This window comes from Roseinatronobacter domitianus (assembly GCF_023336755.1).
GTDB lineage: Bacteria > Pseudomonadota > Alphaproteobacteria > Rhodobacterales > Rhodobacteraceae > Roseinatronobacter > Roseinatronobacter domitianus.
Genome location: NZ_JALZWP010000008.1, coordinates 57,048 through 172,390 on the forward strand (window position 1 = coordinate 57,048; position 115,343 = coordinate 172,390).

The window sequence follows — 115,343 nt, forward strand, 5'->3', positions numbered from 1 at the left end:
GAAAATCCTGCACAAGCGCGTTGAACATGTCTGGCTTTTCCATATGCGCGGCATGGCTTGCGCCGGGGATGACTGCCAATTCGGCCCTCGGTATGCCCGCCCATAACGCATTCACCTGCGGCCAGCGATAGGATCTGTCCTGATCGCCCCAGATGATGCGGCAGGGCATATCAATACGCCAAAGCGCATCGTGTCCATCCCAGTCACGCATGGCAATCAGTGCATTTTCGGCCGCTTGTGGCTTTGCTAGCCGAGCAATGTCGCGGGTCGTAGGATAGCCCTGCGCGGCGGTTCCATCGCGGAACCACGTCGCGCTTATCCGGTCTGCCGTGGCTTGCACGCCCTCAGACTTTAGCCGCGCCATAGAGGTTTCAATAGGCTCAAACCGGTCCGGCATCAGCCCCAATGGCCCGGTGCCATAAAGCGCCAGCCCATCAATGCGCCCCGGATGCCGCGCGGCAATCTCTTGCACGATCATGCCGCCCATGCTGTGGCCCAGAAGCGTAAACGTCTCGATGCCCAGCCGGTCAACGCAGTCCATCACAGCGGCGGCAAAATCGGCAATGCGGCTTGCGCCGGGCAGAAATGCGGATTGCCCAAAGCCGGGCAGGTCTGGCGCGATCACGTCATGCGTGGCTGAAAACGCAGCCATCTGGGCGGACCATTGCGCGCTTCCGCCAAGATAGCCATGCACCAGCACCACGGGCGCGCCTGTCCCCGCACGACGGTAAGGCAGGTCCATCAACGCACCTGTTCCGGCAGCCACAAGGCGGCCTGCGGGAAGGCGATCATGACACCCACCAGAACCACCAGCGCCGCGATGAAGGGCAGGCTTCCGACGATCACATCCGGCACCGAGACCTTGCCCCTGCTGATGCCGGAAATGACATACAGGTTCAGCCCGACCGGTGGTGTCAGAACGGCGATCTCCATGGTGATGGTGTAGATGATTCCGAACCAGATCAGGTCGAACCCGGCGGCCAAGATAAGCGGGATGATAACCGGCAGCGTGATGAAGGTCATCGACACCGGTTCAAGGAACATGCCCAGAGCGATGTAGAACAGGATCACCAGCGCCAGCACCATGTAGGGCGACAGCTCGAATGCCAGAAACAGCGATGTGACCTGTTGCGGCACGCGGTAATAATTCAGCACAAAGCCGAACAACACCCCCGCCGACAGCAGCAGCCCCAGATAGCCCATGGTGCGCATGGTGGCCATCAGCGCTTCGACAAAGCCTTTCCAGCGCAGCCCGCCCACGCCTACGGCCAGCGCAACAGTGACAAGTGCCGCAATGGCGGCGGCTTCGGTGGGCGTGGCGATGCCTCCATAGATGGACACCGTAATCACCCCACCGATCACGATGATCGGCCCCAGCGACACCGCGATCTGGATCAGCGCCAAGCGCGGGCCGGTGTCGCGGTCTGGCACATGGCTTGGGTGCAACTTCGCCCAGATCAACACCACGATCACGAACAGCGTGGCCAGCAGCAGGCCCGGAATGACCCCGGCCATGAACAACTGCCCAATGGACTGGTCGGTGACGATCCCGTAAAACAGCAGGATCAGGCTGGGGGGCAGTAGAACGGACAACGTGCCGCCCGCAGCCAGAACGCCGCTGGCAAGCCGCCGGTCATAGCCCAGCCGCAGCATTTCCGGCAGGGCCACACCGCCAATGGTCAGCGACCCCACCATGGACGACCCTGACACCGCGCCAAACCCCGCGCAGGCGCCGATGGACCCATAGGCCGCGGACCCGCGCACTGGCACACCGCGATGCAGGAACATATACAGGTTTGCCCCGATATTTGACCGGCTTATCAATTCGCCAAGAAACACAAAGAGCGGCACGGCCAGCAGGATGTAATTGATCCATACCCCCCACAGCTTTAACTGCGCCGATACCAGCGAGGTGTTGAAGGTCTGGATTTGCCACAGGAAGGGCAGGGACGCGGCGGCCAAAGCGAAGGGTATGGGTAGCCCCAGCCCGATCAGAAGAATCAGCAGGCCAAGCAGGCCAAGCGCGACTTCATACCATTCCATCGGACACGTCCTTTGAAGGGGGTGGGCGCAGTGCGATCTGCAACAGTCGCAACGTTGCGTATAGGGTAAACACGCACAGCGCGACTGCGGCGACACCCCAGAACAGGTAGCGCGGCCAGCTCAGGATTTCCGAGGACGAGCCGGAATTGAACGCCCGAATCGTGGCGTTAATCGTGGTGATGGAAAAGAATACTCCGATCAGCGCCATGATCGTGCCGTTCATCAGCGCGATCAGCTTTTGAAGGGACGGGCTGAACGCGTCCGTCACCAGCGTCACGCGCGGATAGGAATCCTCGCGCATGGCATAGGCCAGCCCGACCAGTGCCACCGGGAACAGCAGCAGCGCTGTTGCTTCTGTCACCATGCGGTCAGGCTGGCCGATCACATAGCGCATAAAAACACCGTAGCTGATCCAGACCATCTGGATCACGATAATCGCAGACCCAAGCGCGGCCAGCGCGACCACGACCCATTCCACGGCTTTCGTGGCCTTGTCGATCATGTTGAGCATGTGACCCTCTTGGTCTGGGCGTAATTGGCACTTTGGGCCTGACGCCATGCTCTGGCGTCAGGCCCGGTTTCGGTTATTTCTGATGCGCGGCGAACAGGTCGCGGATCTGCCCAGCCATCTCTGGCCCGCAGGCGGCATCCACTTCCGGGGTCCATTTCGCGGCGATATCCGCAATCATCGCGTTGCGCTCTTCGGCGGAAATGGACACGGCTGCGCCGCCACCCTTCATCACGGCATTGCCGACCTGCCCGTCGATCCAATCCTCATAGCGGGGCTGAAGCCAGATTTCGGATTCCGCGCCTGCTTCCAGCAACGCGGTCTGGTCGGCTTCGGACAGGCTGTTGAAGCGGTCAAGGTTCATCATATACTGGATGTTGCCGTAAAACAGGTTGGCGTTGACCATATAGGGCATGACGTTCCACAACTGCCAAGAAGAATAGGTCGCAACGCCCATATTGATGCCGTTGACCACACCACGCTCGGCGGATTGGAACACCTCACCCGGCGCGATGAACACGGGCTGGCCACCCCAGCTTTCGATCATCATGCTGACCAGCGGCCCGATGGAACGAACAAGCTTGCCGTCCAGATTGCTCAGGCTGTCGATCGGTCCTTGGAACCACCATTCCTGGTCGTAGGAATAGTTCGAGTTAATGACCGGGATCAGCCCGACATTCGCCGCTTCGGGCGCGATCATTTCGGCATAGGCGGCATCCAGCCCGATCTGGTCGGTCAGGTCAATCGCCGCTGGGTAAAGCGAGGTCACGCGGTAGCAGGGCAGGCGGGTATCGGCGGAAATCCAGGCAATATCTGCCACGCCGCCCTGAATGGCATCGACCCCATCGGACCAGCCATGCAGGGTAGAGGAGGGGAAGATATCGACCGTCAGCCGACCGTCGGTTTTCTCGGCCACCAGTTCAGCGAATTTGGCAAAGCCCTGATAGCGGATGTCGGTTTCATTGACATAGGTGGACAGGCGGATGGTTTCGGCCTGCGCGGTGCTGGCCAGAACGGCACCGCCCAGTGACAGGGCAAGCAATTTGGGGAACATTGTCATGGATCGTCTCCGTTGTTGAACTTGGGGTGGTGGGCCGCTCAGGCGGCCTTCTGGGTGTTGAAAAGATGGCCATAGGCGAACAGCGCGACAGAACCGCCAGTATGCAGGAACACCACGCGGTCGGTTTTCTTGAACGCCCCGGCGCGGACCATGGCGACCAGCCCGGCAAAGCCTTTTCCGGAATAGACCGGGTCCAGAAGAATACCCTCTAGCCGCGCCAGCAGCAGCATTGCATCGACCATGTCTTGCGTGGGTTGGCCGTAACCGGGACCAACCTGTTCATCGAACGCGACCACCATCTCGCGCGGCAGATCACCCCGCGCGCCGATCAGGTCGGCGGTGCGCTGCGCCAGCTGATGCACGTTGTCGATTTGCTTTTCGCGCGGCGCGCGCACCGAATAGCCTGTCACGGGAATGGGCGCATTCATCGCAAACAGTCCGGCCAGAAGCCCCGCCTGCGTGCCCGCGCTGCCCGTGGCGTGGACGATATGATCTATCCGCAAGTCCGCGGCATCGGCTTGGGCCACCAGTTCCTCGGCGCAGGCGGCGTAGCCCAGCGCACCGACGGGGTTCGACCCCCCACCGGGGATGACATAAGGCTTGCGCCCCTGCGCGCGCAGCGTATCGGCCAGCGCCTCGGCTTCGGCATTCATGTCCAGACCTTCAGGACGAAACTCGAAGCTGCACTCCATCATCACGTCCAGCAGCACATTGCCGGCATCCTCGTAATCCGCGCCCTGATTGGTCACGCGCCGTTCAAGAAGCGCATGGCAGGCCAGCCCGGTGCGGCAGGCGGCTGCGGCGGTCTGGCGGACGTGGTTGGATTGCGTGGCCCCTTGCGTCACCAGCGTGTCGGCCCCCTGCGCCAGTGCATCAGCGACCAGAAATTCCAGCTTGCGGGTTTTGTTCCCGCCAGAAGCGAGGCCCGTGCAATCATCGCGTTTGATCCAGATTTCCGGCCCGTCAAGTTCGGCAGTCAACCGGTCGAGCCGCTCCAGAGGGGTTGGGAAATGACCAAGCCGATACCTTGGAAACCGTGCAAGATGCATTGTGTTTGTCCTGTCCTATTCACATCAATATGTGGATCACGGAATTTACCCTTGTTCAAATGCCAATAAGTGACATAAATATGCATTATTTGCATGTTAGGCGGGTCAATGCGGCTTGAATGGATCGAAGATATTCTGGCGGTGGCTGAGAATGGGTCTTTCCAGACCGCGTGCGAAAAGCGCAACGTCTCACAGCCGGCGTTTTCGCGTCGGATACGTCAGATCGAACATGCTTTGGGCACAACGCTGTTCGACCGAAGCACTCGCCCCGCCCGGCTGTCACCGCATATTCATGACCAGCTTGACCGAATGCGCGACCTGTCTGCCGGGCTGCGCGATCTGGCCGCAGCATTGCAAGACAGCGAGGGGACAAGGCGACGCCGCATCGTCATCGCGTCGCAACATGCGATTGCAGCGACATCCACCCCTGAAATCATCGGCAGCTTTGCCGATCTTGACATCGATACACGGCTGAGATCCGCCAATCGCGATGATTGCCTTGCACAGATCATGACTCGGCGCGCCGATATCGCCTTCATTCACGACGTGATGGGCGCCGAAGAAATACCCGGTTCGGACTTTCTTGAAATCGCGACGATTGGCGAAGAAACATTGATCCCCGTCTATGCGGGCGACAAGCTGGACGTTCTGAACGAGGCATATAGCCACGGGGAATTGCCCGTCATCGCCTACCCGTCTGACGTGTTTCTGGGGCAGGTGCAAAGGCGCATGATCTTTCCGCGCCTGATGCGCGTGGGCCGGGTCCGTCCCCGGCTTGAAACTGCGCTGACACTTGCCGCACTGGAATTTGCGCGCACCGGCTTTGCCATTGCATGGATACCTGAACCCCTTGCCAGAGACGAGATCAGGGACGGACGGTTGGTCGATCTGCGCGCAACGCTGCCGGCCGTTCCGATGACATTGATCGCCGCCCGACTCAGCGACACGGTAACACCGATTGTCAGCGATGTATGGGAGCGGATCATCGCAAGCGTCCATTCCCGAACAGCATTGGCGATATCTTGAGGGTTGCGCTGCTTGGCCGGATACCACCCCCAGCAGGCAAAAAAATCAGCGCAACGGACCACGCATGATCTGGTTCGGCGCGATTTCTGCACAGGAAATGAGCAGTTTCACGCAAGCGCCAGGATCATGCGCGCGTTGCTCTGACGGCAGGATAACAGGACGAAATCCGTAGAAAATCGCTATTTCTCAAATTCTTGCGCTTGGAATCCAATGGCAATGCCCAACGCCGCGCTGAAATTTTACGGCCTTCCAAAAATTTTACCATCTGGTCAGATATCGTGAACTGTGTTGGATTGTAGGAAGTAGCCAACGGGAATCAGCCATGACGACACCGCAGCGAAGCGACGGAGTGCAGCCGGGACGGCTGGCGCGATCCGCCTTAGATGAGAACTTCCGCGATGCTTATCCGCCACTTGATGCTCATGAAGCGATCGTGGCTGCGGACAGATGCTATTTTTGCCATGATGCCCCTTGCATCACGGCCTGCCCGACCGAAATCGACATTCCGCTTTTTATTCGGCAGATTGCGACGGGCACATCCGAAGCCGCCGCGCGCACGATCCTGACCCAGAACATTCTGGGCGGCATGTGCGCCCGCGTCTGCCCTACCGAAACGCTTTGCGAGCAGGCTTGCGTGCGCGAAGCCGCCGAGGGCAAGCCTGTCGAGATCGGGCAGTTGCAACGCTATGCGACCGATACGCTGATGGGTGCGGGTGTGCATCCGTTTACACGCGCCACCCCCACCGGCAAGACCGTAGCGATCGTGGGTGCCGGTCCCGCCGGGCTGGCCTGCGCGCACCGCTTGGCAATGTATGGCCACGACGTTGTTATCTTCGAAGCCCGGTCAAAGGGTGGTGGTCTGAACGAGTTCGGGATCGCCGCCTATAAATCGACCTTGGATTTCGCCCAGCGCGAATTGGAGTGGTTGTTGCAGATTGGCGGGATCGAGATTCGCCACAACCAGCGGCTTGGGCATGAGATCAGCTTGCAGGGTCTGCGGGAAGCCCATGACGCGGTTTTCCTTGGTATGGGGCTGGCCGGTGTAAACGCTCTTGGCGTTCCCGGCGAAGATAAGATTCATGCCGGGGATGCCGTGGATTTCATTGCAGAGCTGCGTCAGGCAGAGGACCTTGCGTCGCTGCCCATTGGCCGGCGGGTGGTGGTTATCGGCGGCGGCATGACCGCGATAGATGCAGGCGTTCAGGCCAAACTTCTGGGCGCGGAAGACGTCAGCATTGTCTATCGTCGTGGTCAGGATGCGATGTCCGCGTCCCGGCACGAACAGGAACACGCGCAGCGCAAGGGTGTGCGCCTGATCTGCAATGCAGCACCTGTGGGGATTGAGGGCAATGGCAGTCTGACGGGTGTGAGGTTTGCTTATACCGAGACCCATGACGGCAAGCTTGTTGTCACCGACGACACCTTTACCCTACCCGCTGACCAAGTATTCAAAGCTATCGGCCAGACGCTTGCCGGAGTGCCGGACGCGCTTGAGCTTGCCGGGCGCAAGATCGCTGTCTCTGAAACCGGCGCGACCTCGGTCAAGGACGTCTGGGCCGGGGGCGATTGCGCCAGCGGCGGCGATGACCTGACCGTGACCGCCGTTGCAGAAGGGCGCGATGCGGCAGAGGATATTCACCGCCGCTTGATGATGTGACACCCGTCCCGGACTTGATCCGGGACCCCGATGACCAAGAGGCCCCGGATCAGGTCCGGGGCGCGACACGCAAGGCCGAACCGACGCATCCACAGACAGGGAGTTGCCGCAATGGCTGACCTAACCACGGACTTTCTGGGCATCAAAAGCCCCAACCCCTTCTGGCTGGCCTCGGCCCCGCCGACAGACAAGGAATACAATGTCCGACGCGCGTTCGAGGCTGGCTGGGGCGGCGTGGTTTGGAAAACGCTGGGCTCGGAAGGGCCACCGGTGGTCAATGTCAACGGCCCCCGCTACGGTGCGATCTGGGGTGCGGACCGGCGGCTTCTGGGCCTGAACAACATAGAGTTGATTACCGACCGCCCACTTGAAACCAACCTCGAAGAAATCGCGCGTGTGAAGGCCGACTATCCGGACCGCGCGATGATCGTGTCGCTTATGGTGCCCTGCGACGAGGAGTCGTGGAAAGCCATTCTGCCGCGCGTGAGTGAGACCGGCGCGGACGGGATAGAGCTGAATTTCGGCTGCCCGCACGGCATGAGCGAGCGCGGCATGGGCGCCGCAGTCGGCCAGGTGCCCGAATATGTCGAGATGGTCACGCGCTGGTGCAAGATGTATTACGACAAGCCGGTGATCGTAAAGCTCACACCCAACATTGCTGATATTCGCGGCCCTGCGCGCGCAGCCAAGAACGGCGGTGCCGATGCGGTGTCGCTTATCAACACGATCAATTCCATCACATCGGTTAATCTGGACAGCATGAGCCCGGAACCCATGATCGATGGCCGCGGCACACATGGTGGCTATTGCGGCCCGGCGGTGAAACCCATTGCGCTGAATATGGTTGCGGAAATTGCGCGTGACGCCGAAACGCGCGGTCTGCCGATTTCCGGCATTGGCGGCGTGACGACATGGCGCGACGCGGCGGAATTCATGGCGCTTGGCGCGGGCAATGTGCAGGTTTGCACCGCCGCCATGACCTACGGGTTCAAGATCGTGCAAGAAATGATATCCGGCCTCAGCCAGTGGATGGATGAGAAGGGCTACACCGACACCTCGCAGATTGTCGGACGTGCCGTGCCGAATGTGACCGATTGGCAATATCTGAACCTGAACCACGTTACCAAGGCGCGGATCGACCAAGACCTTTGCATCAAATGCGGGCGCTGCTATGCCGCTTGCGAGGATACGTCGCATCAGGCGATTTCCATGTCGCCTGACCGCGTATTCGAGGTGATGGACAATGAATGCGTGGCCTGTAACCTGTGTATCAACGTCTGTCCGGTAGAAGATTGCATCACTATGGAAGTGCTGGAACCCGGTCAGATCGATGAACGCACCGGCACTGTGGTAGAAGACACCTATGCCAACTGGACAACCCACCCGAACAACCCCATGGCAAAAGCTGCTGAATAGCTTGGCCGCTGAAACGCAAGGCCATGCAGCGATGTTGCTTTTCGCGCTGCTGGTCTCGCTCAGTTTCTTCTTCGGGCATTTCATCGCCGCTGATATTGAGCCCGGCGTCCTGATGGCGCTCCGTTTTGCCTTGGCGTCGGTCATGCTTTGGGGGCTGCTGTGGTGGTTGGGAGTGCGGCCAGTCTGGGCGCGGTTCTGGCGCTTCGCTCTCATCGGGGCGCTGATGGCGATCTATTTCATCACAATGTTCGAGGCGCTGGGTCGCACCACCGCTGTCTCGACCGCGGCTGTCTTTACCCTGACCCCGTTGATGGCTGCGGGATATGGCTGGTTGATCCTACGCCAGACGACTGGGCCATGGGTATTCTCGGCCCTGCTGATCGGGGCCATTGGCGCGGTCTGGGTTATCTTTCGCGCCGATCTGGCCGCTCTGATGCGCTTCGAGATCGGCGCGGGCGAAGCGATTTTCTTCTTCGGCGCTCTGGCCCATGCCGCCGTGCCCGCCTTGTTGCGCCGCTATTGCCAAGATGTTTCACCGTTGCAATCCTCGTTCGGCACCACCCTTGGCGCGCTTCTGGTCACATTGGTTTACGCCGCACCAGAGGCTGTGGTCACAGCCTTTGCCGAGCTGCCGGCCCGTGTCTGGTGGGTGCTGGCTTATCTGACAATTGTCACCACGGCGCTCACCTTTTTTCTGCTGCAATACGCATCCAAGCGCCTGCCGCCTGCCAAGGTCATGGCTTACACATATCTTGTGCCCTCCTGGGTCGTTTTATGGGAAATCAGCGCCGGGCGTTGGCCGGCAGCGCTGATCCTGCTGGGAGTCGCCGCCACGCTCGTGGCGCTTTTTATGCTGCTCAGGGCCGAAGCGCCCGCACGAAAAACTCTGTAAGGAAGGCATCGGCTTCGTCATAAAGGCCCGCCTTACGGTCATCGCCCAGCACCGCTTCCACCTGAATATCGAAATCCGCGTAATGCTGTGTCATCGCCCAGATCGAAAAGATCAGGTGATGCGGGTCGATCTTAGCAATTTTGCCCTCGGCGCTCCATCGCGCGATGAGCGCCGCTTTTTCATCGACCAGCGATTTCAGATCACCCGATAATTGCTGGCGCATACGCGGCGCACCATGCAGGATTTCAGTGGCGAACATCTTGCTTTCGCGTGGCATGTCCTGGCTCATGCGCAGTTTGCGGCGCATATAGGTCAGGATCGCGGCCAGCGGATCGGCATCTTCCGACAGGTCGCGCAGGGGCTGCACCCAAACTTCCAGCAGGCTTTGCAACAGGTCGGTATAGATCGCATCCTTGCTGCCAAAATAATACACCACATGCGGCTTTGACATGCCGGCCTTATCGGCAATCTTTTCCAGCGTTGCGCCGCGCAAGCCATCTTCGGCAAAAGCCTCCAGCGCGGCCGCCAAAATGACTTCGCGTTTCTCGCGTTGAATGCGGGTCACTTTGCGGGGGCTTGTCATGCGGTCAGTCGCCTTTCATGTTTACGCTGCCCAAGTTGAAAGCAGCTTTCAACCATTTCGCTGCTCCATCTACTGTTTTTCTGTCCAAATGGTCAAAAATTGTTGACCAGAGGCCAAGTGCTGGCCCACGCTCGGCAAAGCCAGCGAACCCGGACTCGGATTCTCACCTGCCAAGAGGGACATGACATGCGCAACGGCCAGAATTTCCGCATTGATCCGGACAGGCTATGGGAGAGCCTGATGGAAATGGCCAAAATCGGTCCCGGCGTGGCCGGGGGCAATAACCGCCAGACCCTGACAGATGCAGATGCCGAAGGACGCGCCTTGTTTCAGACCTGGTGCGAGGCGGCAGGCATGACCATGGGTTTGGACACGATGGGCAACATGTTTGCCACCCGTCCCGGCACCGACCCCGATGCGCTGCCGGTCTACATGGGCAGCCATCTGGATACCCAGCCAACCGGCGGAAAGTATGACGGCGTGCTGGGCGTTCTGGGCGGTCTGGAAGTTGTGCGCACGCTGAACGATCTGGACGTGCAGACCAAACACCCCATCGTCGTCGTGAACTGGACCAATGAAGAAGGAACGCGGTTTGCGCCTGCTATGCTGTCCTCTGGTGTGTTCATCGGCAAACATACGCAGGATTGGGCATATGACCGGACCGATGCCGAGGGCAAACGGTTTGGCGACGAACTGAAGCGCATCGGCTGGGTTGGAGATGAGAACGTCGGCGCACGCAAGATGCACGCCATGTTCGAATTGCATATCGAACAGGGGCCTATTCTGGAGGCCGAGGGCAAGGATGTCGGCGTCGTGACACACGGCCAAGGGCTGCGCTGGATTGAATGCACGGTGACGGGCAAGGAAAGCCATACCGGCTCTACCCCGATGAATATGCGCAAGAACGCCGGACGCGGCTTGGCGCTGGTGACAGAGCTTGTCCATGAGATCGCGATGGCAAACCAGCCGAACGCGGTCGGCGCGATCGGGCATATCGACGTTTTCCCGAATTCACGCAACATCATCCCCGGAAAGGTCGTGTTCACGGTCGATATGCGCACGCATCTGCTGGAGAAACTGAACGCGATGGTCGCGGAGTTCATGGAACGCGCGCCAAAGTTGTGTGTGGATATCGGGGTGCAATTCGACTGCCACATCGTCGGCCAGTTCGACCCGCCTGCGTTTGACGAGGCTTGCGTGAAAGCGGTGCGCGATGCCGCCGAGGAATTGGGCTATAGCCATATGGATATCGTGTCGGGCGCGGGACATGATGCGTGCTGGATCAACGATGTGGCCCCCACGGCGATGATCATGTGCCCATGCGTCGACGGGTTGTCGCATAACGAGGCCGAGGATATCACCAAAGACTGGGCGAAAGCCGGGGCGGATGTGCTGCTGCACGCGGTGTTGAACACGGCGGAGATTGTGGCGTGACGCTGCACCTGGTACAGCGCGCCCCGGACTTGATCCGGGGCCTCTTGGCCAGTCGGGCGCAAGGCCCCGGATCAAGTCCGGGGCGGGATTTACATTTGGTTAACCGCGATACGCCAAAGTCCGGGCATGGCACATTACATCTACATCATGGCTTCGCGCCCTGTCGGCGCTCTTTACACCGGGCGCACGTCAGATTTGCGTCGCCAGATCGAAGCCCATCGCGCAGGGTTGAACACCCATACCGCCAAATACAACATCAAGACACTGGTCTGGTTCGAAGCGCAGGACGATTTCGAGCATTCCTTGCGCCGGGAGCGGGCGCTCAAACGCTGGCGGCGCGGCTGGAAGATCGCACTCATCACGGAATTCAACCCAAACTGGAAAGACATGGCACATGCGATTCCGGGCTAAGGGGCCATAAGGCCCCGGATCAAGTCCGGGGCGGGTGCCACGCAGGAGGCACCCCATGACCACCACAGTCATCAAGAACGGTACCATCGTCACGCATGACCTGACCTACAAGGCCGATGTGCTGATCGAGGGCGGAAAGATCGTTGAGATCGGCCCGAACCTGAAGGGCGACACCGAACTCGACGCCACCGACGCCTATGTCATGCCCGGCGGCATTGACCCGCATGTGCACTTGGAAATGCCCTTCATGGGCACTTATTCGACCGACGATTTCGAATCTGGCACCCGCGCCGCGCTGGCAGGCGGCACCACGATGGTGGTCGATTTCTGCCTGCCGAACCAAGGCGAGAGCCTGCTCGATGCGATCAAGCGCTGGGACAATAAATCCACCCGCGCGAATTGCGACTACTCGTTCCACATGGCCGTCACATGGTGGGGCGAACAGGTATTCAACGACATGAAGACCGTGATTGAAGACCGCGGCATCAACACCTTCAAGCATTTCCTTGCCTATAAAGGCGCGCTGATGGTCAATGACGACGAGTTGTATTCCTCGTTCAACCGTCTGGCCGAACTGGGCGGCATTGCCATGGTTCACGCCGAAAACGGCGATGTGGTCGCCGAACTGTCCGCCAAGCTGCTGGCGGCAGGCAATACCGGGCCAGAGGCGCATGCCTATTCCCGCCCCCCGCAGGTCGAGGGTGAGGCTACCAATCGTGCCATCATGATTGCCGATATGGCCGGCGTGCCGCTTTATGTTGTCCACACCTCTTGCGAGGAAGCGCATGAAGCTATTCGCCGCGCCCGGCAACACGGCAAGCGCGTGTGGGGAGAGCCCCTGATCCAGCACCTTACGTTGGATGATAGTGAATATTCCCATCCCGATTGGGACCATGCCGCGCGGCGCGTAATGTCGCCTCCCTTCCGCAACAAGCAGCACCAAGACAGCCTATGGGCCGGGCTGCAATCGGGGTCGTTGTCTGTGGTGGCTACGGATCACTGTGCCTTCACCACCGAACAGAAACGCTATGGCGTGGGTGACTTTACCAAAATCCCGAATGGCACCGGCGGGCTTGAAGACCGGATGCCCATGTTGTGGACACACGGGGTCGAAACCGGCCGGCTGACGATGAACGAGTTTGTTGCCGTCACCTCAACCAATATTGCGAAAATCCTGAACTGCTACCCGCGCAAGGGCGCAATCGCTGTAGGCGCAGATGCCGATATCGTGGTCTGGGACCCTGCAAAAACCAAGACCATAACCGCCAGCGCGCAGCAATCGGCCATTGATTACAACGTGTTTGAAGGAAAAGCGGTCAAGGGACTGCCGCGCTTCACGCTGACACGCGGGCAAGTTGCCATCCATGACGGAGAGGTGCGCACGCAGGAAGGCCACGGCCAGTTCATCAAGCGCGCCGGAAACGGCGTGACGAACCGGGCGCTAAGCACATGGAAAGACCTGACCGCGCCACGCCCCGTGCAGCGCTCGGGCATACCGGCAACGGGGGTGTGATGCTGGCAGGTCTTGCGGCCTTCACCCTTACGCCAATGGATGCGGATGGGGTGGTCGACACCGACCATCTGGGTCGGCTTGTGGCGCGGCTTGCCGCGTCTGGAATGGACTCGATCGGTGTTTTGGGGTCCACCGGCAGCTATATGTATCTGAGCGCCACGCAGCGCGCTCGGGCCGTTGCGGCGGCAGTCGAGGCTGCGGGGAGCGTGCCTGTTCTAGCCGGGATCGGGGCATTACGCAGCTCTGATGTGATGATCCACCTGCGCGCGGCAGAGCGCGCGGGCGCAAGCGCCGCACTTCTGGCGCCGGTGTCTTACCTGCCTCTGTCAGAGGCCGATGTGACTGCACTGGTGGACAGCGTTGCAGCGGCCAGCAGCATTCCGATTTGCCTGTATAACAACCCCGCCACGACTCATTTTACAATGACCGAGGCGCTTGTAACCGCGCTGGCTGCCCATCCGCAGGTGGGCGCGGTGAAGAACCCGGCTCCGGCAACACTCGCAGCAGCAAAAGCTCAGATCGCGCATTTGCGCGCGCAGACGCGCGACGACTTCGTGCTAGGGTATTCCGGTGACGCACTGATAAACACGCCGCCCAAGGCTGGTGCAGATGCTTGGTATTCCGTGATCGCGGGTGCTTTACCGCAATTGGCGCAGGACATCTGGGCCGCGCGCGGTGACGCGCAACGCCTCGACACACTGCACGCAGAACATGCTGCCCTCTGGGCTCTGTTCAAAGCTCATGGCGGCATTCGCGTGGTCCCGCATATTCTGGATCTGTTGAAGCTTGGCCCCGCCCCGCTGCCGCTTCCAGTTCAGCCACTTTCCACAGACATCGTCGCCCAGCTTGATGCAGCCCTCGACAGAATGAAAGACCCCGCATGAGCGCAGTCATCTCGGCCCAGAACCTGTCGCTGACCTTCCAGACCAACGATGGCCCGGTCCATGCCCTGAAAGATGTGGACTTGACCATAGAGCCGGGCGAATTCGTGTCCTTCATCGGGCCGTCCGGCTGCGGCAAGACGACTTTCTTGCGCTGCATCGCGGGACTGGAGACGCCGACGGCGGGCATGCTCCGCGTTAATGGCATGACCCCGGACGAAGCGCGCCGCAACCGCGCCTATGGCTATGTGTTCCAGAGTGCTGGGCTTTATCCCTGGCGCACGATCGGCGGCAATATCCGCCTGCCGCTGGAGATTATGGGTTATGCCAAATCGGACATGGCCGACCGAGTGCAGCATGTGCTGAAACTGGTTGAACTTGACGGCTTCGAGAGAAAATTCCCCTGGCAGCTTTCGGGCGGAATGCAGCAGCGGGCTTCTATCGCGCGGGCGCTGGCCTTCGATGCCGATATTCTGCTGATGGACGAGCCGTTCGGGGCGCTGGACGAAATCGTGCGGGACCACCTGAATGAACAGCTTCTGAAGCTCTGGGCCAAGACCGGCAAGACTGTGGGATTTGTGACGCACTCCATCCCGGAAGCGGTCTATCTGTCGACCAAGATTGTGGTCATGAGCCCAAGACCGGGGCGGATCACGGATGTCATCGAAAGTACGCTTCCGCGCGAACGACCATTGGATCTGCGCGAAACACCGGAATTTCTGGCGCTCTCGCACCGGGTGCGCGAAGGGCTGCGCGCGGGGCATAGCTATGATTGACACATATGCGATACCCGCCCCGGACTTGATCCGGGGCCTTTTGGCTCACGGCCGATCCATGAGGCCCCGGATCAAGTCCGGGGCAGGGCGTGACCATGCGTAACTTCTTGCCCATTCTCGCCGTGTTGGGCGGAATCGTCTTGCTCTGGTATCTTGCCGTCGCGCCGATGAATATCCGCGTGGCACTGGACCAGGCTGAACGTGCGGGGGCTGTGATCGTTCCCGAAGGCTCGGTGGCGCGGCGCGCTGTGCCTGCCTTGAAACTGATGATCGACAATAGCGACCATGTCACCGCGGGCTACCAGCTTGACCGCCCACGCTTGCCGACGCCGGCACAGGTCGGGCAGGAATTCTGGAAAACCACGGGCGAGATGGCGCTCAATGGTCGCGCCTGGTCCAAGCGATCGCTGATCTATCACGCGTGGATCACATTGCAATCCACGCTTTGGGGCTTTGCGCTGGGCACCACGATCGGCATTCTGGGCGCGGTCGCCATCGTCTACAGCCGCGTGGCCGATATGAGTCTGATGCCTTGGGCGATCATCAGCCAGACTATCCCCATTGTTGCCCTAGCGCCCATGATCATCGTCGTGTCTTCGCAATTGGGCGTCGACGGACGCGGGTTTCCCAAAGCGATCATCTCAGCCTATCTGTGCTTCTTCCCGGTCCTCGTGGGCATGGTCAAAGGGCTGCGCGCCCCGGAAACCAGCCAGCTTGACCTGTTGAAAACCTATGACGCGAATGGATGGCAGAGCTTCTTCAAACTGCGCCTGCCAGCGTCCCTGCCGTTTCTGTTTACGTCGCTCAAGGTCGGGGTCGCGGCGGCGCTGGTCGGCACCATCGTTGGTGAGCTGCCGACCGGAGCGATTTCCGGTCTTGGGGCGCGTATCCTCATTGGCGATCAGTTCGGCACGCCGCTTGCGATATGGTCGGCCCTGTTTGCCGCGGCAATCCTTGCGGGCCTTCTGGTCACGCTGCTGGACCTCTTGCAACGCATCGCATTGGGCCGGATGGGGGCTCCTTCATGATGGCCCTCATCCTTGCCTTGCTGTTTTGGATCGCGGCATGGGGCTGCAATATCTGGCTGGCCAATTCGCGCTGGCGCGGCACACGCGCAGTGCGGATTATCGTGCCAGTGCTGTTCGGTATAACCTTGCTGGTTCTGTGGGAAGGTATCGTGCGTGGGCTGGGGGTCAGCCAAGTGATCTTGCCCGCGCCAAGCCTTGTCGCACAAACTTTCGCCACATCGCTCGACATTCTGTGGACCGACTTTGTGCAAACCGTGGTGAAAGGTGCCTTCCGGGGGTTCGCCATCGGGGCAATCGCGGCCGTCCTATGCGCGATCGCAATCGACCGCTCGGCCTTTCTGACCCGTGGCTTGCTGCCCATCGGAAATTTCCTCGCCGCGCTGCCCATCGTCGGGGTTGCACCTATCATGGTCAATTGGTTCGGCTTTGACTGGCAGTCGAAAGCTGCCGTGGTGGTGGTAATGGTGTTCTTCCCGATCCTGGTGAACACCGTGCAGGGGCTGAAGGCCAGCGACACGATGCAGCGCGATCTGATGCGCACCTACGCGGCAAGCTATTTCCAGACCCTGCTCAAGCTGCGCCTGCCTGCGGCCATGCCGTTCATCTTCAACGGATTGAAAATTGCGACCACACTGGCGTTGATTGGCGCTATAGTTGCTGAATATTTCGGCTCTCCGACGCGCGGCATGGGTTTTCGCATCTCTACCGCCGTGGGCAGCTTGTCGATTGATCTGGTTTGGGCTGAAATTGCTGTCGCCGCGCTTGTGGGAACCAGCGCCTACGGCATTACAGCTTGGATCGAACGCAAGGTGACGTTCTGGCACCCATCTCATCGTAACTAAAACCATAACCAGCAAGGGGGAAGACCATGAAACTGAAAACAACACTGACCGGGGCGGCGCTGTCGCTTGTCGCGGGCACGGCATTTGCCGATGACGTCACGCTGCAATTGAAATGGGTGACGCAAGCCCAGTTCGCGGGCTATTACGTCGCGCTTGAAAACGGCTTCTACGAAGAAGAAGGTCTGAATGTTACCATCCTTCCCGGTGGTCCCGACATTGCGCCGACACAGGTGCTGGCCGGTGGCGGCGCCGATGTAACGGTGGAATGGATGCCTGCCGCCTTGGCGGCGCGCGAAAAGGGCCTGCCAATGGTCAATATCGCGCAGCCCTTCAAGTCTTCGGGGATGATGCTGACCTGCCGCAAGGATGCCGGCATCGAAACCACAGAGGATTTCGCGGGCAACACGCTTGGCGTCTGGTTCTTCGGCAACGAATTTCCATTCCTGAGCTGGATGAGCCAGCTTGGCATCTCGACCGAGGGCGGCGATGCCGGGGTCGAGGTTCTGCGCCAGGGGTTCAACGTAGACCCGCTGCTGAATGGTCAGGCGGCCTGTATCTCGACCATGACGTATAACGAATACTGGCAGGTGATCGACGGCGGCCTGACCCCGGACGATCTTGTTACTTTCAAATATGAAGATCAGGGCGTCGCAACACTGGAAGACGGCCTGTATGTGCTGGAAGAGAACCTTGCCGATCCGGCTTTCGTGGACCGGATGGAACGGTTTGTGCGTGCCTCGATGCGCGGATGGAAATGGGCCGAAGTGAACCCCGAGGATGCGGCGATGATCGTGCTCGAATACGACCAGACCGGCGCGCAGACCGAACAGCATCAGGTGCGGATGATGGGTGAGGTCGCGAAGCTGACGGCCGGGTCCAACGGGGCGCTTGATCCTGCGGACTATGCGCGCACCGTTGCCTCGCTTCTGGCCGGTGGGTCTGATCCTGTCATCAGCCAAGAGCCGGAAGGTGCGTGGACCCACGCCATCACCGACGCGGCGCTGAACTAAGATATGAGGGGGCGAGGGTCTGGACCCTCGCCCGTTCTTGGCAAAGCAGTCACGCGCCAGCCTGCAACGGCAGCTTCTATGCAAGGATGGCGCGCCTGCCGACCAATGCGACGGTTGGGCGGTGGGCGTATCGCACCGCGCAGTATGCCGCCGGGCAGACTGTCAGTCGCAGACCAGCCCACCATCGACGACAAGGTTTTGTCCCGTCACTGCACGCGCCCAGGGGCTTGCAAAAAACAGCACCGCATCTGCCATGTCTTCGGGTGTTGTCACTTTGCCCAACGGTGTCTGCGCCGCGATCATGTCGAACACGGCATCGGGTGTCGCGGCACTGGCGTCGGTGGTGCGCAGCAACCCGCCCGAGACCATGTTGACGGTCACCCCCATCGGTCCAAGCTCCTTTGCCGCCGTGCGGGTGAACGCCAGCAGCGCGGCCTTGGCGGCGGTATAATCGTGATAGGGCACAACTGGGTTTTGCAGTAGGTTGGTGCCAATCGTGACCACGCGCCCGTGGCGCTGTTTCGTGAAATGCGGGAGCAGCGCCTGAATGCAGTTCAGCGCCCCACCTACTGCGGTTCTGGCCTGATCGTTCATTTGCGACCATGCCAGCCGGTCCAGAGTGCTGCGCGCATCGCCATTGAAGCTGTAATCAGACAGCGCGTTATGCACCAGAATATCGGGCGCCCCGAACCGTTCCGTGATGTGTTCGACCATCTCGGCCACTTGCGCGGGATCGGTAACATCGCCCTGAAATGCAGCCGCGCGCGGCCCAAGTTCTTGGGCCAGGGCTGCGGCAGATTCGGCGCTGCGGCGGTAGTTAATGGCAACGCGCGCGCCTTCTTTGGCAAATGCGCGCGCGATAGCGGCCCCAAGGCCACGGCCTGCGCCGGTGACAAGAACAGTCTGGTCTGACAAGGCGTGTGTCATGCAATCTCTCCGGTTAGGGTGGGGTTTGGCCATTCACGCATGGCCCATGCGCTGTCCCAAAAGCCCCACTCCAGCAATGTGCTGCGCGCATAGAGCGCATACATACTGTCGCGGGTCGGGTCAGTTGCCGCGTCATGCAGCCGCTCGGCCAGGGCGCAGGTCTGCTCCACCGCAGCGTCAAAACTGTCGCTGACATAGGTCTCTATCCAAGCGCGATAGGGATTATCGGGCGTGGCGCGCGCATGAATGTCGCGCCCCACGTCACGGTAAACCCAGAAACACGGCAGCACTGCCGCGACGCTTTCGGCGGTGCTGCGTGTCGCGGCGGTGGCGATCAGAAAACTAGTGTAATGGTCGCAAGCCGGGCTGGGCCGGGTTGCCGCGAACTGGTCCTGATCCACGCCGAAAAGGCCCATGTAATGGGCGTGCAGCTCGCGCTCTGCCTGCAAGGTGCCAGCAGCCGAGGCGGCAAGCTGGCATACGGCCTGCCCATCGGGCGCGCGCCCGGCAGCCAATGCCAAAGCCCGCGCGAAACCTTCCAGGTAATGCGCATCCTGAATAATGTAGTGCTGAAACGCAGCCCGCGGCAATGACCCATCGGCAAGGCCGCGGTTAAAGGGCATGCCTCGGATCGTCTTGCAAAGCGGGGCGGTTTGGGCCAGCGCCCGTGTCATGAAGCTCATGTCTGTGTAACTTTCAAAGCATGGAAATGGTGTGTCGGGCCGTGCCCTTGCCCGACCGAGAGTGCACCCGAATGGCGGATGGCCCCGGACACATAGGCTTTTGCCCCGATGCAGGCCTGAGGCAGCGCCTGTTTATGGCCCAACAAGGTGGCAAGTGCAGAGGACAGGGTGCAGCCGGTGCCATGCGTGCGCCGCGTGTCATGGCGCGGCCCCGGCAGCCACGTTTGCCCGTCTGCCGTTGCCAGAAGGTCCGGACAATCCCGGCCCGGCAGATGCCCGCCCTTCAGCAACACCGCCTTCGGCCCAAGCGCCAATAGGGCTTGCGCCTGCGATTCCATCTGGTCGCGCGTGTCCGCTTCGGCCTGCCCTAGCAAGTCGGCGGCTTCTGGCAGGTTGGGGGTGATAACGCTGGCCATGGATAGCGCCGCGCGCAAGGCTGCAACCGCATCGGCTTGCAGCAACCGGTCGCCGCCTTTGGCAACCATGACAGGGTCCAGAACCACGGGCACGTCAAGCCCGTCCAGCGCCAAGCGCGCCGTATTGACCATCTCGGCGCTGCCCAACATGCCGATCTTGACGGCATCTATGCGGATGTCGGCACGCAGGGCCGCGATCTGTTGGGTGACGAAATCTGGCGCGACCATCTGGACTGCTTGCACGCCTTGGGTGTTCTGTGCCGTCAGGGCGGTGATTGCGGCCATGGCATACCCACCATTTGCCGAAATCGCCTTGATATCGGCCTGTATACCGGCACCGCCGGACGGGTCCGACCCGGCAATGGACAAGATATTCGGGATCATGCGGTATTCCACTCCCTCAACAGGTTGCTGGTTGCCATGGCAGGATCGGGCGCGCGGGTAACGGCAGACACCACGGCCATGCCCGCAGCACCGGCACGCCTTAGCGCCGCCCCATCGCCCGGTTTAATGCCGCCAATCGCGTAGCAAGGCACAGGAACGGCAGCCGCGATTTGCGCCAGTCCGTCGAACCCGATTGGCGCGGCATGGTCCGGCTTGGTCGCGGTCGCACGCACCGGCCCCGCGCCAATATAGTCGATGCAATCGGGCAGGCGCTGCGCCTGCTCCAGCGTCTCTATGGACAGGCCAAAGATCATGCCTTGTGGCAGGCGCGCGCGGATGTCTGTCGGGTCGCCATCGCCCTGACCGATATGCAGCCCATGTGCACCACTGCGCAGCGCCACCTCGACCCGGTCATTGACAATCAAGGTAACGCCGCGCGCGGTCATTTCTGGCAGCAGCATGGCCACGAGAGCGATAAAATCGTCGTCATGCAGGGTCTTGTCACGGATCTGCACCGCACCCGCACCGCCGCGCGCCGCAAGACGGGCCTGTTCGGCCACCGGATACGGCGCCATCGGGTCCGTGATAACATATACCGGTCCCATCAGGCCGCCTGAACCTGCGCGCCCGTATCCAGCGCCTGCGGGGTCATGTTGTAAAGCGCGTCCAGAAACGCAGGTTGAAAACTGCCGGGACCATCGGCGCGTGCGCCTGCCTGTTCCCCGGCCAACCCGTAATAGGCCAAGGCAGAGACCGTCGCAGGCAGCGCCAGACCAACCGCCGCGAAAGCCGCAATAATCCCGTTGAGCGAGCAGCCCAGCGCAGTGATACGCGGCATCAGGGCATGTCCATTCGCCACGCGAAAAGCCTGCTGCCCGTCGGTCACGAAATCCTCCGGGCCAGAGACGGCGACCACCGCACCGCTGCGTTGGGCAAGCGCCTGCGCGGCGTCTTCGGCGGCGGCCACACTGTCGGCGGCATCGGCACCGCGCCCGGTGGCAGCAGTCCCCGCCAGCGCCAATATCTCGGACGCATTGCCCCGAATGATGGTCGGGCGCAGCGCAACCAGTCCGGCACAAGCCTCTTGCCGGAACCGGGTCGCGCCCACACCGACAGGGTCCAACACCCACGGCCGACCGGCCTCTGCCATAACTTGCGCGGCCATTTCCATGGCCTTCACCCAGTCCGGGTCTGCGGTGCCAATATTGACGGTAAGTGCCTGTGCCAACCCGGCGAATTCAGATACCTCTGCGTGGGCATGCACCATAGCAGGCGAGGCGCCCGCCGCCAGAAGCACGTTGGCCATGATATTCATGGCAACGTAATTGGTGATATTATGCACCAGCGGCGCTTGGGCGCGCATCTGGTCCAGCCGTGTTCCGTGTTCGGTCATGTCATCCTCCCGCCAAGCGCAAACGAGAGGAACGAGAAACCGCCAGATCCGCACGCGGCGACAGGTCGGTTTTCGCGACTCCCTACGCCAGCATGATCTGGTTCAGGTTCGAAGGGTGCTTCTCAGCCCGCATGCGCGGACGCCCCTGTCACTGCAACGAAACATCGTCTTGCAGCCCATGACTGTCAAGGGGGGCTGCGGAAAACCGATTCACCAAAGCTGTGCAGCCGGTCCCTAAATCTCGTGAAGGATTGGTGGTGTGTCGCAGACCCGTTGCGCGATCTCGACGACATGACGATGATGGGTCAGGTAAATCGCCTGACCACTGCGCCCGATCTGCTCCATCACGCGGCAAGCGGCGCTTGTGCGATGCTCATCGAAGGTTTCAAAGATATCATCGCAAAAGAACGGCAAGCAGGTGCCCTGCGCGACCAGTTGCTCATGCGCGGCCGCCCGCAACGCCAAGTATAGCTGGAACCGCGTGCCTTTGGACATGTCGGCCACGCGCTTTGTCGCGCCCGCCGCGTCCACCGCAAGAAGCGTTTCGCCGTTGCCATCTGCTTGGCTGGTCAGCCGCGTATAGGCGCCTTGTGTCAACCCGGCAAAGCAACGTTCCGTCGCGGCCATCATGCCGCTGCGATGCGTATCGCGATAGCGCCGGATTGCCGTGTCGGCCAGACGATGGCCGAAAGACAGTTCAAGGTAATCGCGTGCGGCCTCTTGAAGCTGCAATTCCAACGTGGCCCGCTGTTCGGTCAGGCTGGCAATATCGGCATCGCCCGTGATCTGCGCGAGGGCTTGCAACGCCGTCACACGCGCTTCGGTCGCGGCAGTCCGGTGCTGTTCGGCCTGCGTCAGGTCATCCTTGCAGCGCCCGGCCTTGGCGTTGAGCGTGGCAAGGCTTTCTCCGTCCAATGCCGCTCGAGCGGAAACAAGATTATCGACGCCAAGTTCCGACAGAATGCTCAAGGCAAGCCCGGCCCGTCTCTGGCGCTTTTCTATCACGCTTGCCGCCTGTTTTGCGGTCGCGCGCAACGCATCAAGCGTGCCGATATCGGACCCGGTCGGAAACTCCGCCCCGTATACTTCGACGGTCCGAGCAATTTCATCCAGACGTTGACTTGCCTCTTCCTGAAGATGCCGCGCAGTTTTGATCCGCGATTCCAGCTCATGTGCGCGTGTGTCGGCATGGCGCGCTGCATCAGATGCCGCGCGCAGCCTTGCGAAACTGTCCGCCGGCGTATCCCCCAGCGCAAGCCCGTGCGCCGCAGCAAGCGCTGCGACCTTTTCAGCGAACAGAGCCTGATCGCGTTCCATTGTGCCGACACGCTGCGCCGCTTCGGCACGCGTGGCATTCTGGGCGGCAAGGGCGCGCAATGGGTCTAATGTGGCCAACAACAGCTCCGGGGCGACCGCTGTGCCAAGCGCGTCAGTCACTGCGTTGCGCCATGCCGTTTCGGCCTGTGCCATGTCATGCTGGCAGGCCGCAAACCTGTCGGCCCGTTTTGCCAGATCAGCGTCCGCCCGTTGCAATGCATCTTTTGCGGCGGCAAGCCTTTCGCGCGCGTTGTGCTCTGCCTCTGCAAGGCGGCGCGCGGCGGCGACAGCACCTGCGACATCGGGCGCCGCTTGGTCCAGATGCGGCATAATCGCATCCAGCAAAGCCTGTGCGCGCTGAACTGTGGCCGCGTGGGTATCCCTCATTTGCGCGGCAGCCAATTCGGCCTCTTGCGCAGCCTTGTGCCGCAAGACCCAATCCAGCCATTCGCCGGGTTGAATCGGTGTGCGCAGCCCCGACGCGCTGGCCGCATCGTTCACCTGTGACAGAAGCGCCTCACGGTCGCGGTCAAGCTCTGCCAAACGGGTCTGGGCCTGATCGGCGCGCGCCTCGGCCTCTGCTATCGCTTGCGCGATCTGGCGCAATTGCCCAAGCTCCGCGGCATGGGCAATCCGGCTCTCTTGCGCGGCATCAAGGGCCTGCATCGCAGCTTCAAATTCCGCAGCCGTCGTTGCGGTCAGGGCGCTCAGATGAATTGTCCACAGGCGGTCACGCTCGGCGCGCAGCGCAACGATTCGGTCGTCAGGACAAACGTCGCTGTCGCTAAGCAAGGCATCGGCCTGCGCCCGCCGCGCGGCGGCATCGGCGCGGTGTGTGTCGCGCGCTGACCGTTGTTCGGAAATTTTCTGCCCGTTCGTCTCATACAGACCGGTCAATTCGCGGGCGCGGATCTCGGTCATGGAGCAGTCAGGAAGCGTTAAAAACCGTGTGCCGGGATGGGCAAGGCGTTCCAGCGCCACCCGCGCGGCTTGCTCTGCGCTTGTCATGGCTTGCAGCGCCGTTGCATGTGCGGGCATCAGCCTGTCTGAGTCATGCCGCGAAAGGATCGCGCCCAGCCCTGCACGCGCCGGGTTCTGCGCTGTCAGGCGATCAACCTCTGCTTTGGCGCGATCCCGGCGATCGGTCAGATCGGCCAGTTCTTGTGCTTCGGATTGCACAGCGGCCATGGTGGCACGCACGCGGTCGCGGGCCGCATCCAGACCCGATAGTTGCGCCTGTGTCGGCGCAAGGCGGCTTGGATCGCACGCCTCTGGCGCGCCAAGGTCACGGGCGGCATGAGCCATCGCCGCTTCGGCACGGGCCAGTTGATCGCGGCGGCGCGGCAGGTCCAGCGCGTTCGACACATCGCGCGCCCGCAACTCTTCCAGCAGATCAAGGTCTTCGGACAGCGCCACAAGGTCGGGTGACAGGCGCAAAGTGTTTCGTTGCGTATCCAGTTCAGCCAACTCGGCATCAAGACGCTCGATTTCAGCTTCGATATGGCTTTGATCGGTCTTGAGGGTAACAAGCGTTTCCAAATCAAAGCCCAGATGGTCCGGGTATGCCGCAAAAGGCGCGACCTGTTGGTCGAGCGCGTCCATCTCGGCCAGAAGCGGCAAGGCGCGGCGCTGTCCCTCCAGTTCCGCGGCATCGGCCTGCAAGCGGTCTCGTGCGGCATTGGCATCGGCCTCGGCAGCGGTCGCGTCGACGGCGGCCTTTTTCAAGGACCGCCATGCACTTGCTGTCACGTCTTGCGCGCGGATATCCTTCTCGACCTCTGCCAGATCGCGTTTCAACGCAGCGATCCGGGTCTTGGAGGACTTCTTGCGCCATACAGCATCGGCTTCTGCGCGAACACTGTCCAGCACGCTGCTCAGATGCGCGACACCCGCCGCCGCGCCAAATAGCAGCCGCCCCGTATCGCTGCGCGCCTGCACAATTTCGTCACCGCCGCTTTCTATCGTGACATCGTCAAGGCATAGAAGGTTGCGATATTCGTCCTCGCCCATGCCGCCCAGATGCGCCGCGAGGGCCGCTTCGGGCAAAGGGTTGCCGTTGACGTCCACAAGATTGCCGCTGCGTTTGGAAAGGCGGGTGAAGCTGCGGAGCGTGCCGTCTATCTCGACCTCTCCGCTAACTTGCAGATTGGCCCGCTGATGCTTGAAGGCATAGGGTTCAACATGCTTAAACCCGTAGAACAGCCGCAAAACGGCTTCCATTGTGGTCGTCTTTCCTGCCTCGTTCGGGCCATAGACAATGTGGAAATCCGGGCGCGCGCCGGTCTCTCCGAAATCCAGCACCCGGTCGGTGAAATGGCCGAAGCGATCAAGCGAGAAACGTCTTAGCCGCATCACCCTTCGGCCCCTCTTAGCCGCGCAAGCACTTGACGCGCGCCGCTGCTCGACAAGGTTTCTGTCAGAACCTCGACCGCGTCTTGATCGGTCAACAGCACGGAACGCACCGATGCGGGAAGATCCCCAAGCAGCTCTTCGATCTCGGCGCAGGCGGCGGCATGGAACGCGGGTTCTGTCGCGATCTCGTGCATCAGCTTCGTCAACTCGGTGGTTGCGGTGCCGCTTTGCGCGGCGCTGTCCGGAGCGTCAATCTGTAGCAACAGCTTGTCCAGCCACAGCCTGCCACTGTCTTGCGCCATCGCGGCGACTGTCTCTGTCCAGATGTCCCGATCGCGCAGGATGTGCCAATGGCGCGGCGGCCTGCCGGTCAAGGTCAGTCGCACCACGCCGGCGTTCGAAGCAAGGGTATCTGCCAGATGCTGCACATGGCGGCGCAGAGTCGCGCGCAAAGCGTCATCGTTCTGAATATCCGATATGTCGAGTGATGCGCTCGTGAACTCCACCACAGAGGTCGGCACCTGGGCCACGTCTATCCGCCCATCCGCGATGGTCAAAAGGCTTGCAGATTTCGGCCCAGCCTCGCCAATATCGCGGCCTTGCGGAATGCCGGGCATCACCACCCAAGGGTCGCGGGAATGCACCTTGCGTTTGTGGATATGGCCCAAGGCCCAGTAATCGAACCCCATGCCGCTCAGGTCGGCCAGACTGCACGGCGCGTAGGTGTCATGGCCTGCCGCCCCTGCCAAGGATGTGTGCAACATTGCGATGTTGACGGCACCCGCAACGGGTTCGGAAAAGCGGGGCAGCAGGCTGTCGGGTGCTTCGGGCCGCGCAAAACTGACTCCGTGAACCCAGAGATCCCCGGCCAGTTGCACGCGCCCGCCACGCGCATCAAAGACATGCACATTGTCAGGCAACTCCAGCGCGCCGGTAATCGGATTTTCGGCGTCATGATTGCCCTTAATGTAGAAGACCCGAATATCCGCACGGCGTAACCGGTCAAGCTGCGCGGTCAGGAACGCTGCGGTTCGCGCACTTCGGGCACGCCCATCAAACAGGTCGCCCGCGATCAGAACCGCCAGAACCTGCTCGGACAGGGCTGTGTCGACCAGTTGGGCAAAGGCCGTGCGCGTGGCGGCCTGAACCTTGTCGCGCAGGGTTTCGTCCCGCAGCGCCAGCGACCGCAACGGAGAGTCGAGATGAATATCGGCTGTGTGCAGGATTTTTTGCAATGCGGCCACGATCTGCTGACAATCCCCAAACCATGCCCATGCAGCGCGCCCGGAACAACCTTAAAATTATCAGCATAAGACAAGCAAGGGTATTGCCCGACCGCGTGACCTTTCTTGCGATAAGCACGCCCTTGGGCGTGTTTGCATCCACAGCGGCCTGCAAGCGTTTGTCCATGTGGGGTTTTATCTTGGGTGAATCAAAAAAGAATCCCATTTTATCCATTAAAATCAATGGGATTTGGCGGACAGTGAGGGATTCGAACCCTCGAGACGGTTCCCCGCCTACACACTTTCCAGGCGTGCGCCTTCGACCACTCGGCCAACTGTCCGGCGTGCGCGTCTTAGCGCGGTGCCATTGGGGGCGCAAGTCCAGTTTTGGTTTATGGCAGAGCGGCGTGGCGGTTCACGTCTTTATAGAGCAGGTAACGAAACGGTTCCGGGCCGCCCGCATAGCAGGCTTGTGGGCAGAAGGCGCGTAGCCACATGAAATCGCCTGCTTCTACCTCGACCCATCGCTGGTTCAGATGGTAGACGCCTTTTCCCTGCAACACATACAGCCCGTGCTCCATAACATGCGTTTCATCGAACGGAATGACCGCGCCCGGTTGCAGCGTCACGATGGTGATGTGCATGTCGTGGCGCAGGTCGGTCGGGTCCATGAAGCGGGTGGTCGCCCAACCGCCGTTGGTGTCGGGCATCTCGGACGGGGCGATGTCGTGTTCCTGCGTGAAGAAGGCATCGGGTGCGGGCAACCCTTCGACCGCGATGTAGCGTTTGCGAATCCAGTGAAAGACTGCGCCCTTGGTTGCGCGGATGGTCCATTTGGCACCGGCGGGGATATAGGCAAAGCCGCCCTCGGTCAGGCTATGGGTGGCGCCCTCTAGCGTGATCTCGACTGCACCTTCGACCGCAAAGATCGCGCCTTCGGCATTGGGATCGGTTTCGGGCCGGTCGCTGCCGCCGCCCGCGCCCAACTCGACAATATATTGCGAGAACGTCTCGGCAAAGCCGCTGAGCGGGCGGGCCAGAACCCAGAAACGCGCCTTGTCCCAAAACGGCAGCGCGCTGGTCACGATGTCCGACAACACGCCACGCGGAATAACGGCAAAGGCTTCGGTAAACATCGCGCGGTCTGTCACAAGCTGCGATTGCGGGGGCAGGCCGCCTTTGGGCACGAAATAGTTGCGGGCGGGTTTGGGTTTGTCTGTCATTCTCGGCCATTGTCCATCTGCTGCAGAATCACCCTAGCCCCGTCCTGCCCTCGCGACTAGCGTGGAAAGCCGACAGGTGCTTTCGGCATTTCCGGGCAATCAGGATGCGGGGCGCAGCCGGATCAGTTTGCCGTCCTCGCCATCGGTCAGGACATAGATAAACCCGTCATCCGGCCCGACGACCACATCGCGGATGCGCCATCCTTCGCCCTCCAGAAGGCGTGCAACTGGGGTGATCTGGCCGTTCTCCTCACTGTAAAGCCCAAGGTAGCGGTGCAGCAGGTTGCCGATCAGCAGGTGTCCATCCCAGTCTGGAAAGGCCGCACCGTCATAGAACGCCATGCCCGAGGGTGGGTTGTGGTCGCTGCGCCCGGCGGGCCAATGGAAAACGGGCGCGACGAACCCGTCACCGGGGCTATGCGGGGGCGCGAATTCGTCGCCGCCGCGATAGGTTACGCCATGTGATACCAAGGGCCAGCCGTAATTGCCGCCGCGCTCAATGATATTTACCTCGTCGCCGCCGGCTTCGCCATGTTCGGCCAGCCATAGCGCGCCGGTGCCGGGATGAACCGTCATGCCCTGAATGTTACGGTGGCCGTAGGACCAGATCGCGCCCGCTGCGCCAGCCTGGCCGACAAAGGGGTTATCGGCGGGGATGTCACCGTCCAGCGTCAGACGAATGACCGAGCCATTCTCGCTGCTCAGGTCTTGGGCGATGTGGTCGGGCCCGAAATTCTTGAAGCCCCGGTCGCCAAAGCCTGCGAAAACATGGTCATCGGCAAAGGCAATGCGCGAGCCAAAATGTGCGCCGCTGTCAATGCCGGGGTGGACCGCGTGCAGCACTTCCAGATCGCGCAGGGCCATGCCGTCCAGCCGCGCGCGGCCCAGATGCGTGGTGGTGCCATCTTCTGCCGCGCCGGTCCATGTCATGTATAGCCAGCCGCTCTCTGCAAAGTCGGGGGCGGGGGCAATGTCCAGAAGCCCGCCTTGGCCACCGAATACGACATCAGGCCCGCCCGACAACGCGACCAGCCCATCGGGATGCCACAGCAACACGTCCCCGCCGCGCTGCGTTAGCGCAATGCGGTTTGTTCCGGGCAGAAAGGCCAGCGCCCAAGGGCGGTCAAGGTTGTCTTGCAAGACTTCGACTGTGTAGTCCTGCCCGAATGCTGGGCTGACAAACGCAAGGCTGGCGGCGAAGAGCGGGGCGAGATGGCGGGTCATGGCGTCTCCTTCTTTGTGGCAAGACAAAAGCCGGAACGGATGAATTTCAACTCACGATCGCGCGGGATGGCCCGTTTTGCTTGACTCTGGTCGCACAGAAGCCTATCCGCCAACGCAATACCCGGAAGCGTTAGCCTTCCGGTCCTATGCCTGTGGCAAGGATCGCCACCCACCAGCGCGTTGCGCCCGTGGGTGCAGAACCGGTTTGAATGGCCCTTTGGGGCGGGAGAGATGCGCATGTTCGAGAACCTGTCAGACCGGCTGTCCGGTGTCTTTGACCGGCTGACCAAACAGGGTGCCTTGTCCGAAGATGACGTTCGTGCCGCCCTGCGCGAGGTGCGCGTGGCGCTTCTGGAGGCGGATGTTTCGCTGCCCGTGACGCGTGATTTCGTCAAGCGGGTGCAGAAAAAGGCCACCGGCGCATCTGTCACCAAGTCGATCACGCCGGGCCAGCAGGTTGTCAAGATCGTGCATGACGAACTGATCGCCATGCTGGAAGGCGAGGGCGATCCGGGTGCACTGAAAATCGACAACCCACCCGCGCCGGTTCTGATGGTGGGCTTGCAGGGTTCTGGCAAAACCACCACCACCGCGAAACTGGCCCGCCGCCTGTCCGAGCGTGAGGGCAAGCGTGTTCTGATGGCATCGCTTGACACCAACCGCCCGGCGGCCATGGAGCAGTTGGCGATCCTCGGCACTCAAATCGGGGTCGATACGCTGCCTATCGTCAAAGGCCAATCGGCGGTTGATATTGCCAAACGCGCCAAGCAACAGGCCACTTTGGGCGGCTATGACGTGTACCTGCTGGATACCGCAGGCCGGTTGCATATTGACGAAACCCTGATGGATGAAGTGCTGGCCGTCCGCAACGCTGTCAGCCCGCGCGAAACACTGCTGGTTGTCGATGGCCTGACCGGGCAAGACGCCGTCAACGTGGCTGCTGAATTCGATGGCAAGATTGGCGTAACTGGCGTGGTCCTGACCCGCATGGATGGCGACGGGCGCGGCGGTGCTGCGCTGTCCATGCGCGCTGTGACCGGCAAGCCCATTCGCTTCGTGGGCTTGGGCGAAAAGACCGATGCGCTGGAAACTTTTGACCCCAAGCGTGTCGCAGGCCGCATCTTGGGCATGGGCGACATCGTTGCGCTGGTGGAAAAAGCGCAGGAAGTGCTGGAGGTCGAACAGGCCGAACGCATGATGAAGCGCTTCCAGAAAGGTCTGTTCAACATGAACGACCTGAAGATGCAGCTTGACCAGATGTTGAAGATGGGTGGCATGCAAGGCGTGATGGGCATGATGCCGGGCATGGGCAAAATGTCCAAGCAGGTCGAGGCCGCAGGCTTTGACGACGGCATGTTGCGCCAGCAGATCGCCCTTATCAATTCCATGACCAAGAAAGAACGCGCCAACCCCGCGTTGTTGCAGGCCAGCCGCAAGAAGCGCATTGCCAAGGGTGCCGGGCTGGACGTGTCGGACCTGAACAAACTGCTGAAGCAACATCGCCAGATGGCCGACATGATGAAGACGATGGGCAAGAAGGGGATGCTGAAACAGGCTATGGGGGGCATGTTCGGCAAGGGCAAAGGGGCCGATGCCATGCCCGACCCCGGCCAGTTGGACCCCAAATTGGTGCAAATGGCCGAACGGCAGATGATGGGCGGTGGCGGTGGCCTGCCCGGTGGCCTGTCTGGGATGTTCAAGAAAAAATGACCCACCTCGAAACGGGCTTTGCCCGATGTCTTTCAGGGATGACCGACCATGAGTGATGACAGCGCCCGCGCCGCCGAAGTTTTGGCCAACCACCGCGACAGCATCGACCGGCTGGACGCGATCCTTGTCTATACGCTGGGCGAGCGGTTCAAGCACACCCAAGCCGTGGGCCGCCTGAAAGCGCAACATGATCTTCCCCCGTCCGACCCTGCGCGCGAAGAGCGCCAGATCGAACGGCTGGAATGGTTGGCGCAAGAAGCCGACCTCGACCCGGAATTCGCCAAGAAATTCCTGAACTTCGTGATTTCGGAAGTCATCCGGCACCACGAGAATTTACAACGCTAAACCGGCGGGCCACATGCCCGCCCGCCAGTCTTGAAGGAGAAACTGACATGGCAACGAAGATCCGTCTGGCCCGTGGTGGGTCCAAGAAGCGCCCGCATTACGCGATTGTGGCCTCTGATTCGCGCATGCCGCGCGATGGCCGCTTTCTGGAAAAGCTGGGCACCTACAACCCGCTGCTGCCCAAAGACAGCGAAGACCGCGTAAAAATGGACATGGAGCGCGTGCAGCACTGGCTGGACCATGGCGCCCAGCCGACCGACCGTATCGCGCGCTTCTTGGAAGCTGCGGGCGTTCGTGAAAAGGCTACCCGCGCCAACATGAAGAAAGCCCAGCCCGGCAAGAAGGCGCTGGAACGCGCCAAGGAAAAGGCCGCCAAGGCCGAAACCGCTGGCGAAGCTGCCGAATAACGGCATATGCCGCGACCGGGCAGCCCGTCTGCCCGGTCATCATTGTGAACTTTCTACTATTGGACGCTGCCGATTGGGTTTAGACTCTCTTTCGTGTAGTTTGCCGGGTACTGGTTCATGAAAATCTTGATCGTCGGAGAGAACGCGTCTGCCCGCAAAGGTGGCGAAGCTATCCTTCCGCTGAAATACGCCGTTATGATGCAAGAACGGGGACATGATGTCGCTCTTGTCACGCATGCCCGCAACCGCGACGAGATAACCACCGATTATCCGACCCTTGCTCCCGTCACTTCTTATATTGAGGATGCGCCAAGCCATCGTTGGCTATGGGCCGTTGGGGAACGGTTTCCAGCCGGGGTGCAGGACCAGTTATTCGGCGGGCTGATCCATATCCTGACCGCCCTCGACATGCGCAAACTGGTGCGCGCGGCGCTTTCGCAGGACAGGTTCGACGTGGTGCATCAGCCGATCCCGGTATCGCCCATGGCCCCGTCGCCGCTGCATGGGCTAAACGTGCCGCTGGTCATTGGCCCGATGAATGGTGGCATGTCCTATCCTCCCGGCTATGGTGAGCGTGAAGGCATCATCCTGCGAATGTTTCTGAAGCTGGGACGACTGACGATGCGGTTTGCCAACCGTTTGTGGGCGGGAAAGCTGCAAGCCGCTGTGCTGCTGGTGGCCAATGAGCGGACGCGGCGCGCGTTGCCGTTGGACCATGACCGGATCATCACGATGACCGAGAACGCGGTGGACCTGCGTGTCTGGAAGCTGCCCGCAGAGCAACCCGACGCTGGCCAGCGCCACGGGTTCCGGCTGACATTCATCGGGAGGATGATCCCTCTTAAGGGGTTGGACCTGACCTTGCAGGCCATGCTGATCGTTCGGGCCAGCCGTCCCGATCTGAACATCACGCTGGATATTCTGGGCGACGGCCCGGAACGCGCATGGATCGAACAGCGTGCAATTCCGGGGGTTTATGTCCACGGCTTGTTGACGCAGGCAGAATGCGCGGCGCGGCTGGCCGGTGCGGATGCGCTGATCCTGAATTCCCTGCGCGAATGCGGTGGTGCGGTGATCTTGGAGGCAATGGCGCTGGGCGTGCCGGTCATTGCATCGGATTGGGGCGGGCCGGCAGAATATGTCACGCCCGAAACCGGCTTGCTGGTCCACCCATCGCCGCCTCAGACCTTTCCGAAGCGGCTGGCCGCCGCGATCCTGCAACTTGCCGACAATCCCGATTTGGCACAGCGTATGGGCGCGGCAGGCGTCGCGCGCGTGGCTGCGCATTTCGATTGGGAAGATCAGGCAGACCGCATGGAAGAGATTTACAACTCGGTCCGGGCTTGACTTGCAATCCCTTGCGGAATTTGAACAAGGCTGGGGCGCAATCAGTGCACGGGGCAGCATCATGACACGGCCATCAGGGTCACAACGCAACAAGTCGGAACGGGTCTGCGTGGGCGCGGTCGCCGGGGCCTACGGGGTGCGCGGCGAGGTTCGGCTGAAAAGCTTTTGCGCCGAAGCCGAGGCGATCGGCAGTTACGGCCCGCTTTGGTCCGAGGACGGAACGCGCAGCTTTGAGATCACCTTGGGCGCGGCGGTGGCGCAGGGGTTCGCCGCGCGTCTGAGCGGTGTGCAGTCCCGCGAGCAGGCCGATGCGCTGCGTGGTCTGCGGCTGTTCGTGGATCGTGCCCGCCTGCCCAGCTTGCCGGATGATGAATTCTACCACGCCGACCTGATTGGCCTAGAGGTGTTCGACACTGGCGGCACGTCGCTTGGCCGGGTCAAGGCTGTGCTGAACCATGGCGCCAGCGACCTTCTGGAGCTTGTCAGCCCCGGTCGCAAGGGCGCGGTTCTGCTGCCATTTACACAGGCAATTGTGCCGACGGTGGACCTTGCAGCAGGGCGAATCATTGCGGACCCGCCCGAAGGGTTGCTGGAATGAGCGCATCGCCGCCACGCCGCGCAGCGGGCCGCCTTGCGGTGACGCCGTCTTTGGCACCGCGCGATCTTGCGCGCCCGCGCCCGCCCGCAATGGCGTGGCAGGCGCGTATTATTACCCTGTTTCCCGAAGCCTTTCCCGGCATTCTTGGCCTGTCTTTGACCGGACGCGCCCTGAAAGAAGGCCGCTGGGGGCTAGAGACGTTCGACCTGCGCCCCTTCGGCATCGGCAAACACCGCAACGTCGACGACACGCCTGCCGGGGGCGGCGCGGGCATGGTGCTGCGCGCCGATGTGCTGGATCGCGCCATAGACACCGCGCAGCGCGGTGCACCCGCTGACCGGGCCGATTGGCCGCTGGTCTATCTGTCGCCGCGCGGTCGGCCCTTTACCCAAACCATGGCGCGGGATTGGTCGCGCGCGAAGGGTGTCACGATGCTGTGTGGCCGGTTCGAGGGCGTCGATCAGCGCGTGCTGGACCATCACCGCGTTGAGGAAGTGTCTTTGGGCGATTTCGTCCTGACCGGCGGCGAATTGGCCGCGCAAGCGATGATCGATGCCACGGTGCGGCTGTTGCCCGATGTGTTGGGCAACGCGGCCTCGACCGAGGAAGAGAGCTTCAGCGCGGGGTTGCTGGAGCATCCGCAATACACCAAGCCTGCCGAGTGGAATGGGCTTGGTATTCCGCCGGTGCTGCTATCGGGCAACCATGCAGAGATTGACCGCTGGCGGCAGGAGCAGGCGGAAACAATTACCCGCGCCCGGCGCCCGGATTTATGGGCGGCGTGGACGGATGGCAAGCCGGATTAGGGGGCTTTGCCCCCGCCGCGCGTGCCGCGCGTCTCCCCCAGGATATTTAGGCAAGGATGAACGGGATTAGTGAAAATCCCGGCTGGGGAAGAGTTTGCGCGCCTGTTCGCGGGGATGGCGCGCGCCGGATGTGCCGGGGGCCATGCTTGGAACGGCGCGGCGCACCTCGTCGCCGCGCCCGTCATTGGCGGGCAGCGGCGCGGGGCCACCGAGTTGTGACAGCATGGGCGAGATGTCGTCGATTTGCTCGGCGATGACATGGATCACTGCCCCGTCGCGCTGCACCCGGCCCGTGACTTGTAGCAACCGCCCGCCAATGACCGCGCGGCGAAAGCGGTCATACATGGTTTTCCAGACCACGACATTGGCGCAGCCGGTTTCATCTTCGAGTGTGAGGAACACCACGCCCGACGCTGTGCCGGGGCGCTGGCGCGTGATGACCAGCCCCGCGATACTGACGCGGCGCGTGGCCTGTGGCAGCTTGTCATGCGGCAGGGTGCTGGCCAAGCGTGGGCGCAGAAGTTCCAGCGGATGCGCGCGCAAGGACAGGCGTAGCGCGAGGTAATCTTCGACCACCGCTTCGCCCAGTGACATGTCGGGCAGGGTGACGGTGGGTTCCACGCCGCCTTCGCCATCCATGCCGAACAAGGGCAGCGGCGCGGGGGCACGCAAGGCCCGCACTTGCCAGAGAGCCGTGCGGCGGGGCAGCCCGATGCCCGTGAACGCATCGCCTTCGGCCAGCCGTTCCAGCGTGTCGGGGGCGACACCTGCGCGCCGCCACAGGCTGTCTATGTCGGGGTAGCCATTGCCGCGCGCGGCCACGATCCAGTCGGCATCATCCTGCCCCACGCCTTTGATTTGGCGAAAGCCCAAGCGCAGGGCAAGGGTGCCATCCGCGCGGGATTCCAGCGTGCAATTCCAGTCGGAATGGTTGACAGAGACGGGGCGAATTTCGACGCCATGCTCGCGCGCGTCGCGCACCAGTTGGGCCGGGGCGTAGAACCCCATGGGCTGACTGTTGAGCAGCGCGCAGGTGAAGACCGCCGGATGGTGGCATTTCAGCCAGGCCGAGATATAGACCAGCCGCGCAAAGCTGGCGGCATGGCTTTCGGGAAAGCCGTAGCTGCCGAAGCCTTCGATCTGGGCAAAGCAGCGCGCCGCGAAATCGGGGTCATAGCCGCGCGAGAGCATGCCGCTGATGAAGCGGTCGCGGAAGCCGCCGATCGTGCCCATGCGTTTGAAGGTCGCGAGTGCGCGACGCAGTTGGTCGGCCTCTGACGGGGTGAAGCCCGCCGCGACCACGGCAATCTGCATGGCCTGTTCCTGAAACAGCGGCACGCCGTAGGTGTGGCCCAGAACCTCCATCATCGCGGGGCCAAGGTCTTCGACCGGTTCCTTGCCTTGGCGGCGGTTGATGAACGGATGCACCATGCCGCCCTGAATGGGGCCGGGGCGCACGATGGCCACCTCGCAGACCAGATCGTAGAATGCGCGCGGGCGCATGCGGGGCAGAAAGTTCAACTGCGCGCGGCTTTCGACCTGAAACACGCCAATCGCATCGGCACGGCAGAGCATGTCGTAGACGGCAGGGTCTTCGGGCGGGACATTGGCCAAGTCCAGCTTTTGCCCCCGATGTTGCGCCAGCAGGCCAAAGGATTTGCGGATCGCGGTGAGCATGCCCAGCGCCAGCACATCGACCTTCAGCAGCCCCAGCGTGTCGATATCGTCCTTGTCCCATTCGATGATGGTGCGGTCCTCCATCGCCGCGTTTTCAATCGGGCACAGGTCATCCAGCCGCCCCTTGGTGATGACAAACCCGCCCACATGCTGCGACAGGTGGCGGGGGAAGCCGATAATTTCTGCAATCAGTGCCAACGCCTGCCCCATGCGGCGGTCATCCGGGTCCAGCCCGGCTTCGCGCAGGCGCTCCGCATCGGGGGGCGCGGCGGACCAGCCCCAAAGCTGGCCCGACAGCCGCCCGATCACATCGGCGCTCAAGCCCATGACCTTGCCGACCTCGCGGATGGCGGCGCGGGTGCGGAAATGGATGACGGTCGCGGTCAGCCCGGCGCGGTCCCGCCCGTAGCGGTTGTAAATCCACTGGATGACCTCTTCGCGGCGCTCATGTTCGAAATCCACGTCAATGTCGGGCGGTTCGCCGCGTTCCTTGGAAATGAACCGCTCGAAAATAAGCGTAATCGATTCGGGCGGCACTTCGGTCACGCCCAGCAGGTAGCACACGACCGAATTGGCGGCAGACCCGCGCCCTTGGCATAGGATACCGCGCGAGCGGGCGAAGGCGACAATGTCATGCACGGTCAGGAAATAGGGGGCGTAATCCAGATCGGCGATCAGGCGCAATTCGCGGGTCGTGCGTTCGACAATCTTGGGCGGCGCGCCTGCGGGGTAGCGTTTGCGCAGCCCTTCGCCCGCCAGCCTTTCCAGCCGGGCTTGGGCGGGCTCATCGTTCTGCGCTTCGTCGGGGTATTGGTAGCGTAACTCGTCCAAGCCAAAGGCGCAGGCATCGGCAATCTGGAGGGTGCGGCGGATGGCGGCAGGGTGCGCGCGGAACATATGCGCCATTTCCGCGCTGCCTTTCAGCCGGTGTTCGGCATGGGGCAGGCGATGCTGGCCGATGGTGTCTATGGTCAGGCCAAGGCGCAGACAGGTCAGCACATCGGCCAAGGGGCGGCGCTGGGCCGTGTGCATGACGGCGTCGCCCAAGGCGACCAAGGGCAGGCCGGTTGCCTGCGCCCATGCGCCAAGCTGGGCCAGCCGCGCCGGGTCGCGCCCGTCATAGCGGGGGGCGGCACCAAGGTAGCATTGGCCGGGGAAGTGGTTAAGCATGTCGCGCAGGTCAGGGGGTGCCGCGTTTTGCAGCGGGTCTGGCGGCAGGGCGATCAGGATCATGCCGTGGCAACCGGCATAGAGGTCAGCGCGCGCAAGGTGGCATTCCCCCTTCGGCGCGCGGCGTTTACCAAGGGTCAGCAGCCGCGTCAGCCGCGACCATGCAGGCAGGTCCGTGGGCAGAGCCAGCCACTCGGTCGCGCTGTCGGTCAGCACCAAACGCGCGCCGGGGATAAGCCGGGGCAGGGGGCGGTCGGGGAGGGCCGCAGGCATTGCATCGGGCGTGGTGGTCTGGCGGCTGGACGGGTCGGTCTGGCGCTGGGCGCGCACACCTGCCGCATGGGCCAGCCCTTCGGCCCGCAGCCGTGCCAGTTCTTTCAGCGCCGCATAGGCCCGCACCACGCCTGCGACGGAATTGCGGTCTGTGATGGCGATGGCGTGCAATCCCAGTTCGGCGGCGCGCGTGACCAGTTCTTCGGGGTGGGATGCCCCGCGCAGAAAGCTGAAATTCGTGGTCACGCAAAGCTCTGCATAAGCGTGGTCTGACATGGCGGGCCTTGAGTTTGTTCTTGTTTTGTTCATATATCTGTAATTAGCTTCAAGTCGAGTCCCGACGCCAATGTGCAAACCCCTTGCGTTCGGGCGCGCATGCGCCTATATCACTTGCAACAGCGGCGTATCGAAAGATGCACCACCGGAATTTTCAACGGGCCGCACGGCCCGTTTTTTGTTTTCTGAACCCCAAGGAGGGGTCATGAGCGACCTGATCGCGAAAACTACGCTCGACCAGCGGCTGGCAGCCATTGTGGCCCCGGTCATCGAAGGTCTGGGCTTCGAGTTGGTGCGCCTGCGCGTCATGTCGGGCAAAAGCCGGACATTGCAGATCATGGCGGATCGGGCCGATGGCGGCATAGAGGTGCAGGATTGCGCCGATATTTCGACTGCCGTGTCGGCGGTGCTGGATGTCGAAGACCCGCTGGAAGATGCCTATACGCTGGAAGTGTCCAGCCCCGGCATTGACCGCCCCTTGACCCGGCTGAAAGACTTCGATGCCTGGAACGGCTACGAAGCGCGGATTGAAACCACCGAACTGATCGACGGGCGCCGCCGCTTTCGCGGCATTTTGGCGGGCGTCGAGGGTGACGAAGTGCTGATCGAGCTGGAAGAGGGTGGCGAACCTGTCACCATCGGCCTGCAATTCGACTGGTTGTCAGACGCAAAGCTGGTCCTGACCGACGAGCTGATCGCGGAAATGCTGCGCGCCCGCAAAGCCAGCGGCGCGATAGACGAATCGCAATTCGACGAGATTGAAACCGACGCGCCGGAGACCGCGCGCCCCGAGGAGAGCTGAGCATGGCCATCACATCTGCAAACCAGTTGGAACTGCTGCAAACCGCCGAAGCTGTGGCGCGCGAAAAGATGATCGACGCCGAGTTGGTGATCGAAGCGATGGAAGACAGCCTCGCCCGTGCCGCAAAGTCGCGCTACGGGGCCGATATGGACATCCGCGTGGCCATTGACCGCAAGACCGGGGTTGCCACCTTTACCCGCGTGCGCACCGTGGTCGAGGATGACCTGCTGGAAAACCACCATGCTGAACTAACCGTCAAGCAGGCCGCGCCCTATCTGGATGATCCCAAGATCGGGGATGAGATCATCGACGAGGTGCCCCCCGTGGAACTGGGCCGGATTGCTGCGCAATCGGCCAAGCAGGTCATCTTGCAGCGTGTCCGCGAAGCTGAGCGTGATCGCCAGTATGAGGAATTCAAGGACCGCGCCCACACCATCATCAACGGTGTGGTCAAGCGCGAGGAATATGGCAACATCATCGTTGATGTGGGTGCTGGTGAAGCGATCCTGCGCCGCAATGAGAAGATTGGCCGGGAAAGCTATCGCAACGGCGACCGCATTCGCTGCTACGTGAAAGACGTGCGCCGCGAAGCGCGCGGGCCGCAGATATTCCTGTCGCGCACCGCGCCCGAATTCATGGCCGAACTGTTCAAGATGGAAGTGCCGGAAATTTATGATGGCATCATCGAGATCAAGGCCGTCGCCCGTGACCCCGGTTCGCGCGCCAAGATCGGCGTCATCTCCTATGATTCGGGGATTGACCCGGTCGGCGCTTGCGTTGGTATGCGCGGCAGCCGCGTGCAGGCCGTTGTGAATGAATTGCAGGGCGAAAAGATCGACATCATCCCCTGGACCGAAGATCAGGCCACATTCCTTGTGAATGCGCTGCAACCGGCAGAAGTCAGCAAGGTTGTGATCGACGAGGAAGCCGGCAAGATCGAGGTCGTGGTGCCCGATGAACAGCTGTCGCTGGCAATTGGTCGTCGCGGTCAGAACGTGCGTTTGGCAAGCCAGTTGACCGCGTTGGATATCGACATTCTGACCGAATCGGACGAATCAGCACGCCGTCAGGCCGAATTTGCGGCCCGCACCAAGCTGTTCATGGATGAATTGGACATTGACGAGATGATGGCCCAGCTTCTGGTCGCAGAAGAATTTACCGCGCTGGAAGAGGTCGCCTATGTCGAGCTTGACGAGTTGCTGGCCATTGACGGCTTCGACGAAGAGACCGCCGAAGAACTGCAAACCCGCGCCCGCGAACGTCTGGAAGCGGTTGCCGCCGCAGCCTTGGCCGCCGCGCGCGAATTGGGGGTGGAAGACAGCCTGATCGAATTCGATGGCCTGACCCCGCAGATGGTGGAAGCATTGGCGAAAGACGGCATCAAGACGCTGGAAGACTTTGCGACCTGCGCCGACTGGGAATTGGCGGGTGGCTGGACCACCGTCAATGGCGAGCGTGTGAAGGACGAAGGGCTTCTGGAACCTTTCGACATGAGCCTTGAAGAAGCACAAACCTTGGTCATGACCGCACGGGTTCTGCTGGGTTGGGTTGACCCGACCGAGATGGAGACTGCGGCTGACGAAGACGAGGCCGAAGAGGCCTCGGACGACGAGGTTCAGGAAGAAACGCGCTAGGATCAACCAGATGGCACGCGGCGGGCGCAAGGAAGAACGCGACGGGCCCGAGCGGCGCTGCATCGCCACCGGGGACAGCCAGCCTGCGCGCGGGCTGATCCGCTTCGTGGTTGGGCCAGACGGGCAGATCGTGCCGGATGTGGCTGGCAAACTGCCGGGGCGTGGCATCTGGGTCAGCGCCGACCGTGCGGCGCTGGACCTTGCGGTGAAGAAAAAGCTCTTCGCGCGTGCGGCGCGGCAAGCTGTCATGGTGCCAGAGGGCTTGGCTGATCTGGTTACAGCGCTTGTTCGGCAGCGGGTGATCGACCTGCTGTCCTTGGCGCGCAAAAGCGGGCAAGCGATCGCCGGTTATGAAAAATGCCGCGAGTTGGCCATGGCCGATGAGATGGCGGTGCTGATCCAGGCTGCCGACGGATCGCCTCGCGGCAAGACGAAACTGCGCCCCCCAGAGGGCGAGAAGACCTATATCGACTGGTTGTCGGCTCAGGAATTGGGTTTGGCATTCGGCCGTGAACATGTGATACATGCCGCGCTTCGTGCTGGCGGATTGCGGCGACCTGTTGTAGAGGAAGCCGCAAGACTGGCAGGACTGCGCACAGATATCGGTGGATATGCCACCGGAGAGGACAAGACGGACGCATGAGCGATACAGACGGTAAAAAGACACTCGGACTGGGCGGACAAGGCGGTCAGGTGAAGCAAAGCTTCAGCCATGGGCGCACGAAATCGGTCGTGGTCGAGAAGAAGCGCAAGCGCGTTGTCGTGCCGAAGGCGGCAGGGCAGCCCGGCGCTGGTGCAGGCAAACCGTCCGGCACGCCGAAATCGGACCCGTCGCGTCGTCCCGCCGGCATTTCCGAAGCCGAGATGGAGCGCCGCCTGAAGGCGCTTGCCGCCGCCAAGGCGCGTGAGACCGAAGAAGCTGCTGCCCGGCTGGCAGAGGAAAAGGCCCGCGAGGAAGAACGCCAGCGCCGCCGTGACGAGGCCGAGGCTCGCGAGCGCGAAGAGCGTGAACGCGAAGAAGCCCTGCGCGCCAAGGAAGAAGAAGACGCCCGCGCCAAGGCTGAAGCCGAAGAGCGCAAAGCGCGCAAGGCCGCCCCTGCGCCTGCTCCGGAGCCTTCGGCCCCTGCTGCGCCCGAGGCGCCATTGTCCGAACGTGCCCGCCCCGCGGGTGGAGATGCTCGTAAACCGGCAAAGCGCGATGATGAGCGTGGCGGGCGCCCGGCGAAACCGCGTGAAGATGGCGGCCGTCGCTCTGGCAAGCTGACCTTGAATGATGCTTTGACTGGTGGCGGTGGACGGCAACGCTCCATGGCTGCGATGAAGCGCAAGCAGGAAAAGGCCCGCCAAAAAGCGATGGGGCAAGCCCAGTCGCGCGAAAAAGTCGTGCGTGAAGTGCAACTGCCCGAAACCATTGTGGTGCAGGAATTGGCCAACCGTATGGCCGAGCGCGCCGCCGATGTGGTCAAGTCCTTGATGAAAATGGGCGTCATGGCCACCATGAACCAATCCATTGACGCTGACACCGCCGAACTGGTGATCGAGGAATTCGGTCACAAGATGGTTCGTGTGTCCGATGCCGATGTGGAACAGGTGATTGAACAAGTCGCGGATAACCCCGACGACCTGCAATCGCGTCCGCCGATCATCACGATCATGGGGCATGTCGACCACGGTAAAACTTCGTTGCTGGATGCGATTCGCAAGACCAACGTGGTCTCGGGCGAGGCCGGTGGCATCACCCAGCATATCGGTGCCTATCAGGTTACGACCGAAAGCGGCGCGGTTTTGTCCTTCCTCGATACGCCGGGCCACGCTGCTTTTACCAGCATGCGCGCACGCGGTGCGAATGTGACCGACGTCGTCGTGTTGGTCGTGGCTGCCGATGATTCGGTCATGCCGCAGACCATTGAGGCGATCAATCACGCCCGCGCCGCCAAGGTGCCGATGATCGTGGCGATCAACAAATGTGACCGCCCCGCCGCCGACCCCAACAAGGTCCGCACCCAGCTTTTGCAGCATGAAGTTGTTGTCGAAGCCATGTCTGGCGATGTGCAGGATGTGGAAGTTTCGGCAGTGACGGGTGCAGGTCTGGACGAATTGCTGGAAGCTATCGCGCTTCAGGCCGAAATTCTGGAACTGAAGGCCAATCCAGACCGTTCTGCTATGGGTGCCGTGATCGAAGCGCAGCTTGATGTGGGCCGTGGTCCCGTCGCGACTGTCCTTGTGCAGAACGGCACGCTTCGCCAAGGCGATATCTTCGTTGTGGGCGAGCAATGGGGCAAGGTCCGGGCGTTGCAAAACGATCAGGGCGCACGCGTCAAGGAAGCTGGCCCCTCTGTTCCGGTAGAGGTGTTGGGCCTGAACGGCACGCCCGAAGCCGGTGACGTGCTGAACGTGGTCGAAACCGAAGCCCAAGCGCGCGAAATTGCCGAATACCGCCAGCAAGCGGCCAAGGACAAGCGCGCTGCCGCCGGTGCTGCCACCACGCTGGAACAGCTTATGGCCAAGGCCAAGGAAGACAAGGACGTGGCCGAGCTGCCCGTGCTGGTCAAGGCTGACGTGCAGGGGTCTGCCGAGGCGATCGTTCAGGCACTGGAAAAGATCGGCAACGAGGAAGTGCGCGTGCGCGTGCTGCATTACGGTGTCGGCGCGATCACTGATTCGGATGTGGGTCTGGCCGAGGCCTCGGGCGCGCCCATCATCGGCTTCAACGTTCGTGCCAACGCGACTGCGCGGGGCTCAGCCCAGCAGAAGGGTGTCGAGATTCGGTATTACTCGATCATCTATGATCTGATCGACGACATCAAAGCCGCAGCCTCTGGTCTGCTATCGGCGGAAGTGCGCGAAAACTTCATCGGCTATGCCGAGATTCGCGAAGTGTTCAAGGTTACGGGTGTGGGCAAGGTTGCCGGCTGTCTTGTGACCGAAGGCATTGCGCGTCGCTCTGCCGGGGTCCGTTTGCTGCGCGACAACGTGGTCATCCACGAAGGCACGCTGAAAACCCTCAAGCGCTTCAAGGACGAGGTCAAGGAAGTGCAATCGGGTCAGGAATGCGGCATGGCGTTCGAGAATTACGACGATATCCGACCGAAGGATGTCATCGAAATCTTCGAGCGCGAAGAGATCGAACGCAACCTGACCTAAGGGTAATGAATACGAAAAAAGGGGCGCCGGTAGGTGCCCCTTTTTTAATGGCCGCTTCGGGATGGTTTATGTGCCGGGCGCGTTGACCAATCGTAGCGCCACCCGGCGCAATGTTGCGTTCAAGCGGTCAATTTCTGGTCCTGAATGACCGCAATCAGCAATGGCGCGGACCATGCATAACAGCCAGTTTTCGGCATCTTCCGCACGCACCGGCACATGGGCGTGAATCTCTTTCAGGTCCATATGCCCATGATGTTCTGCATAGTATCGCCGCCCGCCAAAGAACCCGCATAAAAAGGCGAATTGTTCGGTGCGGGCATTCGCCATGCCTTGCCCGCGCTCATGCAACAGGCGCAGATGCGCGCCCTCTGGCAAGGTCTCCATCAGGTCGTAAAACGCTTCGACCAAAGCGCGCACGGCCTCCTCGCCGCCCAACTGGTCTATCAGCGGTTTTTGCATAGGCTTAGGACCGGGGCCGTTCCTTTTTCGGGTCGTAATGCGCAAATGGGACAATCCGCGCGGGCAGGCGTTTCTGATGCCCGTCCAGCTTGCCAATTTCCACCTCTGTCCCGATTTCGGCACAGGCCACATCCACCCGTGCCAGCGCGATGGTTTTACCCAGTAGCGGCGAGCGCATGGCGGACGTCACCTCGCCGACCTGCGCGCGCCCGATATGGACGCAGTCGCCATGGCCCACCTCTGCATTGCTATCAATGTCCAGCCCCACCAGCTTGCGGGCCGGGTGTTCCTTGCGGCGGATCAGCGCGTCTCTGCCAATAAAGTCGTCAGTTTTGGATTTCAACGGCACGGTAAAGCCGATGCCCGCCTCAAAAGGGTCGGTCTGGTCGCTGAAATCATAGCCTGCAAAGATCAGCCCGGCCTCTATCCGAACCATGTCCAACGCCTCTAGCCCGAAAGGGGTAAGGCCATGATCTTGGCCCGCCTCCCAGATCGCGTCGAACACGGCGGCACAGTCGCGGGGGTGGCACATCACTTCGTAGCCCAGCTCGCCCGTGTAGCCGGTGCGTGACACGACAATCGGCACGCCATCTGGTCCGTGTAGCCGCGCGGGCGTAAAGCGAAACCAGTCCAATTGGTCAAATGTCGGGCGGTGCGGAGCGGTCCAGACGACTTTGCGCAGCAGGTCGCGGCTTTCCGGCCCCTGCACCGCGACATTGTGCAACTGGTCCGTCGAAGACCGCACCAGCACGTTCAGCCCCGCCTTCTCGGCCTGCTCGCGGATCCATTCGCCGCCGTAATCGCTTCCGCCGATCCAGCGGAAATTGTCGCGCCCCAACCGGAACAGCGTTCCGTCGTCGATCATGCCACCATGCGGGTAGCACATTGCAGTATAGACAACCGCGCCTTCGGCCATGGTTTTCACGTTGCGGGTGAAAATGTAGTGGCACAGCGACTCTGCATCCGGGCCGGTAATCTCAAACTTGCGCAGCGGCGACAGGTCCATGATGACGGCTTTTTGCCGGCAGGCCCAATATTCCTGAATGGTGCCCGCCGTGGCAAAGGAACTGGCCAACCAATAGCCGTTATATTCCACGAAATTACCAGTGAATTTCGCAAAACTGGCGTGGAAGCCGGTTTCTTTGGTCATCTTTGGCTCCGAATCTGGGGTGGCGCGGATCGCGATCGCGCGTTTGAAAGGTTCCGTGCCGCTATAGGTGCGCACATGAATGTCGGTCGGGTTCCAGCCATTGGCGGCGGTGGTGTCGTCGGGGCAGGCGGAACTGACGCAGACCAGATCGGTCAGTGCGCGCAGCAGCACATAGTCACCGGGGCGCGACCACGGCTCGTCGGTATAGAGCACGCCGTGGTCATCCAGCCCGGTGTTGAAGAAGAAGTTGATCGCCATCCAGCCGGGGCGCGGATCGGCGCCGAACCCGGCCAGCGCGCCGTTGAAATTGTCGGTGCAGTTCACATGGCCGGGATAGCCGATATCGTCATAGTATTTTGCGGCGCAGGCCATGGCAAAAGCATCGTGCCGCCCGCAGGTGTCTTGGATCACCTCGACCAGCGGGGTCATGTCCTGATCGTAGTATTTCGCGTGCAGGCCCGGCATGGGGTAGGCGTGCCCCATCAGCGTGCGGGTGGTTGTCACGTCCAGCGGGCGTTGCAGGCCGCGATCCAGCTTGCGCGCATCGAAACACTGGAAGTCGGTGCATTGGCGGCCATCGACATCAAGGATTTGGATGAAGTCACCCGCCTTGACGAAATAAGCTTCTGCCGTCGTGGAGTGCACGCGGATATCGGCCAGCGGATCTGCCAGCGGGTCGGGCAGATCGAACCCGGCGCGCGGGCGCAGCTTGGCGCGGGTAATCAGAATTGCCAGCGGGGTAAGCGTGTCTTGCGCATGCGGCGACATCGCATTTCCCGGTGCGGCAATCAGCAGATGCGCGTCGCGGGTGGCGGTAAACTCTTCCGAGACACCGGCCTTGGTGGTGCTATCGAACAAGCGCAGGCTGGGGGCATGGGCAAGATCTGCGCCCAACTGCGTCAGCTTTTGCCGCACACGGTGCAGCGATGCCGCGTCCGAGGACAGAACCGCACGTATCCCCTCTGTCTGCGCATTTGCGGGGGCACCAAGCGCGCCTATGTCGCACTTCCCCTCTGCACCAACGGCCAGCAACTCCGCGGCTTGTCCGCCTTCCATGTTGCGGATATTCACCCGATCGCCCTGATGAAGCTGCACTAGGATCGCGCCGCCACCTTCTACCTGGTAGCGTTCCACCCCGGCGGGCAAGGTCAGCCCTTGCGGCAGACGCACTGCGCTGGGCCGTGGCGCGCCGGGCGTGACCTTGGGGTAGCTGTCAAGCGGCATGGCCGCGTCCTCCATGAAAAGAAAGGAATATTTATTTCCCATGAAGAATATTTGGAAACACCCTGTCAGGCAAGACAATTCTGGAAACTGCGCGCACGCCATTGCCTAGGCAACTCCTTATCGACTATCGCAAGAGGCGCGACCATGCGGATAATCGCCAATGACCTTTGCCTTGATGATGCTACTGGCTTGCTTGATCGACCTTGCTATCGGCTGGCCTGATGGGCTGTATCGTCGGGTCGGGCACCCTGTTACATGGCTGGGGCGCGCAGTTGCGTTCATGGAGCGGCGCTGGAACCGGGGCGGACGTGCGGCGCGGCTTGGGCTGGGTGCGCTGACGGTTATTTTGGTTGTCGGCGGCGCCTTGCTGCTTGGCTTCGCGATGCAGTCGCTTTTGCCGCAGGGCTGGCCAGGCGTTGCGATCGGGGCGGTGCTGGCATGGCCCTTGGTTGCATTACGGTCGATGCAGGACCATGTTCGCGCGGTCGAACTTCCGCTGGTGCAGGGTGATCTGTCGACCGCGCGCCATGCCGTGTCTATGATTGTCGGGCGCGATGTCTCTCAGGCAGATGACGCCGCGATCAGCCGCGCCGCTTTGGAGAGCTTGGCGGAAAATAGCGCCGACGGAATTGTGGCGCCAGTCTTCTGGGGCGTGGTCGCCGGTCTGCCGGGGATACTGGCCTATAAGGCGATCAATACGCTCGATTCCATGATCGGCCATCGCAATGAGCGGTATGAGGCGTTTGGGAAGGTTGCTGCAAGGCTGGATGATGTGGCAAACCTGATCCCGGCTCGGTTGACAGGTTTGTTCTTCGCGCTTGTGGGGGGGCGGCCTTTGCGTGCTTTGCGCATCATGTGGCACGACGCCCGCGCGCATCGCTCACCCAATGCAGGGTGGCCGGAAGCGGCTATGGCAGCCAGTCTGGATGTGCGCCTGTCTGGGCCACGGCAATATGGTGCTACGGTTACGCAAGAGCCGTGGTTGCATGGCGACGGGGCAGAGGCCAAGCCCGCCAGTCTGACACAAGGTCTGATACTGTATCGCCGAATGCTGGCACTGATGCTTGCAGTTCTGGCCCTGATCGGGGGGATTATCTATGCGTGACCATGGCGGTGATCTGGCGCGCGCGCAGGCGCTGTATGGGGCGGGCGATTGGCTGGACCTGTCCACGGGCATTAACCCGCTTGCCTATCCCATGCCCCACCTGTCGCCCTATGTGATGACACGTTTGCCGGAGTCGACCGACTTGGCCATGCTGGAGGCTATTGCGCAAGACTGCTACGGCACAGCCGCGTCCGTGGTGCCGTTGGCAGGCGCGCAAGCCGCGATCCAGCTTGTGCCGCGACTGCGTGTCCCCGGTGTCGCGCGGGTGCTGGGGCCGACCTATAACGAACATGCCGGAGCCTTGGCCGCGCAGGGCTGGCAGGTCAAGCAAGTGCAATCGCCCGATGAACTGGCGGGTGCCGATCTGGCCGTGGTCGTAAACCCCAATAACCCCGATGGGCGAGTTCTGTCGCCTGACGCGCTTCTCGCGCTGCGTGACCGTGTCGGTCTGTTGGTGGTCGATGAAAGTTTTGTCGATGTGATGCCCCAAGCCTCGATTGCCCCGCTCATGACACTGGCAGAAGACCGGATGATCCTGCTGCGCTCTTTCGGGAAGTTCTATGGGCTGGCGGGGCTGCGCTTGGGCTTTGCCATTGCAGGCGAGGGCCATGCACGGGTGTTGCGCGATCTGGCTGGCCCTTGGGCGGTCAGCGGCCCGGCGCTTGTGGCGGGACAAGCCGCGCTGGCAGATCGTGACTGGCAGGACGCCACCCGCGCCCGCCTGTCGCAAGACGCCGCGCGCATGGATGCCTTGGCGCTCCGGGCGGGCTGGGGCTTGGTTGGGGGAACATCCCTGTTTCGCACCTATCACACGCCCGATGCCACAGCGGCGCAAGCGCAACTGGCGCACGGTCATATCTGGTCGCGGATCTTTCCGTATTCGGGCCATTGGGTGCGGCTGGGGTTGCCTGCGCCGGATGCTTGGGGCCAGTTGGAGCAGGCAATTCTGACCGGGACGGGATCATGAATTTCTTCGGCGACACAAGCAATCTGGACATGGTCGACGCCGCTTCGGTCGCTGTGTTCCTAGCCGTGTGGCTGTGGCTAGGATGGCGGATCGGGCACCCGTCTGCGGCCAAGCCTTCGGTCACGGTTCTGATGCAAGAATACCGGCTGCAATGGATGCAGATGATGGCGGCGCGCGATCCCCGCATTTTCGACGCGCAAATCATGATGAGCCTGCGGCAGAGCACGTCGTTCTTCGCCTCTACCTGTTTGCTTGCAATGGGGGGGCTTCTGGCGCTGATCGGCAATGTCGACCCGCTGCAAGGTGTGGCGACGCGCTTGACCAATATGGAAAGCGCCAGTGCGGTGCTTCAGGTCAAGCTGTTTTTGCCCCTGTTCATGCTGGGCAATGCGTTTCTGAAATTCGTGTGGTCGAATCGTGTTTTCGGTTATTGCTCTGTTATCATGGGGGCTGTCCCGAATGACCCCGCCGACCCGCAAACCCTGCCTATGGCCCTGAAAGCCGGGCATTTGAATGCCCGCGCTGCGCTGAATTTCAACGCAGGTCTACGGTCAATGTATTTCGCGCTTTGCGCGCTGGCATGGGTCGCGGGGGCGTGGTTGTTGCTGCTGGGCGTTGCGGTCACGGCCTGGGTTGTCTGGAGCCGGGAATTCGCCTCCGCCTCGCGCGAAATTATCATGGCGCGCAAGGAAAACAGCGAAGAGCCGTGAGCGATACGCTAAAACCATATGGAATGGTGGGTGATGAGAGACTCGAACTCCCGACATCTTCGGTGTAAACGAAGCGCTCTACCAACTGAGCTAATCACCCGATGCGGCGCGATGTAACCTCTTTCGCGCAGGGGCGCAAGATCGCTTGACGCGGTCAGCCTGTCAAAAGTTCGGATACCAGCGGGTTCGGGAAGCGGCGCGTGCGGGTGATGGCCAGAAAGGTTTCGTCAATTCCGTCAAGCTGTTTTAGCTCGACCAGCAGCCCTTGGCGCAATTCGTCCTTGACGGCAATTGGTGGCAGCACCGCGAACCCGGCATCGGCCCGCGCCAAAAGACGCAACATTGCCATGTCATCCGCTTCCGCGGCAATATTGGGGGTAATCCCAAGTTGGTCGATCAACCCGTCAAAGGCGGCGCGTAAAGCGGTTTCCGGCGTGGGCAACACCAGCGGCGCATAGGTTAGCAGTTCGGGCAAGCTAAGCGGCGCCCGCGCGGCGCGCAGGGGTGTCCCGATCAGGCTGACAGGCTGCGAGGCCAGCCGCTGAACCCGCCACGGGCTGGCCGCATCCCGCGCCGGTGCAAGGTTGGTCAGCACCACGTCATAGGCCATCGCATCAAGGCCGCGCAAAAGATCGGCCTGATTGCCGGACCGCAGGATCACTTCGACATCGGGACGACCGACCAGAGGTTCCAGAAACTGCATCTGGAAGTTGCGCGACAGCGTTGCCAGCGCGCCGACACGCAAGGCCCGGCGCACCTGCCCGCGTTCGCGCAGGGTGGCGGACAAGTCCTCGGCGGTGCGGAAGATGGTTTCGGCATGTTCCAGCGCAATGCGCCCGGCTTCGGTCATGACCAGCCCGCGCCCGCGCCGTTCAAACAGGTCATGGCCCAAGGCAGCCTCTAGCGCCTTGATCTGTGTGGACAGGGCCGATTGTGACAGATTCAGACGGCTGGCCGCGCCGGTCAAGGTTCCGTCGGTTGCGACCGCACGAAACAGGCGCAGATGGTGCAGGTTCAGCATAGTTTCACCAAATAGAACGATTACACAGAAAATATGTAATTTTTTGAAAGTTTGGCAAGTGCTATCTGCGGCGCAGCATTTTCATCTCGGAGGCCGACATGACCACCTTGTTTCCATTGGGCCAACTTGCCCCGCTGCTTGTTCTGGCAGCAGCAATCTTGGGCTTCGTCCGCCCTGGCCGTCGCCCTGCCTATGTGCCGCAACTGGCCGAGGCCGCGGCGCTCGGCGCGCTGGCGCTTGCGGCATTGGGTGCCGTGCAGCTTGTGATGGGCAGCGCCCAGACCACCGGCGCGGGCGCATTTTTGCTGCGGCTGGATGCAGCGAGCGCGACAATGACCCTGCTTGTCGCTTTCGTCGGCTGGGTCGTCGTGCGGTATTCGCGCAGCTATCTTGACGGCGAAGCGCAGGAGGGCCGGTTTCATGGGCTGATGCTGACTGCTCTGGCTGCTGTTCTTGTGCTGGTTCAATCGGGTAGCCTGCCGGTCTTGATCGCATCCTTCATCGCCATCGGCGTGGTGTTGCGGCAACTGCTACTGTTCTATGATGATCGGGCCGAGGCGCGGCGCGCGGCCACGAAATTCACCCTTGTCTGGGGTGCTGGCGATCTGGCCTTGGTGTTGGCGGCGGTGTTCCTGTGGCAGGCCTTCGGCACGGTCGATGTCGTGGCGCTGGGCGCGGCCGCGCAAGACGGTCTGCCACTTGCAGGGCATCTGGCGGCGGCGTTCCTTGTGCTTGCCGCCGCGCTGAAAACCGCGTCGTTCCCGTTACATGGCTGGTTGACCGAAGTGATGGAAGCGCCGACGCCGGTTTCTGCGCTGCTGCACGCAGGTATCATCAATGCGGGCGGGTTTCTTCTGATCCGCAATGCCGAACTGGTGCAGGCCAGCCCCGGTGCCTTGGCGGCACTTGTCATGCTGGGCGGGTTCACCGCGTTGTTCGGCGCCATGGTTATGCTGACGCAAAGTGCAGTCAAAACCGCGTTGGCATGGTCCACCGTCAGCCAGATGGGGTTCATGTTGCTGCAATGTGGCCTGGGCCTCTGGGCGCTGGCGCTGCTGCATATCGTGGCACATTCGCTGTATAAGGCGCATGCGTTCCTTGCCTCTGGTAATGCTGTGCGCGCGGTTGTCAGTATCAACCGTCCCGGTGCGATCGCGGTGCCTGGCCTTGGCGCTGTGGCGCGGGCTTTCTTGCTGGCGCTGGCGATCTATGCGGTGGTGGCGCTGGGCTTCGGCGCGGTAGCCGGTGCGAAATCGGCACAGGCGCTGGCCCTTGGTGCAATCCTGATCTTTGGGGTGGCCTATCTGGTCGCCCAAGGCTTGGCAGATGCCGCGCCGCGCGCGCTGACGCAGCGCACGGCCTTGGCCTCGCTTGCTGCCGCTGTCGCCTATTTCGCGCTGCATGTCATCGCGGGTGCGCTCTGGGGGCCGCACTTGCCCGCGCCCCCTGTGCCCGGCGCGCTGGAATGGGCATTGATCGTGCTGGCACTGGCGTCATTCGGCCTGATCGCGGTGGCGCAAGCGCTGTTCCCGCTTTGGGCGCACCACCCAGCCACCGCAGGGTTGCGGGTGCATATTGCCAATGGCCTGTATCTGAATGCCGTGTTGGACCGTCTGATCGGCGGCCTGCGGACCACCATCAAAGCGTAAGGGAAAGAACCGATGTTTCACAAGCAAGACCAGTTCACGCCCGCGCATATCTCGGGCATTCTGAAAGCCGCCGAAGCTGCGGCGCGCGACATTCCACCCGCCTTTCCGCTGGACGCCACGGTTGCCGTGAACCCGTTCATGGGGCAGGTGGCCGAGGATCTGGCCACCGCCAGCGCCCGGCTGGCGCGTGTGGCCGGTGTGCGGATTACCCGTGAGCGGGCGGACTATGCCCGTGCGGTGGCTGAGGGGATCATTACGGATGATGATCTGACCGACGCGCTTGCCGCCTGCCCCCACGGCACCAAACCCGCCGATCTGGCCGCGCTGAAAAGCCAGCTTGCCACCGACAGCCCTGCGCCGCGTGCATTGCCCACGGTCGCAGATCTGGCCGCGACCGCGACGGGCACCGATTGGCCCGCGCTGATCGACCGGTGTTTCGGGCTGTGGGCAGCAGGGTATTTCGACCGGGGCCAAGCGCTCTGGACGCCCGCGCCGGGCCATTCGGCCTTTGCCGGCTGGCGCGAATGGGCCACACATGACCTGACGCCCGAAATTGCCGGTCTGACCGGGTTTTGCGCGCATGTCGCCAGTGCCCCCGACACGCCGGAACGCGCCATTCTGCGCGCCGCCGACCGGCTTGGCCTGGGCGAGGATGTCGCAGAATCGGTATTCCACCGGCTGTTGATGGATATTGGCGGTTGGTCGCAGCACGCGCGCTGGTTGCTGTGGCAGGCAGAGCTTGCGGGCAGCACCGACGCCACCATCACCGACCTTCTGGCCATCCGGCTGGTCTGGGAAGAAGCGCTGCTGGACCTAGCGCCGCAAGCTGCCCAACCTTGGGCGCAGACCCGTGCCGCCCATGCCGCACCGTTGGCTCCCAGTCCAGCGCAGGTGGTCGATGCTGTGCTGCAAGAGGCCGCCGAGCGCGCGCATCAGCGCGGCCTGACCGCTGCGATGACCGGGCTGGAAGCCACTGAACGGCGGCCAGAGGTGCAAGCCGCGTTCTGTATCGACGTGCGGTCTGAAGTGTTCCGCCGCGCGTTCGAAGCGCAGGATGCCGCCATCGACACGATCGGGTTTGCCGGTTTCTTCGGTCTGCCGTTGGCGCATCGGCCCCACGGCACCGACCAGACGCAAATCCATTTGCCGGTATTGCTGAACCCCGCGCTGACCGCGTGCAGCCATGCCGCGCCCAAGGCAGAGGAAGACGCGCGCATCGCTGCGCGGGCGTCGCGGGCTTGGGGCCGGTTCCGGCAGGCGGCGGTGTCATCCTTTGCCTTTGTCGAATCCGCAGGCCCGCTTTATGGCTGGAAGCTGATCAAGAGTGCCATGGGGCTGGACGGGGTGAAGCCCGTGAAATCCCCCGCTCCGCAAATTGAAGGCGGGCTGACGCCAGAGCAAAAGGCTGATATCGGTGCCAAGGTGCTGACCGCGATGAGCATGACCAAGGGCCATGCGCCGCTGGTGCTGCTGCTGGGCCATGGCGCGAGCGTGACCAACAACCCGCATGAAAGTGCCTATCATTGCGGAGCTTGCGCGGGGCAAACTGGCGAGATGTCGGCGCGGATGCTGGCCATTCTGCTCAATGATCCAGACACGCGTGCCGGTCTGCCGGAGCATGGGATAACCGTGGCAGAGGATGTGCTGTTTGTCGCTGGTCTGCATGACACAACAACGGATGAGATCACGCTTTACGACGATTGCCCGGCTGCCGCCCATAAGGATCGGCTGGCGCAAACCCGTCGTTGGCTGAACGCGGCGGGCGCGCAGGCGCGGGCGGAACGTGCTGTGCGCTTACCGGGGGCGACCGCGCAAAGCGTGACCGCGCGCGCCGCCAACTGGGCCGAACTGCGCCCCGAATGGGGGCTTGCGGGCTGTGCGGCCTTTATCGCCGCCCCGCGTGGTGTGACGCGCCGCGCTGACCTGCAAGGCCGGGCGTTCCTGCACAGCTACGATTGGCAGGATGATGCGGGTTTCGGCACGCTGGAATTGATTCTGACAGCGCCCGTTGTGGTCGCAAGCTGGATCAGCCTGCAATATTACGGGTCAAGCGTGGCACCGCAGGCTTTCGGCGGCGGCAACAAGCTGATCCACAATGTTGTGGGGGGTATTGGCGTGATGCAAGGTAACGGCGGCGTATTGCGCCCCGGTTTGCCGTGGCAAAGCATCCATGACGGCGAGGCGCTGGCGCATGACCCGTTGCGCTTGTCGGTGATGGTGGAGGCGCCGCAGCAGGCGATTTCCGACATTCTGGAAAAGCACCCAGACGTACAGGCGCTGTTCGATAATGGCTGGCTGCATCTATTCGCACTGGAAGGTGGCAAAGTCGCCGCGCGTTACCGTCCCGGACGGGTCTGGGACGAGGCTGCGCCGCAGGCCCAAGCCGCCTGAGCTTGCCGCCCGCGCCTTGCCGCGCTACCGCTTTCGGCAAGATGCAAAGGGGACGGTGATGAGTGACGATACGACACCGGGGCGGGCCGATCTGGCTTGCCCCGTGTGCTTTGGCCCCGCAAAGGATTTCATGACCGTCGCCGCGCGGCGCTACTATCGCTGTCCAACCTGTCAGGCGCGGTTTCTGGACCCGGCGCATTTTCTGAGCGTGGCTCAGGAACGGGCGCACTACCTGACCCATCAAAACCTTGTTGATGATCCCGGTTATCGGGGGTTCCTGTCGAAATTGGTGGAGCCTTTATTGCAACGATTGCCGCCGGGGGCGCAGGGTCTTGATTACGGCTGTGGTCCCGGCCCGGCCTTGGTGGCCATGTTGCAAGAGGCGGGGCACAGTGTAGCAGTTTACGACCCATGTTTCGCGCCGGACCCAACTCCCTTGGCGCAAACCTATCATTTCGTCACCTGCACAGAGGTAGCCGAGCATTTTCATCACCCTGTTGCCGAATTCGCCCGGCTGCGTGGTTTGGTTCGGCCCGGTGGCTGGTTGGCGGTGATGACCTGTTTCCAGACCGATGACGCACGCTTTGCAGGCTGGCAATATCGGGCAGACCCGACGCATGTGGTATTCTACCGCGACTCCACATTCCGCTATCTGGCGCAGCTATGGGGTTGGCGCTGCGAGATCCCGATCAAAGATGTGGCGCTGCTACAACGACCGTTAGTTTAGCTCTTGGTCCAGCCGTCGCGCGACCCAGACACAGCCCACCGCCAGCGTCAGGCACCAGAGGCCCATGGCCAGTGTTTGCGTGGGAAAGTCGACCCCTGCATCTATCAGAACGCCGGTTATGCCCGGCCCGATCGCGGTGGAAAACACCATGATCGTGGTGCCCAGCGACCGGATCGCGCCCAGATGCCGTGTGCCATAAACTGCCGGAAACAAGACACCCCATAGCGCGCTGGCCGTGCCTTGGGTCATGCCGATAACGCCAAGCGCCACATACCACATGAGGACATTCTCGGCGGGTCCGATCAGCGCCACGCCCAAGCCCATCGGCACCAGCAACACTGGCAACAGGCGATGCGCACCGAACCGGTCCGCCGCCCAGCCTGCGATGAAAGAGGATGCGACTGTCGCCGTGGCAAAGGCCGAATAGCCCGGTGCCATTTGTGCCAGCGTCCAGCCCTTCACGCCCGCGATATGGACTTGGTGGAAGAAGACCACGGTGCCGATGAAACCCGGCGTCAGAAGCACTGGCAAAAGGGCGGGAAACAGCCAATGGCGCAACGCATCGGCGCGGGTCCAGTGACGCGCTTGCAGGCCGGTCATGCTGTCGGATGTGGCCATGCCGTGCGGAGTGCGGTCATGGCGCAGGCTGGCCCACAGCACGGGGACCACGACCAGTGCCAACACCAGCGCGACCAATCCCCAAGAGGGCCGCCAGCCGATCCCGGCGATCAGCGCGACCACCAGTAGCGGGATGGTGATTTCGCTGGCCGGGTGGCCCAGATTGGCGATGGCCACGGCACGCCCGCGCGTGGCATCAAACCAGCGGCCCATCGCGGTCATGGCCATATGGGTGAACATGCCTTGGCCGCAAAAGCGCAACAGGAACACTGTCACACCCAGCAGCCAGAGCGACTGCCCGGTTGCCATCATCAGCGCCGCACCCGCGAAAAGCAACGCCATGAGCGGGGCAAGGCGCGACAGTGCCACTGTATCCGCCAAAGACCCACGCCAGAACAAAAGCGCGGCGGAACAGAGCGTGGCGAGGGTATACAGGCTACCCCAAGCCCCATCGCTCAGCCCGTAGACGGCTTTGATTTCGCCCGCGAATAGCGAGATAAACCACGTCTGACCAAAGGCGGAGGCGAAGGTCAGCAAGAACCCCACGCCGAGCCAACGCAAGTTGGTTTTAAGAAACTGCAAAGCGCTGTGCATGAGACGGCCTGACTTCCAGACGCGGCAATCCGTCCGGGCATAAACGAAGATGCTTAACATGTGTCATACCGCCCTGAGCGGCGCAAGCGGTTTAGCGCATCAGGATGACGGGCACTTTGCAGGTGCGCACCATTTCAGTGGTGCTGGACCCGATGACAAGGCTACGAATGCGCGAATGGCCATATGCCCCCATTACGACCATGCCGAAGCCCTCGGCCTCGACCAGTTTGCCAAGCTCGGTTTCGGGCTGGCCGGGAATAACGCGGGTTTCGGCGCTGATCCCGGCCGCGCTCAGAAGGGCTTTCGCATCCGCCAGCCCTTTCGTGTTCTCCGCACTCTCGGCCCCGACAGTCACGACCGTGACCGCCAGTTCCGCAAAAAGCGGGCTGCGCGCGATATGGTCCACGGCTTTCATGGCAGAGCGCCCGCCATCATAGGCCACCAGCACCGACGTGATAGGTTGGAACGCGCGCGATGCCACGAAAACAGGCTTTGTCGCGGCGCGCACGATACGTTCAAGGTTTGACCCCAGATGCCCCTTGGCGAAATCCGCCGCTTCGCCGCGCTTGCCGACAAGGATGACGCGGGCGTCGGCCTCGATCTCGGAAATCGCCTCGACCACATCGCCATGGCGCAGGCGGGTGGTGATGTCGGTTACGCCATCCTGATCGACAATGGCGCGCGCATCTTCCAGCACGGCGCGGCCCCGATGGTTCATCAGCTTGGCGCGCTGGGCGTCCAGATTGGCTAGTTCTTCCATCAGCGCGCTGCGCGCCCCCAGCCGGATTGCGCCGGACAGATCGCGCTGTTCTGGCGCGTCGCGGCGGCCCAGAACATGGATCAGTTCAACCGGCGCGCCCGTTGCCTTGGCGATCCAGGCGGCATGGTGGCAGACGCTTTCAGAATAGATAGAGCCGTCGACCAATGCGATAATCTTCTGTGTCATGGGTGCGATCCTCTCAGTGGTCCATCAACTTGTCCATGGCGCCCGGCTTGTCATGGATGGCAAGCTTGTCGACCAGCGTTTCGGTGGCGTCGTTCATGCCGATCACCTCGACCTCTGCACCGTCGCGGCGGAATTTCAGGATCGCCATGTCCAGCGCCTGAACCGACGAAATATCCCAGATATGCGCGCGGGTCACGTCGATGACAACACGTTCGGGCGCTTCCTTGAAGTCGAACGCATTCATGAAATCCTCGACCGAGCCATAAAACAACTGCCCTTCGATGTGATAAGTCCGCTCGCGCCCGTCGCGGCTCATCTCCGAGCGGACGGTGAAAAGCTGCGCGATCTTGCCCGCAAAGAAGATGCCCGACAACAGCACGCCGACCAGCACACCAATCGCAAGGTTATGGGTGTAAACCACCGTGACAACCGTCGCGATCATCACGATGGATGACGAGCGCGGATGCGTTTTCAGGTTGCCGATGGAGGACCACGAAAATGTCCCGATAGAGACCATTATCATGATCGCGACCAGCGCGGGCATGGGGATAATGCTGACCAGATCGCCCAATCCAACCACGAGGATCAGCAGGAAAACCCCGGCCACAAAACACGACAGACGCCCCCGCCCGCCGGATTTGACGTTGATGATGGATTGCCCGATCATCGCGCACCCGGCCATCCCGCCGATAAACCCGGTCGCAGTATTGGCAATGCCTTGGCCGATGCATTCCTGATTGCGGTCCGATTTGGTATCGGTCAGGTCATCGACAATGTTCTGTGTCATCAGGCTCTCCAGCAGGCCGACCACGGCGACTGCTATGGAATAGGGCAGGATGATGAGCAGGGTGTCCAGCGTCAGTGGAATATCCGGGATCAGGAAGACCGGCAGCGTATCTGGCAAGTCGCCCATATCGCCAACAGTGCGCACATCCAGCCCCAACGCGATGGTCAGCACCGTCAGCACGATGATTGTCACAAGCGGCGACGGGATCGCTTTGGTCAGCAGCGGAAACAGGTAAATTATGCCCAGCCCCAGCGCCACAAGCGCATAGGTCAGCCATGTCACGTTGCGCGGGTCCAGTTCGGGCAGTTGCGCCATGAAAATCAGGATTGCCAGTGCGTTCACGAACCCGGTCATCACCGATTTCGACACATAGCGCATGACGAAACCCAGCTTCAGGATACCCGCCGCAATCTGCAACAGCCCCGCCAGCACGGTCGCGGCCAGCAGGTATTGCAACCCGTGTTCCTTGACCAATGTCACCATCAGCACGGCGGTAGCGGCGGTTGCCGCCGAAATCATGCCGGGCCGTCCGCCGGTGATCGCCACCAGCACGGCAATTGAGAAACTGGCATACAGCCCCACCTTGGGGTCGACACCGGCGATAATGGAAAAGGCAATCGCTTCGGGAATGAGTGCCAGCGCCACCACCAGCCCAGCCAGCAGGTCGGCGCGAATATTGCCCAGCCATTGGCTGCGATAGGCATCGAAGGTCATCATGAGTTTTAGTTCCGTTATCGGCAGTCGCGCGGGGCGCGGGCCTGTCGTGATCCGGCGGATAGGCGGCCGGAAGAGCCACCCGAAGCTGCCTTCGGGTCCATGTGAGCTGCGAAGGCGGGTAATGGGTTCAACCCGAAAGGGCAATATGGTTTTGCAAATCGCAATCGCGCGCGGCCTTTCTGCCGCGCGCCTGCGTGTTGTTCGCCTGTTAAAACGTCACATTGCCTACACTTGCGCCAGACGCACTTGGTAGCTGCCTGATTGCCAAGCGGAACGCGCCAACCAATCGGCTTCGGGCTGGCGGGCGGCGCGGGCGTCGTCAATCTCGACCTCGTCAAAGCCTACGCGGCGGGCCATGGCGTATTGGTCTGGCATGATCTGCCCGCAAGCGCGCAAACGCCCTGCATAGCCCACCCGCCGCAAACAGCGCGCGATGGTAAAGCCGCGCCCATCGGCCACGCCGGGAAATGCGATCCGCACCAGGGTGATGCCATCAAGGGACTGCGGCAATGCATCGGGGTCTGTCTCTGGCCCAAGGCTCAGCACTTGGGCCGGGTTGTTCGGCTGGTCGACAGGCGCAAAGCCCTGATCTGTCACAAGAACGCTCATGCCGCGTTGTCCTTTCGCCTGGATTGCGGCATCCCGCCGATGAAATGAATCCCGCATTCTGTCTTGTCCGATCCGCGCCAGCGGCCTGCGCGCGTATCTTCGCCAGTGCGCACCGGGCTGGTGCAGGGCTGGCAACCGATGGAGGGATAGCCGCGCGCGACAAGCGGATGGCGTGGCAAGCCATGGTGGTCCAGATAGGCGGCGATCTCTGCTGCGCGCCACCCGGCCAAAGGGTTCAGCCGAATGCGCCCGGTGCCCGGTTCGTGTTCGACCGGGGCAAGGCTGGCGCGGGTGTCGGCCTGAAACCTTTTGCGCCCGGTGATCCAGCCATCAAACCCTTGCAAGGCGCGTTCCAGCGGTTCCGCCTTGCGCAATTGGCAGCAGCTTTCGCGGTCCGACAGGTGCAGCAGCGCATCCGGGTCGCGAGTGAACAAGGCGTTTCGGTCCGGGGTAATGCGCCGAATATCGGTCAGGCCCAGATGCGCGGCCAGATCGCGCTGATAGGCCAAGGTTTCGGGAAACAGCGCCAGCGTGTCGATAAAGATTACCGGAAGCGCCCGGTCGATCTGCGCGACCATATGCAAAAGCACCGCCGAATCCGCCCCGAAGGACGACACCATCGCCACGCGCCCCACGCGCGGGATGGCGCGCGCAAGGAAATCTGGCGCGGGCAGATGGGCCAACGCCTGTAAGGCTTCGTCAGGCAGCGCGGACATCGGCTTCTCTTTCATAAAGCGCGGCCTTGAATGGATCGTGCCCAAGGCGGCGCAGCGTGTCGATAAACGACTCCGATGGCCCGGAACGCAGCGCCAGATAGGCATTTACCAGCCGGTCCAGCGCCGGGATGATTTGGTCATGCGCAAAGCCCGGCCCGGTGCGTTGGCCGAGTGCGGCGCTTTCCGTGGCGTCGCCGCCAAGTGTGATCTGGTAATTTTCCACGCCAGCGCGATCCAACCCCAGAATGCCGATATGGCCAAGGTGATGGTGGCCGCAGGCGTTGATGCAGCCGGAAATCTTGATCTTCATCGCGCCGATATCCAACTCGCGCGCCTTGAAATGCTGCGCGATTTCTTGCGCGACCGGGATGGACCGGGCGGTCGCCAACGCGCAGTAATCCATGCCGGGGCAGGCGATGATGTCCGAGATCAGCCCGATATTCGCCGTGGCCAACCCCTCGGCGCGCAGCCGCGCGTGCAACGCGGGCAGGTCGGATTTATGCACATGCGGCAAGATCACGTTCTGCTCATGGCTGATGCGCAATTCGCCATGGCCATAGGTTTCGGCCAGATCGGCCAGCGCCCGCATCTGCGCGCTTGTCGCGTCGCCCGGTGTGGCGCCATGCGCTTTCAGGCTGACGGTGACAATGGCGTATCCGGGTGCGCGGTGGGCGTGCAGGTTGGTATCGGCCCAAGCGCGAAACAACGGGTCAGCGCCATAGGCGGCGTCGTGACCCTTGGTCGAAGCTGTGCGAAACTCGGGTGGCGCGAAATCCGCCTGCAATGCCCGCAGGATCGCGCGGTCGGCCCCCTGCCATTCGGCCCGCAGCGTGTTGAATCGCCGCTCGACGCGGGTGCGAACCTCATCCACGCCCAATTCCTGCACCATGATCTTGATGCGCGCCTTATACTTGTTATCGCGCCGACCATAGCTGTTATAGGCGCTCAGGATTGCCTCTATATAGGGCAGCAAATCGGCTTCCGGCAGAAACGGCGTCAAAACCTGCCCGATGATGGGTGTGCGCCCCAGACCGCCACCCACGGACACTTCGAACCCCGGTTTCCCGTCCCGCAGGACCATCCGCAAGCCAATGTCATGCGCGCGCGTTGCAGCACGGTCGCGCGGGCTGCCGCTGATGGCAATCTTGAACTTGCGCGGCAGGAATTGAAACTCCGGGTGGTCGGTGGACCATTGGCGCAGCAATTCCGCAACCGGGCGCGGGTCTGCGATCTCATCCGCCGCAGCCCCCGCGAAATGATCCGCCGTCACGTTGCGCACGCAGTTGCCCGACGTCTGGATCGCGTGCAGCCCAACCGTGGCCAGCGCATCCAGCATATCGGGCACGTCGCGCAGGCGCGGCCAGTTGAACTGGATGTTCTGGCGCGTGGTGAAATGGCCGTAGCCCTTGTCCCAGCGGTCGGCCACATCGGCAAACTTGCGAATTTGCGCGGCCGACAGCGTGCCATAGGGAATGGCCACGCGCAGCATGTAGGCATGCAGTTGCAGATAGAGGCCATTCATCAGGCGCAGGGGCTTGAATTCATCTTCGGTCAAAGCTCCGGACAGGCGGCGATCCACCTGCGCGCGGAACTGAGCGTTGCGGGTTTTCAAGAAATCATGGTCGAATTCGGTGTAGCGATACATGGCGTTGCTCCTGCTATGCTTCGGCCTGTTTGCCATGGGCGTAGTTGGATGGGCCTTGCGCGCGGAACGCCTCGCGGAAATGGCCGGGCGCGGGACCATCGGGACCGGGCTGCGCCGGGGCAAGATAGGCTCCCACAAGCCGGTCTTGTTGGCCTTCGGCCATGTCCAGCGCTTCTGCGGCATTGCTGGCATCGGTGAACAGATATGCTTGGGCCAGATCGCGCACCCAAAGCCCGGATGGGGCCAGATAGATCACATCGCCATCCAGCAGGTCATTTGCGGTCAGAACAGAAGGCGTAAATTCGCGGCTCATAGTGCTAGCTCCGTTTCGGTTTGGGTCTGTTGCGCGCGGCGTGGGGACAGGCCCAGAAGAATTATGGCCGGGCCGCGCAACTTCGCGGCGGCGTGTGGCAGGTCGTTCAACGTGGTCTGAAGGCGTGTCTCATCGGGACAGGACGCGCTTTCCACGATCGCCACATCCATATTCGGGCTGGCACCGTGCATCAGTAGCCGTCCTTGCACGAACCGTGCGGCGCGTTTGCCCATGTATAGGGCTGTGATCGCTCCGGGTGCGGCCAAAGCGCGCCAATCGGCTTCGGCAAAGCCCTGCATGTCATGCGCCGTAACCAGCCGCAGGTCGCGATTGCGTCCGCGCCGTGTCAGGCTTTGGCCAAGGCCGGCAGCAGCGGCGCTGGCGCTGGTAACTCCGGGGATGACCTGCCAGCCGATACCTGCGGCGTCGAGCGCGTGTGTCTCCTCGTCCAGCCGACCGAATATGCTGGCATCTCCCCCTTTCAGACGCACCACATGTGCGCCCTGTGCAGCATGGTTGACCAGCAGCGTGTTGATATCGGATTGCGACGCAGATGGGCCGTAGCCCTCTTTTCCAACGCCAATGATCTGCGCTTCACGCCGCACCAGTTCAAGAATGCCGATGCTGACAAGACGGTCATGGATGACCACATCGGCGCGGTCCAAGAGCTTGCGCGCTTTCAGCGTCAGAAGCTCGGGATCACCCGGCCCGGCACTGACGAAATCGACATGTCCGGGCGCGGGGTCTTTTGCCAAATGGCGGGACAGCAGGGTGTCGAGCGTTTCGCGCACGGCATCTTCACCGGCGGCCAGCGCGCTAGGCCCGGCCCGGTCGTAGAACTCTGCCCAGAAATCGCGTCGCGCGGCCCCTTTGGGCAAATGCTCTGCCATTGCGCGGAACCCTTTGCCAATGCGCGCCAGCGTGCCAAGCTCGGCGGGCAATTCGCTTTCCAGCCGCGCCTTGATCTTGCGCGCCAGAACCGGAGCGGCGCCTTCGGTCCCGATGGCGACCACAACCGGGTCGCGGTCCACGATGGCCGGGGTGATGAATTCTGACGCTGCAAGATTGTCCACCACGTTGACAAGCACACCCGCCTGTTGCCCGATCACGCGGATGCGGGCATCTTCGGCATCATCTTCAGTGGCGGCATAGACCAGCCGCGCCCCATGCAGATCGCAGCCCAGCAGGGGGCGCCGCACCAGCGTCACGCGAGGACGAAATGCGCTGATCTCTGGCAGGAACGCGGGCGCGCAGAGCGTGATCCGCGCCTCTGTCTTGAGAAGCAGGCGCAGCTTTGCAAAGGCAGCGTCACCCCCGCCGCCAATGACGACATGCGCGCCGCGCAGGTTCAGGAATATCGGGAAATGCTGCATGGTCTGCCTCTTGGGTTACAAGGCAGTTATGAAATTATTTCCCGAATAATGCCATATATCCACAAAAAGAAGGAACTTTGTATTCTTAATCAGAGGGATTTTCGCATATCTTCCGCTACATTGCCTTTGGGGTTAAACCTGTTCCAAAGGGGGGCGGATGCTGGAATAATTATTCCGGGCGTGACCAGCCAATTTCGGACAGCGCCCACATGCTGCGGGCAGTTCAGCCCAGCAAATGCGCCATGTGCCGAAGCGCCAGTTCGTAGCCTTGCACGCCAAATCCCGCCATGACAGCATCTGCGCGCTGGCTGACATAGGAATGCTGGCGGAACGATTCGCGTTTATGAACTTGGCTTATATGCAGCTCTATGACAGGGCCGTCGAACATGTTTAGCGCATCCAGCACCGCGACAGAGGTATGCGTCAGCGCCGCCGGATTAATGATGATCCCCGCCGCCACACCGCGCGATTCTTGCACCCAATCCACGATTTGCCCTTCATGGTTGGTCTGGTCAAACGACACGTCCAGCCCAAGGTCGGTGCCAAGCGCGCGGCAAGCGCGTTCCACGTCGGCCAAGGTTGCACGACCGTAAATCTCTGGCTCGCGCTGGCCTAGCAGGTTCAGGTTGGGGCCGTTCAGAATACGGATAAGGCTGGGCATACGTCATGTCCTTTCGCGGCGCGTGGCGATTTTGTAACTCCGGATCGCACGCAAGGCCATGTTAAAGATACCTCAGCGCCGCAGGAACAACGGAATAAGCAAGACAAGCGCGAATAGTCGGAAAACGTGATGTGCGGCGACAAAGGCCGGTTCCAGCCCGGTTTCGATGGCGAGCGCGGCCATTATTTCGACCCCGCCGGGGGCAAATGCCAGAAGCAGCGCCGCCGCCGGAATGTCGACAATCCTTGCTGCAAGTAACGCGCCCCCTGCCGCAACGGCACAGGCGATCACGGTGGTGATACTACCTGCCAACAGGGCACCGGGCAGTGCGCGCCGATCAAAGCCGCGGAACCGCGTCCCGATGAGCGACCCCATGCAGATGAAGGCACCCATAAGCAGCGGTTGGGGCAGCGTGCCCGGCGTCAGGTTGCTGCCATGCCCCAAGGCCGATACCGCCATGGCGGCGATCAACAGGGCCGCTGGTACTCGCAGGCGTTTGAACACGAGCCCCAACCCAAGCGCGAGCAGGAACAGTATCGACAGAGAAATTGAGCCAATCTGGCCTGCATCTGCAAGCCTGCTTGTCCCCTCGACGCCCCACAGCACAATCAGCACCGGCACAAGCAGCGTCAGCAGCAAAACGCGCACGGTCTGCACAAGGGCGATGCGGGGGACATCGACTTTCAAGTCCGTTGAAATGGCAAGCACAAAGCTTAAATGCCCCGGCATGGCCGCAAGTGTTGCGGTGCTGCGATCATAGCGAAACCCATGTTGCAACACCCTTCGGGCCGCGAAAACAATGGCCGCCAGAGTGGCGATCAGAATCGCAAAAGAGACGGGCCATGCCAGGGCGGTTTCCAGAACTTCCGGTGTGACCGTGCTGCCGATGGATAGCCCGATCACGACAAAGACGGTGTCTCGCAACAAGGGCGGTATCAGGGTTGGCGCGCCCATGATCGTTGCCAGCGATACCGCCGTCGCCGGTCCTGTCAGCGGATAGGCCGGAAATCCGATGGCCCAGAACAAAGCAGCGCCGGCGACCCCGATGGCCAGTGTCAGCAGCGTTTGCAGCGCCGTGCTATTTGTCAGCATCATAGGTCCACCTGTAACCCGGCGGGGTTGGCCCCTTGTTGCGCCCGCCCTGTTCGGTCTGTTCCCACGCATGGGCCAATAAACCAACGCTGCGCGACAGGCCGAAAAAACCGCGTGCCAGTGGTGGGGGGCAGCCCAGTTCAGCATAGATGACCGCTGTGGCGCCGTCGATATTCATCGGCACGGGTTTGCCGCGCTCTAGCGCCAGATGTGCTTCTATGGCGCGGGCAATCATGGCGAAGCGTCCCCCGACCGCGCCGCTCTGCGCTGCCTCATCGACCAATGCCAGAAGGCGCGGCGCGCGCGGGTCCACGGGCTTGTGGAACCTATGGCCAAATCCGGGCAGGAAGCGGCCATGTTCGCTGCGCCATTGGTCAAGCGTTTGCCCCAGCGTGTCTGGCCCTGCTGTCAGGGCTTGTTGGTAAAGCGCCCCCGCCTGCTCGCCCGCGCCGCCATGCACGTTGCCCAGCATGTTCAGCCCTGTCGCCATGGCCGATTGCAGCCCGACGCCGCAGGTCGCCGCCATGCGCGCGGCGGCGATAGAGGGGGCTTGTGGGCCGTGGTCAACCGCCGCGACCAGAGCCGCCTCGAACAGGGCCGCGCGCGGGCCGTCGATGCGTTCTCCCATAACCATGAGCCAGATCATTTGGGCGAAACCTGTTGTGCCGATCAACTCTTGCACCGGATGTCCGCGCAGATGGATGCGCCCCGGCTCCATGTCGATGATCGCAGTGCGCCACCAATCTGCCACATCGTTTCTGTCTGTCATGTCACACCTTCTGCGCGCAACCTGTCGATCTCTTGATCGCTATACCCCAAGCCGCCGAGGATGTCGGCACTATTTGCCCCCAAGGCAGGTGGCGGCGTGGCAACAGACGGGCGCGCACCGTCAATCAGCGCGCCGATGCGCATGACGTCAATTGCGCGACCGACGCCGGGGGCGTGCTTGAACCGCGCCAGCAGATCGCGTTCAGTGATTTGCGGGTGCGCCAGAACCTCTGGCACCGTCATCACGGCACCGGCAGGCACACCGATCGCGTTCAGCTCTTCGGCCCATGCCCCGGCGGGGCGGGTGGTGAGCACGGTTTCCAACTCTGCCCGCAGGCGCAGGCGGTTGCGTTTGCGGTCCTCGCGCGTGGCGTAATCGGGATGGTCCAGCAGGTCGGTGCGGCCCAGATGACGCGCCAGAACTTGCCATTGCTCGTCTTTGTTGGCGGCAATGTTCAACAGCCCATCGGCGCATTGGAACGCGCCAGAGGGGGCAGAGGTCGGGTTCTCATTGCCTTGTCGTTCGGGCATGACCCTGCCAATCAGGTGGTTCGATACGACCCAGCCCATTGTGGCCAGAACCGAATCGACCATCGGCACATCTATGAATGCGCCGCGCGGGTTGGCGTTCAACGCTGCGCAAATTGTCATCGCGGCGGTTAGCCCGCCGACCGTGTCGGCCAACGGGTAGCCCACGCGGGTGGGCGTGCCATCCGCCTCGCCTGTCACCGACATTACCCCCGATGCGCCTTGCACGATCTGGTCATAGGCAGGGCGATCAGCCCATGGCCCGGTTTGTCCAAAGCCCGATATCGCGCAATAGATCAGGTTTGGATTTTCCGCCTTGAGAGCGCCATACCCAAGCCCCAGCCGGTCCATCACACCGGGGCGGAAGTTTTCGACCAGCACATCGGCAGTCCGCACCAGTCGTTTCAGCACGTCCTTGCCGCGCGCGTCTTTCAGGTTCAGCGTGATCGACCGTTTCCCTGCATTCTGGGCCAGAAAGCTGATGCCCATGCCGCGCGCCGACAGTTCCGGGTCCGCGCCAAGGTTGCGGGCCAGATCGCCCCGGCCCACGGCCTCTACCTTGATGACATCGGCTCCCAGATGCGCCAACTGGTGGCAGGCAAACGGTCCGGCCAGAACATTCGTCAGGTCCAGAACCGTAATGCCTGCCAGCGGATCAGTCGCCATCGGCTACTCCCTCTGCCCGTTTGCGTGCGCGATAGGTGCGGAAACTGGGCAATAGCACCAGAAGTGCTGCCAGCACCAGTAGGCCCAGCGTCATCGGGCGTTCCAGAATGAATCCGAAACCGCGATAAAGCTGCATGGCACGGGCGAAGTTGTCTTCCAACATGGTGCCCAGAATAAACCCGATCAGCAGCGGCGCCAGCGGATAATCGGCAAAGCGCAGGATCGTCGCAACCACGCCAAAGCCCACGAGGATCAGAAGTTCCGTGGAATTGTTCTGCCCCAGATAGCTGCCCATCAGCGTGAAGAACAGGATGAAGGGGATCAGGAAACTGCGCGGTATGGTCAGGATCTTGGCGATGTAAGGGATCAGCGGCAGGTTCAGGATCAGCAGCACCAGATTGCCGATATACATGGAAATGATAACCGCCCAGAACACGTCTGGCGTGTCGGTCATCAGCCGTGGCCCGGGCGTGACATTCAGCGCCAGCAACGCGCCCAGCAGAATGGCGGTGGTGCCGGAACCGGGAATGCCCAGCGTCAGCAGCGGCACGAAAGACCCTGTGCAAGCCGCGTTATTGGCGGTTTCGGGTGCGGCCAGGCCCTTGATAGAACCTTTGCCAAATTCAGCCTGCTCTTCCTTGGTGGCGATGTTGCGTTCGACCGCGTAGCCCAGAAAGCTGGCAATGGTCGCGCCCGCACCGGGTAGAACCCCGATAAAAAAGCCTTGCACCGATTGCCGCCCGATGACGGGGGCGATGGATTTGGCTTCGTCTTTGCTGATACGCAGGTTGTCGATTTTCCCGCTATCGCCGGTTGCGGCGCGGGCGGGGTTCATGACCAAAAACAAGGCTTCGGGCAAGGCGAACATGGCCATGGCAAGCGTGATGAAGGAAAAGCCCGATTGCAATTCCATCATCCCGAAGGTGAAGCGCGGCATGTTCGACAATGCGCCTTCGCCCACGGTGCCAAGGATCAGGCCCAGAATGGTCATCATCAACGCCTTGGCGACCTGGCCGGTGCCCGCAAAAGCCGCGATGGCCGACAGGCCCACGACCATCAGCGCGAAATATTCCGCCGAATGGAACAGCAGCGCGACCGATGACAGCGCGGGCGCGAAGATCATCAGTAGCACCGCGCCGATGGTGCCGCCCGCGAAACTGGCGATGGCGGCAATGGTCAGCGCCTTGCCCGCTTGGCCCTTGCGCGCCATCGGGTAGCCGTCGAAGGAGCTGGCGACGGTTCCCGCCACCCCCGGTGCATTCAGCAGGATGGAACTGGTCGAGCCGCCAAAGATCGCGCCATAATAGACGCCCGACAGCAGGATCAGCGCTGCCGTGGGGTCGCCAATACCGATGGCAACCGGGATCATGATGGCGATGATGGACATTGGCCCCAGACCCGGCAACATCCCGATCAGGGTGCCGATCAGGCAGCCCATGACCACCATCATCAGGTTGAACGGGGAAATCGCCGCAGACAGGCCGATTAGCAAACCTTCAAGCATTGTGGTGCCCCCTTACATGAACATTGCAGGCCAAGGGCGCAGGAATATCCCCAACACCTCTTGCACCAGATACCAGATCGCACCGACGGCAATGCCGGCGACGGGAAGCAGGATATGAAACCGTCGCTCACCCAGCAGGACAGAGCCAAGGACCAGAAAGCCAATGGTCGAGCCGACAAAGCCCAGCGGGCGCAGCGTCAGCGCATAGGCCACCATCAGCACAAGAAGCGCCAAAGCCTGCCAGATGTGGTAATCGCCCAGACGGGTCAGGTCGATTGCGCCGTCTTTGGGCGCGGCATTTGACTTGGGTTTCGGGGTGAACAGCACCACCAGCCCGACGATCAGCCCCAGAATTGTCAGGATCTTGGGGAAGGTCGACGGCCAGATCGGGTTGCGCCGCAAGATCGGCGGCAGGCTGTCATCCATGGTAAAGAAAGCCGCGTAGCCATACACGCACACAAGCGCGATGAAGGCCAGCGCGATCCAGCGATCGAGCGCCATCTGTCATCCCCTTTTTCGATTTCAAGAAATGAGATGCGGCTGGCCCAACCATAAGGCAGGCCAGCCGCTTTACGGGCTACAGTATCAGAGGAAGCCCAACTCGCGCATCAGGTCGCCCAGTTGCTTTTCCTGCGCTTCAAGGAAGGCGGTGAAATCGTCACCGGGGCGGTAGATGTTGACCAGACCCATGCGGGCGCGGACTTCTTCCCATTCCGGGGTTTCCATCATCGCGGCCAGCATCTCTTGATAGGTGGCAAGCTGCTCTTCCGGCAGGCCGGGGGCTGCAAAGAACCCGCGCCAGTTGACGAATTGCGCGTCGATGCCTTGCTCGGCAAAGGTGGGGGCTGCGTCATAGGCGGGCACGCGCTCTGGTGCGGTCACGCCAAGAATGCGCACTTCGCCCTGATCGGCCAGTGCAATCGCTTCGGAAAAGCCGGTCGACAGCGCGTCAATCTCGCCCGAGAGCAAGCCCGCCATGGCTTCGCCGCCCGCATCATAGCCGATGTAGTTAAAGGCAGTCGGGTCTTCACCGGCGCCCTGCATCACGATAGCTGCGACCAGATGGTCCATGCCACCGGGAACCGAGCCGCCGCCAATTGCAAAACCGAGCGGGTCTTCGCGGTATTCGGCCAGCGCCTCTTCCATGCTTTGCAGCGGGCTGTCATTGGTTACGACCAGCGCCGCGTAATCGCCAACAGTGCCTGCGACCATGGTCAGGTCGCGGAAGCTTTGCGAAATCTCGCCTGTCAGCGCGCGGATCACGATCGGGGTCGAGTTGACCATCAGCGTGCCTTGGCTGCTCATGGCGTTCTCGATCAGGTTGGCGATGGCCACACCGCCGCCGCCGCCCGACATGTTTTCAAAGGTCGCATTGCCGACAAGCCCGGCATTGACCAGCGCCTCGCCGGTGCCGCGTGCAGTGCCGTCCCAGCCGCCGCCAGCGCCGCCAGGGATCAGGAAATGCACAGCATCCATCATTTTATGATCGTCAGCCTGCGCAACCCCGGCCAGTGCCACGGTTGCAGTTGCCGCTGCGATAACCGCGCGGCGGGTCCACCCATAGGTGTTCATTGGTCGTCCTCCCATTTGACAGGCGGTCCTCTGCCGCCCATGATCCTTGCAGATCACAGAAAACTGACAGAAGCCTGACACGAAGCTGTCATTCCAAAAGGGACACCCATCATGCGTTACCTGCTGGTGGAAGATAACAGCGAATTGGCAGAGGCGATCCTCAAGCGTCTTGCTATGGATGGTCACGCGATTGACCATGCCGCGACACTGGCAGAGGCGGAGGATTGCCTTGCGGCTGCAAGCTATGATCTGATCCTGCTGGATGTCATGCTGCCCGACGGCGATGGGCGCGAGTTCCTGTCGCGCAGCCGTGCGCATCTGGAAACGCCGGTTATTGTGTTGACGGCGCGGGCGCAAGTTTCTGACCGGGTGGGGGCGCTCGACCAAGGCGCGGATGATTACATCACCAAGCCCTTCGATTTTTCCGAGCTGGAAGCGCGCTGTCGCGCCGTGCTGCGCCGTCGCGGTGGGTCTGCCCGCAACCAGATCGCGCTGGGGGCCGCGCTGTTCGATCCGCTGGCGGGCACCTTGCAACACGATGGCACGACCTTGGACCTCCGCAATCGCGAAATCCGCCTTTTGGAAATTTTCGCCCGCCATCCCGGCCAGATCCTGTCGAAATCGCAGGTCATGGACCACCTATTTTCTTACGATGCCGAGGTGACAGAGAACGCTATAGAGGTTTATGTCGGGCGGTTGCGCCGCCGGATCGCCGGGATGGGGGTGCGAATAGATACAGTGCGCGGCCTTGGCTACCGCATGGAAACGGATGATAAATGATCCATACGGCGTCCATCGGGCAACGCCTGACATTGCTGCTGGCCGGGGTTGCAGCGCTATTGTCGCTGCTGAGTTGGGGCATGGTGAGAAGCCTTGCTGCGCAGGCGGCCGCCCACACACAAGACAACGTCCTTGCCGCGTCTGCCACCACGATTGCCGAGACCTTGCGCAGCGAACAAGGCGCAGTGCGGCTGGAACTGCCCTATGCCGCCTTTGCGATGCTGGGCGCGATCAGCGAGGACCGGGTGTATTACCGTGTTTCTTCCGGGGATACGGTGCTGACCGGGTATGACGATCTGCCCGCGCCCGCGCCCGGTATAATGGGGCAGGTGGTGTTCGATACCGGGCGTTATCGGGGTGCTCCGATCCGGCTGGCATCTGTCATGCGCGTTGTTTTGGCCGGGGCCGATCGCGTGGTCGTGACCGTGACTGTGGCGCAGACCCGCGACGGGGTGGATGCGGTCATATCCGATATCTCACGCTTGGCCGGAATTTTATCGGTGGCTTTTTTCTTCGTGGCTGTCGCGTTGTCTGCAATTGCCGCGCGCATGTCGTTGCGACCGTTGAACCAGATCGCGGCGTCTGTCTCGCGTCGTGGGCCGGGCGATTTGCGCCCCTTGTCGCGCGCCGCCCCCGCCGATCTGGCCCCGCTGCTGACCGCGCTCAACCGCCTGATGGAACGGTTACGTCTGTCGCTGCGCCGCTCAGAGGATTTCATTGCAGAGGCCGCGCATCGCGTCCGCACGCCATTGGCCACGGTGCGGGTTCAGGCAGAGATTGCCCTGCGCACGGTATCGGATGAAACCGAAAAGGAACGTCTGCGCCGGATTATCCGGGCCGTTGATGAAAGCGCGCGCTCCGCCGGGCAGTTGCTGGACCATGCTACGGTTGCTTACCGTGTCGAAGAGCTTGCACGCGACCGGTTGAACCTGGCCGAGCTTGCCGCGCAATCCGCCGCCGGTATGGAACCGACCGCTTCCATGCGAGAAATCCATCTGGCGTTGGACCTGACGCCCGCACAGGTCCGGGGTGACGCGGTTCTGCTGGATAGTGCCATTCGCAATGTTCTGGACAATGCGATCAAGTATTCGGCAGAGGACACGACCGTCACACTCAAGGTTGAAACGGTCGGGTCGAACGCGCATCTGCGGGTTCTGGATGAAGGGCCGGGGCTGGGCGACGGACCCAAGGAACTGTTGATGGAGCGCTTTCAGCGTGGAGGGAACATTGCGGGTGTCATCGGGTCCGGCCTTGGGCTGACCATTGCCTCGGAAGTGCTGCGCGCGCATGGCGGGCATATAGAATTGCACAACAACGAAAATGGGAGTGGTGCGTGCGTTACGCTTGTCTTGCCCTTGGCCTGATCTTGTCGCTGGTCGCGCCGCTTGCCGCCCAGGAGATCGAGGATTACCGCATGTTTCCGGGCACCGGCCCGCAAGTGTTGCGGATAGTTTCGACGACAGATCTGGACGTGTTTGAGCCCTATATCCGGGCTTTCCAGTCTGAACGCCCCGAAATCGGGGTGGATTACTCGGTTATGTCCTCCAGTGTTCTGCATCGCGCTATTCAGCAAGGCGCGCAGGCTGACCTTGTCATTTCTTCTGCGATGGACCTGCAATTTCAACTGGTCAATGACGGGTTTGCCCGTTCTTATCGGTCCGAAATGGCGGATGCGTTGCCCGACTGGGCCCGTTGGCGTGACCAGATATATGCGTTTACCACCGAACCTGCCGTGGTGGTCGTCAATACTGCGCGCTTTGCAGGGCTGGACCTGCCCACAACCCGGCAAGACCTGATCGCGTCCCTGCGTGGCAATCCCGACCGCTTCAGCGACAGTATCGGCACCTATGATCTGCGCGAGAGTGGTCTGGGATACCTGTTCGCCACGCAAGAGGACCGGTCCACCGATGCGTTCTGGCGTCTGAACGAAGTGATGGGCCGGTTGGGCACACAGCTTTATTGTTGTTCGTCCCAGATGATCGACGATGTCGCATCGGGCCGCCTTGCCTTGGCCTATAATGTCCTTGGCAGCTACGCCGCTGAGGAATTGGCGCGCGGTTCTGGTGGGCAGGTGCAGGTTCTGAGGATGGAGGATTTCGCAAATGTCATGCTGCGCACCGCGTTCATCCCGGTCAATGCGCAGGAGTTGACCGCCGCCGGCGCCATGCTGGATATGCTCATCCGCCTCGCCCTGCGCGACGAGGCGGGAGAGTGGCCTCTGCCACCGCTTAGCCAGACCGGGGAAGATCCGACGCTGGGCTTTGGCCCGATCCGGCTGGGTCCGGGGCTGCTGACTTACCTTGACCCGCTGAACCGGCGGGCGTTTCTGGCTGAATGGGAAAACGCGATGGAGCAGAACCGCGTGCCGCGCTAGACGGGTATCACTTTGCCAAGTCACGCATGACGGTGATAAGGTCGGATTTCCCCTCGAACCCGATGCCGGGCAACTCCGGCATGGTGATATGGCCATCCTCTACCTGCACACCGTCCGGGAACCCGCCATAGGGTTGGAACAGGTCGGGGTAGCTTTCATTCCCGCCCAGTCCAAGACCTGCTGCAATATTCAGCGACATCTGGTGCCCGCCATGCGGGATGCAGCGACGACGTGACCAGCCCATCTGGTCCAGCACATCCAGCGTGCGCAGGTATTCGACCAGCCCGTAAGACAGCGCGCAGTCGAATTGCAACCAGTCGCGATCCGGCCGCATGCCGCCATGACGCAGCAGGTTGCGCGCGTCTTGATGGGAAAAGAGGTTTTCGCCCGTGGCCATTGGACCGGGGTAAAATTCGGACATGGCGGCCTGAAGCTGATAATCCAGCGGGTCGCCGATTTCTTCATACCAGAACAGCGGATACTGCCGCAGCATCTTGGCATAGGCGATGGCGGTTTCCAGATCGAACCGGCCATTGGCATCGACAGCCAGTTGCGCTTGCGTTCCGATCTCATTCAGCACGGCTTCGATCCGGCGCTGATCCTCGGCCAAGGACGCGCCGCCGATTTTCATTTTCACGACCGTGTAGCCCCGGTCCAGATAACTGCGCATCTCGGCGCGTAGCTGGGTGTCATCCTTGCCGGGGTAGTAATAGCCCCCCGCCGCATAGACGAACACGCGCGGGTCGGCTTGGGTGCCATAGCGGTCAGCCAACAGGCGAAACAGCGGTTTGCCCGCGATCTTGGCAATCGCGTCCCAAACCGCCATGTCGATGGTGCCGACTGCGACAGAGCGTTCGCCATGCCCGCCGGGTTTTTCATTGGCCATCATCGCGGCCCAGATGCGGTGCGCGTCTAGGTTTTCGCCCGTATCGTCCAGCAAGGACGCCGGGTCCGCCTGCAAAACCCGGTCGCGGAACCGCTCACGGATCAACCCGCCTTGCCCATACCGCCCGTTCGAGTTGAAGCCGTAGCCAACCACACGCTGACCGTCGCGCACCACATCGGTCACGACGGCCACAAGGCTGGCCGTCATCTTGCTGAAGTCGATGTAAGCATTGCGAATAGGTGACGCGATAGGCTTCGTGACCTCGCAGATGTCCAGAATGCGCATGGTTTTGGTTCTCCCTTTTTGGGCAGACCCTAGAAGCCGCGCGCGCAATGGTCCAGAGGGTGCAATGCCCCTCGCCACGGCGCAGCGCCCGCGCTAATCTGCGCCCATGCCTGCTCTGTGCCGTGAGTGTCTGTCTCCTTTTCCCGCCGGGCCGCGTTGCCCGGCCTGTCACAGCCGCCGCGTTGTGGCCGATGCGGAGCTATATGATCTGAGCATTGCTCATATGGATTGCGATGCGTTTTATGCCAGTGTGGAAAAGCGCGATAATCCGGCCTTGCGCAACAAGCCGGTGATCGTGGGCGGCGGGCAGCGTGGGGTGGTGACAACGGCTTGCTACATTGCCCGCATTCACGGTGTGCGCTCTGCCATGCCCATGTTCAAAGCGTTGCAGCTTTGCCCCGAAGCGGTGGTCGTCAAACCAAGGTTTGAAGCCTACACAGCCGCCTCTCGGGACATTCGCGCCATGATGGAGGACCTGACCCCCGCGATCGAGCCTTTGTCGTTGGACGAAGCGTTTCTGGACCTGTCGGGCACGGCCGCCCTGCATGGCGCGCCGCCTGCGGTCATGCTGGCCGGGCTGGTGCGACGTATGGAACGCGAGCTGGGGCTGTCCGGGTCCATCGGCCTGTCGCATAACAAGTTTCTGGCCAAGATCGCGTCCGATCTGGACAAGCCGCGCGGGTTTTCTGTGATCGCAAAGGCTGACACAGAATCGTTTTTACGCGGCAAGCCTGTGGGTATCATCTGGGGTGTGGGCGCGGCGATGCGCGCGCAGTTGGAGCGCGCAGGGATCGCTGTCATTGACGACCTGCTACGCTGGGACCGCACCGATCTGGTGGCGCGCTTCGGGTCCATGGGGATGCGGCTGTATGATCTGGCACGCGGGCAGGATGCGCGACCCGTCAGCCGCGACCGTGCGGTAAAATCAATCTCCAAGGAAACCACGTTCGGCGCGGATTTGGCCGACCTTGAGGTGTTGGAGGGTCATTTGTGGCGGCTGGCCGAGCAGGTCTCCAGCCGTGCCAAGGCGCGTGGGCTGGCGGGGCGGGTTGTTACGTTAAAGCTGAAACGCGCCGACCATCGCAGCCTGACGCGGCGGCAGTCACTCGACAGCCCGACCACGCTGGCCGATACCATCTGGCGCAGCGCGCGGCCCTTGCTGGCCGGTGCGCTGGGGCAAGGGCCGTTTCGGTTGATCGGGGTGGGCATCTCAGAGCTGACCGCCGATGACGGCACCGGATTCTCCTTGGACCTTTTGGATCACGGCGCTGCGAAACGGGCCAAGGCGGAACGCACCATGGACAGTTTGCGTGACCGTTTCGGGCCGGATGCAGTTATCAAGGGGCGCAGCCTGCGATGAACCGGGTTCTGGTTATGGGGGCAAGCGGCCGTCTTGGGGCCTATCTGCGGCAATTCTGGCCAGGCTTAGCGGTTGCTCCGCAGTGGCAGTATCGCGCCAATGCCCCTGCCGGTGCGCTGCTCTGGGCTCCGTTGCAAGACCGGGTGCCCGATTGCGCCCCGGTCGATACGGTGCTGTGCCTGTCGGGCGTAACCCAAGGTGCTGCGCTGGCGCAAAATACCGATCTTGCCCTGGCGGCACTGGAAGCTGCGCGCGCGCTTGGGGCAAGGCGCGTTGTGCTGACCTCCAGCGCGGCGGTCTATGGCGCGACTTGTGGGCCTCATGATGAAGATGAAACCTGCCATCCGATAACCCCCTATGGTGTGGCGAAACTGGCCATGGAGCGGGCCGCATTGGCACAGGCAGACATGCTAAAAGTGACATGTCTGCGCATTGGCAATGTCGCCGGTGCAGACGCGCTTTTGGGCGGGCTTGCGTTGGCGGGTGTCCCGCGGCTCGATCAATTCGCTGATGGGCGCGCAGCGCATCGCGCCTATATTGGCCCCATGACATTGGCGCGGGTGCTGGCGCACCTGTGCTGCCATCCCAAGCGCCTGCCATCTGTGTTGAATGTGGCACAACCGGGATTGATCTGTATGGATACGATGCTTGCCGCCGCACAGGTGACGTGGGAGTGGCGGCCTGCCCCCTCAACTGCACGGGCGGAATTGGGCCTGCATGTGGGCTGCTTGCAAGCACTCTGCCCGGTGCCGCACGCGACGCCAGAATCGCTTGTGTCGGAGTGGCGCTTGACATGGGCCGCGTCTCGACGGAACGACGGCGCATGACCTGGTCCAAACGTGCGTTCGATATCGGCTTCACCGTCTTTCTGGCCCCCGCGGCTTTAGCGGTGTTCGGCGTGATTTTTATCCTGCAATGGTGGAAACAGGGCAGGCCGTTCTTCTACCGCTCGGAACGAATGTATAAACCGGGCGAGCCTTTCGCGCTTTGGAAGTTCCGCACCATGCGCAATGTCGTGGCCGATACCGGCGTCTCTGGCGGGGACAAATCCACGCGCATAACGCCCTTCGGTCGCAAGTTACGCCGTCTGCGCATGGATGAATTGCCGCAATTCCTGAATATCTTGCGTGGTGATATCAGCTTTGTCGGTCCGCGCCCGCCTTTGCGGCAGTATGTCGAACAGTTCCCGGATCTTTATGCTCGCGTGTTGCGGTCGCGCCCCGGTGTGACAGGGCTGGCCTCTCTTGTCTTTGCCCGCCACGAAGAGGAAATCTTGCGCGACTGCGCCACGCCGGATGAAACCGACAGGGTTTATGCGCGCCGCTGTGTGGCACGCAAAGCCCGGATCGACCTTTTGTATCAGGAACATGCCAACCTTGTTCTAGACCTGTGGATCATCGCGCTGACGGTGGCGCGCTCGGCCGGTCGGGCGCGGGGAAGGCGGCTACCGCGTCGTCGCCCGGCGCATCATCCATCGCGCTTATAGGTTTCGACGCGCGATTTCCGCGTGGAGGTCCATAAGCGACCAGCGCGTATCGCCGCGCAGCCCATGGCGCAGACCCCACAGCATGAGCCGCGCGCGCCGAGGTCTGTTCCCACCGCCGGCCCATAGCCGCCACAGCCATTTCGGCAGGATAACCAGAAGCGCGGGCCAGAATAGCCTACCCGCCGCAGCGCGATACAGGATCAGCAAGTTGCGATGATAGAAATACAGCTTCCAATCCGGGGTCAACGCGCCATCCGCGTCGAAGCTGCTGCAATCATGGGTGTAGTGCAGGTCGGGTATAAAGACGATGCGCCCGCCCGCCTTGCGAAGGTGAAGGCAAAACAGGGCGTCATCCGCATACAGGAACAGCCGACCGTCGGGATAGCCTGCAAGTTCGACTGCTTGGCGCGACACGAACAGGCCCACAAAAGACCCACCATCGACCTCTATTGGGGTCTGGTTGGTGTAATCCGTGTCGGCCAAGTGAAAGGCTTTGCGACCGCCACCAAGTGCGGTGCGCAAGAACACCCGCAAGCTGCGGAACGGGTTGAACAGCGGGCGGTTCATGTCGCAAATCTGGCCATCCGCAGTGCGCACGGCGGTGGCTATCGCCGCGCATCCAGTTTTATCGGCGGCATGGAAGCGCACGAGCATGCCGGGCGCGGGCCACGCGTCATCATCTTGCAAAAGCATCCAGTCCGGGTCGTAACGTGTGACCGCATGGCGCATGCCGGCTTCGAAGCCGCCTGCGCCACCATGGTTTCGTTCCAGCCGAAGATGGTCAAGGCGTGGGTCATTCAGCCCGCGCAAATAGGCATCGGTGCCGTCGGTGCTGGCATTGTCTACCACCACGATGCGGTCCAAGGGTTCCGCCAGCAGGTGAGCCAGCGTCTGCCGCAACTGTGCCAGCCGATTGAACGTTACGAGAATTGCGCAAACCGTCGCGCGATCCGGTATCATGGTGACACCGAGAACGCGGGCATGGGGCGATCCTGCGCGATGCTGTCCAGATACAATTCCGCGCAATCCAGCGCCTCGCGGATCGTGACATCCATATTCAGATAGCGATAGGTGCCCAGACGCCCCACGAATGTGACACCCCGCTCGGCCTGCGCGCGGGCGATATAGGCTGATAAAAGCGCCTTATCCTCTGCCAGGCGGATCGGGTAATACGGAATATCCGCTGGCCCACAGGCGCGAGACGTCTCGCGGTAGCAGATTGTCCGGGTATGGTCCTCCCAAGGTGCGAAATACTTGTGCTCTGTAATTCGCGTATGCGGGATATGAGCATCGGCATAGTTCATGACCGCGCAGCCCTGATAATCGCCGTCATGGGTCAGACTTTCGAAATCCAGTGTGCGATAACCCAGCGCACCGGCATCTTCTCCGAACCAGCTATCCAGTGGCCCGGAATAGAAAACATGGTCGAACCCCTGCGCCATCGGGCGCTCATACCGCGTGTTCAGCGACAGGCTGATCCGTGGATGGTCAAGCATGGCGGCAACGATGGGCGTGTAGCCCTGCTCTGGCATGCCCTGAGAGGCGTGGAAGAAATAATTGTCGTCATAGGTAAAACGCAACGGCAACCGCTTCAGAATGGCGGCGGGAACTGCTTTGGGCTCGCAGCCCCATTGCTTGGCGGTGTAGCTTTTGAAGAATGCCTCATACAACTCGCGCCCCAGCATAGACAGAGCCTGCTCTTCGAAATTGCGCGCCTCTGCCGGGGCCATGTCGGTGTCGAAAAGCTGGTTAATGGTGTGCAGGTTCATGGGCATCGTGTAAACGCGCCCGCCACTCTTGGTTTTGACCCGGTGTGTGTAGGCCCGGAACCGCCCGAAACGGTTGATGTAATCCCAGACGCCCCGGTCATCGGTGTGAAAGATATGCGGGCCATACACATGGATCAGAATGCCGGTGTCGTCATCGCGCGCGGTGTGACAATTCCCGCCCACATGGTCGCGCGCGTCCAGAGCCGTCACCTCGTGCCCGGCCTCTGCAAGCTGACGCGCGAGAACCGCGCCGGACAATCCTGCCCCGACCATCAGAAGTGATTTCCGTGTCATCGGCACCATTCTGTTTTCGGGCTTAGCCCGCGACTTCACGCACGCTACAGACAGCTATCCAGAATAGCCGCCAGTCTTATACCAACGCCATGCATCTTCTATCATCAGTTTGAGAGAGGACCGCTCCTGCGTCCAGCCCAGTTCCTCGACTGCGCGACGACTGCCGGACACAAGTGCCGCCGCATCCCCTGCGCGGCGTGGCCCAAAGCTATGCGGCACGCGGTGCCCCGTGCCAGCGCGGCATTGCGCAATCACCTCTGCTACGGAAAAACCGACCCCGGTGCCCAAGTTGAACACGCGGTTGCCACGCCCGTCCAGCAGCCAGTCCAGCCCCAGAACATGCGCGCGCGCAAGGTCCATCACATGCACGTAGTCGCGTATGCAGGTGCCGTCATGGGTGGGGTAGTCGTTGCCATGGATAACCAGCGCCGGGCGCGCGCCTGCCACGGCCTCTATCATGACCGGGATCAGATGCGTCTCCGGCTGGTGCCATTCGCCGATCTCGGCCTCTGGGTCGGCCCCGGCGACGTTGAAATACCGAAAGATCACAGAGTTCAGACCGTGACTGACGCCGAAATCGCGGAGCATCCCTTCTACGGCCAGTTTTGATGCGCCGTAAGCATTCAAAGGATTTTGCGAGCTGTCCTCGTCCAGCACAATCCCGTCTTGGTCGCCATAGGTCGCACAGGTCGAGGAAAACACAATGTTGCTGCAGCCCGCATCGACCATTGCCTCTATCAGGTTGAGAGAGCCACAAACATTGTTGCGCCAATACAGGCCGGGATCGCGTGTCGCTTCGCCGACTTGGCTGAGCGCGGCGAAATGCATGACCGCGCAAGGTTGGTATTCGGCAAAGGCGGCATCTAGCGCGGCACGGTCCAGCAGATCGGCTTGCACCAGCGGCCCGAATTTGACCGCTTGTGCCCAGCCGGTGCTCAGGCTGTCAAACGTGACGGGAGTAAAGCCTTGCTGCGCCAATAGTTTGCAGGCGTGTGACCCGATATACCCCGCTCCGCCCGTGACCAGAACGATACGCTTGGGTGCCGTGGCGTCGGGTGTATCGGTCACGTCGCGCCCTCCGCCGCGTCAGTGCGCGGTTTGCGCAATTCGGTCGCGCAACAGGTCAAGGAAACGGTCGCGATACTCGGCATCGGCCAGCGCGACATCAACAATGGCCGTAAGATAGCCGAACTTATCGCCACAATCGTAGCGGCGCGACGGGTTTGTGATGGCAGCAACCTTGCCAGCTTGCGCCAGTTGGTCGATTGCGTCGGCCAGTTGAATTTCGCCCCCGGCACCCGGTTTCAACCCGCGCAGGACATCGAAAATTTCTGGCGTGAAAACGTAGCGTCCAAAAGAGGCAAGGTTTGAAGGCGCTTTGTCCACGGCGGGTTTCTCGATAATGCCTTCAACGCTGATAAGCCCGTCAGAATCTGTCGCGCCCGGTTTCAAAATTCCATATTTCGACGTGTCTTTTGGGTCCACTTCGGACACGGACAGCACCGTTTGCGGTTTCTTGGCATAAGCGCGGACAAGCGCTTCGGTTGGAAGTTCCGTCCCCTGCATCAGGTCATCGGCCAGCAGCACGACGAAGGCGTTATCACCCACTGCCGGTGCGGCACATAAAACGGCATGACCCAAGCCCAATGGTTCAGGCTGCCGCACGAAAATGCAGGAGACACCTTCTGGCACGATGTTGCGCACCATGTCGCGCAATTCGGTTTTGCCCTTCGCCATCAGTTGCGCTTCAAGTTCCAGATTGGCGTCGAAATGATCGCCCACGGCGCGCTTGTTGCGGCCGGTTACGAAGATCAACTCTGTGATCCCGGCAGCGACGGCTTCTTCCACGGCATATTGCACGATGGGCTTGTCGATGATTGGCAACAATTCCTTTGGCATCGCCTTGGTCGCGGGCAGAAACCGTGTTCCCGAACCCGCGACTGGAAAAACTGCTTTTGTTATTTTCGACATCAGAATTCCCGCCGCACTGCTCTAAATTTATCGCTTCACCTATACGGAAGGAGTGCGTGCCTGCAAGGAGAATGCCGGAATTTCCGCCGAACGGTCAGAATTCGGGCATTACCCAAGCGTCGCGGATCGGTGACAGCGTGGCGCACTGCGCTTCGACGCCATGGCAACTGTAGATTGTATTTGCAAGCCTTTGAGGGTTATCAAACGGGGCTTGGTGCCGGAAGCTGGTCCATTTGCGTTGTTGCTATTCTGTGTTCGCGTTCTGTGCCATTTTCGGAGGCCCGCAATTCATATGCTCTTTGACGGCTTGCTAAGAAACAAAGCCTTTATCCGTCAGCTGATCGCTCTTCGGGACATGCGACGCGATTACAAACAGGTTTTACTGTTTATGATCGACGTCGTGATTGTCGTGGTCGCCTTCGTGACCGTCATTGTGTTGGAGAACGCAAGCGGCATTGCACAGGCCGGTGTCGCTGCCCATTTGGGCGCGCTGGCATCCTTGGTGTCGGTTGCCGCAGTCGGATCATGGGCGTTGGGATTGCCCAAGGTTCAACTGAAATCTTATGAAGCGCGCGGCATGGCCCGAAGCGCGGGGCTGGGCGGTCTGCTTGGGATCACCGCCTGGGGTCTGAATGTCTTTATTGGCTATGACATAACCGGGTCTGGCCCAGTCTTGCTAGCCAGTCTGTTCATGATCGGCTCTGTCCTTGTGCGCCTGCTGATGTTGCGGCTTGTGCGCGGGTTGTATGGGCTGGACATTCCGGTCCGGAATGTTCTGATTTACGGGGCCGGAACGACCGGTATGCAGCTTGCGCTTGCGCTGCGCCCCGACATTGGAACGCGGGTTATCGGCTTTGTCGATGACAACAAGGTGTTGCAAAGCGTCAGCGTGGCGGGTCTGCCGGTGTTCCCTGTCAGTGCGGTGGCGGCGGTGGCACAATATAATGATGTGAAGCGAATTTTACTGGCCATGCCGTCTGTCAGCCGCCCCAAACTGGCGCGTATTGCCCGCAGGCTGGGCGATTTGGGACTGGAAGTGCACAGCGTTCCGTCATTCGCGCAGCTTGTGGGCGAAGAACGGCTTGTCAACTCGCTGGAGAAAGTGCTGCCCGACGCTTTCCTGGGCCGCAAGGCTCTGGACGAAACACTCATGGACGCGCGCGACCACTATGCCGGAAAATGCGTTCTGGTATCTGGGGCTGGTGGGTCCATCGGGTCGGAACTGTGCCGACAGGTGCTTCAGTGCAATCCAGCAAGGCTGGTGCTGCTGGAGGCAAGCGAACATGCGCTTTACCAAATTCAAGGCGAATTGTCGGAAATTGTGCGCCACACGACCTGCCAGATCGTGCCGCTTCTGGGCACTGTTACCAATCGCCGGTCTATGACGGCCGCGCTCGAAACGCATGGCGTGCAGATTGTCATCCATGCAGCAGCTTACAAGCATGTGCCTTTGGTCGAAGGAAATGTATTAGCCGGGGTCGTCAACAATGTATTTGGCACGGTGCAGCTTGCGCAGGCCGCCGCAGCGGTCGGAGTGGACCATTTCGTGCTTGTCTCTACCGATAAGGCCGTGCGCCCGGTGGGAACGATGGGGGCCACGAAACGACTGGCAGAATTGGTCGTTGCCGATCTGGCGCGCTCGGCGCAAGCTATGGCCATCCCATCGAAAACGGTGTTTTGCATGGTCCGTTTCGGCAACGTGCTGGGATCATCTGGGTCGGTCATCCCCCGGTTTCAGGAACAGATCACAAGTGGCGGGCCAGTGACGCTGACCCATCCCGACATGACCCGCTATTTCATGACCATGCAGGAAGCCACGCAGCTTGTGCTGCGCGCCGGTGCAATGGCACAAGGTGGCGAGGTGTTCTTGCTGGACATGGGAGAGCCCGTTCGGGTGGCCGATCTTGCGCGCCGCATGATCGAAGCTGCGGGTTATACCGTGCGCGACACCGAAACGCCTTCAGGCGACATAGAGATCGCGATCACGGCCTTGCGCCCCGGCGAAAAGCTGACAGAGCAAGTCTCGATCACGCAGCGGCAAAGCCCGACCCGCCATCCCAAGATATTCGTGGCAGAGGAGCTGGGCTTGTCTGCGTCAGAGCTTCAGGATGCACTGGGGCAACTGCGCAAGGCGGTCTCCAAAGGCGATGTGGATGCGGCACGCAAGGGTCTGATGCACTGGGTCGCCAAGGATCTTGAGGCGCTGGCGGTGGATGGCGAAAACCCGACCGGGCAAACCGCAGGACATGCCGGGTAAATCGCGCATTTTGGTGGTCTGTGTCAGAATTCATGTCATGACCTGACAAAGATTTTAAGGGCTTGTTCATGCCTGCGACCAATACTGCGAGACACGCTATGGTTTTGTGCTTGCGGTATGACAGTCCCGGTTCGTTTTGCAGATATGCTCACCAAGGAACGCCGCGCCCGTTTGCGCGCGGAACGTTTGTATGAACAGCTCCGGGCAGAGTTGAACGCCGCGAATGAGAAGCTGCGCGGCCATGCCTATGCGTTGTCTGAACAGGTCATGGCCCAGCGGCAGGAACTGGATATCGTTCGTCAACACGCGGTTGCGCTGGAAGATGTGAATGAAAAGGCCGCCCAGGACCTTCAGGTCGCGAATTCCGAAGTGGACCTTGCCAATCTGCGCTTGCGTGAAGCGATTGAAACCATGCCGGATGGTTTTGCCGTGTTCGACTCGGAGCAATGCCTTGTGATGGCCAATCAGGCCTATCTGGGGGTGTTTCGGGATTTTCCCGAAGTTGAACGGGGCATCCGCTACACCCGCATCCTCGAAATTTGCGCCTATGAAGGGCTGGCCGTGCTTGACGGCGATGACCCGGGCATCTGGGTCGAAGACATGCGGACGCGCTGGGCGTCGCAGTATATCTCTCCGCGGGAGTTGCATTTCATCAATGGTATGAGTGTGCGCTTGATGGATCGGCGTGTGCCAAATGGCGATTATGTCTCGCTTGTGCGCAACATAACAGAATCGTTGCGCTATCAGGCCGAACTGATCGAAGCGCAGGAGCGGGCAGAGGCTGCGGCACAAGCCAAATCCGCCTTCCTTGCAAACATGAGCCACGAGATTCGCACGCCCATGAATGGCGTCGTCGGCATGGCAGACCTGTTGGCAGAAACCCGTCTGGACAGCGAACAGCGCATGTTTACCGATACGATCCGTTCCAGCGGGCAGGCACTTGTCACCATCATCAATGACATTCTTGATTTCTCGAAAATGGATGCGGGGCGCATGGAACTGCACCCCGAACCATTCGATCTGGAAAAGACCATCCATGAGGTGCTGACGTTGCTCGCGCCCTCTGCCCGCGCCAAGGGCATAGAGTTGATCCTCGATTATGACATGTTCCTTGCGCGCGATCTTTGTGCTGATGCGGGGCGTTTGCGCCAAGTGTTGACCAACCTGGTCGGCAATGCCGTGAAGTTCACCGACAGCGGCTATGTTCTGGTGCGCGCCGTGGGGGTTGGCATGTCGGCAGAAGGGCATGTCGTGCACCTGACGGTAGAGGATACCGGGATCGGAATTGCGCCGGAAAACCAGGAACATGTCTTTGCGGAATTCCAGCAGGTCGAAGAAGCCGCCAACCGCCGCTTTGAAGGCACCGGGCTGGGCCTTGCGATTACCCGGCGCATCATTTCCCTTATGGCGGGCAAGATGTGGCTGGAATCGGAACTGGGTGTCGGGTCGTGTTTTGGCGTGTCCTTGTCCTTGCCGGGCGCTGACACCGGGACAATGCAACCCGCCTTTCCGAAAGGGATCGCTCGGGCTTTGCTGGTCAGCGATCATCTTATCAGTCGCGGAATAATTGAACGGCAGTTGCAATCCGCCCATGTTCAGACCATGACCGCGACGCAGCCAGAAACAGCAACCAAGCTCGCCCGTCAGGACGCTCCGGATGTGGTCGTTCTGGACCATGACCTGTCAGAGGCCGACGCCGTCACCGTGTTGTCTAAACTGCGACAAGTTTTGCCCGCATGTCCCGTGGTGCTGCTCTGTGCGACCGTCACCGACGCAACACAGGCATTGGCACATGACTCCAATCTGGTTGCTCTGTCCAAGCCGCTCTTGTGGCGCGATCTGTGTTCCGCTCTGGCCCGGTTGCAAGGGCAATATACGAATTCGGGGCAACCGCCTGCACAACCCGAAAATCGGCCCGCGCCGACACAGCGAAAGCTGAAAGTGCTTTATGCAGAAGACAACGCTACAAACCGGCTGGTCTTTGGCAAGATGGTGCGCAACCTGCCATTGGACCTGACCTTGGCGGAAAACGGGCGCGAAGCGGTTGAGTGCTTCATGCAGTCGCCGCCGGACCTGATTTTCATGGATATTTCCATGCCAGAGATGGATGGCCGCGAAGCAACATGCCGCATTCGCCAACTTCCGGGCGGGGCGGATATACCGATTATCGCGCTCACCGCCCACGCCTTGCGAGAGGAGATCGACAAGATAATGGCGGCTGGCATGAACGCCACGCTTACCAAGCCGTTGCGCAAGGCGGTTTTGCTAGAAGCTCTGCAAAATCATGCGCCGCCGGGTGTCTTGTTCTCGGCAGGGCCGGAATAATCCAGCGCCTGCCGCTTTGGGGCGTATCGGGTCAAACCGCCGAACTATGGCCGGTCTTTTCCATTGCATAAGCGTCAAACACAGTGGCGATCATGCGTGTCAGCGGTCGGCCTTCTGGCGGTATGCCAAGCACGTCACCTTCACGGGTCACGAACGAACCGAATTTGGCTTTGACCGTGTCAAAAAGCGTTTCCACCTCCGCAGGCGGTGCGCCGAATTGCTCGGTCAACTCTGTCAGGGACACCCGGAAATCGCACATCAGGGCTTCAATCGCACGCCCGCGCCAGATGTCGGCAGGGGTAAAGACATGGCCGCGCGTGGTCGAAAACTCGCCCGCCTGCACGGATTTTTTCCAAGCCGCAGTTGCCGGAGCGTTTTGCGCATAGCCTTGGGGAAACCGAGAAATCGATGATGCACCAAGCCCGATCAGCACCGGGGCCAGATCGTCGGTATAGCCTTGGAAGTTGCGCCGCAGCACGCCGGCTTTTGCGGCCTTTGACATGCCATCATGGGGGCGGGCGAAATGGTCGATCCCGATCTCGTCATAGCCATCCCACATGAACAGGCGGCGCGCGGTGTCGAACAATTCCAACCGTTCTTCGGGGCGGGGCAGGGTGTCAGAAGGAATCATCTGCTGCCGACGCGCCATCCACGGAACATGCGCATAACCGTAAAGAGCAACCCGGTCGGGGCTAAGCGTGAGCAGCTTCTGCACCGAATCGGCAATCCGTTTCGGGGTCTGATGCGGCAAACCATACAGGATATCTGCGTTCAGGCTTGCAATGCCGCGCGCGCGAATCGCATCGACCGTGTTCTTCGTGATCTCAAAGCTTTGGTCGCGCCCGATGACCGCTTGGATTTCGGCGTCAAAATCCTGCACCCCAATAGAGGCGCGGGTCATTCCAGCCTCTGCAAGGGCATCAAGCCGGACTTCGTCAATCTCGTTGGGGTCAATCTCGACAGAGAATTCGCCCCCTTCGGCCAGTGGCGCGATGTCAAAGGCCAGCGCCGCGATGGCGCGCATCTCGTCGGCGGGCAGCATTGTCGGTGTCCCACCACCCCAATGCAGGCGCGACAGCTCAACCCCTTCGGGCAGGATGCGCCGCAGCATTTCCAGCTCATCTTTGAGCGTCTGCGCATAAGCGATCACGGGCGCGTCCGAACTGGTGCCCTGCGTGCGACAGGCGCAGAACCAGCACAGCCTGCGGCAGAACGGCACATGCAGGTAAAGCGATATCTGCGAACCGGGGGCGATCTGGCCGATCCAGTTGGCGAATGTCTGGCCTGTCAAGCCGGCGCTGAATTGCGGTGCGGTTGGGTAGCTTGTGTACCGCGGCACACGTGCGTCAAACAGACCGAGCTTTGAAAGTTGCGAAACATGTTTCATGTGTCTAGAATACAAGACAGTTCCACAATTTCCTTGATGTAGATCAATCCTGATGACACGCGCCTCCTCGACAACCAAAACATATAATCAGGATTGCTCTGATTGCCCGATCCGTCATCGTGCCGTCTGCGCGCGCTGCGAGGGCGACGAGCTGGAGCAACTGGAGCAGATTAAGTATTACCGCAGTTTTGAGGCTGGCCAGACCGTTGTCTGGGCGGGTGACAGCATGGATTTTGTCGCCTCTGTCGTGACCGGCATTGCGACCCTGTCCCAGACAATGGAGGACGGGCGCCGCCAGATGGTCGGGCTGTTGCTGCCATCGGATTTCATTGGCCGACCGGGACGCGAGACATCTGCCTATGACGTGACTGCGGCAACCGACACAGTGATGTGCTGCTTCCGCAGAAAACCCTTTGAAGACATGATGTTGCGCACGCCGCATATCGGGCAGCGCCTGTTGGAAATGACGCTGGACGAACTGGATGCCGCGCGCGAATGGATGCTGCTTCTGGGCCGCAAAACCGCGCGCGAAAAGATTGCCAGTCTGCTGACGATCATCGCTCGGCGCGATGCGTCCTTGCAACTGAGCATGGCCGATGGTGAGCTTAGCTTCGACTTGCCGCTGACCCGTGAAGCAATGTCCGAATATCTGGGCCTGACGCTTGAAACGGTCAGCCGCCAGATGTCGAGCCTGCGCAAAGAAGGGTTGATCGTGACCGAGGGTAAACGCCACATCACGATCCCTGACTTCGACCGCCTTCTGGAAGAAACCGGCGACGATTCGGACGGTGGCTTCCTAGTCTGACCGAACTTGTCCTACGCCGCAAACTTGACCAGCCAATGCCACATTGATGGCATATTGCGGTGTCAACCTGGCCAATCAATTTAACGCAGTCCGGGGGCAGGGCGTGTTCGACTGGGACAAGGATCAGGAAAGTTTGGTGGCCGCATCCGCAGAGCCGCAAATGATTGACAGTGCGTCGGGTCCAACCCGTTTGCGCGGCAGGCTGGGGCTGGGGCTGCTGGGCTTGGTCATAATGCTCGGCTTTGCCTATGAGAAGAATCTGCTCTCTCAAGTGCGCGGTGCGTCCAGCATTGGCCTGACCTTGTTCGATCAACCTAGCTTCGCGTCGGTGGTCGTAACCCTTCCCGAAGGGCTTGTTGCCTATGATGATGCACAGGCGCATGAATACCTTCGTGGTTTGCGATTGGCCGATAGGGCGACCCTGCAAGGTTATGCGGTGCGGGTCAGGTCCGATTTGGCACATGCTGACGCAATGCTCGCCCCCTACTTCCGGGATGCCGAGACGCTGATCCTAACCGAACTGACCCGCCGGGCTGACTAGAGCATGTTGCGCAAAAGTTGCTCTCAGTTTTGCGCAAAAAGACACCCGACCACCAAAGGCTAGAGTGGGTCGGGTGCCAATGAGCGCGACACGCCCTAGTGCATCATGAAAATCGGCGTCTTGGTGTCTGATAGTAAACTGCGCGTGGTGCCGCCAAGAATCGCTTGCCGCAACCGCGAATGACTATAGGCACCTATGACCAGAAGATCGCCGGCCTTGTCGCGCATGTGACGCTGCAAGGTCTGGGCCACGCCCGCCCCTGCGCTTGCAATAACAGAGACTTCTGCTTTCACGCCGTGCCGGGCCATCATCGTTGTTAGCAGACCGCCGGGGTCTGAACGTTCTTGCCCGTGCGAGGGCGGGTCGATGATAACAATATTCACAAGATCGGCCGCAATCAGAAGCGGCATCGCCGCGCGGGTTGCATGAAGCGCCTCTTCGCTTTGGTTCCATGCCAGCACGATCTGGCGGAATTCTGGCAGCCCTTTCATACCATCTGGCAGGATCAGAACCGCTGCGCTGCCGTCGAACAAGGCGGCTTCTGTCACAATTTCATCTTGCGGCCCGCGCCCCTCGCCATAGGGGCAGGGCAGCAGCACAAGGTCTGAAAACCGCGCCTTCAGCCCAACATAAGACCCGATCGCCCCCATCGTCACGACAACATCCTCGGTGCTCCAGCGGATGGGCCGTCCGTTCAGCTTTGCGCGCACGTCTTCGCGCAGGGTTTCGGCCTGACCTTGTAGCTGCTCCAGGGATTCTTGGTAGATGACGGCAGGTGCCCCGGCAAAGAAGCCGATTGGCTGTGTCGAATCGACTGCGATGCAACAAACTTCCAGGTGCGCGTCCGACCTTTGCGCCATCATGCTTGCGGTATCAAGGAATTCGTCCAGTCCCGTTGCGGTCGTGACAAAGCTGATGATTGACTTGTAGGCCATGGGTCTGCTCCTGCTTGTTTCGCCGTCACTGTTGCAGAAGTTAAGGATCCTCGCATTGATCCGCCGCAGATTAAACCGTGTGTTTCCTTGACCTAGGTCAAGGTCGCAAACTCCTGCCCGTGACAAAAGGCATCATCCAAAAATGTGTTTCCCGGCGTTAGACCGGGCGCGCGAATAGAAAAAGGGACGCAGATTATGTTGGGTTACACAAAGCTCGCCATTCTGGGGCTTGCGGTGGTCGTCGCCGCCGTGGCCGCCGGATTGGCACGCGACCTGTCATACATGATTCACGCATTGGTGTTCATGTTGTCGGCAGCGATCGCTTTCATCTGGCTGATCCGCCGTGTGGGTGAACCCGCCCCGGTGGTCGACCCGAACACCTATATGGACGGGCCGGTGCGCTATGGCGTAATTGCAACAGCCTTTTGGGGTGTTGTGGGCTTTCTTGTGGGCGTGGTCATCGCTTTCCAACTGGCGTTTCCGTATCTGAATTTTGAATGGGCCCAAGGGTTTATGAATTTTGGCCGCCTGCGCCCGCTGCATACATCTGCGGTGATTTTTGCCTTTGGTGGTAACGCGTTGATTGCAACAGCATTTTACGTTGTGCAGCGCACCTCTGCGGCGCGGCTGTGGGGCGGTAGCTTGGCGTGGTTCGTGTTCTGGGGCTATCAGGTATTCATCCTGTTGGCCGCGACCGGCTATGTCACCGGGTCGACCCAAGGCAACGAATACGCAGAACCCGAATGGCTGGCAGATCTGTGGCTGACCATTGTCTGGGTGGCGTTCCTTGCGATCTACATGGGCACGCTTATCAAGCGCCGGGAACCGCACATCTACGTTGCCAACTGGTTCTACCTGGCCTTCATCGTGACGGTGGCGATGCTGCACATCATCAATAACGTGCAGATCCCGGTGTCGTTCCTTGGCTCCACGTCTATCCCGGTCTGGTCGGGTGTGCAGTCGGCCATGATCCAGTGGTGGTATGGGCATAACGCGGTGGGCTTCTTCCTGACCGCCGGTTTCCTGGGCATGATGTATTACTTCATTCCCAAGCAGGCCGAACGCCCGGTCTATAGCTACAAGCTGTCGATCATGCACTTCTGGGCGCTGATCTTCCTGTATATCTGGGCTGGTCCGCACCACCTGCACTACACGGCACTTCCCGACTGGGCACAGACGCTTGGGATGACCTTCTCGATCATGCTGTGGATGCCAAGCTGGGGCGGCATGATTAACGGTCTGATGACGCTGTCTGGCGCATGGGACAAGCTGCGCACCGACCCGATCATCCGCATGATGGTGGTGGCCGTGGGCTTTTACGGCATGGCCACGTTCGAAGGGCCGATGATGTCGATCAAGGCCGTCAACAGCCTGTCGCACTATACCGACTGGACCATTGGCCATGTGCATTCCGGCGCGCTTGGTTGGAACGGCATGATTACATTTGGGGCGCTTTACTATCTGGTGCCGAAACTGTGGCAGCGCGAGGGGCTTTATAGCCTGCGTCTGGTCAGCTGGCACTTCTGGCTCGCGACCATCGGGATCGTGCTTTACGCCGCGTCCATGTGGGTGACCGGCATCATGGAAGGCCTGATGTGGCGTGAAGTGGATGCGCAGGGTTTCCTCGTGAACTCTTTCGCCGACACGGTTGCTGCGAAATTCCCGATGTATGTGGTGCGCGGCCTGGGCGGAACGCTGTTCCTCGCTGGTGCGATCATCATGTGCTACAACCTGTGGAAAACTGTGACCAGCACGGCAGAGCGCAAGCCTGCCAGTGCCGGTGCCGCAGTGCCCGCTGAATAAAGAAAGGGCACGGAAATGGGACTTCTTGACCATCACGGCAAGATCGAACGCCACGCCACGTTGTTGCTGGTTCTCAGCTTCCTCGTGGTCAGTATCGGGGGCATCGTGCAGATTGTGCCTTTGTTCTACCTCGACAACACCATCGAGAAGGTGGAGGGCATGCGCCCCTATTCGCCGCTGGAGATCGCTGGACGCGAGATTTACCGGCGCGAGGGCTGCTATGTCTGCCACAGCCAGATGGTGCGCCCGATGCGGGACGAGGTCGAGCGTTACGGCCATTACAGCCTTGCAGCGGAATCGATGTATGACCATCCATTCCAATGGGGGTCCAAGCGCACCGGGCCGGACCTGGCCCGTGTCGGCGGTCGCTACTCGGATGACTGGCATGTGCAACACATGATTAAGCCGCAAAGCGTTGTGCCGGAATCGATCATGCCATCTTACGGTTTCATGATGAACCGCGAACTGGACCGTTCGGACGCCGAGAAGGTGAGAGACATCATGGGCGTCTACCGCATGCTTGGTCATCCTTATACGGATGAGATGATGGATACGGCAGTTACCGATTTCTTCGCACAGGTCGAACCGTTCGGAGACCCGGTCGCAGACCGCTATCCGGGCGCACAACAGCGCAATTTCGACGGGCAGGATGCTGTCACAGAAATGGATGCTGTCATCGCCTACCTGCAAATGCTGGGCACGCTGGTCGATTTCGAGACCTTCGTTCCCGACGCATCGCGCTAACGAAAGGAGGAAACGCAATGGAAACCTATACCTTGCTGCGTGCCTTCGCCGATAGCTGGCACCTGTTGTTCATGTTTTGCTTCTTTATCGGGGTGTTTCTCTACATCCTGCGCCCCAGTGGCAAGAAGGTCCACCGTGACACGGCGAACATGATTTTCCGCAACGATGACAAGCCTGCCGCGCCGGATAACCGCGAGCGGCAAGCCCGTCACGCCGACCTGAGAGAGGCCAAGTGATGGCTGACAATTCGAAAAAAAGCGCCAACCACCAAAAGGGCGATCCGTCCACGACCGGGCATAGCTGGGATGGTATCGAGGAATTCGACAACCCGATGCCGCGTTGGTGGGTCTGGATTTTCATCCTCTGCGTTATCTGGTCGGTCGGCTATTGGATCGTGTACCCGGCTTGGCCGGGGATCAACAAGGCGACAAGCGGTGTGCTGGGCTATTCCTCGCGCTCCGAGGTCGTTAAAGAGATCGCGGAGTTCGAAGCGCGCCACGATGTGCTATTCGCACAAATCCTTGAAACCGAGCCGGGCGAGTTGGCAAATGATGAAGACCTGCACCGTTTCGCCGTAAACGCTGGTGCATCGGTCTTTGCGGCGCAGTGCTCGCAGTGCCATGGTGCCGGCGGCGCTGGCGTGCAGGCCGGCGGCTTTCCCAACCTGCTGGACGATGATTGGCTTTGGGGCGGCACGCAGGATGATATCGTGCAGACGGTTGCTTACGGTATCCGCAACGAGGACCACCTTGACGCGCGGTATTCGGAAATGCCCGCTTTCGGACGTGATGAACTGCTGAGCGAAGAGGAAATCCAGCAAGCAACGCATTTCGTTCTGTCCCTGTCCGGGTCGGACCATGACGCGCAACTGGCTGCGGCCGGGGCAGAAGTTTATGATTACAACTGCTCTTCCTGCCATGGTGTCGAAGGCGAAGGCGACACGTTCCTTGGCGCGCCCGCGCTGAATGACCAGATCTGGCTTTATGGCGGTTCGCAAGAAACCGTCTATGAAACCATCTATTATTCGCGCTTTGGCGTCATGCCCGGCTTTGACGGCCGTTTGCGCGAAGCGGAAATCCGCGCGGTTGCCGCCTATGTCCACCAGCTTGGTGGCGGCGAGTAAATCTGACATTTGGATCAAAGAACCAACCCGGCCTGTTATGCAGGCCGGGTTTTTCTGTGCTTATGCTCAGCGGGTTTTGCGTGGCGCTACAAGCTGAACACGGTCCGTCATATGATTGACTCGGCTGTTTGGTGTTGTCGCACCATTCGGCCTTGTGTCCGTGTGCGAGAGAGCGTCGATCCGGCTTGCGACGGATAGCATTTTTGCATGAATTTCTAACATTGAAGCCTCCGGGGTTGCGATGTCTGTGCTTTCATTTGTATCTTTGTAAAACAAAATGCGACTCTGAATTTCATTCAATATAAAAGCCTAGCTTACATGACTGACTGGCGCGATATGCCACCACTCTCGGCGCTGCGGGCGTTTTCCGCCGTGGCGGAAAACGGATCGGTTGTTGCGGCCGCCGCGCGGCTGGGTGTGACCCATGCCGCGATCAGCCAGCAGATAAGGGCGCTTGAAAAAGCACTCGACCTGCCTTTGGTTTCGCGCTCTGGTCGCAAGATCGCGCTCACCGACGATGGGCGCCAGCTGGCGCACGGTCTCGGCCTGGGCTTTGCCGAAATCTTGCGCAGTGTCAGCGCCTTGACTGAAGCGCAGCGGGAACGTCCTTTGCAAGTGACCACAACGGCTATGTTCGCCAGCACATGGCTGGTGCCGCGACTTGGGTCGTTTCGGCTGGCTCATCCGGGCGTTGACCTTGTGCTTGACCCATCTCCCGCCCTGCGCCCGCTGGAGCCCGGCGGCTTCGACGCCGCGATCCGGCATGGCACCGGTGATTGGCCGGGGTTTGAGCAGCGCAAGCTAATGGATGCACCGCTTGTCGTCGTGGCATCGCCTGCTTTGCTGAACGGCCCGCTCGAAGGCGGACCCGATGCGCTGACAGGGCTGCCGTGGTTGAGTGAGTTGGAACAGAACGAGGCGTCTTTGTTTCTGTCACGACAAGGGATCGCCAAGGCGCTTAGTGGAGGAGTGATCCACCTGCCCGGCAACCTGGTTCTGGACGCCGCGCGCGGTGGGCATGGCTTGGCCGTTGTGACCGAAGTGCTGGTTGCCGCGGATATCGCCAGTGGCAACCTTCAGGTTGTTTTGCGCGATCAGATCGACAGGGGATATTATCTTGTAACCCGTCCCGGTGTGCAGCGCCCACCCTTGCGGGCGTTTTGCCGCTGGCTAAAAGCCGAGGCCGCGCGCGTGCCGGGACTGAATGTCGCAGCGCTTGGGGTTTGATCTGCATCAAGGTAAGGGCCATCTGTCTTTCGTAGGAAATCACAGGCTTGCTTAGGCTTGCCGCGCCGGTCTCTGTTTTCCTGTTCGCGCGTGTTACCGGAGACCGGCGCTGTCATGCCCGCAGCTTACTCCACCAATCGTAAAAACTCGAATTTGCTTTGCGGTTTTTGACGCAGGTCAAGGACGGCGCGCAAGGCGCATGAAACAACCGCGGCAAGCCACAGTCAGGAGCCAAGCGTGAGTTCGTCAGATCAAAGCCCCCCATCGCTTTACGCCAAGCGCGAACCAATTTTCCCGCGCCGCGTAAAGGGCAGTTTCCGCACCATGAAATGGTGGCTTCTGGCTGGAATGCTGGGGCTGTATTACATCTTGCCCTGGATACGCTGGGATCGCGGCCCCGAAATGCCCGATCAGGCAGTGCTGCTGGACCTGCAAGGGCGTCGTTTCTTCTTCTTCATGATCGAAATCTGGCCGCATGAGTTCTACTTCGTGGCGGGCCTGCTTATCATGGCGGGGATCGGGCTGTTCCTGTTCACCTCGGCCTTGGGCCGGGTCTGGTGCGGCTATGCCTGCCCGCAAACCGTTTGGACCGACCTGTTCATTCTGGTCGAGCGTTGGGTCGAAGGTGACCGTAACGCGCGTTTGCGTCTGCACCGCAAGAACTGGGATTTCGAGAAGGTCCGCAAATACGGTCTGAAATGGGTGTTGTGGTTCCTGATCGGCATGGCGACCGGCGGGGCATGGGTGTTCTATTTCGCGGATGCGCCGACACTTCTGGTCAACCTGTTCACGGGTCAGGCCCCGATGATCGCCTATCTGACGATCCTTATTCTGACCATGACCACCTTCTTGTTCGGCGGTTTTTTCCGCGAACAGATCTGCATCTATGCTTGCCCGTGGCCGCGGATTCAGGCTGCGATGATGGATGAGGACACGCTGACAATCGACTACCGCGACTGGCGCGGAGAGCCGCGCGGCAAGCACCGTAAAAGCGAGGGCGCAGAAAACCTTGGCGACTGCATCGACTGTATGGCCTGCGTGAATGTCTGCCCCATGGGCATCGACATTCGCGACGGGCAGCAAATGGCCTGTATCACCTGCGGTTTGTGCATTGACGCTTGCGACGAGGTGATGGACCGGATCGGCAAGCCGCGCGGCTTGATCGGTTATATGGCATTGTCCGACCATGAAAGCGAACGCGGGGGTAAGGCGCCGAAATCGGTTTGGAAACATGTCTTCCGCCCCCGCACGATGGTCTATACCGCAATCTGGTTGGCGGTGGGCGTTGGTCTGGTCGTGGCGCTCTTCATCCGCGCCGATCTGGATATGAGCGTGTCACCCGTGCGCAATCCGACGCATGTGGTGCTGTCGGATGGAACCGTGCGCAATGCCTATGACGTGCGCTTGCGCAACATGGCCAATGAACAACGCGATTTTGTGCTCTCGATTACAGAAAACGCGGATTTGCGCATGTCGGTCGAAGGTGAAGATAACACGACGATTACGCTTAACCCCGACGAGATGGCGCAGGTCCGTGTCTATCTGGAAGCGCCGAACGGCACCGACGCGGCTGCGGCACAACGCAGCACCGTGCGACTTTGGGCCACGATTGCCGGAAGTCAGGATAGGGTTTATTCTGAAACCGTGTTCAATGGGAGAGGTCAATGACCAAGGATAACGATGGCACAGGATTTCGCATGACCGGGCCGAAAGTGCTGGCAATCATGCTGACAGCCTTCGGAACGATCATCGCGGTCAACCTGACCTTGGCCTATTCGGCGGTCAGCACCTTTCCGGGCCTGGAGGTGAAGAACTCTTACGTCGCCAGCCAGAACTTCAACGAGGAACTGGCCGCGCAGCAAGCGTTGGGATGGAATGTCAGCGCCGATATTGCGGGGGACGAACTTGTTCTGTCCATCATCGGTCCAGATGGCTACCCGGCCCAAGTTGCCACGCTGGATGCGCTTCTGGGCGCCGCCACCCATGTCCGTGACGACCAGCGTCCCGATTTCGTGTTTTTGGACGGGGCCTTTCGCGCCCCTGTTCAGATCGCGCCCGGCAACTGGAATATCCGCCTGCGTGCCACGGCCGCTGATGGCACCTTGTTCCAGCAGCGCGTGGTGCTGCATGTTGACGGGTAGTCACGGATGACCACCATTCGCGCTTCGGGCTGCCCGGCCTGTGCGGCGGCGCCAGCAGCAGAAAGTTTGGCCCGCGCCGATCTGCCCCGCGCGCGGGTGCTGCTATCGGTTCCAGAGGTGCATTGCGCGGCCTGCATTTCCACGATCGAGCGTGACCTTGCCAAGATGCCGGGAGTCAATTCTTCGCGGTTGAACCTGACGTTGAAACGGCTGAGCGTTGATGCGGATGCCGGAATCGAACCCGCAGATGTGATCGCCCGGTTGAATGCCTTGGGCTATGATGCGCATGAACTGGACGCGGGCACGCTGTCCATGACGGAAACCGAACGCCAAGGCCGCGAGTTGCTGATGCGGCTGGGCGTGGCGGGCTTTGCCATGATGAACATCATACTGCTATCGGTCGCGGTGTGGTCCGGGGCAGACGGGCCGACCCGCGACATGTTTCACCTTATTTCCGCGGTCATCGCCATTCCAACCGTGGCCTTCGCGGGCCAGCCGTTTTTCCGCAATGCTTGGAAGGCCTTACGCGCGGGCCGCATCGATATGGACGCGCCGATCAGCTTCGCCATTCTGCTGACGCTGGGCCTGTCGATTTTTGAGACGCTGCAATCGGGCGCCCATGCCTATTTCGATTCGGTCGTCATGCTGATTTTCTTCCTGCTGGCAGGCCGGTATCTGGATTTCCGCGCGCGTGCCGTCGCGCGCTCTGCCGCGCAGGAACTGGCCGCTTTGGAAGTGCCGCGCGCCATTCGGGTGCGGGACGGGGTCGAAAGCACCGTTAATGTTGCCGAACTGGCGGTGGGCGATCTGGTTCTGGTGCGTCCCGGTGGGCGTATGCCGGTGGATGGGGTTGTCATCGCAGGCCAGTCGGAACTGGACCGCGCGTTGCTGACGGGCGAAACCCTGCCGGTTTTCGCGGGCGAAGGTGCCGTTGTCAGCGCCGGCGAGGTGAACCTGACCGGCCCCCTGACCGTTCGGGTTACGGCGGCTGGCAAGGACAGTTCCTTGCACCGCATGGCCGATCTGGTCGCCAATGCTGAATCCGCGCGCACAAAATACACCACGCTCGCGGAACGCGCCGCGCGCGCTTATGCGCCGACCATTCCGTTGCTGTCGTTGGGCGCTTTCGCGGTCTGGATGTATCTGACCGGCGGCGATGTCCGCGTTGCGATCAATGTCGCGGTTACAACGCTCATCATCACCTGCCCCTGTGCGCTGGGTCTGGCCGTGCCTGCCGTGGTCACGGCGGCAAGCGGCAAGCTGTTCCGCAAAGGGTTGCTCATCAAGGACGGCACCGCGCTGGAACGGTTGGCAGAGGTGGACACGGTCGTTTTTGACAAGACCGGCACCCTGACCATGGGCACGCCTGTGCCGACCAATTTGGACGGCCTGCCAGAGGATGCCCGCCGCGTGGCCCTGGCCTTGGCAGAGGCGTCGGGCCACCCGCTGGCCACCTCGCTGGCCAAAGGGCTGCGCGATATGGGCCTGCGCCCCGCGTTGGTGTCCGATCTGGCCGAAGTGCCGGGTTATGGTGTTGAAGGGCAATGGAACGGTGCGCGTGTGCGCTTGGGTCGCGCGGCTTGGGTTGGGGCAGACGCGGTGACGACCACCGCTGCTTATCTGTCGTTGGATGGTCTAACCCATCCGCTCACCTTCACCGACCAGTTGCGCCCCGGCGCCGAAGAGGTTGTGCGCGCGCTGCACCAGCAGGGTGCGCAGGTTTGGCTGATGTCGGGCGATGTGCCGGGCGCGGTGCAATCCTTGGCCGAGCGGCTGGGGATAAAGCATTGGCAGGCCGAAGCCCTGCCGCAAGACAAGGCCGCAAAGGTCGAGGCGCTGCAAGCCCGCGGTGCCAAGGTGCTGATGGTTGGTGATGGCCTGAACGACACCGTGGCGCTCAGCACCTCACATGTGTCAATATCCCCCGCCAGTGCGCTCGATGCCGCGCGCGCGGCGTCTGACATGGTCATGTTGGGGCGCGATATTGGGCCAATTGCCGATGCGCTGCGCATGTCGGGTCAGGCCAAGCGCCGCATCCGCGAGAATTTCTGGCAATCCGGCGTGTATAATGCGATCTTTGTGCCCGTGGCGCTTGTTGGCCTTGCGACACCGCTTATCGCGGCGGCGATCATGTCTGTCTCGTCCATCTCTGTCACGCTGAATGCGTTGCGGCTGAAGTAAAGACACCTATGGAAGTTCTGACCATCCTTATCCCGGTCTCATTGATCCTTGGCCTATTGGGCTTGGGGGCGTTTATCTGGACTTTGCGCAAGGGCATGTATGATGATCCGGATGGCGACAGCCAGCGCATACTGACCGACGAATACGACGACAAACCAAAACCGGTGGACAAGAACCGGTAGTCAGGTTGCATCCTCTGGGCGGTTCTTCTTCCAGCGTCGATGGGTCCACATCCATTGGTCCATATGCTGCCGCACAAGTGCTTCGAGCGATGTATTCAGCGCTTTTGTCATCGTGACCGGATCGCTATGCGGAATCGGGGCTTCGATGCGCACATTGAAATTCAGCCCGTCCGGCTGGCGGATACCGTAAACCGGCACCAGCAGCGCATTGTATTTCAGCGCCATTTCGGCAGCAGAGAGAGCCGTGCGCGCAGGCTGGCCCATGAAATCCAGAAGCTCTCCGTGTTGCATGTAATGATCGGCCACCAGCCCGACCATGCCGCCTTGCCGTAGGAAACGCAGCATTTTGACCAGCCCGTCTCGCCCCCGCGCGAAAACCGGCGTGCCGATGCGCGAAATTGCGGCGACATAACGCGCGTTGAAGGCCGGGTTGCGCATCGGCATGTAAAACCCGGCAACCTTGAAGCCCTGCGCTAAAAGCAGGGCGCGCGCTGCGTCGTAGTTTCCCAGATGGCCGGTCACAAGGATAACGGGCTGGCCCTTTGCATGCGCGTCATGAAGATAGGCAAGCCCGCTCCCTTCAACCTCGGAGCGCGTGGCATGCGCGACGAATTCCGCGCCCGAAAATATCTCGCCTATGGTCCGTGCCATGTTGCCCGGAACCTGCTGCGCGATGCGGTTGCGCTCTGCCATGGGTAGTTCTGGCGCGACCATTGACAGATTGGCCCGCACCCGGCTGCGCAGTCCCGCCAAAGGACCAATCACATGCGCCCCAAGCCAGCCAAGCAGTGGAATGCGCTGTCGGTAGGGAAGGGGCTTCAACCCCTCCAAAAACGCGGCGGCCAGCCAGTCTTGGGCGCGGTGACGCAGGCTTATAGAGCCAAGCTTTGCCATCAATAACTGTAATCGGCATAAATGCGCGACAGATCGCCTTGCCAGTCGCCGTGGTAGCGGGCCAGCAATTCATCCGCCGGGGTTTGCCCGGTTTCCAGTGTTTCTTTCAGCGCGTTCAGGAAATGGGTTTCATCGGGCAACAACCCACCCGCACCGGGGCAGGCACGCGCTTTCAGCCCCGATTCGGCAATGGCGACAACTTCGCGCGCGATGTCATACAGTTTCACCCCGCCGTATGCGCCACCCAGCGCATCCACAGACGCCGCCAAGCGCAGCCCGTCACGGGTTTCTGCATCCCAACCCTTGGCCAGGTCCCAGGCGGCATCCAGCGCGGATTGATCGTAGCACAGCCCGACCCACAAGGCGGGCAGCGCACAGAGCCTGCGCCACGGGCCGCCATCGGCCCCGCGCATCTCGATGAATTTCTTCAGCCGCGCTTCGGGGAAAATGGTGGTCAGATGATCCGCCCAATCCGAGAGTGTTGGCATCTGGCCGGGCAGCGCGGGCAATTCGCCGCGCATGAAGTCGCGGAAGGACTGGCCCAATGCGTCAATATATTTGCCGTCGCGATAGACAAAATACATCGGCACATCGAGCGCATACTCCACCCATGCCTCGAACCCGAAACCGTCCTCGAACACGAAAGGCAGCATACCCGTGCGCGCGGCATCCAGATCGCGCCAGACGCGCGCGCGCCAGCTTTTATGGCCGTTTGGTTTGCCGTCCAGAAACGGCGAATTGGCAAACAGCGCGGTGGCCACGGGTTGCAGTGCCAGCGCCACGCGCAGCTTTTGGACCATGTCGGCTTCGGACCCGAAATCGAGATTCACCTGCACCGTGCAGGTCCGATACATCATGGTTTTGCCCATGGTGCCGACGCGGTCCATGTAATCGGTCATCAGTTTGTAACGGCCCTTGGGCATGACGGGCATTTGCTCATGCGACCAAATGGGCGCGGCCCCCAGCCCGATAAACTCCACCCCGATACCTTCCGCAACGGAACGCACTTCGCGCAGATGCTGGTTAACCTCGTCGCAGGTCTGGTGAATGTTTTCCAGCGGTGCGCCCGACAGTTCCAACTGCCCGCCGGGTTCCAAGGACACATTCGCTCCGTCCTTTTCCAGCCCGATAATATGCCCCGCTTCCAAGACCGGAGCCCAGCCGTAGCGGTCGCGCAGCCCTTCCAGCACAGCGCGGATGGATCGCGGGCCGTCATAGGGCAGGGGGTTCAGCGTGTCGCGGCAATAGCCGAATTTTTCATGCTCGGTCCCGATGCGCCACTGGTCTTTGGGCTTGCAGCCGGCGGCCAGATATTCGGCAAGTTGGGCCTTGCTTTCGATCGGCCCGCCGCCGGTTTGGGGAATAGACATCTGGCGCTTCCTTATTCGTGTCGCGGGCAGACTTGGGCCGGGGGCGCGGCCAAGTCAAGCCTTGGCAAGTCTCACAGGGCGGCGGCTGGGGTGCAACCAAAGCACGCGGGCGGTTTGCGGGTGGTCCAGTGCGTCCAGAACATCGGCCATGCGCAGACCCTTAAGCTGCGCGAAGGCGTCGAACAGGGCATCTGCACCTTGGGCGGAAACGGGGATGTGCAGGGCTTCCTCTGGCGTGACCAGACGCCATGTCGCGCCATGATCCACAAGGTGCAATTCCACGATCTGCCCGATTCCGACAAATCCGCCCGTCTCCGGCCCGAAATAGCTGATCTGTCCTTCGACGATCTGCACGATGCCGGGTGCTGCGGTCTCTCGGTGGAAGCGCAAGCGCCGCCATGCGAGCAACGCCAGCCCCAGCCCGGTGGCGATAATTGCGGCCCCGATTATCTGGATGAACCGATCATGACTTTGCAAGGTCCACAGACCAAAGGCTGCAAGTGCCATGCTGGCTATCACCTCTGACCAGCGGCGCAAGCCTTCGACAAGTTCGGGGCGAATGACGCTCATGTCGGGTTGCCCAATGTGACCGGGTCTTGCAGCAGCGCCACGCGGTAGCTGCCGATCTTCTCGAACCCGATTTTTTCATAGGCATGGGCAGCAGGGGCGGAATTGGCGAACAATATGGCGCGTTCTAGTCCTGCCCCACGCAGGTCCGCCAGATGGCCCGCGATGACCCGCCCCGCGCGGCCCTGCCCCCGCAGATCCGGGGGCACGAACACGCCGCCAATCTGCACCACGCCGCGCGCCACGCTGTTCAGCCCGGTCATCGCGGTGATGCGCGCATCCTCTACCAGCAGGCGCACGCGGTCGGACCTGATTGCAGATTCGCCCCGGTGCCGGGCTGCGTCGCCACCGGGATGGGTGCGCGTTTCGGTCATATAAGCGTCGAACCATGCGACCAGCGTGTCGCGGTCCTGTTCAATCGGGGCGCGCAGGGTGGCATCAGAAACTTTTAGCGTGGCAAGGTCCAGCGCATAGAGCGGCTCTTCATGGTTCACCTGCCAGACAGCCTCGCCCAGCGGCAGCGTATCAAGGATCAGGGCCACTTGATCTGACGCCCCGGTCATGCCGCGTAACGTGTAGCCTTTCAGTAGATGGGCGTAGGTCTGCGCCTCCAACGCTGTCAGGCGGGGAATCTGACACATCAGCAGCCCACCATTCGTCGCCCCGAAGACGCCGATAATGCCATCCCCGGTTTCTTGCAGAAAAAATGTCGTGCCATGCGGGTGGTCGGTGTTGTCCGTGCCATAGGCGTCCAGATTGCCAAGCAGGAACATGGAGCTTTCGACATGCGCTTCCAGGAATGCACCCAATGCAGAGACATCCTCTGGTCCGGCCTTGCGGATCATGCCCAATCTCCTGCTGTGGATTGCCAGAGCGTCAGTGCAGCCACCGCTGCGGTGTCGGCGCGCAAGATACGTGGGCCAAGCGAAATGGGATGAACCATCGGCAATGCGCGCAGCCGGTCGCGCTCGGACGGGGAGAACCCACCCTCGGGACCTATGAGCAGGGCTGCGGGGGCAGGCGGCATGGGGGCAGGGGCGGCGGTTTCAGCCAGACCTTCATCCGCCCAGATCAGCGCGCGCCCCTCGGGCCAGTTGGCCAACAGGCGCGAGAGCGGCTGCAAGTCTTCAACCACGGGAACAAATGTGCCGCAACATTGCTCTGCGGCCTCTACCGCATGGGCTTGCAGCCGGTCCTGACGGATGCGGTCGGAATTGGTAAATTCTGTCTGCACCGGTAGGATACGCGCGGCGCCCATCTCGGCGGCCTTTTCCACGATGAAATCGGTGCGCGCTTTTTTGATCGGCGCAAAGATCAGCCACAAATCGGGCGGGTCCCGCTGTGGCGTAATCTGATGCTGGCACTGCAACCGTCCACCACGCTTGCCAGCCTCGACAACCTCTGCCAGCCACGCCCCATCATGCCCATTAAACACGGCGATAGCCGCACCCGGACCCAGCCGCATGACGTTGAACAAGTAATGCGCATGGTCGCGCGACAGGTCCAACCCTTGCCCCGCCCCCAAGGGCTGCTCTAGAAAGAGCCTGATTTTGACCGCTTCGCCAGACATGGGGCCGAATTTATGGATAATGACCCGCAAAGGCCAGAGGGCACGGACACACCCGTTGCCGATGCTTATGCGCAGAACTGGGTCGACCGTCACGCCCCCCCGCATCTGCGGCCCTATTTGCGGTTGTCTCGGATAGACCGGCCCATTGGCACATGGCTTTTGCTGTTGCCGTGCTGGTGGGGTGCGTTTCTGGGGGCAGCGGCTGCGCCCAATGCTGCGGGTTGGCTGACGGTCTGGATCGTCGTTGCCTGCGGCATTGGCGCGGTGCTGATGCGCGGCGCGGGCTGCACATGGAATGACGTCACGGACCGGGATATTGACGACAAGGTCGCGCGCACCCGGTCACGCCCCATCCCGTCTGGTCAGGTCACGACACGCCAGGCGCTGATCTGGATGGGTCTGCAAACCGGCGTGGCGGCACTGATCCTGTTCACCTTCAACTGGAACGCTGTGGGGTTGGGTGTTCTGTCGCTGGCGTTGGTCGCGATTTACCCTTTCGCCAAACGTTTTACATGGTGGCCGCAGGTGTTTCTGGGATTGGCCTTCAACTGGGGTGCGGTGCTGGCATGGACGGCGCAAACCGGCAGTTTGGGGCTGCCCGCGATTTTCCTGTATCTGGCCGGTATAAGCTGGACGCTGTTTTACGACACGATCTATGCGCACCAAGACCGTGAGGATGATGCGCTGATCGGCGTGAAATCGACTGCGCGGCTGTTTGGCGACAACACGGATAAATGGCTGCGCGGGTTTCTGGTTGGCACAGTGGTGCTGATGTCTTTGGCGATCATTTACGCGCTGGCGCCTTTGGCCAACCCGTTGGCCATGTCCATCGGGCTGGGAGGCGCCTGGGCCATGGGGTGGCACATGCAATGGCAGTTGACGAAGCTGGACATTGATGATGGCGCGGTCTGCCTAAAGCTGTTTAGGTCTAATCGTGACGCCGGGCTTTTGCCTGCGCTGTTTCTTGCCGCCGCCCTATTCGCCTGATTGCGCGGCCCGCTTGAAGGCGCTAGGGGACAAGCATGAAACGCTTTCTCGACCGATTGCTCTCTGCGGCAACACCGCTTCTGATCCAGTATAAATGGTATGGGATGACGGGCATCGCATTTGTTGCCGCAGCCCTGCTGGCGCTTGGCGGCGCGCAACTGAGCGCGCGCGCGTTGGAAAATGTTGTCGCGCGCGAGACTGCAAGCGCACTTATTACCGAAGGGCTGGATTGGGCAGAGGTTGAAACCGATGGTTTGTTGCTGCGTTTGAGCGGCGAAGCCCCGACAGAAGCCTCTCGTTTTAACGCCATCAGCACGGCAAACCAGATCGTTTCTGCCGAACGTATTCTGGATGAGATTACCGTAAAACCCGCAACCGAAATTGCTGCGCCTGATTTCTCGATGGAGATATTGCGCAACGGGTTGGATGTGCAGATGGTTGGGCTTGTGCCGTGGGAGTTCGACCTGAGCGCATTCCAAGCACGAGTCGAGGCAGTTGATGCGGAATTGTCGGTCGAAAACATGTTGGAAACGGCAGGCTACCCCGAACCCTTTGCATGGGCCAGCGCGACAGACTTTGCCTTGAGTGCCTTGGCGTCTTTGAATGCTGCCAAGATTTCCATCTCGCCGGGGCGGGTTAATGTCGTCGGTTTGACCGGCTCTGAAGACGAGCGCGACCGCATCAGAATAGAGCTGGCCCGCGAGCGGCCGCGCGACGTGATCGCCGCGCTTGACATCAGCGCCCCGCGCCCCGCGATCAGCCCATTCACCCTGCGGTTCGTGTTGGATGAGGACGGCGCGCGTTTTGATGCCTGCGCCGCCGATACGCAGGACGCCCGCAGCGCGATCCTGAACAGCGCGCGCGCCGCCGGTGCCAGCGGGCGCTTGGAATGCATTGTCGGTCTGGGTGCGCCGACCCCGGATTGGCAGGATGGGGTCGTTGCGGCATTGGATACCATCGCACAGATGGGGGCTGGCACGGTCACGTTCTCGGACACGGATGTTACGATGGTGGTGCCTGCAACAGTCGGGTCGGACGTGTTCGACAGACGGATCGGTGCCTTGGAAGGTCGGTTGCCTGATGCTTTCTCGCTAGATGCGGTGCGTCTGCCGCCCAGCGATTCGCAGTTGGCGGCGGTTCAGGATCAGGCCGAATTCGGCGCGCGTCTGTTGGAAAACGGCGCGGTTATGCTGTCAGGGCGTCTGACCGATGCACGAACGCGTGATGCCGTGCGCAGTCTGGCGCAGGCGAACTTTGGCCCGGATGCCGTGACCATGGCGGCCCGGCTTGACCCGGATTTGCCGGGGGGGTGGCCTTTGAAGGCACTTTTGGCGGTGGATGTTCTAAGCTATCTTAACACGGGAACGGTGCGGGTCGTGCCGGACCGGGTAGAGATTTCCGGTGTCTCTGGCCTGACGGATGCGTCTGACCAGATTTCACGCCTGCTTGCCGACAAGCTGGGGCAGCGGGCCGTGTTCGCATTGGACGTCACCTATGACGAGGCGTTCGACCCTATTGCGCAGCTGCCTACCCCGGCGCGCTGCAAAGGCTGGATCGACGAGATCATCACGGATCGCAAGATCACCTTCGACCCCGGTTCCACCTCTATCACCGGGGATGCCATCGGTGTTCTGGATGAAATAGCAGAGGTGCTGCGAGGTTGTGGCCGCATGAGCATGGAAGTGGCGGGCCATACCGACAGTCAAGGACGCCTGGAAACCAATATGCGGCTTAGCCAACAACGTGCGGAAGCCGTTGTTGCCGGGCTGATGGCGCGTGGCGCCCTTGTCAGCGAGTTCGTGGCGAAAGGCTATGGCCCTGAATTTCCGATTGCGGATAATGCCACAGAGTCAGGCCGCGAAGACAATCGACGGATTGAATTTTCCTTGATCGGCGCGTCGCTTGAAGCTGCGCGCGCAGAGCTTGCGCCAGAAGGTAACACGCCCGCCGAAGACGCAGAATTGCAGGAGTTGCCCGACGAATCGGAGCTTGCGATCCCTGTCAGCCCTGGCGAAGATGCCGCTCTTCGCCCCCGCACACGCCCGGACCGGGCCGAGTAAGTAACAGGATCGTTTCAGATGAACCGTATGCAATTCGTTCTTGTCACTGCCCTTGTGCTGTTCGTGGCCTTTGCGCTGGGCTGGTTCACCAACTGGTTGATCCATCGTTTCACACGGGTGCGCCAGCAAGATCTGGGCGAGTTGGACAAGATGGCACAGGCCCTGCATGAGGCAGAAGAAATCCGCGATCAGGCGATCACCTATGTCGAGACCCGCGAGCGCGACATGACAGCGCGCATAAGGCAACTGGAAGCCGAGGTTGACGCTGCCATGGCCGGCCTGCGCGAAGCTCGTGCAGAGGCCGAGTATTATCGTAGCCAGATGCAGGGCGGCACGCCGCAATAATGCTGTTGGACGGCGCGGCGAGAATTTGGCCCTTGGCATCGGGTGCGTATTCGACTAACACGCCCACGTCTCAGGGAAGATCGTTTGATTTTGCCTGTGATGATTCGTCCGAGACGGTGGGTGGTGCCTAGCATCATAAATCCTGCCTGAGGCGGGACAGAAACAATTTTCTGACCGGGGATTTCCTCGGGCGAAATTGGAGAGTGCCCGTTCGGACCTCTTGCCGGGTGTAACAGCCCGGCGCAACGAGCCGAGGGGGCGACCCCTCGAAAATTGGAGAGACCCTGTGGATAGAGCCCAAAAAGAGAAAGTGGTCGAGGAACTCGGCCAGATCTTCGAAAGCTCTGGCGTGGTTGTGGTAGCACATTACGCTGGCCTCACGGTTGCTGAGATGCAGGTTCTGCGCGCTCGCATGAGCGAAGCGGGCGGAGCTGTGCGTGTCGCCAAGAACAAGCTCGCCAAGATCGCCCTGGAAGGAAAGCCTTGCGAAAGCATTTCCGGCCTTCTGACAGGTATGACCGTTCTTGCCTATTCCGAAGACCCCGTCGCGGCTGCGAAGGTGGTTCAGGACTACACCAAGGAAAACGCCAAGCTGGTGGTTCTTGGTGGTGCTATGGGCAGTTCGGCTCTGGACCCCGATGGTGTCAAAGCTGTGGCCGCCATGCCCTCACGCGAAGAGCTTATTGCTCAGGTCGTGTCGTGCATCGGTGCTCCTGCTTCGAACATTGCCGGTGCGATCGGTGCGCCTGCTTCCAATATTGCCGGCATCCTTTCGACGCTCGAAGAGCGCGAAGCGGCATAAGCAACCAATGGCCCGCGTGGCGTGTGATCGCCCGCGTTGGACAAACAAACCTGAACAGAACGGAACAGAACAATGGCTGACCTTAAAGCACTTGCAGAGCAGATCGTGAACCTCACCCTGCTGGAAGCACAAGAACTGAAAACCATCCTGAAGGATGAATACGGCATCGAGCCCGCTGCTGGCGGCGCCGTAATGATGGCAGGCCCGGCTGGCGATGCTGGCGCGGCCGAAGAAGAAAAAACCGAATTCGACGTCGTCCTGATGGAAGCTGGCGCCAACAAGATCGCGGTCATCAAAGAAGTCCGCGGCATCACCGGTCTGGGCCTGAAAGAAGCCAAGGACCTGGTCGAAGCTGGTGGCAAGGCCGTGAAAGAAGGCGCTCCGAAAGAGGAAGCCGAAGAAATCAAGAAGAAGCTCGAAGAAGCTGGCGCGAAAGTCGAGCTCAAGTAATTGGGCGGGATGCGCGGCATCTCGACCCCCTCAATTTGAAACTGGGGCCAGAGCATATCTGGCCCCAGTTTATCGCTGTTTCTGGACAGCCCTTTGTTTTGGGTTATCTGCCCGAACGCCAAAGCGCAGAGGATTGTCCAGGGAAAGTGATCGGCTCGGGAGCGGACCTGTGGGAGGGTTTGCAGGAATAGAGCCTCTGACCCATTTCGCAAGCGGCCGGCGGCTGAGGCCCGACAGCCTGCCCGCCCGCGAAGACAAAGAAGGTGACCACGCATATGGCGCAAACCCATATTGGCCAGAAACGCATCCGCAAGATGTTCGGCAAAATCCGCGAAGTGCTGGAGATGCCGAACCTGATCGAGATTCAGAAATCGTCTTATGACTTGTTTCTGCGCTCAGGAGATTCCGACACCCCGCATGACGGCGAGGGGATCATGGGCGTGTTCCAGTCGGTTTTCCCGATCAAGGATTTCAACGAAACCGCTACGCTGGAATTCGTGAAATACGAGCTGGAAAAGCCGAAATACGACACCGAAGAATGCATGCAGCGCGACATGACCTATGCCGCACCGCTGAAGGTAACGTTGCGTCTGATCGTGTTTGATATTTCCGAGGAAACCGGCGCGAAGTCGGTCAAGGACATCAAAGAACAAGACGTGTTCATGGGTGACATGCCGCTGATGACCGGCAACGGTACGTTCATCGTGAACGGCACCGAGCGCGTTGTGGTCAGTCAGATGCACCGCAGCCCCGGCGTGTTCTTTGACCATGACCAAGGCAAAACGCACAGCTCGGGCAAGCTGCTGTTCACCTGCCGGATCATTCCCTATCGCGGGTCGTGGCTGGATTTCGAGTTCGACGCCAAGGATTTGGTTTTCGCGCGCATCGACCGCCGCCGCAAACTGCCTGTGACCAGCCTGCTTTATGCCCTAGGCATGGATCAGAATGCGATCATGGATGCCTATTACAACAAGGTTAGCTTCCGGCTGGAGAAGAACAAGGGTTGGGTCACCAAGTTCTTCCCCGAGCGCGTGCGCGGCACCCGCCCTGCCATGGATCTGGTCGATGCTGCGACCGGCGAAGTGATTTGCAAGGCTGGCGACAAGATGACCCCGCGCATGGTCAAGAAACTGATCGACGCAGGCGAAGTCACCGAGCTGCTGGTGCCGTTTGACAATATCGTCGGGCGCTATGTGGCCAACGACATCATCAACGAAGAAACCGGCGCGATTTATGTCGAAGCCGGGGATGAGTTGACGTGGGAGCTGGACAAGGACGGCGAAGTCAAGGGCGGCACGCTCAAGACCCTGCTGGACAATGGCATCACCGATATCGAAGTGCTCGACATTGATGGTGTGACGGTTGGCCCATACATCCGCAATACGATGGCGGCTGACAAGAACTGGAACCGCGAAACCGCATTGCATGACATTTACCGCGTTATGCGTCCGGGTGAGCCGCCGACCTATGACACCGCGTCGGCCCTGTTCGACCAGTTGTTCTTCGATTCCGAGCGTTATGACCTCTCTGCCGTTGGTCGCGTGAAGATGAACATGCGCCTGCAACTCGATGCGCCCGATACGCTGCGCACGCTGCGCCCCCAAGACATCGTCGCCTGTGTGCGCGGCCTTGTGGAATTGCGTGACGGCAAGGGCGAGGTTGACGACATCGACCACCTTGGCAACCGTCGTGTGCGGTCCGTGGGCGAGCTGATGGAAAACCAGTATCGCGTCGGCCTGCTGCGCATGGAGCGCGCGATCCGTGAGCGCATGTCTTCGGTCGAGATTGACACGGTCATGCCGCAGGATCTGATTAACGCGAAACCGGCCGCTGCCGCAGTGCGTGAATTCTTCGGGTCGTCGCAGTTGTCGCAGTTCATGGACCAGACCAACCCACTTTCTGAGGTGACGCACAAGCGCCGCCTGTCCGCGCTTGGGCCGGGCGGTCTGACCCGCGAACGCGCGGGCTTCGAGGTGCGCGACGTGCACCCCACCCATTACGGTCGTATGTGCCCGATTGAGACGCCGGAAGGTCAGAACATTGGTCTGATCAACTCTCTGGCGACCTTCGCGCGGGTCAATAAATACGGCTTCATCGAAACCCCCTATCGCAAGGTCGAAGGTGGCAAGGTGACGGATGAAGTCGTTTACCTGTCCGCCACCGAGGAGCAGCGCCACACGGTGGCACAGGCGAATGCCGTGCTCGACGAAGAAGGCCGTTTCGTCAACGAAATGGTCTCGACCCGCGTCGGCGGCGATTTCATGCTGAACCCGATCGAGAATGTCGACCTGATCGACGTGTCGCCGAAGCAGCTTGTTTCGGTTGCCGCATCGCTCATCCCGTTCCTCGAAAACGATGACGCGAACCGTGCCTTGATGGGCTCGAACATGATGCGTCAGGCTGTGCCGTTGTTGCAGGCCGATGCACCGTTGGTCGGCACCGGTATGGAAGCAACCGTGGCCCGCGATTCGGGCGCTGCGATCATGTCGCGCCGCGCCGGGATCATCGACCAGGTCGACGCACAGCGTATCGTGGTGCGCGCGACAGAGATGCTGGAACCGGGCGAGCCGGGCGTCGACATCTACCGTCTGCGCAAGTTCAAGCGGTCGAATGCCTCGTCCTGCATTAACCAGCGTCCGCTGGTGACGGTGGGCGAGCAAGTGACGCGCGGTCAGGTGATTGCCGATGGCCCCTGCACCGACCTTGGCGAATTGGCCGTGGGTCGTAACGTGGTCGTCGCCTTCATGCCGTGGAACGGCTACAACTACGAAGACTCGATCCTGATCTCGGAGCGCATCCTGAAGGATGACGTGTTCACGTCGATCCATATCGACGAATACGAAGTGGCCGCGCGCGACACCAAGCTTGGCCCGGAAGAGATCACCCGCGATATCCCGAATGTGGGCGAGGAAGCACTGCGCAACCTCGACGAAGCAGGTATTGTCTATGTCGGTGCCGAAGTGCAGGCTGGCGACATTCTGGTCGGCAAGGTCACGCCCAAAGGCGAAAGCCCGATGACGCCGGAAGAAAAGCTGCTGCGCGCCATCTTTGGCGAAAAGGCATCGGATGTGCGCGACACCTCGCTGCGTCTGCCGCCGGGTGCCTATGGCACGATCGTGGAAGTGCGCGTCTTTAACCGCCACGGTGTGGAAAAAGACGAGCGCGCGCTTCAGATCGAGCGCGAGGAAATCGAACGCCTGTCGCGCGATCGCGATGACGAGTTGGAGATCCTTGAGCGCAACATCTATGGCCGTCTGCAACAGCTCATCATGGGCAAGACCGCTGTCAAAGGTCCAAAAGGCGTGAAGGCCAATTCCGAGATCACTGAGGAATTGCTCTCCAGCCTGAGCCGTGGCCAGTGGTGGCAACTTGCCCTCGCTGACGAAGCCGAGGCGCAAGAGGTCGAGGCCCTGAACGCGCTTTACGATCAGCAGAAGCGTCAGCTTCAGGCTCGCTTCGACGACAAGGTCGAGAAAGTTCGTCGTGGTGATGACCTGCCGCCGGGCGTGATGAAGATGGTCAAAGTCTTCGTCGCTGTGAAGCGCAAACTGCAAGCCGGTGACAAGATGGCTGGGCGTCATGGCAACAAGGGTGTTATCTCCAAGATCGTGCCTGTCGAAGACATGCCGTTTCTGGCCGATGGCACCACGGTCGACATGGTTCTGAACCCGCTTGGTGTGCCGTCGCGTATGAATGTGGGGCAGATCCTTGAAACCCATATGGGCTGGGCGCTGCGCGGCTTGGGGGTCCAGATTGACGAAGCGTTGCAGGATTATCGTCGCTCGGGCGACATGACCCCCGTGCGCGAAGCTATGCGGATCGGCTATGGTGATGAGACCTACTCCGATGTGTTCGCGGACATGGAGGATGCGGCCCTTATCGATTCTGCCGGAACCGTCACCAAGGGCGTGCCCATTGGCACACCCGTTTTCGACGGTGCGAAAGAGGCTGATGTGAACGATGCGCTGACTCGCGCGGGCTTTGACACATCGGGTCAATCGGCGGTGTTTGATGGGCGCACGGGCGAGAAATTCGCACGGAACGTCACCGTGGGCGTGAAATATATGCTCAAGCTGCACCACCTTGTCGATGACAAGCTGCACGCACGCTCGACCGGGCCTTACAGCCTTGTCACACAGCAGCCGTTGGGTGGTAAAGCGCAGTTCGGTGGCCAGCGTCTGGGTGAGATGGAGGTCTGGGCACTGGAAGCTTATGGTGCCGCCTACACCTTGCAAGAGATGTTGACGGTCAAGTCGGATGACGTCGCGGGCCGGACCAAAGTCTATGAATCGATCGTCAAGGGCGAAGACAATTTCGAGGCCGGCGTGCCCGAATCCTTCAACGTGCTGGTGAAGGAAGTCCGCGGCCTTGGCCTGAACATGGAACTCCTGGATTCGGAGGAGGACGAGTAAGCGGTACGCGCCGGACCCTTTCAAAGGGTCCGGTCCGTTTTCTTTCAAAGAAAACGGTGCTGCGCCTTCTTTCACCGCCAGTCTTTTAGGAATATGAAATGAACCAGGAACTGACCACCAACCCGTTCAACCCGCTGGCCCAGACCAAGACCTTTGACCAGATCAAGGTGTCGCTGGCCTCGCCGGAACGCATCCTCTCTTGGTCCTATGGTGAGATCAAGAAACCCGAAACCATCAACTACCGCACATTCAAGCCCGAGCGTGACGGTCTGTTCTGCGCGCGTATCTTTGGCCCGATCAAGGATTACGAATGCTTGTGCGGCAAATACAAGCGCATGAAATATCGCGGCGTTGTCTGCGAAAAATGCGGCGTGGAAGTGACCCTGCAAAAGGTCCGTCGCGAGCGCATGGGCCATATCGAACTGGCCAGCCCGGTTGCGCATATCTGGTTCCTGAAATCGCTGCCGTCGCGCATCGGCCTGATGCTGGACATGACCCTGCGTGATCTGGAACGCATTCTTTATTTCGAAAACTACGTCGTGATCGAGCCGGGTCTGACCGACCTTACCTATGGCCAGTTGATGAACGAGGAAGAATTCCTCGACGCGCAGGATCAGTATGGCGCTGACGCGTTCACCGCCAATATTGGCGCCGAGGCAATCCGCGAAATGCTGGCCAATATCGACCTCGAGGACGAAGCCGGCCGCCTGCGCGAAGAGCTGAAGGAAGCCAAGGGCGAATTGAAGCCCAAGAAGATCATCAAGCGGCTGAAAGTGGTCGAGCATTTCATCGAATCCGGCAACCGTCCCGAATGGATGGTGATGACGGTTCTCCCGGTCATCCCGCCTGAATTGCGCCCGTTGGTGCCGTTGGATGGTGGCCGTTTCGCGACGTCGGACCTGAACGACCTCTATCGCCGTGTCATCAACCGTAACAACCGCCTGAAGCGCCTGATCGAATTGCGTGCGCCCGATATCATCGTGCGCAATGAAAAGCGTATGTTGCAGGAATCGGTCGATGCGCTATTCGACAATGGTCGTCGCGGTCGGGTCATTACGGGCAACAACAAGCGCCCGCTGAAATCCATGTCCGATATGCTGAAAGGCAAGCAGGGCCGTTTCCGCCAGAACCTTCTGGGTAAGCGCGTGGACTTCTCGGGCCGTTCCGTCATTGTGACGGGTCCGGAGTTGAAGCTGCACCAATGCGGCCTGCCAAAGAAAATGGCGTTGGAGCTGTTCAAGCCGTTCATCTATTCGCGGCTGGAAGCGAAGGGGCTGTCCAGCACGGTCAAACAGGCCAAGAAGCTTGTCGAAAAAGAGCGCCCCGAAGTCTGGGATATTCTGGACGAGGTCATCCGCGAGCATCCGGTTCTGCTGAACCGCGCGCCCACGTTGCACCGTCTGGGCATTCAGGCGTTTGAGCCGATCCTGATCGAAGGCAAGGCAATCCAGCTTCACCCGCTGGTCTGCTCGGCCTTCAACGCCGACTTTGACGGCGACCAGATGGCTGTGCACGTTCCGCTGAGCCTTGAGGCGCAGTTGGAAGCGCGCGTCTTGATGATGTCCACCAACAACGTGCTGTCGCCCGCGAATGGTGCGCCGATCATCGTGCCATCGCAGGATATGGTGTTGGGCCTGTATTACGTCACCATGATGCGCGAAGGCATGACCGGCGAGGGCATGATCTTCTCCTCCATTGACGAGGTGGAACACGCGCTGGCGAATGGCGATGTGCATCTGCACGCCAAGATCCAGTGCCGCATCACCCAGATCGACGAAGACGGCAACGAAGTAACCATGCGAGTGGAAACCACACCGGGCCGTCTGCGCCTTGGTGCGCTGCTGCCGTTGAACGCGAAAGCCCCGTTTGATCTGGTCAACCGCTTGTTGCGCAAAAAAGATGTGCAAACGGTCATCGACAATGTCTACCGCTATTGCGGTCAGAAAGAGTCGGTTATTTTCTGCGACCAGATCATGACGCTGGGGTTCCGCGAAGCGTTCCGCGCCGGGATCTCCTTCGGCAAGGACGACATGCTGATCCCCGATGCGAAATGGGTGCAGGTCAATGAGACCCGCGACCAGGTCAAGGAATTCGAGCAGCAGTATCTGGACGGCCTGATCACGCAGGGGGAGAAATACAACAAGGTGGTCGACGCATGGTCGAAATGCTCTGACACTGTGGCAAATGCCATGATGGCAGAGATTTCGGCTGTGCGCCGCGACGAGGAAGGCCGCGAGTTGGAGCCGAACTCGGTCTACATGATGTCGCATTCTGGTGCGCGTGGTTCGCCTGCTCAGATGAAGCAGCTGGGCGGGATGCGCGGTCTGATGGCCAAGCCGTCGGGCGAGATCATCGAAACGCCGATTATCTCGAACTTTAAGGAAGGTCTGACCGTTCTTGAATACTTCAACTCGACCCACGGTGCTCGGAAGGGTCTGGCCGATACCGCGCTGAAAACCGCGAACTCGGGCTACCTGACTCGCCGTCTGGTGGACGTGGCGCAGGATTGTATCGTGCGCATGGATGATTGCGGCACCGATCTGTTCATCACGGCGCAGGCGGCGGTGAACGATGGCGAGATCATCGCATCTCTGGCCGAACGCATCTTGGGCCGGGTGACATCGGAAGATGTGATCGACCCGGCCTCGGGAGAGGTTCTGATCGCGCGCAACAGCCTGATCGACGAACGCGACGCGGACGAGATCGAAGCTGCTGGCATCGCCACGGTGAAGATCCGTTCGCCGCTGACCTGTGAGGCGGAAGAGGGTGTCTGCGCCAAGTGCTACGGGCGTGACCTTGCGCGCGGCACCATGGTCAACCAGGGCGAGGCCGTGGGGATCATCGCGGCACAATCCATCGGTGAGCCCGGCACGCAGCTAACCATGCGGACCTTCCACATCGGTGGGATCGCACAGGGTGGTAGTCAGTCCTTCCAGGAAGCGAATGCCGCCGGCACGATCGAATTGCGCAATGCCAACTCACTTGAGAACGCGGCAGGCGATCAGATTGTAATGGGGCGTTCGGTGCAGATCGTCATCATCGACGCCAATGGCGTCGA

General features: G+C 61.1%; 100 protein-coding genes, 2 tRNA genes, 1 riboswitch and 1 other annotated feature (2 of these 104 cut by a window edge). Of the genes, 54 read left to right on the forward strand and 48 right to left on the reverse strand.

The genetic code is table 11. The annotated features are described in order from the left end of the window. The 5 genes from M3N55_RS09620 to cuyA form a co-directional block, all read right to left on the reverse strand. Window positions 1-742 carry the 5' portion of an alpha/beta fold hydrolase gene (locus tag M3N55_RS09620; RefSeq protein WP_249058333.1) on the reverse strand. Its footprint begins 14 nt before the window's first position, so 742 of the gene's 756 nt are visible here — the first part of the coding sequence; its start codon is at window positions 740-742; the stop codon falls past the left edge of the window. Continuing rightward, a complete protein-coding gene (locus M3N55_RS09625; protein ID WP_249058334.1) occupies window positions 742-2,043 on the reverse strand; it encodes a TRAP transporter large permease in 1,302 nt (433 codons plus the stop codon). Before M3N55_RS09625 ends, M3N55_RS09620 begins: the two co-directional genes overlap by 1 nt. Continuing rightward, a complete protein-coding gene (locus M3N55_RS09630; RefSeq protein WP_249058336.1) occupies window positions 2,030-2,554 on the reverse strand; it encodes a TRAP transporter small permease in 525 nt (174 codons plus the stop codon). The genes M3N55_RS09625 and M3N55_RS09630 overlap by 14 nt, the downstream gene beginning before the upstream one ends. Window positions 2,555-2,627: 73 nt before the next feature. Beyond that, window positions 2,628-3,611 (reverse strand): TRAP transporter substrate-binding protein DctP, encoded by a 984-nt coding sequence (gene dctP / locus M3N55_RS09635; protein ID WP_249058338.1) that lies wholly within the window; start codon window positions 3,609-3,611, stop codon window positions 2,628-2,630. A 38-nt stretch (window positions 3,612-3,649) separates the two neighbouring features. Then, window positions 3,650-4,660: a D-cysteate sulfo-lyase gene (gene cuyA / locus M3N55_RS09640; RefSeq protein ID WP_249058340.1), complete on the reverse strand. Its 1,011-nt coding sequence runs from the start codon at window positions 4,658-4,660 to the stop codon at window positions 3,650-3,652. 108 nt (window positions 4,661-4,768) lie between these two features. On the opposite strand from cuyA, the gene M3N55_RS09645 reads away from it, so the two are divergent. The 4 genes from M3N55_RS09645 (at window position 4,769) to M3N55_RS09660 (ending at window position 9,651) form a co-directional block, all read left to right on the forward strand. Further along, window positions 4,769-5,686: a LysR family transcriptional regulator gene (locus tag M3N55_RS09645; protein WP_249058342.1), complete on the forward strand. Its 918-nt coding sequence runs from the start codon at window positions 4,769-4,771 to the stop codon at window positions 5,684-5,686. Between the two features lie 322 nt (window positions 5,687-6,008). After that, window positions 6,009-7,343, forward strand: a complete 1,335-nt coding sequence (locus M3N55_RS09650; RefSeq protein WP_249058343.1) for an NAD(P)-dependent oxidoreductase — start codon at window positions 6,009-6,011, stop codon at window positions 7,341-7,343. Window positions 7,344-7,454: 111 nt separating this feature from the next. Further along, the gene (preA, locus tag M3N55_RS09655; RefSeq protein ID WP_249058344.1) at window positions 7,455-8,759 is read left to right on the forward strand and encodes an NAD-dependent dihydropyrimidine dehydrogenase subunit PreA; all 1,305 of its coding nucleotides are present in this window, start codon (window positions 7,455-7,457) and stop codon (window positions 8,757-8,759) included. A gap of 31 nt (window positions 8,760-8,790) precedes the next feature. Beyond that, complete coding sequence (locus M3N55_RS09660) at window positions 8,791-9,651, forward strand: DMT family transporter (protein ID WP_249058345.1); 861 nt, start codon at window positions 8,791-8,793, stop codon at window positions 9,649-9,651. Here M3N55_RS09660 and M3N55_RS09665 read toward each other — a convergent pair. Continuing rightward, complete coding sequence (locus M3N55_RS09665; RefSeq protein ID WP_249058353.1) at window positions 9,617-10,234, reverse strand: TetR family transcriptional regulator C-terminal domain-containing protein; 618 nt, start codon at window positions 10,232-10,234, stop codon at window positions 9,617-9,619. The two genes, M3N55_RS09660 and M3N55_RS09665, sit on opposite strands and share 35 nt — an antisense overlap. 186 nt (window positions 10,235-10,420) lie before the next feature. On the opposite strand from M3N55_RS09665, the gene M3N55_RS09670 reads away from it, so the two are divergent. From M3N55_RS09670 to M3N55_RS09705, 8 genes are all read left to right on the forward strand, one after another. Further along, on the forward strand, window positions 10,421-11,668 hold the full coding sequence (locus tag M3N55_RS09670) for a Zn-dependent hydrolase (protein WP_249058355.1): 1,248 nt from the start codon (window positions 10,421-10,423) through the stop codon (window positions 11,666-11,668). Window positions 11,669-11,794: 126 nt separating this feature from the next. Further along, window positions 11,795-12,079 carry a GIY-YIG nuclease family protein gene (locus M3N55_RS09675; RefSeq protein WP_249058357.1) on the forward strand — a complete coding sequence of 95 codons (285 nt, stop codon included), beginning with the start codon at window positions 11,795-11,797 and terminating at the stop codon, window positions 12,077-12,079. 55 nt (window positions 12,080-12,134) lie between these two features. Continuing rightward, entirely contained in the window at window positions 12,135-13,592 is a 1,458-nt protein-coding gene (hydA, locus tag M3N55_RS09680) for a dihydropyrimidinase (RefSeq protein ID WP_249058359.1), read from the forward strand. Further along, window positions 13,529-14,476, forward strand: coding sequence for a dihydrodipicolinate synthase family protein (locus M3N55_RS09685; protein ID WP_249058361.1), 948 nt, complete (start codon window positions 13,529-13,531; stop codon window positions 14,474-14,476). The genes hydA and M3N55_RS09685 overlap by 64 nt, the downstream gene beginning before the upstream one ends. Continuing rightward, the gene (locus M3N55_RS09690; protein ID WP_249058363.1) at window positions 14,473-15,249 is read left to right on the forward strand and encodes an ABC transporter ATP-binding protein; all 777 of its coding nucleotides are present in this window, start codon (window positions 14,473-14,475) and stop codon (window positions 15,247-15,249) included. Before M3N55_RS09685 ends, M3N55_RS09690 begins: the two co-directional genes overlap by 4 nt. Before the next feature lie 95 nt (window positions 15,250-15,344). Next, complete coding sequence (locus M3N55_RS09695) at window positions 15,345-16,277, forward strand: ABC transporter permease (protein WP_249058365.1); 933 nt, start codon at window positions 15,345-15,347, stop codon at window positions 16,275-16,277. Further along, window positions 16,274-17,119, forward strand: coding sequence for an ABC transporter permease (locus M3N55_RS09700; RefSeq protein WP_249058368.1), 846 nt, complete (start codon window positions 16,274-16,276; stop codon window positions 17,117-17,119). Before M3N55_RS09695 ends, M3N55_RS09700 begins: the two co-directional genes overlap by 4 nt. A 26-nt stretch (window positions 17,120-17,145) precedes the next feature. Continuing rightward, complete coding sequence (locus M3N55_RS09705) at window positions 17,146-18,129, forward strand: ABC transporter substrate-binding protein (RefSeq protein WP_428982639.1); 984 nt, start codon at window positions 17,146-17,148, stop codon at window positions 18,127-18,129. Window positions 18,130-18,291: 162 nt separating this feature from the next. Here M3N55_RS09705 and M3N55_RS09710 read toward each other — a convergent pair whose 3' ends face one another. The 10 genes from M3N55_RS09710 to M3N55_RS09755 all read right to left on the reverse strand — a co-directional run bounded on the left by M3N55_RS09710 (window position 18,292) and on the right by M3N55_RS09755 (window position 29,271). Next, complete coding sequence (locus M3N55_RS09710; RefSeq protein ID WP_249058369.1) at window positions 18,292-19,056, reverse strand: 3-oxoacyl-ACP reductase; 765 nt, start codon at window positions 19,054-19,056, stop codon at window positions 18,292-18,294. Continuing rightward, on the reverse strand, window positions 19,053-19,739 hold the full coding sequence (tenA, locus tag M3N55_RS09715) for a thiaminase II (RefSeq protein ID WP_249058370.1): 687 nt from the start codon (window positions 19,737-19,739) through the stop codon (window positions 19,053-19,055). Before tenA ends, M3N55_RS09710 begins: the two co-directional genes overlap by 4 nt. Continuing rightward, a complete protein-coding gene (gene thiD / locus M3N55_RS09720; protein WP_249058371.1) occupies window positions 19,736-20,539 on the reverse strand; it encodes a bifunctional hydroxymethylpyrimidine kinase/phosphomethylpyrimidine kinase in 804 nt (267 codons plus the stop codon). Before thiD ends, tenA begins: the two co-directional genes overlap by 4 nt. After that, complete coding sequence (thiE, locus tag M3N55_RS09725; RefSeq protein ID WP_249058373.1) at window positions 20,536-21,144, reverse strand: thiamine phosphate synthase; 609 nt, start codon at window positions 21,142-21,144, stop codon at window positions 20,536-20,538. The genes thiD and thiE overlap by 4 nt, the downstream gene beginning before the upstream one ends. Further along, the gene (gene thiM, locus M3N55_RS09730) at window positions 21,144-21,932 is read right to left on the reverse strand and encodes a hydroxyethylthiazole kinase (protein ID WP_249058375.1); all 789 of its coding nucleotides are present in this window, start codon (window positions 21,930-21,932) and stop codon (window positions 21,144-21,146) included. The genes thiE and thiM overlap by 1 nt, the downstream gene beginning before the upstream one ends. Before the next feature lie 62 nt (window positions 21,933-21,994). Continuing rightward, a riboswitch (TPP riboswitch) is annotated at window positions 21,995-22,089 on the reverse strand. Between the two features lie 77 nt (window positions 22,090-22,166). After that, window positions 22,167-25,601 carry a YhaN family protein gene (locus M3N55_RS09735; protein WP_249058376.1) on the reverse strand — a complete coding sequence of 1,145 codons (3,435 nt, stop codon included), beginning with the start codon at window positions 25,599-25,601 and terminating at the stop codon, window positions 22,167-22,169. Beyond that, the gene (locus M3N55_RS09740; protein ID WP_249058378.1) at window positions 25,601-26,845 is read right to left on the reverse strand and encodes a metallophosphoesterase family protein; all 1,245 of its coding nucleotides are present in this window, start codon (window positions 26,843-26,845) and stop codon (window positions 25,601-25,603) included. Before M3N55_RS09740 ends, M3N55_RS09735 begins: the two co-directional genes overlap by 1 nt. Before the next feature lie 230 nt (window positions 26,846-27,075). Next, a tRNA-Ser gene (locus M3N55_RS09745) sits at window positions 27,076-27,165 on the reverse strand. A 51-nt stretch (window positions 27,166-27,216) separates the two neighbouring features. Then, window positions 27,217-28,047 carry a bifunctional allantoicase/(S)-ureidoglycine aminohydrolase gene (locus M3N55_RS09750; protein WP_249058380.1) on the reverse strand — a complete coding sequence of 277 codons (831 nt, stop codon included), beginning with the start codon at window positions 28,045-28,047 and terminating at the stop codon, window positions 27,217-27,219. A gap of 99 nt (window positions 28,048-28,146) precedes the next feature. Continuing rightward, complete coding sequence (locus M3N55_RS09755) at window positions 28,147-29,271, reverse strand: PQQ-dependent sugar dehydrogenase (RefSeq protein WP_249058381.1); 1,125 nt, start codon at window positions 29,269-29,271, stop codon at window positions 28,147-28,149. 237 nt (window positions 29,272-29,508) lie between these two features. Here M3N55_RS09755 and ffh point away from each other — a divergent pair, with 237 nt between their 5' ends. From ffh to trmD, 6 genes are all read left to right on the forward strand, one after another. Further along, a complete protein-coding gene (gene ffh / locus M3N55_RS09760) occupies window positions 29,509-30,981 on the forward strand; it encodes a signal recognition particle protein (RefSeq protein ID WP_249058382.1) in 1,473 nt (490 codons plus the stop codon). A gap of 48 nt (window positions 30,982-31,029) precedes the next feature. After that, complete coding sequence (locus M3N55_RS09765) at window positions 31,030-31,326, forward strand: chorismate mutase (protein ID WP_249058383.1); 297 nt, start codon at window positions 31,030-31,032, stop codon at window positions 31,324-31,326. Window positions 31,327-31,373: 47 nt separating this feature from the next. Beyond that, window positions 31,374-31,733: a 30S ribosomal protein S16 gene (rpsP, locus tag M3N55_RS09770; protein ID WP_249058384.1), complete on the forward strand. Its 360-nt coding sequence runs from the start codon at window positions 31,374-31,376 to the stop codon at window positions 31,731-31,733. Window positions 31,734-31,850: 117 nt separating this feature from the next. Beyond that, the gene (locus M3N55_RS09775) at window positions 31,851-33,080 is read left to right on the forward strand and encodes a glycosyltransferase family 4 protein (RefSeq protein WP_249058385.1); all 1,230 of its coding nucleotides are present in this window, start codon (window positions 31,851-31,853) and stop codon (window positions 33,078-33,080) included. 61 nt (window positions 33,081-33,141) lie between these two features. Beyond that, window positions 33,142-33,678 carry a ribosome maturation factor RimM gene (gene rimM / locus M3N55_RS09780; protein ID WP_249058387.1) on the forward strand — a complete coding sequence of 179 codons (537 nt, stop codon included), beginning with the start codon at window positions 33,142-33,144 and terminating at the stop codon, window positions 33,676-33,678. Then, entirely contained in the window at window positions 33,675-34,484 is an 810-nt protein-coding gene (gene trmD, locus M3N55_RS09785) for a tRNA (guanosine(37)-N1)-methyltransferase TrmD (RefSeq protein WP_249058389.1), read from the forward strand. The genes rimM and trmD overlap by 4 nt, the downstream gene beginning before the upstream one ends. A gap of 66 nt (window positions 34,485-34,550) precedes the next feature. Here the strand turns inward: trmD and M3N55_RS09790 are convergent, their stop codons facing one another. Then, window positions 34,551-37,880: an error-prone DNA polymerase gene (locus M3N55_RS09790; RefSeq protein WP_249058391.1), complete on the reverse strand. Its 3,330-nt coding sequence runs from the start codon at window positions 37,878-37,880 to the stop codon at window positions 34,551-34,553. Window positions 37,881-38,085: 205 nt separating this feature from the next. Between M3N55_RS09790 and rimP the strand changes: the two genes are divergently transcribed. Genes rimP through infB form a run of 4 tightly spaced genes read left to right on the forward strand, consistent with a single transcriptional unit; the run spans window position 38,086 to window position 43,460 of the window. Then, window positions 38,086-38,682: a ribosome maturation factor RimP gene (gene rimP, locus M3N55_RS09795; RefSeq protein WP_249058393.1), complete on the forward strand. Its 597-nt coding sequence runs from the start codon at window positions 38,086-38,088 to the stop codon at window positions 38,680-38,682. Between the two features lie 2 nt (window positions 38,683-38,684). After that, window positions 38,685-40,316: a transcription termination factor NusA gene (nusA, locus tag M3N55_RS09800; protein WP_249058395.1), complete on the forward strand. Its 1,632-nt coding sequence runs from the start codon at window positions 38,685-38,687 to the stop codon at window positions 40,314-40,316. A gap of 10 nt (window positions 40,317-40,326) precedes the next feature. Beyond that, entirely contained in the window at window positions 40,327-40,959 is a 633-nt protein-coding gene (locus M3N55_RS09805) for an RNA-binding protein (protein ID WP_249058397.1), read from the forward strand. Further along, complete coding sequence (gene infB / locus M3N55_RS09810) at window positions 40,956-43,460, forward strand: translation initiation factor IF-2 (RefSeq protein ID WP_249058399.1); 2,505 nt, start codon at window positions 40,956-40,958, stop codon at window positions 43,458-43,460. Before M3N55_RS09805 ends, infB begins: the two co-directional genes overlap by 4 nt. Window positions 43,461-43,526: 66 nt before the next feature. Here the strand turns inward: infB and M3N55_RS09815 are convergent, their stop codons facing one another. Together M3N55_RS09815 and M3N55_RS09820 are read right to left on the reverse strand one after the other, a co-directional pair. Next, window positions 43,527-43,919, reverse strand: coding sequence for a group II truncated hemoglobin (locus M3N55_RS09815; protein ID WP_249058401.1), 393 nt, complete (start codon window positions 43,917-43,919; stop codon window positions 43,527-43,529). Between the two features lie 4 nt (window positions 43,920-43,923). Then, window positions 43,924-46,293 carry a trimethylamine N-oxide demethylase gene (locus M3N55_RS09820; protein WP_249058403.1) on the reverse strand — a complete coding sequence of 790 codons (2,370 nt, stop codon included), beginning with the start codon at window positions 46,291-46,293 and terminating at the stop codon, window positions 43,924-43,926. A 160-nt stretch (window positions 46,294-46,453) separates the two neighbouring features. On the opposite strand from M3N55_RS09820, the gene cbiB reads away from it, so the two are divergent. Genes cbiB through M3N55_RS09835 form a run of 3 tightly spaced genes read left to right on the forward strand, consistent with a single transcriptional unit; the run spans window position 46,454 to window position 49,075 of the window. Beyond that, window positions 46,454-47,398 (forward strand): adenosylcobinamide-phosphate synthase CbiB, encoded by a 945-nt coding sequence (gene cbiB / locus M3N55_RS09825; RefSeq protein ID WP_249058405.1) that lies wholly within the window; start codon window positions 46,454-46,456, stop codon window positions 47,396-47,398. Then, window positions 47,391-48,365, forward strand: coding sequence for a threonine-phosphate decarboxylase CobD (cobD, locus tag M3N55_RS09830; RefSeq protein WP_249058407.1), 975 nt, complete (start codon window positions 47,391-47,393; stop codon window positions 48,363-48,365). Before cbiB ends, cobD begins: the two co-directional genes overlap by 8 nt. Further along, entirely contained in the window at window positions 48,362-49,075 is a 714-nt protein-coding gene (locus tag M3N55_RS09835) for a DUF599 domain-containing protein (RefSeq protein WP_249058408.1), read from the forward strand. Before cobD ends, M3N55_RS09835 begins: the two co-directional genes overlap by 4 nt. Window positions 49,076-49,099: 24 nt before the next feature. Here the strand turns inward: M3N55_RS09835 and M3N55_RS09840 are convergent. After that, window positions 49,100-49,175, reverse strand: a tRNA-Val gene (locus M3N55_RS09840). Between the two features lie 54 nt (window positions 49,176-49,229). Further along, window positions 49,230-50,096 carry a LysR family transcriptional regulator gene (locus tag M3N55_RS09845; protein WP_249058409.1) on the reverse strand — a complete coding sequence of 289 codons (867 nt, stop codon included), beginning with the start codon at window positions 50,094-50,096 and terminating at the stop codon, window positions 49,230-49,232. A gap of 98 nt (window positions 50,097-50,194) precedes the next feature. Here M3N55_RS09845 and M3N55_RS09850 point away from each other — a divergent pair, with 98 nt between their 5' ends. Genes M3N55_RS09850 through M3N55_RS09860 form a run of 3 tightly spaced genes read left to right on the forward strand, consistent with a single transcriptional unit; the run spans window position 50,195 to window position 54,863 of the window. Continuing rightward, window positions 50,195-51,745: a proton-conducting transporter transmembrane domain-containing protein gene (locus tag M3N55_RS09850; protein ID WP_249058411.1), complete on the forward strand. Its 1,551-nt coding sequence runs from the start codon at window positions 50,195-50,197 to the stop codon at window positions 51,743-51,745. 12 nt (window positions 51,746-51,757) lie between these two features. Continuing rightward, on the forward strand, window positions 51,758-54,136 hold the full coding sequence (locus M3N55_RS09855; RefSeq protein WP_249058414.1) for a YbcC family protein: 2,379 nt from the start codon (window positions 51,758-51,760) through the stop codon (window positions 54,134-54,136). Window positions 54,137-54,194: 58 nt separating this feature from the next. Next, window positions 54,195-54,863 (forward strand): class I SAM-dependent methyltransferase, encoded by a 669-nt coding sequence (locus tag M3N55_RS09860; protein WP_249058415.1) that lies wholly within the window; start codon window positions 54,195-54,197, stop codon window positions 54,861-54,863. Here the strand turns inward: M3N55_RS09860 and M3N55_RS09865 are convergent. From M3N55_RS09865 to M3N55_RS09935, 15 genes are all read right to left on the reverse strand, one after another. Then, complete coding sequence (locus M3N55_RS09865; RefSeq protein WP_249058417.1) at window positions 54,855-56,075, reverse strand: MFS transporter; 1,221 nt, start codon at window positions 56,073-56,075, stop codon at window positions 54,855-54,857. The two genes, M3N55_RS09860 and M3N55_RS09865, sit on opposite strands and share 9 nt — an antisense overlap. Before the next feature lie 91 nt (window positions 56,076-56,166). Continuing rightward, entirely contained in the window at window positions 56,167-57,021 is an 855-nt protein-coding gene (locus M3N55_RS09870; RefSeq protein ID WP_249058418.1) for a universal stress protein, read from the reverse strand. Window positions 57,022-57,034: 13 nt separating this feature from the next. Continuing rightward, entirely contained in the window at window positions 57,035-58,525 is a 1,491-nt protein-coding gene (locus M3N55_RS09875) for a SulP family inorganic anion transporter (RefSeq protein ID WP_249058419.1), read from the reverse strand. A gap of 45 nt (window positions 58,526-58,570) precedes the next feature. Then, window positions 58,571-58,627: a sequence feature (sul1 is cis-regulatory element that is thought to sense ions involved in sulfur or methionine metabolism; They are found in Alphaproteobacteria), on the reverse strand. Between the two features lie 123 nt (window positions 58,628-58,750). Further along, window positions 58,751-59,134: a DUF934 domain-containing protein gene (locus M3N55_RS09880; protein ID WP_249058420.1), complete on the reverse strand. Its 384-nt coding sequence runs from the start codon at window positions 59,132-59,134 to the stop codon at window positions 58,751-58,753. Beyond that, window positions 59,131-59,850, reverse strand: a complete 720-nt coding sequence (locus tag M3N55_RS09885) for a phosphoadenylyl-sulfate reductase (RefSeq protein WP_249058421.1) — start codon at window positions 59,848-59,850, stop codon at window positions 59,131-59,133. The genes M3N55_RS09880 and M3N55_RS09885 overlap by 4 nt, the downstream gene beginning before the upstream one ends. Next, complete coding sequence (locus tag M3N55_RS09890) at window positions 59,834-61,495, reverse strand: nitrite/sulfite reductase (RefSeq protein WP_249058422.1); 1,662 nt, start codon at window positions 61,493-61,495, stop codon at window positions 59,834-59,836. Before M3N55_RS09890 ends, M3N55_RS09885 begins: the two co-directional genes overlap by 17 nt. A gap of 13 nt (window positions 61,496-61,508) precedes the next feature. Beyond that, a complete protein-coding gene (locus M3N55_RS09895) occupies window positions 61,509-61,808 on the reverse strand; it encodes a DUF2849 domain-containing protein (protein WP_249058423.1) in 300 nt (99 codons plus the stop codon). Next, window positions 61,805-63,181 carry a siroheme synthase CysG gene (gene cysG, locus M3N55_RS09900; RefSeq protein WP_249058424.1) on the reverse strand — a complete coding sequence of 459 codons (1,377 nt, stop codon included), beginning with the start codon at window positions 63,179-63,181 and terminating at the stop codon, window positions 61,805-61,807. Before cysG ends, M3N55_RS09895 begins: the two co-directional genes overlap by 4 nt. 223 nt (window positions 63,182-63,404) lie before the next feature. Next, window positions 63,405-63,842, reverse strand: coding sequence for a type II 3-dehydroquinate dehydratase (gene aroQ / locus M3N55_RS09905; RefSeq protein WP_249058426.1), 438 nt, complete (start codon window positions 63,840-63,842; stop codon window positions 63,405-63,407). Window positions 63,843-63,914: 72 nt separating this feature from the next. Continuing rightward, window positions 63,915-64,937, reverse strand: coding sequence for an AbrB family transcriptional regulator (locus M3N55_RS09910; RefSeq protein ID WP_249058427.1), 1,023 nt, complete (start codon window positions 64,935-64,937; stop codon window positions 63,915-63,917). Next, window positions 64,921-65,703, reverse strand: a complete 783-nt coding sequence (locus M3N55_RS09915) for a citryl-CoA lyase (RefSeq protein ID WP_249058428.1) — start codon at window positions 65,701-65,703, stop codon at window positions 64,921-64,923. Before M3N55_RS09915 ends, M3N55_RS09910 begins: the two co-directional genes overlap by 17 nt. Next, window positions 65,700-66,896, reverse strand: a complete 1,197-nt coding sequence (locus M3N55_RS09920) for a CaiB/BaiF CoA transferase family protein (protein WP_249058429.1) — start codon at window positions 66,894-66,896, stop codon at window positions 65,700-65,702. The genes M3N55_RS09915 and M3N55_RS09920 overlap by 4 nt, the downstream gene beginning before the upstream one ends. Beyond that, a complete protein-coding gene (locus M3N55_RS09925; protein ID WP_249058430.1) occupies window positions 66,886-68,400 on the reverse strand; it encodes a tripartite tricarboxylate transporter permease in 1,515 nt (504 codons plus the stop codon). Before M3N55_RS09925 ends, M3N55_RS09920 begins: the two co-directional genes overlap by 11 nt. A gap of 12 nt (window positions 68,401-68,412) precedes the next feature. After that, complete coding sequence (locus tag M3N55_RS09930) at window positions 68,413-68,901, reverse strand: tripartite tricarboxylate transporter TctB family protein (RefSeq protein WP_249058431.1); 489 nt, start codon at window positions 68,899-68,901, stop codon at window positions 68,413-68,415. A gap of 84 nt (window positions 68,902-68,985) precedes the next feature. Continuing rightward, window positions 68,986-69,972 carry a tripartite tricarboxylate transporter substrate binding protein gene (locus tag M3N55_RS09935; protein WP_249058432.1) on the reverse strand — a complete coding sequence of 329 codons (987 nt, stop codon included), beginning with the start codon at window positions 69,970-69,972 and terminating at the stop codon, window positions 68,986-68,988. A gap of 111 nt (window positions 69,973-70,083) precedes the next feature. Here M3N55_RS09935 and M3N55_RS09940 point away from each other — a divergent pair, with 111 nt between their 5' ends. Genes M3N55_RS09940 through M3N55_RS09950 form a run of 3 tightly spaced genes read left to right on the forward strand, consistent with a single transcriptional unit; the run spans window position 70,084 to window position 73,126 of the window. Beyond that, complete coding sequence (locus M3N55_RS09940; protein WP_249058434.1) at window positions 70,084-70,752, forward strand: response regulator transcription factor; 669 nt, start codon at window positions 70,084-70,086, stop codon at window positions 70,750-70,752. Further along, window positions 70,749-72,116: a sensor histidine kinase gene (locus M3N55_RS09945; RefSeq protein ID WP_249058437.1), complete on the forward strand. Its 1,368-nt coding sequence runs from the start codon at window positions 70,749-70,751 to the stop codon at window positions 72,114-72,116. Before M3N55_RS09940 ends, M3N55_RS09945 begins: the two co-directional genes overlap by 4 nt. Further along, a complete protein-coding gene (locus M3N55_RS09950; protein ID WP_249058438.1) occupies window positions 72,086-73,126 on the forward strand; it encodes an ABC transporter substrate-binding protein in 1,041 nt (346 codons plus the stop codon). The genes M3N55_RS09945 and M3N55_RS09950 overlap by 31 nt, the downstream gene beginning before the upstream one ends. 7 nt (window positions 73,127-73,133) lie before the next feature. Here the strand turns inward: M3N55_RS09950 and M3N55_RS09955 are convergent, their stop codons facing one another. Continuing rightward, window positions 73,134-74,297 carry a mandelate racemase/muconate lactonizing enzyme family protein gene (locus M3N55_RS09955; protein ID WP_249058439.1) on the reverse strand — a complete coding sequence of 388 codons (1,164 nt, stop codon included), beginning with the start codon at window positions 74,295-74,297 and terminating at the stop codon, window positions 73,134-73,136. A gap of 106 nt (window positions 74,298-74,403) precedes the next feature. On the opposite strand from M3N55_RS09955, the gene M3N55_RS09960 reads away from it, so the two are divergent. Genes M3N55_RS09960 through M3N55_RS09970 form a run of 3 tightly spaced genes read left to right on the forward strand, consistent with a single transcriptional unit; the run spans window position 74,404 to window position 77,143 of the window. Beyond that, complete coding sequence (locus M3N55_RS09960; protein WP_249058440.1) at window positions 74,404-75,657, forward strand: DNA polymerase IV; 1,254 nt, start codon at window positions 74,404-74,406, stop codon at window positions 75,655-75,657. Continuing rightward, complete coding sequence (locus M3N55_RS09965; protein ID WP_249058441.1) at window positions 75,654-76,484, forward strand: NAD-dependent epimerase/dehydratase family protein; 831 nt, start codon at window positions 75,654-75,656, stop codon at window positions 76,482-76,484. Before M3N55_RS09960 ends, M3N55_RS09965 begins: the two co-directional genes overlap by 4 nt. Then, window positions 76,481-77,143 (forward strand): sugar transferase, encoded by a 663-nt coding sequence (locus M3N55_RS09970; protein ID WP_249058442.1) that lies wholly within the window; start codon window positions 76,481-76,483, stop codon window positions 77,141-77,143. Before M3N55_RS09965 ends, M3N55_RS09970 begins: the two co-directional genes overlap by 4 nt. On the opposite strand, the gene M3N55_RS09975 is transcribed toward M3N55_RS09970, so the two are convergent. The 4 genes from M3N55_RS09975 to galU are packed head-to-tail and all read right to left on the reverse strand — an operon-like array spanning window position 77,138 to window position 81,177. Then, window positions 77,138-78,103, reverse strand: a complete 966-nt coding sequence (locus M3N55_RS09975; RefSeq protein WP_249058443.1) for a glycosyltransferase — start codon at window positions 78,101-78,103, stop codon at window positions 77,138-77,140. The two genes, M3N55_RS09970 and M3N55_RS09975, sit on opposite strands and share 6 nt — an antisense overlap. Continuing rightward, complete coding sequence (locus M3N55_RS09980; RefSeq protein WP_249058444.1) at window positions 78,100-79,206, reverse strand: UDP-galactopyranose/dTDP-fucopyranose mutase family protein; 1,107 nt, start codon at window positions 79,204-79,206, stop codon at window positions 78,100-78,102. Before M3N55_RS09980 ends, M3N55_RS09975 begins: the two co-directional genes overlap by 4 nt. Window positions 79,207-79,260: 54 nt before the next feature. After that, on the reverse strand, window positions 79,261-80,274 hold the full coding sequence (gene galE / locus M3N55_RS09985; RefSeq protein WP_249058446.1) for a UDP-glucose 4-epimerase GalE: 1,014 nt from the start codon (window positions 80,272-80,274) through the stop codon (window positions 79,261-79,263). 18 nt (window positions 80,275-80,292) lie between these two features. Continuing rightward, complete coding sequence (gene galU / locus M3N55_RS09990) at window positions 80,293-81,177, reverse strand: UTP--glucose-1-phosphate uridylyltransferase GalU (protein WP_249058449.1); 885 nt, start codon at window positions 81,175-81,177, stop codon at window positions 80,293-80,295. A gap of 388 nt (window positions 81,178-81,565) precedes the next feature. Here galU and M3N55_RS09995 point away from each other — a divergent pair, with 388 nt between their 5' ends. Together M3N55_RS09995 and M3N55_RS10000 are read left to right on the forward strand one after the other, a co-directional pair. Further along, window positions 81,566-83,434 carry a polysaccharide biosynthesis protein gene (locus M3N55_RS09995; protein ID WP_249058451.1) on the forward strand — a complete coding sequence of 623 codons (1,869 nt, stop codon included), beginning with the start codon at window positions 81,566-81,568 and terminating at the stop codon, window positions 83,432-83,434. A 117-nt stretch (window positions 83,435-83,551) separates the two neighbouring features. Next, window positions 83,552-85,759 carry a response regulator gene (locus tag M3N55_RS10000; RefSeq protein ID WP_249058453.1) on the forward strand — a complete coding sequence of 736 codons (2,208 nt, stop codon included), beginning with the start codon at window positions 83,552-83,554 and terminating at the stop codon, window positions 85,757-85,759. A gap of 31 nt (window positions 85,760-85,790) precedes the next feature. Here M3N55_RS10000 and hemN read toward each other — a convergent pair whose 3' ends face one another. Further along, window positions 85,791-87,146 carry an oxygen-independent coproporphyrinogen III oxidase gene (gene hemN, locus M3N55_RS10005; protein WP_249058454.1) on the reverse strand — a complete coding sequence of 452 codons (1,356 nt, stop codon included), beginning with the start codon at window positions 87,144-87,146 and terminating at the stop codon, window positions 85,791-85,793. A gap of 52 nt (window positions 87,147-87,198) precedes the next feature. Between hemN and fnrL the strand changes: the two genes are divergently transcribed. Next, on the forward strand, window positions 87,199-87,951 hold the full coding sequence (fnrL, locus tag M3N55_RS10010) for a transcriptional regulator FnrL (RefSeq protein WP_249058455.1): 753 nt from the start codon (window positions 87,199-87,201) through the stop codon (window positions 87,949-87,951). Window positions 87,952-87,997: 46 nt separating this feature from the next. Further along, window positions 87,998-88,492: a hypothetical protein gene (locus M3N55_RS10015; RefSeq protein WP_249058456.1), complete on the forward strand. Its 495-nt coding sequence runs from the start codon at window positions 87,998-88,000 to the stop codon at window positions 88,490-88,492. 95 nt (window positions 88,493-88,587) lie between these two features. On the opposite strand, the gene M3N55_RS10020 is transcribed toward M3N55_RS10015, so the two are convergent. Beyond that, a complete protein-coding gene (locus M3N55_RS10020; RefSeq protein WP_249058457.1) occupies window positions 88,588-89,427 on the reverse strand; it encodes a universal stress protein in 840 nt (279 codons plus the stop codon). A 195-nt stretch (window positions 89,428-89,622) separates the two neighbouring features. Between M3N55_RS10020 and ccoN the strand changes: the two genes are divergently transcribed. The 9 genes from ccoN to ccoS all read left to right on the forward strand — a co-directional run bounded on the left by ccoN (window position 89,623) and on the right by ccoS (window position 98,828). Beyond that, a complete protein-coding gene (gene ccoN / locus M3N55_RS10025; protein ID WP_249058458.1) occupies window positions 89,623-91,230 on the forward strand; it encodes a cytochrome-c oxidase, cbb3-type subunit I in 1,608 nt (535 codons plus the stop codon). Window positions 91,231-91,245: 15 nt separating this feature from the next. Continuing rightward, window positions 91,246-91,974, forward strand: coding sequence for a cytochrome-c oxidase, cbb3-type subunit II (gene ccoO, locus M3N55_RS10030; RefSeq protein ID WP_249058459.1), 729 nt, complete (start codon window positions 91,246-91,248; stop codon window positions 91,972-91,974). Window positions 91,975-91,991: 17 nt separating this feature from the next. Beyond that, entirely contained in the window at window positions 91,992-92,210 is a 219-nt protein-coding gene (locus M3N55_RS10035) for a cbb3-type cytochrome c oxidase subunit 3 (RefSeq protein ID WP_249058460.1), read from the forward strand. Continuing rightward, entirely contained in the window at window positions 92,210-93,097 is an 888-nt protein-coding gene (gene ccoP, locus M3N55_RS10040) for a cytochrome-c oxidase, cbb3-type subunit III (RefSeq protein ID WP_249058461.1), read from the forward strand. Before M3N55_RS10035 ends, ccoP begins: the two co-directional genes overlap by 1 nt. Window positions 93,098-93,415: 318 nt before the next feature. Next, the gene (locus tag M3N55_RS10045) at window positions 93,416-94,324 is read left to right on the forward strand and encodes a LysR family transcriptional regulator (RefSeq protein ID WP_249058464.1); all 909 of its coding nucleotides are present in this window, start codon (window positions 93,416-93,418) and stop codon (window positions 94,322-94,324) included. Window positions 94,325-94,561: 237 nt separating this feature from the next. Next, window positions 94,562-95,992: a cytochrome c oxidase accessory protein CcoG gene (gene ccoG / locus M3N55_RS10050; RefSeq protein ID WP_249058465.1), complete on the forward strand. Its 1,431-nt coding sequence runs from the start codon at window positions 94,562-94,564 to the stop codon at window positions 95,990-95,992. Next, entirely contained in the window at window positions 95,989-96,465 is a 477-nt protein-coding gene (locus M3N55_RS10055; RefSeq protein ID WP_249058466.1) for a FixH family protein, read from the forward strand. Before ccoG ends, M3N55_RS10055 begins: the two co-directional genes overlap by 4 nt. A 6-nt stretch (window positions 96,466-96,471) precedes the next feature. Beyond that, a complete protein-coding gene (locus M3N55_RS10060) occupies window positions 96,472-98,646 on the forward strand; it encodes a heavy metal translocating P-type ATPase (protein ID WP_249058469.1) in 2,175 nt (724 codons plus the stop codon). A gap of 8 nt (window positions 98,647-98,654) precedes the next feature. Continuing rightward, the gene (ccoS, locus tag M3N55_RS10065) at window positions 98,655-98,828 is read left to right on the forward strand and encodes a cbb3-type cytochrome oxidase assembly protein CcoS (RefSeq protein ID WP_249058471.1); all 174 of its coding nucleotides are present in this window, start codon (window positions 98,655-98,657) and stop codon (window positions 98,826-98,828) included. On the opposite strand, the gene M3N55_RS10070 is transcribed toward ccoS, so the two are convergent. The 5 genes from M3N55_RS10070 to M3N55_RS10090 are packed head-to-tail and all read right to left on the reverse strand — an operon-like array spanning window position 98,829 to window position 103,229. Continuing rightward, the gene (locus tag M3N55_RS10070; protein ID WP_249058473.1) at window positions 98,829-99,722 is read right to left on the reverse strand and encodes a lysophospholipid acyltransferase family protein; all 894 of its coding nucleotides are present in this window, start codon (window positions 99,720-99,722) and stop codon (window positions 98,829-98,831) included. Beyond that, window positions 99,722-101,092 (reverse strand): glutamate--cysteine ligase, encoded by a 1,371-nt coding sequence (locus tag M3N55_RS10075; protein ID WP_249058474.1) that lies wholly within the window; start codon window positions 101,090-101,092, stop codon window positions 99,722-99,724. The genes M3N55_RS10070 and M3N55_RS10075 overlap by 1 nt, the downstream gene beginning before the upstream one ends. A 54-nt stretch (window positions 101,093-101,146) precedes the next feature. Further along, a complete protein-coding gene (locus tag M3N55_RS10080) occupies window positions 101,147-101,662 on the reverse strand; it encodes a hypothetical protein (RefSeq protein WP_249058475.1) in 516 nt (171 codons plus the stop codon). Next, the gene (locus tag M3N55_RS10085; protein ID WP_249058476.1) at window positions 101,659-102,504 is read right to left on the reverse strand and encodes a GNAT family N-acetyltransferase; all 846 of its coding nucleotides are present in this window, start codon (window positions 102,502-102,504) and stop codon (window positions 101,659-101,661) included. Before M3N55_RS10085 ends, M3N55_RS10080 begins: the two co-directional genes overlap by 4 nt. Next, window positions 102,501-103,229, reverse strand: a complete 729-nt coding sequence (locus M3N55_RS10090) for a 16S rRNA (uracil(1498)-N(3))-methyltransferase (protein WP_249058477.1) — start codon at window positions 103,227-103,229, stop codon at window positions 102,501-102,503. The genes M3N55_RS10085 and M3N55_RS10090 overlap by 4 nt, the downstream gene beginning before the upstream one ends. A gap of 12 nt (window positions 103,230-103,241) precedes the next feature. On the opposite strand from M3N55_RS10090, the gene ubiA reads away from it, so the two are divergent. The 7 genes from ubiA to rpoC form a co-directional block, all read left to right on the forward strand. Further along, on the forward strand, window positions 103,242-104,216 hold the full coding sequence (gene ubiA, locus M3N55_RS10095) for a 4-hydroxybenzoate octaprenyltransferase (RefSeq protein ID WP_249058478.1): 975 nt from the start codon (window positions 103,242-103,244) through the stop codon (window positions 104,214-104,216). A gap of 35 nt (window positions 104,217-104,251) precedes the next feature. Then, window positions 104,252-106,276, forward strand: a complete 2,025-nt coding sequence (locus M3N55_RS10100) for an OmpA family protein (RefSeq protein WP_249058479.1) — start codon at window positions 104,252-104,254, stop codon at window positions 106,274-106,276. A gap of 18 nt (window positions 106,277-106,294) precedes the next feature. After that, window positions 106,295-106,621 carry a hypothetical protein gene (locus tag M3N55_RS10105; protein WP_249058481.1) on the forward strand — a complete coding sequence of 109 codons (327 nt, stop codon included), beginning with the start codon at window positions 106,295-106,297 and terminating at the stop codon, window positions 106,619-106,621. Window positions 106,622-106,907: 286 nt separating this feature from the next. Continuing rightward, a complete protein-coding gene (rplJ, locus tag M3N55_RS10110; RefSeq protein ID WP_249058483.1) occupies window positions 106,908-107,423 on the forward strand; it encodes a 50S ribosomal protein L10 in 516 nt (171 codons plus the stop codon). A gap of 72 nt (window positions 107,424-107,495) precedes the next feature. Then, window positions 107,496-107,873: a 50S ribosomal protein L7/L12 gene (rplL, locus tag M3N55_RS10115; RefSeq protein ID WP_249058485.1), complete on the forward strand. Its 378-nt coding sequence runs from the start codon at window positions 107,496-107,498 to the stop codon at window positions 107,871-107,873. Window positions 107,874-108,148: 275 nt separating this feature from the next. Then, window positions 108,149-112,285, forward strand: coding sequence for a DNA-directed RNA polymerase subunit beta (gene rpoB, locus M3N55_RS10120; RefSeq protein WP_249058487.1), 4,137 nt, complete (start codon window positions 108,149-108,151; stop codon window positions 112,283-112,285). A gap of 98 nt (window positions 112,286-112,383) precedes the next feature. Continuing rightward, window positions 112,384-115,343: the 5' portion of a DNA-directed RNA polymerase subunit beta' gene (rpoC, locus tag M3N55_RS10125; protein ID WP_249058489.1), read on the forward strand. The gene runs 1,270 nt beyond the window's last position; the window shows 2,960 of its 4,230 coding nt (coding positions 1-2,960); the start codon lies at window positions 112,384-112,386; its stop codon lies off the right edge, out of view.

Bases quoted from the DNA above. Each gene is read 5' to 3' on its own strand.
- M3N55_RS09625 (WP_249058334.1), bottom strand. From the start codon at position 2,043: ATGGAATGGTATGAAGTCGCGCTTGGCCTGCTTGGCCTGCTGATTCTT.
- M3N55_RS09630 (WP_249058336.1), bottom strand. From the start codon at position 2,554: ATGCTCAACATGATCGACAAGGCCACGAAAGCCGTGGAATGGGTCGTG.
- dctP (WP_249058338.1), bottom strand. From the start codon at position 3,611: ATGACAATGTTCCCCAAATTGCTTGCCCTGTCACTGGGCGGTGCCGTT.
- cuyA (WP_249058340.1), bottom strand. From the start codon at position 4,660: ATGCATCTTGCACGGTTTCCAAGGTATCGGCTTGGTCATTTCCCAACC.
- M3N55_RS09645 (WP_249058342.1), top strand. From the start codon at position 4,769: ATGCGGCTTGAATGGATCGAAGATATTCTGGCGGTGGCTGAGAATGGG.
- M3N55_RS09650 (WP_249058343.1), top strand. From the start codon at position 6,009: ATGACGACACCGCAGCGAAGCGACGGAGTGCAGCCGGGACGGCTGGCG.
- preA (WP_249058344.1), top strand. From the start codon at position 7,455: ATGGCTGACCTAACCACGGACTTTCTGGGCATCAAAAGCCCCAACCCC.
- M3N55_RS09660 (WP_249058345.1), top strand. From the start codon at position 8,791: ATGTTGCTTTTCGCGCTGCTGGTCTCGCTCAGTTTCTTCTTCGGGCAT.
- M3N55_RS09665 (WP_249058353.1), bottom strand. From the start codon at position 10,234: ATGACAAGCCCCCGCAAAGTGACCCGCATTCAACGCGAGAAACGCGAA.
- M3N55_RS09670 (WP_249058355.1), top strand. From the start codon at position 10,421: ATGCGCAACGGCCAGAATTTCCGCATTGATCCGGACAGGCTATGGGAG.
- M3N55_RS09675 (WP_249058357.1), top strand. From the start codon at position 11,795: ATGGCACATTACATCTACATCATGGCTTCGCGCCCTGTCGGCGCTCTT.
- hydA (WP_249058359.1), top strand. From the start codon at position 12,135: ATGACCACCACAGTCATCAAGAACGGTACCATCGTCACGCATGACCTG.
- M3N55_RS09685 (WP_249058361.1), top strand. From the start codon at position 13,529: ATGGAAAGACCTGACCGCGCCACGCCCCGTGCAGCGCTCGGGCATACC.
- M3N55_RS09690 (WP_249058363.1), top strand. From the start codon at position 14,473: ATGAGCGCAGTCATCTCGGCCCAGAACCTGTCGCTGACCTTCCAGACC.
- M3N55_RS09695 (WP_249058365.1), top strand. From the start codon at position 15,345: ATGCGTAACTTCTTGCCCATTCTCGCCGTGTTGGGCGGAATCGTCTTG.
- M3N55_RS09700 (WP_249058368.1), top strand. From the start codon at position 16,274: ATGATGGCCCTCATCCTTGCCTTGCTGTTTTGGATCGCGGCATGGGGC.
- M3N55_RS09705 (WP_428982639.1), top strand. From the start codon at position 17,146: ATGAAACTGAAAACAACACTGACCGGGGCGGCGCTGTCGCTTGTCGCG.
- M3N55_RS09710 (WP_249058369.1), bottom strand. From the start codon at position 19,056: ATGACACACGCCTTGTCAGACCAGACTGTTCTTGTCACCGGCGCAGGC.
- tenA (WP_249058370.1), bottom strand. From the start codon at position 19,739: ATGAGCTTCATGACACGGGCGCTGGCCCAAACCGCCCCGCTTTGCAAG.
- thiD (WP_249058371.1), bottom strand. From the start codon at position 20,539: ATGATCCCGAATATCTTGTCCATTGCCGGGTCGGACCCGTCCGGCGGT.
- thiE (WP_249058373.1), bottom strand. From the start codon at position 21,144: ATGGGACCGGTATATGTTATCACGGACCCGATGGCGCCGTATCCGGTG.
- thiM (WP_249058375.1), bottom strand. From the start codon at position 21,932: ATGACCGAACACGGAACACGGCTGGACCAGATGCGCGCCCAAGCGCCG.
- M3N55_RS09735 (WP_249058376.1), bottom strand. From the start codon at position 25,601: ATGCGGCTAAGACGTTTCTCGCTTGATCGCTTCGGCCATTTCACCGAC.
- M3N55_RS09750 (WP_249058380.1), bottom strand. From the start codon at position 28,047: ATGACAGACAAACCCAAACCCGCCCGCAACTATTTCGTGCCCAAAGGC.
- M3N55_RS09755 (WP_249058381.1), bottom strand. From the start codon at position 29,271: ATGACCCGCCATCTCGCCCCGCTCTTCGCCGCCAGCCTTGCGTTTGTC.
- ffh (WP_249058382.1), top strand. From the start codon at position 29,509: ATGTTCGAGAACCTGTCAGACCGGCTGTCCGGTGTCTTTGACCGGCTG.
- M3N55_RS09765 (WP_249058383.1), top strand. From the start codon at position 31,030: ATGAGTGATGACAGCGCCCGCGCCGCCGAAGTTTTGGCCAACCACCGC.
- rpsP (WP_249058384.1), top strand. From the start codon at position 31,374: ATGGCAACGAAGATCCGTCTGGCCCGTGGTGGGTCCAAGAAGCGCCCG.
- M3N55_RS09775 (WP_249058385.1), top strand. From the start codon at position 31,851: ATGAAAATCTTGATCGTCGGAGAGAACGCGTCTGCCCGCAAAGGTGGC.
- rimM (WP_249058387.1), top strand. From the start codon at position 33,142: ATGACACGGCCATCAGGGTCACAACGCAACAAGTCGGAACGGGTCTGC.
- trmD (WP_249058389.1), top strand. From the start codon at position 33,675: ATGAGCGCATCGCCGCCACGCCGCGCAGCGGGCCGCCTTGCGGTGACG.
- M3N55_RS09790 (WP_249058391.1), bottom strand. From the start codon at position 37,880: ATGTCAGACCACGCTTATGCAGAGCTTTGCGTGACCACGAATTTCAGC.
- rimP (WP_249058393.1), top strand. From the start codon at position 38,086: ATGAGCGACCTGATCGCGAAAACTACGCTCGACCAGCGGCTGGCAGCC.
- nusA (WP_249058395.1), top strand. From the start codon at position 38,685: ATGGCCATCACATCTGCAAACCAGTTGGAACTGCTGCAAACCGCCGAA.
- M3N55_RS09805 (WP_249058397.1), top strand. From the start codon at position 40,327: ATGGCACGCGGCGGGCGCAAGGAAGAACGCGACGGGCCCGAGCGGCGC.
- infB (WP_249058399.1), top strand. From the start codon at position 40,956: ATGAGCGATACAGACGGTAAAAAGACACTCGGACTGGGCGGACAAGGC.
- M3N55_RS09815 (WP_249058401.1), bottom strand. From the start codon at position 43,919: ATGCAAAAACCGCTGATAGACCAGTTGGGCGGCGAGGAGGCCGTGCGC.
- M3N55_RS09820 (WP_249058403.1), bottom strand. From the start codon at position 46,293: ATGCCGCTTGACAGCTACCCCAAGGTCACGCCCGGCGCGCCACGGCCC.
- cbiB (WP_249058405.1), top strand. From the start codon at position 46,454: ATGACCTTTGCCTTGATGATGCTACTGGCTTGCTTGATCGACCTTGCT.
- cobD (WP_249058407.1), top strand. From the start codon at position 47,391: ATGCGTGACCATGGCGGTGATCTGGCGCGCGCGCAGGCGCTGTATGGG.
- M3N55_RS09835 (WP_249058408.1), top strand. From the start codon at position 48,362: ATGAATTTCTTCGGCGACACAAGCAATCTGGACATGGTCGACGCCGCT.
- M3N55_RS09845 (WP_249058409.1), bottom strand. From the start codon at position 50,096: ATGCTGAACCTGCACCATCTGCGCCTGTTTCGTGCGGTCGCAACCGAC.
- M3N55_RS09850 (WP_249058411.1), top strand. From the start codon at position 50,195: ATGACCACCTTGTTTCCATTGGGCCAACTTGCCCCGCTGCTTGTTCTG.
- M3N55_RS09855 (WP_249058414.1), top strand. From the start codon at position 51,758: ATGTTTCACAAGCAAGACCAGTTCACGCCCGCGCATATCTCGGGCATT.
- M3N55_RS09860 (WP_249058415.1), top strand. From the start codon at position 54,195: ATGAGTGACGATACGACACCGGGGCGGGCCGATCTGGCTTGCCCCGTG.
- M3N55_RS09865 (WP_249058417.1), bottom strand. From the start codon at position 56,075: ATGCACAGCGCTTTGCAGTTTCTTAAAACCAACTTGCGTTGGCTCGGC.
- M3N55_RS09870 (WP_249058418.1), bottom strand. From the start codon at position 57,021: ATGACACAGAAGATTATCGCATTGGTCGACGGCTCTATCTATTCTGAA.
- M3N55_RS09875 (WP_249058419.1), bottom strand. From the start codon at position 58,525: ATGATGACCTTCGATGCCTATCGCAGCCAATGGCTGGGCAATATTCGC.
- M3N55_RS09880 (WP_249058420.1), bottom strand. From the start codon at position 59,134: ATGAGCGTTCTTGTGACAGATCAGGGCTTTGCGCCTGTCGACCAGCCG.
- M3N55_RS09885 (WP_249058421.1), bottom strand. From the start codon at position 59,850: ATGTCCGCGCTGCCTGACGAAGCCTTACAGGCGTTGGCCCATCTGCCC.
- M3N55_RS09890 (WP_249058422.1), bottom strand. From the start codon at position 61,495: ATGTATCGCTACACCGAATTCGACCATGATTTCTTGAAAACCCGCAAC.
- M3N55_RS09895 (WP_249058423.1), bottom strand. From the start codon at position 61,808: ATGAGCCGCGAATTTACGCCTTCTGTTCTGACCGCAAATGACCTGCTG.
- cysG (WP_249058424.1), bottom strand. From the start codon at position 63,181: ATGCAGCATTTCCCGATATTCCTGAACCTGCGCGGCGCGCATGTCGTC.
- aroQ (WP_249058426.1), bottom strand. From the start codon at position 63,842: ATGCCCAGCCTTATCCGTATTCTGAACGGCCCCAACCTGAACCTGCTA.
- M3N55_RS09910 (WP_249058427.1), bottom strand. From the start codon at position 64,937: ATGATGCTGACAAATAGCACGGCGCTGCAAACGCTGCTGACACTGGCC.
- M3N55_RS09915 (WP_249058428.1), bottom strand. From the start codon at position 65,703: ATGACAGACAGAAACGATGTGGCAGATTGGTGGCGCACTGCGATCATC.
- M3N55_RS09920 (WP_249058429.1), bottom strand. From the start codon at position 66,896: ATGGCGACTGATCCGCTGGCAGGCATTACGGTTCTGGACCTGACGAAT.
- M3N55_RS09925 (WP_249058430.1), bottom strand. From the start codon at position 68,400: ATGCTTGAAGGTTTGCTAATCGGCCTGTCTGCGGCGATTTCCCCGTTC.
- M3N55_RS09930 (WP_249058431.1), bottom strand. From the start codon at position 68,901: ATGGCGCTCGATCGCTGGATCGCGCTGGCCTTCATCGCGCTTGTGTGC.
- M3N55_RS09935 (WP_249058432.1), bottom strand. From the start codon at position 69,972: ATGAACACCTATGGGTGGACCCGCCGCGCGGTTATCGCAGCGGCAACT.
- M3N55_RS09940 (WP_249058434.1), top strand. From the start codon at position 70,084: ATGCGTTACCTGCTGGTGGAAGATAACAGCGAATTGGCAGAGGCGATC.
- M3N55_RS09945 (WP_249058437.1), top strand. From the start codon at position 70,749: ATGATCCATACGGCGTCCATCGGGCAACGCCTGACATTGCTGCTGGCC.
- M3N55_RS09955 (WP_249058439.1), bottom strand. From the start codon at position 74,297: ATGCGCATTCTGGACATCTGCGAGGTCACGAAGCCTATCGCGTCACCT.
- M3N55_RS09960 (WP_249058440.1), top strand. From the start codon at position 74,404: ATGCCTGCTCTGTGCCGTGAGTGTCTGTCTCCTTTTCCCGCCGGGCCG.
- M3N55_RS09965 (WP_249058441.1), top strand. From the start codon at position 75,654: ATGAACCGGGTTCTGGTTATGGGGGCAAGCGGCCGTCTTGGGGCCTAT.
- M3N55_RS09970 (WP_249058442.1), top strand. From the start codon at position 76,481: ATGACCTGGTCCAAACGTGCGTTCGATATCGGCTTCACCGTCTTTCTG.
- M3N55_RS09975 (WP_249058443.1), bottom strand. From the start codon at position 78,103: ATGATACCGGATCGCGCGACGGTTTGCGCAATTCTCGTAACGTTCAAT.
- M3N55_RS09980 (WP_249058444.1), bottom strand. From the start codon at position 79,206: ATGACACGGAAATCACTTCTGATGGTCGGGGCAGGATTGTCCGGCGCG.
- galU (WP_249058449.1), bottom strand. From the start codon at position 81,177: ATGTCGAAAATAACAAAAGCAGTTTTTCCAGTCGCGGGTTCGGGAACA.
- M3N55_RS09995 (WP_249058451.1), top strand. From the start codon at position 81,566: ATGATCGACGTCGTGATTGTCGTGGTCGCCTTCGTGACCGTCATTGTG.
- M3N55_RS10000 (WP_249058453.1), top strand. From the start codon at position 83,552: ATGACAGTCCCGGTTCGTTTTGCAGATATGCTCACCAAGGAACGCCGC.
- hemN (WP_249058454.1), bottom strand. From the start codon at position 87,146: ATGAAACATGTTTCGCAACTTTCAAAGCTCGGTCTGTTTGACGCACGT.
- fnrL (WP_249058455.1), top strand. From the start codon at position 87,199: ATGACACGCGCCTCCTCGACAACCAAAACATATAATCAGGATTGCTCT.
- M3N55_RS10015 (WP_249058456.1), top strand. From the start codon at position 87,998: ATGGCATATTGCGGTGTCAACCTGGCCAATCAATTTAACGCAGTCCGG.
- M3N55_RS10020 (WP_249058457.1), bottom strand. From the start codon at position 89,427: ATGGCCTACAAGTCAATCATCAGCTTTGTCACGACCGCAACGGGACTG.
- ccoN (WP_249058458.1), top strand. From the start codon at position 89,623: ATGTTGGGTTACACAAAGCTCGCCATTCTGGGGCTTGCGGTGGTCGTC.
- ccoO (WP_249058459.1), top strand. From the start codon at position 91,246: ATGGGACTTCTTGACCATCACGGCAAGATCGAACGCCACGCCACGTTG.
- M3N55_RS10035 (WP_249058460.1), top strand. From the start codon at position 91,992: ATGGAAACCTATACCTTGCTGCGTGCCTTCGCCGATAGCTGGCACCTG.
- ccoP (WP_249058461.1), top strand. From the start codon at position 92,210: ATGGCTGACAATTCGAAAAAAAGCGCCAACCACCAAAAGGGCGATCCG.
- M3N55_RS10045 (WP_249058464.1), top strand. From the start codon at position 93,416: ATGACTGACTGGCGCGATATGCCACCACTCTCGGCGCTGCGGGCGTTT.
- M3N55_RS10055 (WP_249058466.1), top strand. From the start codon at position 95,989: ATGACCAAGGATAACGATGGCACAGGATTTCGCATGACCGGGCCGAAA.
- M3N55_RS10060 (WP_249058469.1), top strand. From the start codon at position 96,472: ATGACCACCATTCGCGCTTCGGGCTGCCCGGCCTGTGCGGCGGCGCCA.
- ccoS (WP_249058471.1), top strand. From the start codon at position 98,655: ATGGAAGTTCTGACCATCCTTATCCCGGTCTCATTGATCCTTGGCCTA.
- M3N55_RS10070 (WP_249058473.1), bottom strand. From the start codon at position 99,722: ATGGCAAAGCTTGGCTCTATAAGCCTGCGTCACCGCGCCCAAGACTGG.
- M3N55_RS10075 (WP_249058474.1), bottom strand. From the start codon at position 101,092: ATGTCTATTCCCCAAACCGGCGGCGGGCCGATCGAAAGCAAGGCCCAA.
- M3N55_RS10080 (WP_249058475.1), bottom strand. From the start codon at position 101,662: ATGAGCGTCATTCGCCCCGAACTTGTCGAAGGCTTGCGCCGCTGGTCA.
- M3N55_RS10085 (WP_249058476.1), bottom strand. From the start codon at position 102,504: ATGATCCGCAAGGCCGGACCAGAGGATGTCTCTGCATTGGGTGCATTC.
- M3N55_RS10090 (WP_249058477.1), bottom strand. From the start codon at position 103,229: ATGTCTGGCGAAGCGGTCAAAATCAGGCTCTTTCTAGAGCAGCCCTTG.
- ubiA (WP_249058478.1), top strand. From the start codon at position 103,242: ATGGATAATGACCCGCAAAGGCCAGAGGGCACGGACACACCCGTTGCC.
- M3N55_RS10100 (WP_249058479.1), top strand. From the start codon at position 104,252: ATGAAACGCTTTCTCGACCGATTGCTCTCTGCGGCAACACCGCTTCTG.
- M3N55_RS10105 (WP_249058481.1), top strand. From the start codon at position 106,295: ATGAACCGTATGCAATTCGTTCTTGTCACTGCCCTTGTGCTGTTCGTG.
- rplL (WP_249058485.1), top strand. From the start codon at position 107,496: ATGGCTGACCTTAAAGCACTTGCAGAGCAGATCGTGAACCTCACCCTG.
- rpoB (WP_249058487.1), top strand. From the start codon at position 108,149: ATGGCGCAAACCCATATTGGCCAGAAACGCATCCGCAAGATGTTCGGC.